Raw genomic sequence first — 115,343 nt, forward strand, 5'->3', positions numbered from 1 at the left:
AGTGCCGGGTTTGGATATTGATCCGGATAACTGCCCGGTAACCGCATCAAGCTTTACACCTGCCGGAAGTTTATCTGCCGAAAACTTCATCGGCCTGTCGCCCGTAGCAGGTATGGTAAACAAAATGGGGTGCCCCGGACGTACACCAAATATTTTGGGGCCATTAATGCGTGGCTCCGGGCCGCTTTTAGGCGTCAATATCGCAGCGGTATTATCTACCGCTACGTTCTGAGCTTTGATTGCCGGGCTTGCCAAAAAACAGATCAGGGCAAGGCAAGCAGGCAGTGTTCTTTTGTTCATTAGTTAAATATTTGTAAGATAACAGTTAGTCGATCGAGCCTGATTTCATTGTACCTGCAGGTGCTGCAGCATTGGTACCAACGGTACCTTTTACTTCCAGTTTAATTACCGATGCAACTTTATCGGGTGCGCCCGAAGGTATATTGATCGCCAAACTGTCGCCATCTTTTTGTGATTTTAAAGCGGCTCCGCTGGCTAACAATTTAGCTGATAATACTTCATTCTTTAAACCGGGCACAACCAATTTACCATCAGTGGGCCAGTTAAATACAGATAAATATAAGATTGTTTTTCCGTCTTCAACTTTTTTAGTGCAGCGGCCCCAGGCTAAAACCGGCAGCGGACTGGCGGTGGTGGCATAAATAGCTTCGCTGTTTACTTTCATCCAGTTGCCAATGGCTTTCAGATCGTCAATACTGCCCTGCGGGAACTGGCCAAGCGGATCAGGACCAACATTCAGCAAATAGTTACCTCCTTTTGATGCGATATCACAAAGGTTATGGATCAGTGTTTCGGGAGTTTTCCATTTGTTATCATAGCTTTTATATCCCCATGTTCCGTTCATGGTCATGCAGGTTTCCCAGTCTTTGCCATCCAGTTCGGCAAGGCTTGGTATTTTTTGCTCCGGTGTTTTGGTATCGCCCGGAAAGTTAGGGCGTTTTAAACGGTCGTTAGTAATGATATTAGGTTGCAATGCTAAAACAGCATTCAGCTTTTCGGCATACTCATCGGTCATACCTGTTGGAGTATCCCACCATAACACAGCTACCTCGCCATAATTGGTCAGCAATTCTTTAACCTGCGGCACAGCAACACGGTCGATATATTCGCCCATGGTTGCAGTAGTTTGGTATGGATCCCAGTGTCCGCTATGGTCTTTGGTATAGGCATCGATCTTAGCCGAATCAGGATTAGCCCAGCCTTCTGCCGCCACTTTCCGGGCCACAGCGCCACCCGGGTTGTTCCAGTCCTGCGCTTGTGAGTAATAGAACCCTAATTTTATACCGTATTTTTTACAAGCCGCGGCCAATGGTTTTAAAACATCTTTGCCGTATGGTGTGGCATCGGCAATGTTCCATTTGCTGGCGTTTGATTTAAACATGGCAAATCCATCATGGTGCTTGGCCGTAATTACAATGTATTTCATACCGGCATCTTTAGCCATGCGCACCCACGCGTCAGCATCATATTTTACCGGGTTAAAGTTTTTAGCTGCAGCCTGGTATTCCGCAACCGGAATTTTGCCGCGGTTCATTATCCATTCGCCGCCATGGCCAACTTCGTGCCCTTTGTACATACCGGCCCACTGCGCATAATCTCCCCAGTGAATAAACATACCAAAACGTGCTTCGCGCCACCATTTCATCCGCTCGTCGCGGCTCAACTTTTTCTGTGCCGATACGGCAGTAGCAAACAGGATAAACGCAATAAAGACAGTCAATATCTTTTTCATAATTATAATTCAGTTGGTTTTATTTGATGGATGTAAGAACGGATTTATTTGGCGGGCTTTGTTAGCGGTAATTTACTTTTCGTTCAGTAATATTAGCATCGTTTACCGCCAGATAAATAAAAAAAAGGCGAAAAAATGAGCCGGGCTTTTTTATTTTTGCCACAACCTTATCCATCATCATCAATGAAACTTAAACCCCTGATCTCAACGCTGGTATTACCCTTCGTTCTGTATTCCTGTAAAACGCTCCAGCCACTTGCTCCTGCAACCGGCGTGGCGGCTATCCCGAACATTGTGCAGCCAATGTCGAACATTGAAGTGCCCGTAACTGTCGATCTGAAAAGCTATTTTGTGCAGGCTGAAAACTCGGTGCCCAATAAATATTCAGATAATCAGCAGCCTTGCCAGGGTTTACGTTATAGCTACACTTTTACCCGTACACCGTTTACCATTACCGGCAGCAATAATGTTGTAAACCTAAAATTTACAGGCAGCTATGGCTTCACAGCGTCGTATTGCCCTAAGTGTGCTACTATTTTAAACTCAGGCCCGCAATGTTTAACGCCGGTGGTATCGGCTCAATGCGGTGTGGGCGAACCATTGCGCCGGATGGAAATTTCTTACCAGACAACTTTCAGTGTATTGCCCGATTATCACCTCCGTTCAAAAACATTGCTTTACCCCGCTCCAAGACCTATCGACCGTTGTAACGTGTTTTTAGGGAATATCGATGTTACCGATAGGTTGATAGGCTACTTAACCGACCCGCTGAACGATTTAGGTAAACAGGTTGACGCCAAAATAGCCGCTTACAATGTTAAGCCCATGATCGAGCTGCTATGGAAAAACATTGCCAGCGAATTTAAAATTCCGGATGTTGGCTACCTGTACGTAAACCCGCAGGCAGTACGCTTAAGCAGTTTTAACTTAAACGGCCCGCTGCTCAATTTTTCGATAGGCTTATCGGCCAAACCGGTGGTAACTACCGCCAGTATTGCCCAACCGGTAAAACCATTGCCCAATTTAAGCACTTACGTACCCGCAAAAGGTTTCAACGTTTACCTCGACCTGGTTGAGAATTATCAGCATCTTACCAACATGGCAAACCAGCAGGTCATGGGTCAAAAAATACCGGTTGCCGGTAAAGTGTTTATTGTTGACAGCACCAAAATATATGGCCTCGGTACCAAAGTTGCCATCAAGGTATACTTTAGCGGTTCAAACAATGGCGTGATCTATATGGTTGGCACACCATCGTACGATGCAGTGAAACACGAGCTTTCCTTTCCGGACCTGAGCTTCGACCTGCAAACGCGGGCATGGATGCTTAAAGCCGCTAACTGGATGTTTAATGGTAAAATAACCGATGGCATCCGCCAAAAGGCTATCTATAACTTCACCAAATTTTTGGCCGACAGCAAGGTGCAGTTACAAAACCAGTTAAGCCGCGATCTGGGTAACAATATCCACTCCAACGTAACAGTGCAGGATATGGACATTCAAGCTATCTTCCCTACCAGCGAAAAACTGGTAGTGCGCACATTAATTAATGGGCAGGTAAAGGTTAAAGTGGTGATGTAATTATCTGTTATGATATTTGCAATTTCACCTACTTAAACGTCAGCAAAAGGTGGGTATTTGTCGGTATTTTTTGATTAGTTTACCGAAAAATAGTAACAAATTCGCAATTAAAAAGAACGGTCCCCGGCCAAACAACTGGGAGCTGATGTTGTATAAATATAACGATTTTTACCCGGATACTCAAATATATATTTCTGTATCCGGGTAACATTTTTTCCGGTTTACAATCCAATAGTTATAAATTAAAACAAAACATCATGACTATAAAAGAAACCTTCGCCATGCATGGCGAAAACCTGGTAAAAAAAGTAAAGGAACTCATTGCCGAAGGTAATGTAACCCGCATCACCATTACCGATAAAAACAACAAAGAGATTGCCTCTTTCCCGTTAACCATCGGCGTAGTAGGCCTGTTACTGGCACCGGTATTGGCAGCCGTAGGCGCAATTGCAGCCTTTGTTGGCGATTGTAGCGTTACCGTTGAAAAAGAGGTAGACGACCATAAAGAAGAAACAAAGTAATTTAAACATCAGCTAACGGTAAACCTCTTTTTTAGATATTTGTGCATGGATACACAAAACGCCGAGCACTGGATAGCTAAACTAAATTTGCAGCCTCACCCCGAGGGTGGCTATTACAAAGAGGTTTACCGTTCTGAAAACCAGGTATCACGCCCTGGTTCTTCTCAATTAAAGCAAGCCTGTACTTCTATTTACTACCTGCTCGAAGGTGATGACTATTCAGGCTTTCACCGTTTATTATCCGATGAGCTATGGTATTTCCACCAGGGTTCTCCGCTGCACATTCACGTTATTGACCAGCAAGGCAACTATTCAGTTCACGAACTTTCAGATCAACCAACCGGCAGCCTGTCTGTGGCTATCGCCGGTGGAAATTGGTTTGCATCGCAGATCCGCTTACAATCTGGTTTTGTATTAATGAGTTGCGTGGTAGCGCCCGGGTTTGAATTTTCTGAGTTTGAAATGGCTAAACAACAACAATTACTATTACAATACCCTCAGCACAGCGGCGTCATCACTAAACTTTGCCGTTAAACAAGAAAGAGCTGCAGCTTATTCAACTGCGGCTCTTTTCTTAACCAAAATTCAGTTTCCTATTTCGTGTCTACCAGCAATATATTAATAGAATAAGGTGCCAGGGTACGGCTGAATGTTTTACCCAAGCCTTTAATGACAGTTGTTACCGGCACTATTTTCTGCGGCTCGGTAATGCTGTTGGTATCTTCGGGTTTATCGGCTTTCATTTCTACCAGCGTGCCGTTTGCGTTCACGTTGGCAACACCTTTCAGCTCAATATTAACGGCTTGTGCCGAACCAAGCGTATTCACTATTTTAAGGTATACTTTGCCTGTCCGGCTATCCTTAGTGGCTACATAAAATATAGCCGGGATAGGTTTTGCAACCTTACCTGCCGCCGAATCCCGCCCACTCAACTTTTGCATTTGTGTGGGGATGTTTTCAGCTGCAATGGTTATCACCTTATCTCCTTTATTTTCGTTAAATATTTTCTGTGCGTAGTATGATGGCGACCCGTAGCTATTCAAGGTATTATAACCTATCAGGTCCGATTTCCATTGCATCCCGCCCGGGTTAACATTTACAAACAAAGGCGCATAGCACGACATGATCACGATATCCGAATTACGCTCCATACCGGTCATCCAGGCAGCATCGCCCAAAGCAGCGTTAAAATTAGGTGTTGGCGCGCCTTCCCGGGTGGCCCACTCACCAACAAATATTTTCGGTCCCTTACGGTCGTAGTCATCATAATGAGCTGCATCGCTCTCCATTTCTGATGCATTGCGATAGTAGTGCTCATCTATCACATCCGGTTTGCGCAGCGTTATCGGAAACCTCGATCCCAACCCATCTCGGCCGCCAATGGTCGATATCAGTTGCAGGTTTGGATACTTCGCCTTAATGGCATCATAAAACTGCGCAAAGCGCCCATCATAACTACCCGAAACATCAAAACCATCCTCGTTACCGATCTCGATATATTTCAGATTAAACGGTTTAGGATGTCCGTTCTGAGCACGTACCGCGCCCCATTTGGTGTTCACATCGCCGGTAACGTATTCAATTTCTTCTAAAGCATCGTCAACAAAAGGTTTCAGCAGCGGCCCGGCTTCCAGGTAATCCCTGTTCAAGGTATAACCTGCAAACACGGCAAGCACCGGGTCCATTTTCAGGTCCTCGCACCATTGCAGGTACTCCAGCAATCCCATCCCGTCTGATGAGCGGTAACTCCATGTGCCCATATGCCCGGGGCGCTTATCCAGGCTGCCTAAAGTTTTTTTCCAGTTAAAGCGTGTCGAAAACATTTGCCCTTCCAGGTAATTACCACCAGGCAAACGTAAAAACGACGGCTTCATATCACCAAGCAACTGCATAATATCAGGGCGGTTACCATTGGCTGTGTTTTTGTATGTCGGCGGAAAAAGCGATACCAGGTTAAACCAGTAACTGCCCGGTGCTGTGGCTGCAATTACCAGCTTCGCATCGGCTGTAGGTTTAACATCTTTAGCCGTAATTAGCGTATAGGTATACTGCTGCCATTGCGCACCAATACCGCTTACCTGCGCTGTGGCATAAACAGTTTTACCATCATTGCTTTCAAGGCTAATGGTTAGCGGGGCCGCTGTCGCGTTGGTTTTGGCATAAAAACTTCCTTTATAGGTTAATCCGGGTTTTACGGGTACGCCCCAGTAGCCATCATTGGCTATCGCGGTTTTACCGCCCGGTTGTGTTACGTCTAATCTTAAACAAACGGTCAGCGCATCATTAATAGCGTTTTTATTATCCAACGCAATTGAAGCCTTGCTGTCTCCGGCTTGCACCAGCGCCCAGTGATCCGGAGCTTTGGGGTTATCTTTAAACACCCGGTTCCTAACCAGTTCGGCATACAAGCCGCCATCGTACGAGTAATTGATCTCTTCCGTCATCAACCCGTATAATATGGGGCTAACCGCGGTCGAAGCGTTATCAAATTGCAGGGTAAGTTTGGTTTGGCTTTGCGCCGATAAGTTTGCTGTGCTAAAAAAAGCAAATAAAACAGCTGCGCCTAAACGCGTGGTAGTTTTTGTTGTGATCATTTATTAATGGTTAAAAATTGGCAATTGGCTGTTACTTGTCAATTTTACAATTAAAAATTCAGATAAGCAAATGCGCAGCAAAAATTGGTTCCAAAGCAAAAAATCCCGGCTGTTACACCAGGATTTCTAACTTACTATAAAGCACTAACAAAACACTCAAAGTTAATAGCCGGGGTTTTGATATTTAGCTTTATCAGCAGCGCTCATTGGCTGCCCCCCTATTGTTGTTAAATTGATCTGCTGTATCGGGATGGGCCTCAACTTGCTGTAAGTTTGCAAACTTGTGGCATCCTTATTAAACAGTTTTGTCCTGTCGTAAAACGTTTCGGTACGTACCAGGTCTTCCCAGCGGTAAAGCTCGCCGCAAAGTTCCCTTGTCCTTTCGTTCAATATAAAAGCAATAAACCTGTCTGCTGTCGAGGTAACCGTAGGCGGATAATTTTCGCTCGGTGCATTGGTGGTAAATAAGGTTGGGGTAGCTATCATATTGGCATAAGTATCGCTAACGTCGCCTTTAGTGCCGCCGTCAAACATCCATGTTTGCGGGTTTTTAAACTCATTTAAATGGTAGGCGGCTCTCTGTCTTAGCTTGTTAATATAAGTTAAAGCCGTAGTATAGTCGCCCTTTCGCCCGTAAGCCTCAGCAGCTATCAGGTAAGTTTCACCAAGACGGGCAAGTATGCCGTTTTTAATCCCCCGCTGCTCATTAAAATTGCTCGTTACACGTACCGGGTCTAAAAACTTAACCAGGGTAAGGTATTTGTTGTTGTTAAAGCCTTGAGTTAGCGTACCATTATTCAAATAATACCTCGCAAAAATGGTATACCGATATTTGGCGATATCGGTATTGGTTAGCGTGGTGTTTTTGTTGTTTACAATAAACAAGGCCGCTGTATCGCCAATACCATATTTAAGCTGGCCGGCCAGTGCCGGGTTGCTTGGGTTAGGATTTGGAAATTTAGGCGTTCCGGTATTTACATTCGAATAAAACACTGTTCTGAAGCTTTTGTAAAAACGCGAATCATTCTTCCGGTCAAACAGGTCGATAGTGTAATCAGATGGGCCCAACCGCCTGAACGGCCGCCCGTTAAAGTTATCCTGGTTACGTATCAAACCCGGGATATTCAGATCATACTGGCAGATATAATACAAATGCGTTTGATTACCCAGGGCATCGTTCAACGTAACATTATTTGAAAACTGCGCCGCAAAAATAACTTCCTTGCTGTTGTTTGAAGCCTGTATCTTCGAATAATCGCCCGACGGGGCCGTACCGTTAACGCCCACTGCCGGAGTGATCACGTTTGGATAATTAGCCGGGTATACCCCGTTCCAGATATTCATATAATCCGGTTCTAAAGTATAAGTACCGCTGTTGATCACTGCGGTGGCATAATATGCAGCACTATCAATATCGGTAGGCTGTTGCCCGCGCGCTTCGGCTACCGCGCTGCCGCGGGTCAAATAGGCCTTGGCTAAAAAGTGCTGTGCAGCACCGCTTGTAGCCCTGCCCTGGTCGGCATTGGTTGCAGTCAAATTATTTTTGGCATACTGCAGGTCGGCAATAATCACATTATAAACATCGGCCACGCTGGCGCGCACAAAATCGGTTTGCACCGATGTGCTCGAATGCAGAACGATAGGAATACCACCAAACTGCTGCACCATCTGAAAATAATAGTAAGCCCTTAAAAACCGCAGCTCTGCCACACGCTGTTTCTTTTGTGCGGCGGTACCTAAGGTTTTTGACGATCCGTTATTGTACAGCGGGATCCTGTCTATACCGATATTACAGCTGTTAATTGCCGCATAATTGTTAACCCACAAAGCATTAAGCAGGTTATCGGCCGAGTTTAGGGTTGGGTCGTACGTGTTGTAATAAACCTCGTTGTACTGGTCGCCCTCGATAAACTCGTCTGTACCAAAATTATACATGGCATAAGCTTGTTCACCTTCAAATTTCCAGCGTATGGGCGCATATGCCGCCCTAACCAGGTCTTCTAAACCTTGGTCGGTAGTGTAATAATCCTGCGTAAGCTGACTTACCAGGTCTTCCTTCAAAAACTTTTTACATGATGTATTACTAAAAACCATTAAAAAAGTTAATGCGGTTATGATATATTTTTTCATCTTTTTCTGTTTTAAAAAGTAACCACCAATTATTATAAACCAACCCTTAACCCAAACACCCAACTGCGGTAACTAAATGATGTTGCACTTGGGTTAGCTGTACTGCTTGAAGGATAGGTAGAGGTGTACGGAACCGTTTCAGGGTCGTATCTGTCGTACTTGCTAAACAAAAACGGGTTCACTGCATTAACAGACAGGCTAAGGTTGCTTACTTTGATCTTTTTCAGGATAGATTGAGGTAAGTGATAGGTCAGCAAAATGCTCCTGATCCTAACAAAAGATGCATCCCTGAACGTTAATGCCTGCCAGTACAGCGGGATATCGCTCAAGGTACTTGGTTGCTGATAATCGTTCGATGGGTTGGTCGGTGTCCAGTAGTTTACCTTGATCGACTGATAACGACCTACTAATCCGGGCCTTACATCGCGCAGTATGGCACCATAGCTCACATACGCAAATACCGACAGATCAAAACCTTTTAACGATACAGTATTGTTTAAACTTGCGGTCCATTTAGGGTTAGGCGATCCGAGGTAAACCTTATCGGCATCGGTAATATAACCGTCCCCGTTAATATCCTCAACACGAATTTTGCCCGGCTGAAAGTTAGGGTTGTTTGCATTTCCGTTAAACTTCCAAAAATAATCATACAATATCCCCCCAGGCTGCGTATCGCTGTATTGAAAAATACCGTGACTTTTAAAATCAACATACGAACGTACCGGATGCCCTAAAAACCATTGGTTACCAATATCATCCGAATTTGAGCTGTTCAAACTCACTATTTCCTCTTTATTGGTCGAAAAAACAAAGTCAGTCGTCCACTTTAAACCGTTTGGCCTGTCAATGTTAACGCTCGACAATAAAAACTCAAGCCCCGTGTTTTTAACTACACCGAAATTAACCGTATAGTATGAAAAGCCCGAAGCGGCCGGTATAGCTTCTTTTTGTATTTGATTGGAGTTTGATTGATACACATCAATTGATCCCGATATACGGCTTTTCAGGAAACCATAATCAAGCGCGATATTTTTGGTGGTTGTTTTTTCCCAGGTTAACGAGCCTAAAGGCTGTTGTAATGGCGCGTACCCCTGCGCTGCCGTACCGCCAAAATTATAATAAGTTGGCGTTGAGGTTAGCTGACCGCCGGTTTGATAAGGCGGGATGTTTGAATTACCTACCGAACCGAAACCTATCCTCAGTTTCAACTGGTCAATAAACGGAACGCCTCTCATAAATGGCTCGGCATCAATACGCCATGCCGCCGAACCCGATGGGAAGTACTGGCCATTATTATCGGATGCCAAAACTGACGATGCATCGTGGCGTAGGCCTGCGGTTAAAATATATTTACCATCATACGAATAGTTGATACGCCCTAAATACCCGGCCAGCTGATGCTGCGCATAAGGCAGCAACGTGCTGGGCGACAATGTAGCCGGCGTTACCGAAGCGATGGTATTGTTTTGCAGCGAGTACCATTTCTGACTTTCGTAAGATAAGTTGGTAGCTGCAAACCGGCTGGCTTCATAACGGTCCTTCAATAGCTCCTGTACTGCGGTTACCGATACATTATGTTTTTTACCAAAAGTATGGTTGTACGATATCTGGTTTTGCAGTGTCCACACCAGAGCCGAAAATATCTGGTACGATGCGCTTGGCGGGTTACCCTGGCTAACCGATGATATCGATCCGTTAAAAACGCCCAATCTTGCATCGTTCACATCCGCGCCAAAAGCAATACGGTATTCAAGCCCTTTGGCTAAGGTTATACCTGCAAAAACGTTGGCTATAAACCGGTTGGTACGGGTTTCATTAAATACCGTATTCACATCATTAAGCGGGTTAAGCACATTGGCGTCGTTCCCGGGGAATAAAATAAAATTACCGTTGGCATCATAAGGCTTGGTAAACGGAAACTGCCCTGCCGCGCCCGAATATTCATCAGGGCCGGCGTTCAATATCGAGTTGGTGTAGTTAATGGTACCGCCGATATCCAAAAATTTCACTGGTCTGAAATCGTTACTTGTAGTTAAACTGTAGCGGGTGTAATCCTGCCCAAACTCAATACCCCGCTGGTTAAAATACCCCAGCGAGATCGAACTTCTGAAAGTTTCGCCCCCACCGCTTATCGACAGGTTGTGGTTTTGCGTTACACCGGTACGCAGCGCCTGGTCCAGCCAATCGTAAGTAGGCACTTTTGATGGATCGTAAATGGCAATATTAGCCTGGATAGGATAACCCAGCTTAGCCATTACCGCCTGTTCTTCGGGTGTTGAGGGCCTTGTTTTGGCTACAAATATTTTGTTGGCGGGATCATAAGTGGTAAAGTCATATCCCATTAACACCGATTGCCACAAGGCCGGGTCGCCGCTAAACAATAAATAATCTGCCAGCGGATCCGGGTAATACAGTTTGGGTGTACCTGTACCGGTATTATACGCGCCCGAACCAATAAAGGCATCGCGCCTGAACTGTGCAAATTCAGGGCCGTTGTAAACCTGCAGCTTTTTGATGATCTTATCAAACGAGGTAGTTCCATTATAGTCGATGTTAACCTTACCGGCCCTCCCCTTTTTTGTTGTGATCTGCACAACGCCGTTAGCTCCCCTCGAGCCATATATCGCTGTAGCGGATGCATCCTTTAAAACATCTATCGATTCAATATCCAGCGGGTTGATATCGTCAATGCTATAGGTTATTGGTATACCGTCAACAACATATAAAGGGTTATTATCGGCCGTAAGCGACCGTGTACCCCTGATACGTACGGTAGAGCCCGATCCCGGGCGATAAGAGTTTGGAGTTGATACCAGGCCCGGCACACGCCCCTGTAAGGCAGTGCTCAGGTTGGTAACCGGCACATCGTCCAGTTGCTTCATATTTACCGATGAAATTGCCGTCGATACATCACCCCTTCGTTGGGTACCGTAACCTACCACCACCACTTCGTTAAGTGCTTTTGATGTAGCTAACAAGGTAACATTAACAACTGTTCGCCCGCCTATTGCCACTTCCTGCGTGGCAAACCCTACATACGAAAAAACGAGTGTAGCATTGCCATCGCTTAAATTCAGAACATAATTACCATATATATCGGTAGATGTAACTGTTTGTGAGCCTTTTACCTTGATCACCACTCCGGGCAGGGCCTCGCCTTTATCGTCAACCACCTTCCCTTTAATTTCTACGTTCTTAATTTCGGTACCGATGGGCGCGATGATCACCAGCCCATTTTCTAAAATTTTGTAGGTTAAATTGGTGTTTTTCAAAAAACCCTGTAAAACATCTACAAAGGGCGTGTTACTTACTTTTAACGTAATTTGTTTATCTGTCGGCAGCACTTCTTCACTGTATAAAAACCGCACGTCGCTTTTTCTTTCAAGTACCGTGAGCGCCTTTTTAAGGTCAACATTTTTGAGATCGATATTTACCCGCACATTTTGCGAGTAACTGTTTGCCGACACCCTTAAACAAAACAAAAAAGTCAAAATAAAAATACATTTAAGCATTATTAAAATTCTTTTGTAGGGGTGAATAAGTGAGCCATTACTATGAAGTTGATTTTTTTTCATAGATTTAAAGGTTTAATTCGTTAAACAATCTGTTAATTGTGGGTATCTACTACCCGAGCCAAAGATTACAGACTTCAGCGGAGGGTGTTGCCGCACCTTCCGCTTACTTCATCTTATTTTTTAGGGTTTAGTTAATTTTCACGTCATACTTATCTATTTTAAAGGTAAATGGTCTGATTATTTGCATAGCCGTTAAGGCCTGGGTTAGACTTTCGTTTTGAAGAACACCCGTAAAATGGTAGTTTTTAACCTTGTCGTTTTCAATAGCTATCTTTACGTTATACCATTTTTCAAGCCGGGGTACCAGTTCCTCAAGCGACTGATTTTTGAATACCAATTGGTTATCAACCCATGATATCTCTTCAATGTATTCTTTTCTGCCTATTTCAATCGGTTTAATATCCTCCACCACGAGCTTGCGCCGTGTAGCGTTATTAGGCTGCACAAGCCCGGGCACAACGGGTTTTGAATAGGCCATGGCAAATTTTTCATTGGGCCTCAATATCAATTTTTCCTGCAAACTGTCGTTAATGGTCAGCTCTATCATGCCACGTATCAAAGCAGCTTCGGCCTTTTTATCTCCGGGATAAGCCTTTACATTAAATGCGGTGCCTAAAACTTTGATCGAAAATTTTTCGGTATGGACGATGAACGGACGATGCTTATTTTTGGTAACATCAAAAAAGGCTTCACCGGTAAGGTGAACAAGTCGGACCGGATTATTATTCATATTTCCATCAAAGCCAATTTTGCTGTTGGTGTTGAGCCATACCTGGGTACCATCGGGCAATACAATTTTTTTGCGATTTGCGGTAGCCGTAATTTCGGTGTATACTGATGCCTTTTCAGGCGATGATTTGATGGCTCTGTAAAAAACCAAACCCGAAACCGCCAATATCAGCACAGAAGCGGCCACTAACATTCGCCTGATCAGTAATTTCCTGATACGGGGTGCCGGCGCCGAAAAAAATTCTTCGCTATATTTTTCCTTGTGTTTTAAATAAGCTGCTTCAACATCATTATCCGTGTCGGCAATAGGTTGCTGATCCCATAATTGTTTCAAAACCTCCTCATAATACAAATTATCAGGATAAAGCTCCAGCAGTTCACCAAGTTCTCTTAGTTCATCGCGGGTAGCTTCGCCGGCAACTTTACGCGCCAGCAATTGCATAATCCTGTCATCGTGCATCATCATAAAAAATAAATAAAGCGTGTAGGTTGGCTTATAATTGCATATAGGACAGTTAAATCGGGCGATCTCCCTATACGATTTGAAAATATTTTTTCGGGAAGTTATTTTTTAGATGAGATTGTACTCGGCCTTAACAATAACACTGATCTTTTTGGTGGCGGTAACCATTTGTGCATCAACCGTTTTCGAAGATATATTTAATATCTCGGCTACTTCTTTATAGCTCAGGCCTTCTTCTTTAACCAATTTAAAAACCATTTTGCAGCGCGGCGGTAGCGATTGTACACCAAGCTCGATCCTCTTTTTCAACTCCTCGTTGATCAATATCTGCTCAGGTGTCAGGTTGTCAAATCTTACGTCGGGATTTATATCGTCAATCGAAACGATCCTGTTTAAAGCATTTTGCTTTAAAATATTGAGGGCTTTATTTTTGGCTATCACAAACGCGTATACCGTTACATTTTGGATCTCCATTAAATTTCCCCTGTTGCGCCATAAGGTGATCATCACATCACTTGCCACCTCTTCCGCCTGTTCATTCGATTTTAACAGGGTATGCGCAAAACGTTTTAGCTTGCCAAATAACAACTCGAACAAACGTTTATACGCTTGCTCACAATTGTTTAAAGCAATACTACTGATAATCGGTAAGATCTCCTGGTCTGCTCGCGCCATAACCGCTTATAATTGGTTATGCAATGTAACAAAAATATTATAGAAGCAACAAAATGTTAAATATTTGATTTTTTCCGGGTAAACCCAACCAATGATGTATAAAAATATCCGGTTAATAGCCTGGCGCTATTTTCATAGAATCAATGCACATCCGCGAAGGAGTTAGGTATTAATTTCTTATATAAACGAAGATCAGCTAGGCTAAGAAATTCATTATTAGTTCATTTGAGCATATGTGTACTTTTGACACATAAAATCGTGCAATTATTTTACACACAATCAATTACATATCAATTTCAATCATCAACACTACATGATATACCACGCGCAGAAATATCAAATAAATATTATTTTATTAATAAAAATATAATTTCCGCTTACTATATTTAAACTTCCAAACCTTAAATCATTCCATTCATGTCAACTCAACCATTTACAGTTGCCGATTACCTTTTAACCCGGTTAAAGCAGCTTAACGTTACCGAAGTTTTCCAGATTCCGGGCGACTATGTAAAACATTTCACTCAAACGCTCGAAAGTTTTCCGGGGGTAAATGCCATTGGCTGTGCCAACGAGCTTGACGCCGGTTATGCCGCCGATGCGTATGGCCGTACCCGCGGCCTTGCTGCTATATCGCTGCAATATGGTGTAAGTACCTATAGTGCGTTAAATGCAGTTGCAGGCGCCTGGGTGGAGCGTAGCCCCATAGTGGTTATCAGTGCAACTCCGGGCAGTGATGCACGCAACATCACCAATATGTATGGGGTACTTTATCATCATTCAACCGGCAATTTACAGGCCGATGAGGAGATATACAAGCATGTTACCGTTGGTGCCATCACCTTAAGTACATCCGTTGGCGCCGCCGAAAAGATCGATAATTTAATTATCGCTGCAATAACCTATAAAAGACCGGTTTACATTGCCTGTTATAAAGAAGTTTGGGCCGAACCCTGCCCCGCTCCTTCTTCGGTACCGTTAAAGCCGATCGTTATTAAAAGTGAGCCATTGGCACTGCAAAATGCTTTAACACAGGCATGGATGCAGATAACCGCCGCCAAAAACCCCTTAATATTTGCCGGTGTTGAGGTGCTGCGTTATGGCCTTGCTCCTTTATTGCAGCAAATTATTGATGCAAGCGGCTTTTTATATACAACTACCACATTGGGTAAAACCGTGCTCGATGAGCATGGCGACAAGTTTATAGGCACTTATGCTGATGCTGCCTCAATTGACAGCGTGGTACAAACCGTAGCCAATTCGGATTGCTTTTTAACGCTCGGCACTATCATGACCGATGATTACCTGTTTTTTATTGAAAACCAATATCCTAACGTGGTGCTGGCCAATACTGAGCAGGTGCGTGCAGGTTATTATTTATACGAAGGCGTTACCATGCGCGATTTTATGGAGGGCCTGCTGCACTTATTTAAAACATCAAAGCCAAGTACCGTTGCTCCGGTTGTGCCAAAATATCCGCTTAAAATGGTAGCGCCGCCGCAACCGGTTTATCCGCAGCCATGGCTCGCTAATTCCGACGCGCAATGGGCAAAAGATCCGGAGGTAATTACCTACAACCGTTTCTTCCAGCACAGCATGAAGTTTTTAACCGACCATCATTTGCTCGATAAGATCATCATGACCTTTGGCGTGAGCAGTTCACTTTATGTAGCTACAAACGCCTATGGTTTAAAACAAAACAGTTTTATTTCGTCAGCCGCGTGGCAGTGTATCGGCTTTGAAACCGGTGCTGCAATGGGTGCACAAATGGGCAGCGGTAAACGCGCCTGGACAGTAGCCGGCGACGGCGGTTTTATGATGATCTGCCAGTCGCTCTCAACCCTGGCGCGAAACAAACTGAACGCTGTGATATTTGTAATGAGCAACCAGGTGTATGCTATTGAACAGGTGTATGTTGACATTACCTCCTTCCAGCCTGGCCCCGAGCATAAATTCGACACCTTCGATATCTTGCCAAAGTGGGATTATATGGCACTTGCCAAAGCGTTCAATGCCGATGGGCACCGGGTTACCACCATACACCAATTGGATGACTTGTTTAAAAAGCTGGTGCACACGGTAGATAAACCAACACTTGTTGAAGTAGTGATACCGCAAAAAGATCTTCCGGGCCAGATGTACCGTCTTGGAACTATGCCTTAAATCAAAAAACTTATCATCAAATAAAATCATGAAAAAAACTTATTCAATTTTTGGAGCCGGTGCTGCCGGATTGTATACTGCCTGGCGTTTGTTAAGCGGCGAAACTAAAACCGAAAAAGGCAAAGCCAAACAACTGGCAGCCGGTGATGTGTTAGAACTATACGATTGGGGCAACTATGATTTTTTAGGCACTACCGATAAAACACGCCCCGCCGGTGCACGCGTTTGCACCTGGCACTACAACGAGGATAAAACCAAATCATACCTCGAACTGGGGGGCATGCGTTACTCTGCCTGGGACGGCACCGCCGATGGTCAGGGACATCGTTTGGTTACTACAGTAATTAAAGACCTTCACCTCGATCAGTTCTCTGTGCCGTTTAACGAATCAACCAACCCGCTGTTCTTTTTGCGGAACAAGCAATTGTATCTCAACGATATCTCATCAACCAACCCGGCGCCTTACAGCGTTAAAAATAATGGTGCATGCTCCGAGCCGGATAACGGCTTCTCGATAGTTGAAAACCTGGCCGTAACCAGTACAACCGGACCAGTAACCCGTACCCAATGGTATGATTTTTACCGCAACGGCCGCATTACCGCCGAAACCCCTGAATCATCAGTTTTCCAGAAAGGCGATCTGCTTAAAGATATCGGTTATTGGAATTTGATGTTCGATCAGTTAGGTTCCGAAGGTTACAACTACACTGCCGATGGTAATGGTTATACCTCCAACGTCATCAACTGGAATGCCGCTGTGGCCTTTCAATCCAACAACGAGTTTACACCTGGTAACGAGTACAAAACGTTAACACACGGTTATTCAAGTATGTTTAATGCTTTGTTTGATGCTATTGTAAAACTGGCTAAACAACGAGGTGTAGTTTTTGAATATAAACCCAACACCCGTTTGCATTCAATTTTACATATCGATGGTAAGATTCATTACACCATTGCCACCAGGGAAAATCCAAACAAAAAATCAGCATCCCTAATTACCGATGCAGCCTGGATGGCTATGCCGCGCGGTTCGCTCGACCTGATAGCACAAGCCACCCGCTTTGAAGACCACGCCGGTTTGGATGTACTGAACCATCGTAAGGTGCAATTGTATATGGAGTCGGCAGTGCTGCAGCCATCGTACAAAGTAGGTATGTTTTTTACCGAACCATGGTGGCTCACAGCAAAATATCCTGCACCTATCACCGGTTATGAGCTGATTGCTGACAACCTCGTTACCTTAGGTAAAGAAGGTTTCCCGAAAGCTTACCTGGATAAGATGGCCAAAGATAAAAACCTGATCGAACAGCCTTTTGCATCGGCCGGCGATATGGTAAACGCGGTTCAGGCCTGTGTAAAAGAAAAACTCACTTACGTGCAGGAACAACAATTGCTTACCGCTTCGCAACGTAATACCATTGGCCCGAGCGTTACCGATATGCCTATCCGCCAGGTGGTTTACTTTGGCAATAACGCGCTCGATCAAACCTCTACCCCACTTTACGGTATTTTAGCAAGTTATGATGACGAGCAATACACCAGTTTTTGGGAAGAGCTGGAATACGGCAATGACGATACCGAAAAAACACCATTCATCTCCAACTATCAACCGTTGGATGGTCCGCGTAAAGCGCCAAAAGTAATGGTGAAAATGCTGCGTCAGCAATTGGCTTACCTGCATTACGGACCTGATGCTGATTATAGCGCAGTACCCGAGCCTGTTGAAACCAAGTATATGGATTGGTCGCTGCCACCTTTTAATGCAGGTTACCACGCTTTTGCGGCCCATTATGACGTATGCGATGTCCAACGCAAGATCCGTAAACCATCACAGTTAATACCCGGAGCCGATGCCAATATTTTTATTGTTGGTGAAGCCTACTCAAATGACCAGGCCTGGGTTGAGGGAGCGTACTGCACTGCAGAATCGGTATTGAACGACTTCTTCGATATTAAGCCGATCATCAACAATGTCGACTATCCGTTTATCGCTCCACCCCTGCCCGGAGAGCAATAAGTAACGTTATTTTATAGCTGCTATATCCCACTGATATAGCAGCTTTTTATTTTCAGAATTTCCGTACCGCAAAATATTTGTTCAGCGTATTGGTCGAATCTTTCTTAATGGCGGTAACAATAGCACCTGCATTGATCCCCGCTCCTTCGGCATTGGTATGCACCGGATCATACGGAAAAACGCCTTTCACCATTTCAGGACCCATTTTTTCAAACTTATCAGCAATCAGGTTATTGGCATCAATAAAATACGATCCGGTTTGTTCGGCAACCTGCCTGGCCCACAAACCATAGGTTTTATCAGCACGTACAACTTTTCCATCTTTAAACACATTACTCGCTATCATCGAAGCGATCATCACCGTAGCGCCTTTTGCTTTTGCCTCGGTGGCAAATTTGCGCAGGTACCAGCCATAGGTATGCACTACTTCCGGCCCTTTATCATAATTTACAATTACACTATCCTCACCAATATCTTTCAACACAGCGCGCCGGCCTGTTTTGCCGGTATCGGGTTTACCACCTTCATTGTGGCCAAACTCAACCAGTAAAAAATCCCCTGGTTTAATGGTCGACACAATGCGTTGCCAACGGCCCTCATTAATAAACTGACGCGTGCTCCTACCCGCAATGGCCTGGTTTGAGATACTGATCCGGGTAGTATCAAAGTAATTATGGATCACCTGCCCCCAACTGCACCATGGTGGATTTGGATTACGCACGGTTGAATCGCCAATAATGTAAAACACAGGTTTTGGAGGTGCCATAAAAGCCGCACATATACACAACAAGGCAACTAAAGGCAGCACACGATAGCTTATTTTTTTCATGACGTTAATATTGTTTTACTTAACAATGATGCTTCCAATCGATACAACATCACCTTTACTGCCATAGTCAGATCGTCGTTTGTCCGACCAGCTACTGTGCTCACCCATTACCGCGACTGTCAGCGTGTAATTATCCTTTGGCAATAAAGGGCTTACAAATTTAAGTGTGGATGCCGGGTAAAGAGCGTACATATCAACTATACTTGTCAGGATGGTTCCCCCCCGGCTATTTTGAAGAGTCACCCGGGCATAGCCGCCATTTGGCCCAACCTCGCTATAAAAACCAATTTGCGTGCACTTATATTTTATTGAAAAAGACGCTCCTTTCGCATCGGATATGTTTATCGATGTATCCGCCGACGTTGAATGCCGCCACTGCCCGCTGTAGGTAATGGCCTTATTACCTTCAGTGCTGATCATCTTTTTAGTGATACCGGTTATCGACATTACCCCGGTTAGTTGATCGATCTGCCAGGCCTCAAAATATTTCGGGATTGAAACCGATGTACCCGAAACCTTCAATGGCTGCCATACATAGGTTGCAGATGAGGCTTGCAACGGGTACGACCAGCGATCGCCCATAAATAGATATGTTGTATCTCTCGTTCCTGCAACAGGCAAAACAAAAGTAGTTTGCGAATTCCAGGTGAGCGTACCCACAGGTGCAAAATTACCCCTGGCGGTCCATGGCCCTTTTAGCGAGGCAGCAGTGTAATAAAAATTATCATTACGTTCCCAACTGGTGCGGTGCGAGCCAAGCCAATAGTATATCCCTGCTTTTTTAAACATAGCCGGCGATTCGCACTCCGGCGATATATTTTTGGCCACCTGCTCTGTAACGCTTTGGTAATCGTCGGCAAGTTTATAAATGTCTCCGCCATGTGTCAGTAAATATCCTGAGCCATCCGTATCCTGAAAAGCACCTATATCCCACTTACGGATAGGTTTGCCATTAAACAGCAGCGCTCCCCGAAACGTGTAAGGGCCGGTTATCGTTTCAGCTGTAGCATAACCGGTGTACTGGTCTTTGTAAGCCATATCATCGGCATGCATCAGCATTATGTATTCGCCGGTTTTAGGGCACTTCAATACCTTTACCCGTTCGCCAACACGGTTAGGCCCAAGCCGACCTGTGTCCTGAATGCCTAACGCCAAACTTTCAAATTTCCAGTTATACAGATCAGTTGATGAATAGCAATTAAATCCCGCGAAAGCGTTGCTGCTATCCATATGCTTTTCGCCGAAAAGGTAATACTTACCATTGTCCCTGGTAATGCATCCTCCATGCGCGCTCACCACATTACTATGATTGTCAAACCAAGGCACACCCGGATATATGGCATTATAAGTACCGAGGTTTTGCGCCATTGCCGTGCAGGTAAATGCAAACACCAATAACCAAACACCAAATATAAACCGCAACCTACTTTTAGTAACTAATAACACAACAACCTGATAACTAATTAATAATAACTAATAACACAATAACTATCTGATCATTGCTTTAACTACCGGTTCAATCAATTTACGCGAACCTATAACATCCATGTGCAAACCATCCGTCGACATGGTTTCCATATCCAGCCCCGGGGTTTTAAAGCCATCTACAAAAATGCATCCCGTCTTTTTAGCTACCTTTTCAAACTCTTTACTCAAAGCTTCAACACGTTTAATGCCCCCATCATATTTTTCGGTACCCACGGTTTTTGATCCATAAGGCGGCGGAGCAATAATGATGATCCTGGCTTTATTGATACTTGGGTATGGGCTGTGTTTGAGCTTATTGATAAGCTTCTCCAGGTTTGCCGGTACTTCGTTTTGCCTGTCGGCGAAGACCTTTTTGCAATCATTCGTGCCCAATTCCATTACAATGTAATCGTATGGTTTGTCTTTAGTATTTTCGGCTGCCTTTTTCAGGTTCTCATCTATCACCGAAAGGGAATTTAAGGTGCTATCGCCATTATTTAAAAAGCCAACCGTACGGCCCGATTTGCTGATATTAAACACCGTTGCATTAGGTAACGCCTGCCTGATCTGTACCGGCCAACTCCAGGCAAAGGTGCCGTTACTGTCGCCTAAAGTAAATATGTTCAGTTTTTTGTCAGACATAGGTACACCTTGTGCTTTAAGCATAACGGGGATAATTGATAATAAAGCAAAAACTATTCTGATTTTCATAGTAATGTAATTAGTAATTATTAATAAACAACATTGGTGCTATTGGTAACCTCGTATTGCGGTTTTGTGCCGGTTACTGATTTAACGTCGGTAAATTTAAGCTGATCAGCGTCTTTAACAACAATTTTTGCGTTCTCTGGCGTAACAATATTGGTAAAGCTGCAATTCATCAGCTTATGCTTTTCATCCTTAAAACCGTTAAGGTCCATAACCGGCTCTTTACCTGTAGCTTTAGATAGGTCGATATTTTTAAATACAAAATTGGCAAAGACCGGCGGCTCGGGAGCACCGGCACCATCGTTATTATAATTAAGAGCCGAAAAAATGGTGATCTGCAATAATTGGCAATCGGCAACGGTTACATTTTTTACATAGCCCCCGCGTTCTTTGGTGCCTTTTATCTGCATGCCGTGCAGCAGTGCTCCGGCTTTACAATCCTGTACCAAAACATCGCTCACACCGCCGCTCATTTCGCTGCCTATAGAGATTCCGTGCCCTTTTACAAAGTTACAGTCGGTAATGCGTACATTTTTGGTGGGTTTGCCAATGGTGTATCCTTCCGGGTTTTTACCCGATTTTATAGCGATGCAATCATCACCGGTTGAAAAGGTACAGTTAAAGATATAACTATCGTTTGACGAATCCGGGTCCAAACCATCACCGTTACGGGCAGTGCTCACAATATTCAGATCGTGGCAGGTAATACCTTCGCTATAAATATAATGGATGGTCCAGCAAGGCGGATCCTGTATATTTAAACCTTGTAACTCTACATTATGGCAGTTCATCAATAATATCAAACGCCCGCGGCTGCGGATACCGCCCTTAGCGATCATCGCATTCCCCAATGTACTGTTGCCGCCACTAATGGTACCATTGCCTATAATGTGCAGATCTTCAACCGCAAAGCCGCCTTTATTATTCATCACACCGGCATTTAACAAGCTGGCATAGGTCTTCATTTCCCAGCCCTCAAAGCGGTTATTAATATAGGGCAGGTAATCGGCTTCGTTAATGCTGCCTTTCAGTATACCACCTTTGGCTATCTGCAAGGTCATATGGCTTTTTAAAAACAGGGCGCCGCTTACAAATTTACCTTGCGGGATCAATACCGTGCCCCCCGCCGGGCAGGCATCTATCGCTTTTTGGATGGCTGCGGTATTTAAAGTCGTTCCATCACCATTGGCGCCAAATGCGGTAATGTTTAATAGTTTGCCCCGGGGTTTGGTGGTAAACCGTACAGCTATGCTGCCAGCCGATAGCTTGCCATCTTTCTCTTCGGCTTTTACCGAACAGCTATAAGGCTTTAGCGGGATAAGGCCACTAAGCATATAATTACCCTTATCTACTGTTGCAATATCTTTCCCGTTAAGGATAATATGATAGCGGGTAACATTGCTATAATGGTCCGGTTTATCCCAAATCAGGGTTGCAGAGGTTGCAGATATCGTTCCCGGGGCTACCATAAGTTTTTGGGGAGCATCTACAGCAAAAGCAGAAAAAAGAGCATTAGTAAACAGGGCGAGCAGAATGAGTTTCTTATTCATAGATAATAATTGGTATGGTAAAAGTAAAGATTGCCATTTAAATCCCCATCCCGTGCTGTTATGAATAGGCATAAAGATCTGTTTCAGGTTACGATCCTTTTAAATATCAGGGATTTATTGATTAATATTTGATCAAAACTTGTACTTATCAATATATAATAATAGCTTTATATTTAGTAAGGTTCTATCACAGTATAGCCATGACAAATATCTTCGCCGAAACAGACAGAAAGAGTTCATCAAACGCTATTGCCAACCAAAACGGCATTTTGCAGGGCAAAAAAATGCCGGCTGTTCCTGCCTTACAAATGAAAGGCGGGCCAGAAGAAGAACTCCCAGCTGCACAAGGTAAATTCGCTGTCCAAATGAAAGGCGGGCCAGAAGAAGAACTCCCAGCTGCACAAGGTAAATTCGCTGTACAAATGAAAGGCGGACCCGAAGAAGAACTACCAGTTGCCCAAGGTAAATTCGCTGTACAGATGAAAGGCGGACCGGAAGAAGAACTCCCAGCTGCACAAGGCAAATTCGCTGTCCAGATGAAAGGCGGACCGGAAGAAGAACTTCCAGCTGCGCAAGGTAAATTCGCCGTCCAAATGAAAGGCGGACCCGAAGAAGAACTTCCAGCTGCACAAGGTAAATTCGCTGTACAGATGAAAGGCGGACCGGAAGAAGAACTTCCAGTTGCGCAAGGTAAATTTGTAATTCAAAAAAAAGAAAATAATACCGGTTTACCCAATAATCTAAAATCGGGGGTTGAGAGCCTTTCGGGGATGGATATGTCTGATGTAAAAGTACATTACAATTCAGCCAAACCGGCGCAATTAAACGCCCTGGCTTATGCCCAGGGTACCGATATCCATGTAGCATCCGGACAGGAAAAGCATTTACCTCATGAAGCCTGGCACGTAGTACAACAAAAACAAGGACGTGTACAGCCTACCATGCAGATGAAAGAAGGCGTGCCTGTAAACGATGATAAAGGCCTGGAAAGCGAAGCCGACGTAATGGGTGCCAAAGCCCTACAAATGAAAGCATATAGCAGATTCAATAGCTAACTTCCTGAAAAACGCTACCTGTACATCCACACGGTAAAATCATCATCACTATAGCCCTGGTGCACTATTACTTTAGACGATAACATCCGGCAATAGTTTGTGATTGCATCTACATCATAAGCCACCAAAAGTCCATTGGGCGCTATGTCTCCAAGCAAGTTAAACCCCAGTGCTATTTTACAAGTATTAAATAGTTTGGCTATTATCTTATAAATAAATTCAGGGTCGTTATTATAATAGTTCAGGCTGCCGCTTGCCAGCACGTAATCGCTTTTTGGCAGGTCTACCGTACAAAAATCGCCATATAAAAAATTGGTCCGTGGCAAATCATCATATCTTTTAACAGCGATAGTTAAAAAGTCCTCCATTTGATCGATGCCTGTATAATTAATATCCGGATACTTATCGTCCAAATAAACACGCAGATCGCCGTGGCCACAACCAACATCCAATACAGAGCAGCCATTCATATCGCCAATGCCAACCAGCATGGCAAACCGCGAAAGCTGGCTATGATCATCACGCCAGCCTAAACTGCGGGTATTGCCTTCTCCATGTTCTGCAAGACAAAACAGGTTAAAACGATAAATATTGGCCCAGTCAATTAAACTCATAATATATTAAACTGTTGTAAATATTAATATACTTTAATATTTTTAAACATTAAAGTCAATCTGCTTTGCTGCATAAACGGCTCGAAAATAATCTGAAGTCACCTTCTGTAGCGGTAACTAATCAAAAGGGTACAGCACAAGGCAAAAGTATGCCTGCCATACCGGTATTGCAAAAAAAGGATGAATTATCGGCAAGAGAACTCCCGATACCGGAAAGCCTTGCTCCCGCTCAAAAAAAACAAAACAATACCGGTTTACCCGATAATTTAAAATCAGGTGTTGAAAACCTTTCCGGGATTGATATTTCTGACGTTAAGGTGCATTATAACTCATCACAACCCGCACAGCTAAATGCACTGGCCTACGCACAGGGAACAGACATACATATTGGCCCTGGACAGGAAAAACACTTGCCCCACGAAGCCTGGCATGCAGTACAACAAAAACAGGGACGTGTACAGCCTACCAGGCAAATGAAACAAGGTGTGCCGGTAAATGATGATAAAGGCTTGGAAACCGAAGCAGACGTAATGGGTGCCAAAGCCTTTAACTTCTCCGGACAAGAACAAATATCAGACACAAGGGAAAGCCGCACGGTTTCGAATGTAGCCCAACTGTTAACCGGTTTCGAAGCCGAATCTACTATCCCGATTTACGATACCACCAATAATGGTGAATCATACGTTAATCCCGATCATTCTAATGGATGGGATCCAAGTATCGGTCATTTCCTGTTTAGCGGGTTAAAATATGGTTTAAACTATGGGTATGACCGCGAGAAACACTTCCATATGAGTGCCGACCATAACGAGTTGAAAGGCCCGCATAACAAACTTTTTTCATTGCTTTTAATGCATGGCTTATTAAAAGATGGTGCCCCCTTTCGGGATATGAGCAATCTGGAATATATCAGTACTGCCAGAGATGAGTTAGATCCTCAATTTAATGACTTATTTAATGAAGACACTCAGCTTGTAAAAGCACATTTGGAACGAACTTTAAGTACAGCACAGTCGGACAAACCCGAAGAGGTGCAAGACACTGGCGGCGCAGTATTGACTGGTATCCCATATAAAGCCATTATCGATTGGGTTAAACAAAACAATGTAGATCCCGGATTATTTGAGCAGGCATTACAGGAGCTCAAAAAAATGATCACCAATAAACTTTATATCCAGCAAACTACGGGTGTATTGCCCGAAGACATACCGGCTCTCTATAAGTCTGCTATTAAATCTATGAAAGGTTCATCGCCTAAGGGCAATATCATGGCGATTGTAATGGAATTAAGTAATAGCATAGGAGAAAACGCCTTTGAAATTGGAAAAATTGACGATGAGGATTTTAAAGAACATAAAGGAGCCGTAAATGGGTTTATGGTTTACCTGGCTACTCATTTATTGGTTGACAGTTTGTCAATTACAAATATTATAAATGAAGGTTCAACTGATAAAAATCTTTTTCCTTATTTCCCTAAGGTACCCCTTTCAACAGCATTTAACGCGTTACCAAAAAAAGTCCATAAACCGGAAGTATGGGAAAAATTAGTTGATAGCCTTTTAGGAGAAGCTGATAAATATAACGGAGAATTCTTTGTAAAAGAGGTAGGCTTAAAGCTTAAAACTGATCTTACACATACCGGCATATTTGAGAATCCATTAGAATTAAATATGGATGATAAGACAGACAAATTCTCTTACACCGAATCAAAAAACAAACCCAAGACTAAAGAAAAATTAGGAAAAATGGTTACCGGAGAAGAGGTACATATAGGTATTGAGAAAAACCTGGACAACCTTGATGAACCGGATAAAAGGGTTTTTGGCAAGACCCAGCAAAAGGCGATACCTGTAGAAGATCGCTTTTTTGGTGCGAAGTTTAAAGAAGATATCGATGTGAATAATTTCACCGATGCACTTTGGCAAACAACTAAAGAATCCCAGGATCGCCATTTGAGCCATCTTACGAAATCCAAAGACGATGAGGAAAACATCATTGAGAAAACGGATAAAAAACTAGCGACCGAAAAAAGAATTTCTGAGAAGACTGATGTTCTTCAAAAGAAGATTGATTTACTGAATGAGGAGATTAAATCCTGCGAAAATAATATTATATCGTCTGGAAAGAATATAGAATCATGTAAAACAAAACTTGATCTGCATATCATTACAGACAACGAAATAGGGGGAAAATTAATTCAACTTGAAGATATCCAACAAAAAATGACAAGTCTTGGAAAATCTGTGTTACCACTAAATAAACAATTCAAAGAAAATATAATCACTCAAGAGGTGTTTGATAAAAATACGGATGTTATAAATTATCGATTATTATTAAAAGAAAAAAACGAAATATTATTACTTTATGAAGTTGACACAATACAAGCTTTAAATAAAAAATCCATTGTAAACAAACAAAGAATTGATTTTTATAAGGGGCTCATAAAAACCAACGAACAGCAAATTATAGAAGCAAAGCAACAAGGTATTCTTTATAATGATATCAAAGAACAGCTACAAACGCTGTTAAAAAAAACAGAAGAACTGCCAGAAGACAATGAAGAAAAAGAAAAGCACTTGGATGCCAGAAACCTCAAGGCTCAAGCATTATTAAATTCAACGGTAAATAAATTAGGGGTCGACGACCAACCACTTTCCTTCGAAGGAATAATTGAAAAAATTAAAAAAGACAATAGGTTTCAGGAAACAACACACGTAATAAGCTATGCAGAGAAATTTGATTTAAAAAGAATACCCGATGAAGACGGTAATAAAGAACTAATTAAAAAATTACTCAAAGACAGTAAGCAAACAGGAAAAGTAGTATTACGTCTGGAAACAGAAATGAAAAATCAGTATGGTTCAACTGGGATAAACAAAACACTGATAGTATACTTGGAGGAGGCAACCAAATTAAAAAATTATGCATCCGAAATGGTGGAAGCAAGTAAGAAATACCCGGAAACAAAAATTGAAAAAGTTATTGAAAATGTTAACTAATACCGACCGTAAAGATTTTGCTACACCGTCTTTCCATCCTTCCTGAACTCCTTACGGATGCCCTCTAACACATCATCATAAAGAATAACATTATTGCCGCGCTTAATGGCCATTAGCGAGCAGTAGCGCACAATATTAATTATTGCGCCGCCGGCCAGCTCATATTTATTGGCAATTTCGTCAAATTTTTGCTTTAATGCAGGTTCAAATACTGTTTTGTCCGAAAACGCGTTTTGCCACAATTGCCGGCGCTGTTCGGGCCCAGGCATGGCAAAATAGATCATCGATTGAAAACGGCGGCTAAAGGCTTCGTCAAGGTTGGCTTTTAAATTGGTAGCCAGTATAACCACACCCGGAAAATCTTCAACCCGTTGCAGCAGGTACGCCACTTCCTGGTTAGCATGCCTGTCGTTCGAACTATTTGAGGTAGTCCGCTTACCAAACAAAGCATCCGCCTCGTCAAAAAACAATATCCAGTTCTTGTTTTCGGCCTGGTCAAAAATATTAGCCAGGTTTTTTTCGGTTTCCCCGATATATTTGGATACGATCATCGACAAATCGATCCGATAAACATCCAGGCCCGATGATTTGCCCAACAAACTTGCCGTTAATGTTTTACCCGTACCGGGCGGCCCATAAAACAAGGAGCGAAAACCCGGTTTGATCTTCTTGTTCATGGCCCAATCGTTAATAAGCGTGTTGCCATGCTGTATCCAATCATTTATCTCTTCAACTTCCCTCAGCACAGCTTCATCCAAAACCAGGTCGGCCCAATCAAGCATGGTGGTTATACGTTTTGCCGGAAAAGTTGTGCTGTACTCGGGTTTGTGGCTTTCGCCGGATATGAGCAGGCTCAGGTATTCGGGCGATATGCGCAATATGCCACTCAGCAACGGCTCGCCGGGGTGCTGGCTTTCAAGCTTGAGGATGTTGAACTTATTAAAGAAATGCGTACCGCTAAAAATATCGAACAATACAAAACGCTGCGTAATATTGCTACCCGCTAAAACAAAGGCCAGCGTTTCGCCAGTTGGTAAAAAGCCGCTGTGGTTTTGCCCTTTTACGCCGCCAAACTCGGTAAACCCACGATCATAGGTTGAATTTTTTACAAAAAAAACGTCTAATAAATGAGGCTGTACATGTGGGGCCAGGGCCAGCAACAATGTTAAACGTTCAGCAAAACTCATCTGGTAGTGCTCCGCTATGCTGGTAAAAGTTGACGTATCGTCATCAATAACCGGCATGGGTATATCTGTAATATCTATGATCTCTGTAGCCTGCCCAAAATATTGTTGTATCTGCGTATCAATTACCTGTGCAAGCCACTGCATTTGCGCCGCAAGTACTTTTGCATTCTTTTCAATCACGTTCATATCCATTCAACATATAAAAATTTATCCATCCACGGCATTTTTATCATGCCTATCCCCCATGGCAATGTTTGCAGTAAAACATCATAACCTCGCTGTTCGATCTTTAAATTCCAGGCATCGTCCTTAAAAACAAGCGAACCATCCCGTATTAAAAAAGAGCCTCTTAACCCATCTACGGTGGTGTTTTTCAGTTTATCCCAATTACCTAAAACAGCGTTCAGTAATCCTGCTGCAACTTCTTTCTCGGCATCAGTCAAAGTTATTTCGGCAGGTACAGGTTCATCGATAGGTAAATTACACAATATCTTATTAAGCACCAGCATATGTTCAGGACTATTACTCGACCCATCAACCAAATATTGCAGTAAATGTACGGCCCTTTGCTGCGCTTCTTCGCTAACAAATTTACCACCGTTCATTACCCCGGTTCTTATTAAAAACGTTGCGATAAATGGATTTAATAAAACCAGTCCGGCGTTGTTAATGTATATGGCATCCCCCTGGTCTGTTAATAGCTTTTTGGTCTCTTTCCTGGCCTCTTCCTGCTGCTGTTGCCCTGTTTGTTTTATTTCTTCCTTTACCTGCTTTGCCTCGGCTGCTTTTTGTTTTGCTGCGTCCGGATCTGTTGGGTTTTGCAAGGCATCGGCATTTGATTTGTCTAACTGTTTTTTAACATCCTGCTCTGCTTTTGTATTAGCCTTTTGTATACCTAATTCGGTTAACGCAGCCGATAGTTTTGCTTTAAATATAGCCGATACGTTGTGCGGTGCAGCATCAGCCTTCGTTAACACTCCGGCCAGCGAAGTAAACAGCGTATTATTCTGACTAGCAATAAACCTGAATAACTCTTTAACGTAGTTAGTAAAACTACCCACACTGATATGCCCACCAAGCGTCATTAAATTAAACTCACGGATCAAACTGTTTAGCCTGTCGCGCTGTAGGGTATCGGTTACCTTAGCGGTGATGAGTATGTGCAGATCGCCAAGCCAAACCAGGTTCTCCGATCCGCCGATCACGTTAGTTTGATTGCCAAGCATCCTCTGCACCTGTTGGTTAGTAAAATACCGGGCAACATAACGGGCAGCCGAGGGCTGTTGTAAAACAGCTGTTATCAATTGCTCATTACCTGCCACATCGGCATCCAAATACTTCTCTATTAAAACACCGAGCTTATCATCAACATCTGATATTTTTGTTCCCACTGTTTTAAGGTACCGGATGATATCCTTTTCGAGATGGGTTTTTAATGCATGGGCAACATTATTTTCGGCTGTATTTTGCGTTACCACGAACAGGTTGTGCAGCTGCATTTTAGCTTCGGCGAGGGAATCCTCACGTTGCAAAATATCATTTAAAGCAGCAGGCCGGGCATAATGAAGCGTTAATACCAATTGCTTTAATATTTGGCTCATGCTTACGGCACTGGTTACATTCAAAGCATCCGGCAATTTACCATTAGTTAAAAAGTATTGCAGCAAGGTTAGCGCCTCTTTCAGGATAGCTTCAGGAAGCTGATTTTTTTCTGTTTGTTTTTCGCGATGCAGGTAAGCGCTGATCAATTGTTCGATACTGCCATCAATTTTAACTTCAGTATCTAACCCGGTCGATTTAGCAGCATCTTGTTTTTCGGCCATGGCTTCATCAACGGGAGTCGATCCGCCAATGTATTGTTTCAGTATTTTAGTTTTCGCCAATAATTGTTTTAGTGCTTTGGGCGATGTTTTGCCCAGATATTGCAGCAGTTGTTTAACCACGGCAATAATATAAGCCGGGTTGGTCCCTTTAAATTGCGAAGGTAGTTTTTGGGTATTAACAAAATGCTCCAGTATCCTTAATATCTCCGCCGTAATTTCCTGTTCCGTTGGCGCTTTTGCAGAAAGATAGACAGCGATCAGTTGGCTGATATCTATAGGCTGATTGGTTTCATCAGCCTGCAATACAATATCGTCAATTGAAAATTCTTCTTCACTATCCGAGCCCGCCAATATCGCTTCAAGGCTTTGCAGATAGATATTCTGATCAATGTTTCCGGATGCTTTGCTCCCTGCAACTGACTTACCTTTAACACCTTTTTTTGATGCCCGTTTCAATACATCGGATATACCTGCCTGGTTCTGAGCGCCTGCACCAAATACTTGCTTTAAGGCAACAACTAACTTTGATTGTTTACTAACGGTGCCTGATTGTTTAAGCAGGTAATAAAGTGCCTTTTGTATAAAAACGCCATCGTTAAAAGTTTTATACTGACCGGCGATATATACATCCCAAAAAATGACTAATAACGCAGTTTCTATTTCTGCAGGAATAATGGCAATTTTTACTGTTTTTATTATATCGGTTAAAGCCGGCAACAAATATTGATAATGCTTAACCGCCTGTTGAGCGGTTGTTTGATGGGCAAATGCGTCTATCACCAGCTCAGCCGGGAGTTGATAAATAACTCTTTTACGGATATTCGGCACAGTACCTGCATATTTTAACAGCATAAAGGCATCGTTAGGTGCCATGGCCAGTAACGACAAAAACATATTTGCCGGGCCCTGCTCAAAATACGCACTACCCCACCAGGGTATGTTACCATAAGTTAGCCAATGCAGCAGCACATCTTTAAGTACTACCTGCTTCTTTTTTTCGGTATCGGGATAGTATGCCTCTTGCTTTTTAAAACTACCGGGGGTGATTTCGGCTCCTTCGTTGTAATCATTATCGTTAAGCAGTACGGCTAAAAGTTTAAACAAAGGCGCCTGGTCAATATTATCCTGGTGCACCTGCCCTATGCTTTGTACCAGGTACATCAGCATTTCAAAATACTGCACATTATAGTTGTCTGCCAGCCTGCGGATATTACTTTTCAAAAACATGCGCCGGTTAAAATCGGAGCCCCGCTCAGTAAGCAAAAAGTCAAAAACAAACTTCCAGATCGCTTTTTTAAAATCCTTGCTATCGGTATAAACAACGGGTTTCTTTACATGGATATCCTGTACCTCGGCCACGTAGTTAATAATAAAGGTAGCATCAGCGGGTTCGAGTATCTTTACAATGCCGGTTATTACCTCGTCGTTAAAAACGGTGGTTATACGTTTGCGTACTTCTTCATTTTGCCCAACCGTAACAATGAGCTTGCGTAAAGTTTGCGGGATAACCCTGATCAACTCAAGCAATATCCCGGCAAGATTACTGTCGCCATAAGGTTCGCTCCACCATGGCAGGCTGCCAAAAACCAGGTAGTGTTTAATTACTTCGAGGTTTTGCAATACGGTTTCTTCTTCAATAGGCGCAGCGGTTTTTATACTCCTTTGCCTGATGATATGCCTGTCGTCAAATTCGTCAACCGATAGCTCATTGATGATGAATAAAAGTTCACTGCTTTGCCTGTCGGTAACATTATACTTTACTAACGCCTTAGCAAGTAACGCCAATATATCTGCGTAAGCGCGGTTATAATGGCGGGCTATTTGATTAAGCGTTACACTTACAAACATTTTTTGATTAAAAAGCGAACCCCGGTCAACCAAAATATAGGTCAGAATAAATAGCCATAGCGCCTTTTCAAACTCCGTAGCCGGAGCACTTTCAACCAGTTTTTCTTCGTGGTGTGTTTTTGATACTGTAGCATGATAATCAAAAATAAAGGTAGCCTGGGCTGGTTCCAAAACAGTGATGATATCACGGATCACCTTTTCGGTAAATTGCTGCACCAGGCGCTGCCGTACATAGCTATGCTGACCTACGTTAATAATAAGCTGTTTCAGCCTTTCGGTATCATGAGTAAGCAAATGCTCCATCACCTTCACTGGATCTGTCAATACCTCGCCGCTTGCCCACCAGGGTATCGTACCGCTCAGTAAAAAATATTCGAGCAGGCTGGCGTAGCTACCTTCTAACGTTTTAATGTCGCTTTGAGGATTCTCATCAGCGTTGCCGGAAGGCAGTAGCGCCAATCTTCCTTTGATCTCTCGTTCCAGTTCTGCCAGTATGCGGTCGGTAAGCTCAAATTCCAGCTGGTCATATACAATGTTGCCTGCGTCAATACTCACATCGCCCATTGAAAGTACCACGTTTGCCGGAACCAGCCGGCTAAACAGCTGCTCCATCGCATCCGACAATTGATTATGAAATATATCGCTTATTTTACTCTGCAACTGGTATGATTTGTCGGCACTGGGAAAGCCCACATCAAACATTTGTTGCTGAATAATATGGTTTTGCATGATAATTATTAAACGGGATAGCTATTATCCGGGTCTTCTGTCAGAAATTCTATCAACTCATGGGCATTTAGCGTTGTATCGGTTGCGAGGCTTTTTTTCCAATCGAAGAACAGTGGTTCAAACTGTTTCATTTTGTTAAGCCCAAACCATTTGATATGCATGTTAATGTGCGCCGGTGCATGGTATTTTAATAAACCTTCGGCGCAAGCCCTATAACTTTTATCCTGGAACCTCGCGGGCCATTCAGGGAAGATGACACTCATATCAAAAGTGAAAAAATCTTCGGTTATCAATGCGCCGTCCTTTACACTCACCAGCATTTTAAGTTTGGGATATATTTTTTGCCCATACTGCTTAACTGTATTATACAGGTCAACTATATCAGTATAGGCATCGTTTGTATAACTGAATAACTTACCCATCTGCCCTAACCCGTTCAGCACGCCATTATTTACAGTTACTGATTGTTGCTTGGTTAGGTTTTCGAGCTCATTTGCTTTATCGAGCAGGCCTTTAACATCAGCATAATAAGTATCTATTAATCCTTTCAGTTCGTTTTCCAGGTTGGTTTTATCTGTATGCGATAAAATAACACCCGGCTCAATCCGGCTCTTGTTTCTGATCTCTAAAAACTGGTTGGCAATATCCAGGTTAAGCGCGGCAATAATTTCGTTTTGCCCTGCCAGATATCTATTTTGTTCGGCAATAGCCTTGTTCTCATCCGTTGCTTTGTCGGCCAGTGCATTGGCATTGCCGGCCAGGTGTGCGGCCTGTTTTAATAAACCGTCGGCTTTTTTTACAAACTCGTTAGCACGGTCAGACCATTTGGTGTGATGCAATTGCTTATTAGCTGCGGCAAGTTCTACATTTTGCTGCGCCAGATAAAAATCGTCATTGGGTTTAAACCTTAGCAGGTTGGCTGTTATTTGCTCACGTTCGTTAAACGTAAGCAGATGGCTGTGCTCAAAGATCACCTGGTTTTCGGTTCTATACAGCTTAAAACCATAAGCCCGCGCGTTTACAGGTGGCCGTAATAAAATATGCTCTACCAGGTAAAACCCTTCCGATCTTGTACTCAATAAAGTTAAATCGTTAACTAGTTTTTTGATAATTGAGATGCCCGGCGTGCCGCCGTTTTTGATACGGCTTATTATCCCCCAGCGTTCGGTACCGGGGCCTTTGTATAGCACCAGGTTATCGCCATCCAGAAACGGATCGGGCCCAATGCGGTAATGGTTGATATTGATACCATGCTTCAATACCGAGATATCCTGGTGCCTGAACATGAACGCGTCCTTTTCCGTACTTTCGGCACCGGCCAGCATACCATTTTCAATCAGGTTACTTACATCTTTTTTGGTCAGCACAATTTTCTGCAGTTCAGGGCTCCAGTCGGTATCGTCGTTCAGCTCTTCATGCTGCATCAATCTATCTATACGCTTATCAACCTTTTTAAATCTCACCTTAGCAGCATCAAAAACCGACGTCAGCGGCTCTTTTCCATCATTGCTGATGTAAAGCAGCCTGCGCATTTTAGTTTCAAAGGTAAATTCATTATTAGTTTCACTGAGATAATTAAAGGCCCGTGCCCGTCCATAATTGATCTTATAAAAATCTTTCAGTATCGATGCCTTCCACCTGATCTCGGTACTAACCCGTCCGCTGGATTGGCCGTTACGATACAATAAGTTGTAAAGCTTAACGGGGTAAACTACCGGCGATTCGTTAAAGCGGGCTAATAAATGGTCGAGTATCCGGTTCTTGCGGTCTTCAAAGTCCGTATCCGATTCAATAAAGGTTTTTAATGCCTGTACATAACCGTTGTTTTGATCATCCTTGAACTTTGCCCAATTTTTGTCGGTATCCTTATTCAGGTCATATGCTTTTAACAGTTCTTTTACACGCGGAATAGTATAAAGCGTATTGGCAAAATAGGTTTGATTATCGGCCTTGGTTAAATCGTTGGAAAAAAATGTGTCGATATTATTCAGTTGAGCCTGATAGTTGGCCAATACCTGCTCAAACAGCATCAGGTAGCCTTTTAATTGCTTGGCCTGCGCTTTCCGTTCTTCGGGCACCGAACTGAATAGCCCTTCATCACCTATACCGTAAACCAGCGGGAAGTAGTTTTGAATAGAGTAATATTGCGTTGTGTCGCGATAAGTACCTGAAATCACCGTTTCTGATTGATAAAACGACTTTACGAAATCGCGGTACTCATTTTCAATTACCTTTTGTAACAGGTCGCCAAACATGGTTTTACGTATTGGCGGAACCCGGTATTTATCTACATACAAGTTAATGTTGATAGAGGTCAGGCTTTCGATATTTAAAAACGCAACCTCCGAATCGTCAAGCGTTAATATCTTCACCGCTTCTTCGCTCCCATCTCTTTGCATAAGCAGGCTTTTCACTAAAACCACGCCCGGTATTGCCGATATGGCGCTTGCAATGTTGGTGGCGTCCAACATTTTTCTCCTCGGGCTTAGTTCACCATCGGGTATCAAGCCATTTTTAAGAAAAGGACCGCAATACATTTCATCAATAGTATACCCCCGCTTACTCAGCTCCAGTTCGGTAAAGTGCCTTACCGGCTGGTTAATAATATTTTCGAGCGCAAGGTATATGTTTGCCAATACCTGTTCGGGCACCAAATTGGCTTCGATCTGTATATCGGCCTTTATAATGATCTCGACGGGTTTAAGTACGATAATATCATTAAAAATATCTTCGCACAGATTACGTTTTGAATGATAAGCCTTTAAAACCTTTGCTTTTACTATTGCCGGATCGGCCTCGCCGGCAAGCCATCTTTTAGCAAACATTTTATTAACCTGTACCACAATTTTGTACAGGCCCTGCATGGTATTGGTATCATTGGTGGGTGTTAGCGGTGTTAACCACACGTTATCGATCACTTTTACTTCATCAATAATAGCCTTACGATAATCGGTAACGGTTACCGGGTTACTGGTCAGTATATTTTGTTTCTTGAAAAATGAGTTGCCTTCGTAGTTTATTGTGCCGTCCTTATCTGCTAACAGATCGGTAATATCAAAATCGGTTTGGTAAGCCAGGTCGGTAATGGCGTAGCAAAGCTGCTCCAATATGGTAACACCGGGGTCGTGCAGGTTAAAATCCGTCCACACGTCGCCGGCCATTCTTTGTATCAGGTCAATACCATGCTTCCTGAGCGAGTCAAAATCAAGCGCAAGGTTTTTTTCATCATGATCGTTCAAAGTAGCATCACTCATCGGCTATGTCCTGTCGCTATAATAGTAATCATCACTCAAAAAAAGGCTATCGTCCCACAAACGGCTTACTGTATAAAATATCTCAATACCTTCACCATAATTCGAACCCACTTTTATTTCGAGCGCGTAGTTTGACGAATCTCCGGTCCATCGTAGCTTAATTTTATTCCAAAACCAACCATAATACCCATTTGTACGCCGTATTTTACCGCCTTTGGGTCCAAAAATACTTAATGCGGTGGCATGCATAATGGCATATTTACCGGTGCCTTTTTTACCAGCACGTGCAATAACCTCAAAAGCCTGCGCGTTTTTTAAACCGGTAATAATGGGTTGCCAGTTGCCATCGGCAGTTACCGCGCCCGATTTATAGGTCCCGATACGGCCGCCCATGCCTATAAAGCCATCAACTTCCATTTTATACTTCGGTTCGCATTTTTTACCAATGCCAACCTTGCCGTTAGTATGTAAAAATACGCTTGTGGCATCTGTATCAACCGTCGGATCATCCGAATCGTCGATAGGCTGTATTTTTAAAGCATCCGGATCCGTTTTATCCTTGCCCATTACAAAAAACGGATCGATGGCATTGATATTCTTATAAAATGAGATCAGGCTGTTATATTTCTCATCGGCATATATCTTCAGCCCGTTTTCATCATCTTTCGAAAAACCGTCATCATCCTTATGAACCATGGAATTGATCAGATCGGAATAATGCTCCTCTGATGGTATTTTACCATTTCTAAAATACGCCAGCAGCCTTTGCCTGCCCGAAATTTTGATTGGTTTTTTTTCCATTTTACTTAATCTAAATTGTAGGGTATCACCAGATCAAAAAAATCAGCTTTACCCTTATCGTCTTGTTCAAATAGCTTTTCATCAGCTATTACAGTATTTTGTTTATCCTGGTTAACCAGCAACTCATCCATTACCGCAAACTCGCTTATACCAACTTTTTTTGCTTTTACGTATTTCATATCATCCTCCACCGTTATCAGGTGCGTATTGTTGGGTATCAATACCGTTTCGGGCATTGACCCACGAATATACATCTCATTATTATTGGCGTAATCAACCGCGCGTGCCAGCACTTCGCCATCATCATCTATCGTGGTATAAAAATGCACCAATGAAAACCCGGTAATATATTTAATATAAGGCCTTTTCTTAATATAATTGAGCATTTCGCCAATATAAATATCACTGCCTATTTTAAACTTCGAACCTTCATCGTATAACCAGGGGCATAGGTACCGTTTAATATCATCAATCAACCTACGCACATACATCCCGGTATCAGGCAAACTGTCATCGGCAAATTTAACAGTGCATACTACCTTTATTTTTTCGTAAACGGGGTTCTCTACATCTAATTTAACAAATGATGGTATAGCCTGCTCTAAAAACTTTTTAACCTGGTAACGTACCGATAGGTTTACTTTAGGCTCATCGCTTAAAAACAAGCTGTTAGTCTGCTCACGCGGTATTAAAACCACCCTTGGGTTGGGGCGGTATTTCTCCACATACTCGGGGCTATACTGCTGCGGACTAATACATTTGGCCATTAATATTTGCGGGAAGCGTTCCAGTATAGCCTGTTCAATATCGCGGTTGGTCAGCGGTTTTTGATTGTGCCGTAAACGTTCGCTTACACGCGTGTAAAACTGTTCATCCGTTTCGGGCGCCTTGCCGCCAAATGATGGGAATAACTGCACAATATCCTGAATGCCTATAACTTTGCTTTTAAAGGATTTGATACTCCCCGCCGGTATATTTAAATTTTTTGTACCCCGGGTAACAACTCTTGTTGCCATAGCCGCCTGTGTATAAATGCCAATTATTTTCGATTGTACATTGGTGCTACCCTTAACCGAAGCACGGATCCAGTATACATCAGATGTTACCCTGGTATTGCCTGTAGCGAGATCGCCCGGCAGCTTGATCTTAACTATGCCCGAATTGATAAAGTTGTTAGTGCTATCTGCTAAAACATCCTTCTCGGTAAAGTAAACCCAGGCATTATCATCCATATAGCTCCAGTAAACAGGCTCAGTCTTTTTTGACAGGTTGGCGAAATTGTTCTCTTCCATCTGGAAAAACAAGGTCAGCTCCTGTTTGGGCATGATATCTTTTAAACCAATGTAAAGGTTGTTCTCGTGATCGAAATTAGGGATCAGGTTATAGGGCGCGCGCTTTTTACCCGGGTATATCTCTTCGTATCCAAACGGGTAAATATGAAACATTTTTAAATCGACACCATCATTACTTTTAGCGTTGGCGGCACTCATCCCCTCCGAATGCTTTAGCGTATAATCAATGCTTAACGAGCGGATTATCGGAATATACGGCTGATTAGGCAATGGCAGCTTTTTGGATTTTTTCGCGTTATGAAGAACGATCTCCGGGAATATCTGCGGAAACAGCCGGTGGCCAAACGCATCTTTGGGTGCAGTTAGTTCGAGCCTTATCGCACCTTCGGCAAAGTTTTTTTCCTGTAACAGATCCTCTTTTTCCAGCAATGGTTTTTTAACAAGGCCAAGGCGTTTGATATCTATATCCTGCAGTTGGGTTGTGTTGCACAAAATACCCGTTCCGTTACTTTCGGTATCAAATAAGCTAAACTCCTGTTGTTGTGCAGGCTTTGGCACAATTTTGCCATCTGTTAATACACTGAGCTTTACGCGGAAAGAGTTATTGGTGATACCATTGTTATAGGCTTTGTAATAAGCTTCCCAGCCGCCGGGCTCCTTAGGCAAGTCTATCCAATCGAACTTGAGGCAAAAACCCAGTGTATAACGGTTAAATATATTGGAGTTTTTAATATCGAGATAAGAACCTACCGAAGGCTGCGGCCCAAATATCTGGCTTGGGCTGGTGGCGCTAAGCGGGCCAACATTGTTTTGTAATTTAACGGCCCTGCTGCCTTTTACATCGGCCGTTATACTTACACGGTTTATCTTTACATCCTGTAAATACGTAAAGGGATTATTTACCGAATAGTTTTTTAATAAAAAACGAAATACTGGCCAGCTGATATCAAAGGTACCACCATGAATTTCGGGTCGGTAAATATCGATAACCTGGTCTGCCTGGTTAACATGCAGCTCAATTTCCAGTCTACGTTCATCCTCGCTCAATACGGCGCTGTATTTTTCAATCTCAACCCAACCCACCGTATCTGTATAATGGATAACAAAAGCATCTGAGAGCAGTTGATGGCTCACCGCCATTACCTCTTTCTGACTAACGTTGGCATAGTTTGTAAAATAAGCCATCAGCCTCATATACGATTCGTCTTCAAGGTACAGGTGAAAGCTGATCATCCTGCGCCCCTCGGTTTGATATAATACCGGTGATGCCATCATGATACCGATATCTGACGCCGTCATTGATTTTGCTGTTTCGGGCAAGCCTTCCTGGTCTTCGCCTAATACAGGCCAGGTGGTGATAGGCGTTTGGATCTTTTGCACCACCGAGGCCGGATTTGACGGGTACGTGCCATTGTAAACCTGTACTTCTTTTACCGTGCCTGCATGATTTTTTAGCTGGATGCGTTCGGCAAGGTACACGGTTCGTAACTCTGCTATCTGCGCCCCGGTTACCAGTAGGTCTTCGTTTAATGTAAAAGTGGCAGGTGCCTGCTGCCCGGGTATCTGCGCAAGCAACGCATCGCCTTTTTTAAGTAAAACGTATGGCGCTATAGCATCTTTTTCAAACACTATGTGGACGCTATCCGGAAGGGCTTTTTTAAGGTCGAGACCTAATATCTGTTTATAATACAGATCAAGGTGGGCCCGTGTAGTACCATTGAGCTTATCCTGCAAATGTTTATACAAATGCAAAAACGAAATGAATAGCGCCAGAAATGGCGGGTATTCCTGCGTAAGCAGATTGTTGTTTTTTAAATAAAAGCGTGTAACCCCCATCAGGTGATTGCACTTGGTACTCAAATCGTTAAATACATTTTTTATCGCCGGCAAGGCATTAATGATGCGTTCTTTTGGCGAGGTACCTTTAAAAAGCGGGTCTTTATCGTGGTCGTCCGAATTAACGTTGATAAAATAATCCGGGGTATCAACTTCCATCATTTTACCAAACACCCGGCGTGCTTCTGCTGTATACCGGTTAAGTTTAAGGGCCTCATCGTCAAAGCTGTCCACTATCTTGAATAACTCTTCGGACATTTTGCCCCGGTTTGATACGTTAAGCAAACGTTCACGCAGTTCGTACAGGATATTGAAAACATGCAGCACAAAATCGAACATGTTTTTTAGCGCGGCAAACAGATCTTTTTCATTCCCGGCAAGGTAAAGCTCATCTTCATGCTGTGCGAAAAGGCGTATCTGCGCCTGCATGTCAAATTTAGCGATCAGCACCAGCAGGATATTCATATCCGATTTAAAAAAATCATCCCAGGCGCCTTCGGGTTTATTACTGATATTGTAGTAAGTAAACTGCGATGAAATATTGGTGATAAACTTTAAAAAGTCAGCAATGTTGCGTTCATCAATATCGATAAAATCGGGCATAAGCGCTTTAATACGGCGTTCATCCTGGCTTGTTCCCTCATTTAAATTGGTTAGATCGATATACATTACGCTATAGCACTAAACAGAAACATTTGTACCCTCGCCCTGCAGGTAAAACGGAAATACAATATTATGTCTGGTATTGGTTATAATTATTTTATAATCTACCTGGATATGCAGCACTCCATCCAGTTCATCACGGTTAACAATTATTGCTTCGATAAAAGTAACGCGTGGTTCAAAATTTAACAGGGCGTGGTATATGATATGATTAAAATTGGCGATCAGTGTTGAATCATTTATCTCAAAGGCCAATCGTTTCAGGTCGCAGCCAAATTCGGGCTGCATAATACGCTCGCCGGGAGTGGTGTTTAAAATAATGTGCAGACTTTGCTCAATATCTTTTTCATCGGATACCATGCGTACCATTTCTGGCGATTTGGTAAACGTTGGCGGAAACGCCCACCCGGTACCTAAAAACGATTGTATATCTTCCGGCATATTATCCTCCTATTAAAACTGTGGGGCATCCCAATACAACCGAGCCACCATGCGCACAGCTATCGCCCATCCTGATGGCCGGTTTGTTGCATATCATCACCGTAGCCGAGCCTTTGATCAGCGAATCGGGCGGGCCAACACAAACGGCATTATCTCCCATAACTGCTGCGGGAAGTTTGCCTATTAAAACGGTTGGCGCACCCGGGCCAATTATCGGGCCGCCCACATGTGGTATCGGTGGTACACCTGGTGTTACCATCGGGCAAACATGCATATCTGTTAATCGTGCGGCGGGCATTCCCATATCTTTTATCTTTTTAGTTTAATTGATCATTACTATAGCACCTTTTATAGTGGTTTGCCCCGATGCCGAAACTTCGGCGGTGGCATTACCTTTACCGGTAAAACCCATGTTGGCGGTGGCGGTTATATTCATACCCGTGGCTACCAGATCCTGCGTAGCGGTAAGGTTTACTTTACCGGTGGCATTTAAGGTAATATCGCCGGTAGCGGTAAGTTTAATATCCTTATTACTGGTTAATTCGATACCCGACGATGACATTTTTATCGAATTGCTGTTTTGGTCGGTTATCGCTATCGATTTATCCTTATCACTTAATACAATGCTATTATTGCCCGGCGTTAAAAAAGTCATTACCTTATTCTGATCATCAAAACTAATTTTCAGATTGCTTTTGGTGATCAAAGATTTAATATAATTATTATCATCAGTAGCCGGTATGGCCGGTTGTTTGGCATTGCTGTAAAGTGAGCCCAAAATAACGGGATATCGCGGATTGCTTTCTAAAAAGCCAACTACAACCTCGTCGCCAATTTCGGGTAAAAAACCAGATCCTGCAGTTGATGTGGCATAAAAATTTGCCATACGCGCCCATATACCGTCTGTAGAAGCTGCGTTTGATGCCAGGTTGATCTGGATACGATATTGACTATCCGGATCGCTTGATATCTTTTTAACTGTAGCAACCTGTAACCCGCCTATTGCAGGTAACTGCCCTGAAGCCTGCGGATAAGTGATGTTCGATCTTTCGGCAACAGGTATATTATCCAAACCAAAATTGACGTAGGTTGTCCACGAGCCATCTTCAATAACATGGTTAACCGATGCTACAAAGGCGTTGCCGTTAAAGCGGTCGCCAACCTTATCTAACTGTATCACATTGCCGGGCATTACCAGTTCGCTGCCTATAAAGCTTACATTGCCTTTTACAGCTGTCATACGCATGCGCATCAAACTGCCATCGGCCCATGCCTGCAGCTCATCCTGCAGCATTGGCGTACCCGAACTAATGGTTAAAGCCGCCTGGCCCAGTTGTGCCGACATGGTTTTACCGGTTATATTGCCTGGTGTAGTTGTAGACGGCTCTGCACCGCTTGCTGTTAACAATGCCTGGTTTTTAATATCCCAGGCCGAGGCCGTGAGCGATGGCGCCTGCTTTTCGGCGTTTAAGGTAGCATTGAAGTTACGGATAGAGTCGCCCGCTGCAACATATAATACCGCTGTGGCGGATGTTTTAGGCGGGCCTACCGTAACACTGCCATCATTACCTAGTGCTACAACATACCCATAAAACTCGGCGCGCGAAAGCATAAAATCCCAATCGGTAGCTTGTTTTTGAAACACGGTTTCCTGCGAAACGGATGTGCTGGTTACGGTAGCGCTTAAACCCGAATATGTACCAATGATACTGGTGAGGATATCGCTGTCTGTTTTGGTGCTAAACTCGGCATCGGTGCGGTTATACGTCATGGCAACAGCCTTATGTTTGCAGATCAGTACTATTTTGCTGGATTCATGCGGCGTGATCTTTACGCTTTGTTTAACAATATATCCTGAAAATATCAACTCGGCTACGCTGGTATAGCTGGCCTTAATTTCGATCACGACGCCAGGTGTACAGGTTGTACCATCGCTTAACGGAAAGGTACCTGCTTCAATATCGCCATCAACCAGCACTACTTCGGCATAGGATATCCGGTTAAGCTCGTGCACTATATTGATCGATATGATCGGGTTACCATCGGGTAAAGGGTTACCCGCTAAGGTAATAGCTACAGTAAGTTGCGGATTGCTAAGGTTTAACGGCGATGGAGCTGCCATACTTTAAGTGATGTTTGTGGTTAAAGGATGGAAATATAATACATCGCCGGGTTTTATTGCATTAAAATTGCTCAACCCGTTTCTTTTGGCTACCTGTATATAGTATTTACTATCGCCATAAATGCGAAATGTCATTAACGGTAAGGTGTCGCCTGCTTTAACTACACGCATATGCGTTAGATCGGGTGATGATCTTCCGGCCGCTTTAGCTTTTGTTTTATAGTCGATGCTTTCGGTAAAAGTAGCTTCAATATTTGCGCGTAACGCGTTACCGTCGGGTGTAAACAAGGTATAGGTAACATCGGCATGGGTGCAAACGCAGGTAAACGTTAACCTGCCCCAGGTAATCAACAAATAATAAGGCCGGTGCATCGTACCCTGAAAACCACACACCAGGCTTGTAAATGCATCAACATAAGCATCAACATTGGCGAAAGTACCTAAAGGCACTATACCGGTACCATCAACAAAAAAGCTAAGTTTTAAATCACTGGTGCCTACCCTTTTGAATATCTGCGTTGGGGCGCTGGCATCGGTTTCGGGCGTATTTTCGTAAACGGCTGTAAAGTTACGCGCGTAAGTTGCCGGATTGATAAAAGCGCTTATTTCGCCTTTTTTCTGGGCTACACAAGCGGGATCTGCAAACCCTTCTATCTTCAATTTAACTAATGTACTGCTCGCTGCATTTGCCATATTATCTTTCAGCTAAATTATTCAGTTTGCTCATTACTTTGTCAATACACTCTTTAACGATGGTGTTTTTCAACGCATCAATATCTTTAATTTCGGGTGTACTTCTTCTTTTCGAATTGTCGTCCACCGTTACTCTTATTTTTAGTTCTCTAATCTCAATCGGCATGCTCAGCTTTTTGTAAAATAATCATAACTTAATTCAAGGCTCTCAACAGCTATGGTGTTACCATCTGATTTTAGATCTTCAACCTTTATACTCACCGGGTAGGCGTTTACAAAATTCCAGGTTACTAATGGGCTCGCGTTCTCATCCATCAGGTATATTACCACTGTTACCGGTGTAAAGGTAAACTGACTTAAGCTCGTTTGTGCCCAGGATATAAGCGCCGATCCAGTCAAAATCCCACGCTTTAAAGTAATGTTTTCATATTTAGCCGGTGCCGGAAACTTATGGATAAACCTGTTTTCGCCACCTTCGGGCACTTCTTTAACGCCAAGCTTATAACTCAGCCCGCTAACCGACTGGAAACTGCCCTCGTTGGCGCCATTCATACTGCCTACATTAACCTGAAAATAAAAACCTACAGGCGGATAATATGTTGTATCGGCCATATCTAATTAATTGGTTATCAATACCGGGGCTTATTCCCCCCCTTAAACAACAAAAACCACTTTATAGAGCGGCAATTATTTTTATGCTACAATAAAAAGTTAGCCAGCAGATAATGAGCTGCATTATCCGCCGGCCAACTCTGTTAATTTGTACTGTTAATTGGCAGCAAAAGTTAAACCTTCGTGCGCCAGCTCCATACTTTCAACAGCTACTTCGTTCGAGTCTGATTTCATATCAGTACCGGTAATTTTGCATGGGAACGCATTAAGTAACGTCCACGTCATTACCGGTGCATTGCTCTCATCAAGCAAGCTTATTACCACGCTCGCTCGCTTAATGGTGTTCATCTTCGTCGTCATAAACAACGTATACAAAGCGCTATCCTTAGTGAACATACCTTTTTTGAGGGTGATGTTACCAAATTTTTGCAAACCAGGCATTTTTATTGTTGAGTATACCTTACTGTTGCCTGCGCGGTATTCAATAACCTGCGATTCCGCAGATAAACCTGTAACTTCCTGAAAAACGAGTTCGGTGCCTGCTATTTTTACCTGAAATGAGAATTTAATTAAAGGCCACACCGTGGTTGACTGTACTGATCCATCATCTGCCATGACTATATATTTTTAAATGTTAATGATTAAATTAAGTTACTTACTTGTTAAATTATGATTGTTGCATTTGTTGCTGGAATGTGATGATGATAAACTCAGCAGGGCGTACAATAGCTACTTTTACAGTAACCAGCATTTTACCGTCGAGTATATCATTTGCCGTCATGGTTGAACCAAGACCGATCTGCACATCAAAAGCCTGCTCCGGAGCAGCACCTGCTAAAGCCCCTTGTTTCCATAAATTGGTCAGGAAGTTATCGATCATGCTTTTTACAGTGATCCAGGTGTTGGCATCATTGGGTTCGAAAACGTAAGCACGTGCCGCTAATTTGATTGATTGCTCGATCATGATCAATGTACGGCGAACGTTGATATAACGCCAGTCCTGGCTGTTACCATCAAGTGTACGGCCACCCCAAACCAAAGTACCGATACCCGGGAACGCACGGATAACATTGATAGATTTACCGGCCATTACGTCAACGTTAAGGCTTTGCTGCTCTTCGCTGGATATGTTTACCGCTGGTGCGTTAACCAGGTTAACCGAAACGTTTGCTGGTGCTTTCCAAACGCCGCGATTTGCATCAACAGTGGTATATAAACCTGCCATTGCGCCACTTGGCGGCAGTTCGTTCATTTTGGTGCGTATTTTTTCTAAAACTGCGACGTAGGTTGGGCTAACCGCTTTAAGCGATTGCAGGAAGCTTTGTTTAATTTTACCCGGATGCGCAACAGCGTTAGCTAAATCTTCGGCAGCTTTTGCCTGGTCTTCGGGTTTTGCTGCAGCAAGCGCATCGGTTGCAGTTTTAATGTCGGCTAAAGCAGCTTTGCTATCGGTATCATATTTTGTTAGTACCAGTTTTGCTGCAGGCTCGGGTAAGAAATCTGTTACTGTGCCGGCGCCAAAATCAATATTATCTATATCAACTTCAGCTGCCTGTATCAAGGCTGTTTTTAGCCATGGATAATATGCGGCGCCATAGTTTAAGGCATTAATGCCGATATCATTCCTGAATTTGCCCACAACATCCGCAGTTAACTGGTCTGACGCTTGTTGTGCAAGGTCTAATATGGCAAAGCGGCTTTGTGTATCGGCGCAATGTTGCAGTGCAGTAGTATAAATGGTGTTGTAAGCGCCTTCGCCTAAAGCATTGGCATCGGGTATTACAACCAGTGTAGGTTCTGTTTCTTTTTTCAACAGATCAAACGCCGATACCGGGTTATCGGTTGAACCGATAAAGTCGGTAGCTACAACTTCAAGGCTATCTTTACCGCCATAAAGCCCTACTGATAAAATATAGGCAGGACCGCCGCCATTTGCATAAAACAAACGGATACTGTTAAACAGATACAGCGTATTTTTTTCAGCAACCTCAATATACCAGGTATCTGCACCAACAACCATCGTGTTTTCAATGTGAAGTGCCGCTTTCTTTTTATCATCATCGCTTTCTACCTTGGTAACGGTGTACTTCGCTTTAAAACCGGCACCAAACCTTTCAAGGTATTCGGCAAACGAAGTAATGCGCGTAGGCTTGTTTAACAGTGAGTTACTGAACAGATCGGCTTTTTCGGTATAGCCGATGAATACAGGCACTGCGGTTTCCACCGCTACTGCCGAATTTGGGAAGGCGTTTTTCTCTTCGATATAAACGCCCGGGGTCATGTAAGTTGATGCCATGGTGAATTTGATTAATAAATAAAAATGTCTGAAAAATTAGTGGTGTTATGATTAGAGATCTTTGATATCGTGCTGATGTCCGGTTGCGGCAGGGCCCTTATTACAACCTTATATTTTGACGACCCTTCCTGGTAGTTTTCGGCAAGCTGAAACGTTTTTGCCGGGTATTGGCTCAATTGCATCTGGTTACCCGATACAAAGGCTTTGGCTTCTTTATTTCCCGGAAGGCTAACGGTTAAGGGTTCGCCAAACGCGCTGCTGCTATCGCTATCAATTATTGCCGGGCTGTTTAATTGCTGTAAATGATTACTCATCAAAATATACCGCCAAAAGGTTGAGCGCGATTGAAATTTGATAGCGCATTCGGTTTGCAGATCGGGGGTTATTTGCAGTTCGATTATAGCAAAGGGTTTTACAAAAAACTGTTGCTTGAGATCGGCTACAGCCAATACATCGGCAATCGAAACAAAATCACCGGCATGCAGCAGGCCGCCTTCTGGTTTTTGTTTATTACTGAAATAATATACCGATTTAGCCGGCTGTTCCGGAACATCGGCCGTATAATTAAAAAACAGGTTGTCTTTTAGTATTAAGGTAAACTGCAGGATCAGGTTTTCGGCCAATACTCCTTCTCTTGTGCGGGCCAGTCCGCCAAAGTTTTCATCGTATAAAATATGGAAGCCGCCTTTAAATGGTTTTACAAACAGGCCATAATTATTCATCTGGCGAAAAGTATCATCACTTACGTTAACAGCCAATGCGTTAAATACACCGTCAGCAAAATAGCTGTGGTTAAAATTAACTTTAGTAAGCGTGTTAAATACTGATAGCATTTATCGTTTTGTTACATTACTGTCACTGTCAATACCCGAAACTATCGGCCTGTACTCTTTAATTATCGATTCGTCAAACGTCAGCATTCGCATTTTATAAATTATCGATGGCATATATTTAGCCCCAAGCGATCCCCAAACATTATTGAGTTGTTCGGGTGTTATGGTTGCCATTTCAAAAACCAGTTTGTCAATCCCTTTATCCAGCCTTGGTGTATTGGCGGGCGTAAAAACATTTTTATATTGAAAATAAGCTATAATAAACGACAGGAACCTTAATGCCTCAGGATAGTTGTTACTACCAAAATATGCCGAAAAAAGCACATAAAGGTTAATATTTAACGCCGTAGACTTATTTGTAAAGGTGTTACCTGCAGCACCGCCGGTATTTTCTTTTTCAATATTTACCAGTGTAATTACTACTTTATTTTCGCCTTGTATAGCCACCGTTCCGTCCTGGCTTATAATGCCCGACAGAACAGCTTTATCTTCACTTATCCGCAGCTTGTTTCTGAAATACTCGTTAATCTCGTCAGTTAAGCACGATAATGCTTCGTATATCATAAAAACAGTTACATCTTATAAAATAAAAATCTCTACTAAAAACAGAATCGCACACACCTTATGCTGAACGGCTTTCAACATAAAATACATATACAATAAACACGGGGAGTGTAATTTAACTTATGGGTTAAAAAAATAACCTATATATTAAATGAGTCTATTATAAATGATTAAGGTTCAAATCATCAGTAACATTACGAAAAAAACTTTAAAAAAAAATATCTGACTAGATATTTTTTTTAATCTTTATCATAAATTTTATACGCAACCTTAAATCATGTTCAAACCTTTATTATTTCTTATTTCGTTTTGCGTAGTAATATCTCTCCAAAGCCTGGTCATAAATCGTAGCATTCCGTTCAAGGCAAGCTATCCGGTATCTGATTTCCAGGTGAAGGATACCGTCAAAAAAATAGTTGATACACAAAAATCAAAAGCTAAAACCAGTTTCTTAAGTAAAATAGCAAAACCCTTAAAGGCACTTATTCAACCTTTCAAATTCACCCAGAACGAAAAGGTCAGGGTAACCAAGATCATCCATAGCTATATCGTTAAGGATTCGCTGGCGGCTACTCAGCAATCGGCTATAGCTGCAAAGCAATTAAAGAGCCTGACCGATTCGATGCTTATTTTGCAAAAGCATCTTAATGGCGTTGTAACCCAAACCCAGCTCAACAAACTGCTCGACAGTATTAAACGCAAACAGCAAAAAGCAGATAGCATTGCCGCCATTAAACCGGTTACTCCGGCAAAACCAGCTGTAGATACACCGGCAAACGGAAAAAGCGCCAATACTGCTGCTAATGGCGGCAAACCTGGTAATGCCGACGATGTAAAGGCACAACAAGCCAAATTGAATGTGATAAGGCAGTTGTATAGCAAGGGCAGTATTTTGATAACCGATACCTCAAAAAACAAAGATACTGCCTACGTAAAAAAACTAACCCTCGGGCACAAAGCGCAGGTGCTTGGTTTTTATGCCGATATTTCTAAAAACAATATCAAAAACTTTAACTACAAACTGCTAACTACCCTTGTTTACTCGGTAAACCAAATCGACGATATCGATAAAAACGAATTAGGTAATAATGTATCTGCGGTTGACAGTGCAAAGAAAGCAGGTTGCAAAGTTGTATTATCATTATATAACAACAGTGCAGCCAGCACTTCAAAGTTTTTAAAAAATAATACCGCAAAAAACGACCTGATAAAACGGTCGGTAAAGCTGATGCAGCAAATGGGTGCCAATGGCATCAATATCAATTTTAACGGGTTGGATGCGCAGGAGAAAGAGTATTTTGTAAGGTTTATAGCCTCGGTTTATGAGGCTACGCCCCGATCATCTACGCTAAGTATTACATTGCCTGCTGATGATAAAGGTGTAGCTTACGACCTGGTAGCGCTTGATAAGTATACCAATAACTTTATCATCGACTTTAGCAAGGTAACCAAAACTCCCGGCCCGCTGGCTCCTTTGGATAATGGCAGCAACCATAGTGTTGAAACCTGTTTCGCGCTGTATCTCGACCAGGGCATATTATCCTCAAAGTTTATTTTAGGCGTAAGTTATAGCGGCGTGGTATGGAAAAACAAACCGGAATCATTTTTACGTTATATTACTTATACCGATATACGCACCGAATATCCCGATGCTACGGTGATTTATGGTAAGGATGAATCGTCGGCACATATTGAGGCCGATTACAAGCCCACCTATCTTGATATTTGGTATGATGACGAAAAAACACTTGGCGAAAAGTATGATTATGCATTGACCAATGCACTTGGAGGCATAGCCTTTAAATCGCTCGGCGAAGATAACGGTTATGGCGAGTTACAAAAAGTACTGGCAACCAAGTTTTTAAAGATAGACACAGCTGTTGTTGATACCATTATTATTAAGCATACTTTTATTGCGTCGTTACTCGAATTTGGGAGACTGCTGGTCACCAATCCCTGCGGGCAGCATATTGAACCAGACTACAGCAACGCCCTGGCATTGATCAATATTGTACTGATCGTAGTGCTTTTAGCTGGCGCCGGTGTATTATTTTACCAGGTTAAAAAGAACGGCGAAGCCTGGATATGGCGCAGAAAAATGATTTACGGCCTTGTTGGGGTCTTTGCGGTCTGGACCATCTTCTTCCTGATGTGGCTGTTCTTTTGGGACCAAAACCCTTACTTTGGCCCGAGTGACGGCAAAAAGAATGTAGGCCACTGTATCAATATCTCTTTCATTGTGCTGTATGTGATACTGACAGCCGGTATAGGCGTAGGCGTGTTGTTACGCTGGGCATACCAGTTTAGTACCAGTACTGATAAGCCCTAAGAAGCCATACCAAACTATTTACCCTTATCCAAAACCTCAAACCTGGTTTGTAAACGGTTACTGTTGCCATCAACCAATATCAGGGTGTGCCTTCCGGCTGATGGGTTTAAGGCTAACTGGTGGTAATCTTTGGTGGTGCCCATATATTCGTCATCAAGGTACCAAAACAGTTTAATACCCGGCTGCCTGTGTGCTGCATTGCAAACTACGCGCCCGCGGCTCCCGTCGGCCTCAAGCGGCACATAGATCTTTGCACCGTCTTTCGGATAGATCATTTCCATGGGCCGCTGCAAACCCGCCGAGCAATCCGCACGAAATGGCGGCAGCGATTGATACTGATAATTTTTACTTTTATAGTAAAACTCCATCGAAGGCGGCAGCACAAACCAGCTTTGATGCACCATGTTTAGCGGGCTTTCGCATGCCGAGGTAACCTGCCACTTACGGCTCGCATCCAGATGCACCAATTGATGAAACGGGCATACGGGCGCTTTCAGTCCCGCTTTCGGGAAGTATGCCGTATCGATATTCACACAATTTTCGCCTGCGCGATAACCACTTTCCCGGCAAACAGCAATTGGAGCCATTTCGCCCATCGGCATGGCAAACCAATCGCGCGCAACCGGCAACTGCCTGAATATCTCAAACAAAACCGGTGCTGCGGTATTGATCCCGATCAATCCCGGCCTACCCTCCCCGTTGGTATTGCCAACCCAAACACCAACCACATAACGCGGTGTTATGCCAATGGCCCAGCCATCGCGAAAGCCAAAGCTCGTGCCGGTTTTCCAGGCAATACGCTGCGTTGAGCTAAATTGCTGCCAAAGCATTTCGTCGCCCGGGCGCATTACCTCTTCCATGGCCTGTAAGGTATAATATATCGACCCGGCATCCAGCAACCCGCTTTTTTCCAATACAGGCTTTGGTTTATCCGATGCCGAGTACACCGGGTTGTGGTAATCCTCAGCATCGTACATGCCGTGGTATTTACGGTAATGATTGAGCACCCGGGCCATATCTGCGTAAGCACCGCTCAACTCCCAAAGCGTGTTTTCGCTGCCGCCCAGTATCAGCGATAAACCGTAAAAATCGGCAGGTTGTTTTAAGGTGGTCATGCCCGTTTTTTGTAAAAGTGCGTGAAAGCGTTCGTATTTATAACGCTGCAACATGCGTACCGCAGGTATATTAAGTGATCGCGCCAACGCTTTAGATGCCGGTACAGCACCATCGTAACCTAAATCGAAATTCTCAGGGTGATAGCCCGCTATCTGTGTCGGGATATCGGGCAGTAAGCTGTTGGGCAATATCAATCCATCGTGCAGCGAAGCCGCATAAAGTAAAGGTTTAAGCGTGCTGCCCGGGCTGCGGGGCGCGCCAATTACATCCACATCGCTTTCCATATCCCGGTTTTCGGGGTGGTTGATGTTGCCTACATAAGCCAGCGTTTGCCCGGTTTCCACATCAAGTACAATGGCCGCTTCGTTACGAATATCATTTGCCTTTAAAACCTGGTGGTGCCGCTCCAAAATATCGGCAACGTTTTGCTGCAGCACCGTATTGATCGATGTGGTGATCCGCCCGCCGTTTTGTTTTTGAGCTAAGTGGTCATTTTTAAACCGCTGCAGTAAATGCGGCGCTACCGAAGGCAAGGGCATCGGTTTTTCGGGAACTGGCTCCAGTTTAGCCAGCGCACAGGTGGTAGCATCAATGGTATGTTGCTGCCTTAGTCTGTCCAGCAAAAGGTTACGTTTCTTTAACAGGATAAGCCGGTTTTTGCCGGGATGCACCAGCGAGGGCGAATTTGGCAATACCGCCAGCGCGGCCATCTCGCCCCAGGATAGCTTTTCCGGCTCACGCCCGAAATATCGCCATGATGCCGCGTCAAGCCCAACCACATTGCTACCAAAAGGTGCGTTACTGCTATATAAGGCCAGTATTTGGGCTTTTGAATAAGTGACCTCCAGCCGCAGGGCCTTAAATATTTCCACTGCCTTTTGCCACAATGTACGGTTTTTACGGGTAGACAACCGAATAACCTGCATGGTTAAAGTACTGCCGCCGCTTACCACGCGCCTGGCCCGGATATCCTGCTTAAGGGCACGACTAAAAGCTACCAGATCAAAACCAGGGTGCTGTTCAAAACGTTTATCCTCAAAAGCGATAATACAGGCCTTAAACTTGGCAGGCACTTTAGGATTATACGGAAAACGCCACTGCCCGTCCGACGCAATAGAAGCACCCAACAACTGCCCCCGGTTATCATCTATCACAAACGAGGTTGGCGACCGGAACAACCGCCCCGGCAAACAGAACCAAAACAACAGCGCAAATGCAAGCGTGATGGCAGCAGTAGCGATGTTTTGAGGCTTTTTAAGATATTGCTTTACCGGGGTAAGAGACATTGGTATTTATGGGTATTTTAGATTTGACAACTTTTAAAAAGTTGTCAAATCTTTTCGATGGGTGGGTATTTGTCGGTATTTACACAAATTCTCACAGCGTCATTGCGAGCGTTAGCGAAGCAATCCCCGACTTACAGAGCGGCTCTGCTTATTGGGGATTGCTTCGTCCCTCGCAATGACGCTCGACTAATGAGGGTGGGTATTTGTCGGTATTTAAACATTGTTTTTTCAATTCATTAGCATATGGTCGGTGTTATCACCGACCATATACAGAACCTTACAATTTACGCAAAAAAGTCCAATTTATCAAATAATTTGCACATCCAAACTCCCCCTTTAGGGGGCTGGGGGGGGGGCTATTTCACCACCTCAACCCACTGCCCTTTGGCCAGCGCACTAATGCTCGCATTATACATCGCATCGCAATACGTGGCCGGTAAGTAATATTTACCCATGTATGATGCGTTGAGCGTCACATAATAGGTTGCCTCCTTACCTTCTGCCAAACTGAAATAAGTATTCACCCGGTCATCACGGATGTCCCGATAGTCAGACGGTGCCGATTTAAACGCATCATCCCCGCTATCCATCATCCGGGTGTTCAGTATCTCCCACCCTGATGGGAATATCTGCGTAAGCGCCATATTATCGTAACGGCCCCGTTTACCCGGGTTCCTGATATTTACCTGTGCCACAAAGTCCGTTCCCTGTTTTAATTGCGCCGGGTTAACCGGGATGCCTTTCAATGTAAAGTACGCTATGCGCATCTGCAATACATCAGGGTTATTGATCGGCTTAACATCCTCGCCGGTAACCGGTTGTCCGTATTGTATCACTCGTACATACAGCTTATTACTACCCGCATTTTTAAATACAGCCTTACCTGTGGCACTGCTTACCGGCAATTGCCAGATGTAGGATGGCGAACTGATATTGCCATGTAAACTGTTAACCTGGTAGTTAAACTGCAGTTTATTACCCGATGCATTTTTACCGCAATACTCGGCTATGGCAACTAAACTGTAGGCCGTGGTTTGGGTACTGTACCAATCATCGCCCTGCGATAAGCGTGCGGCAACGGTACGCAATAAACCTGCCGCCTGCGCTTTTTTGCCCAGTAAGGTTAAGGTTTCCAGTATCATGGCCTGGTCGCGCAGGTCCGAACCAAAAGTGCCCCACATACTGATATATGGTTTAACAGTTAGCGGTAAATTGGCAACCATGTTAAAGCCAACTTCGGGCTGACCGGCTAACTTATAAGCGGCGGCCAGGCGCCATTTAGCCTCAACGCTCAGGTACGGAAACTCTTTCAGCCTGTTCATCGCGCCAAGCTCAGGTACATGCGCCAAAGCAAGCAGGTACAGGCGGTAAGCCTGGTCAAGGTCGGCCCCATAAAAGCTCCGGCTATCCGGCGCCCAGGTTAATGCTTTTTGCTTTTGATAGCTTTTCCAGTGTTCCATAAAGCCAACCGGCATGGCATATCCCGCTGCCTGCGCAGCCAGCATAAAGTGCCCGGCATAGTTAGTGCCCCAATCGTTGGCCTCACCGCCATCAGGCCAGTAGCTTAAGCCACCACCCGGCAATTGAAAACTGGTTAATTTATTAATACCCGCTTTGATATTATGCTCGGTAAAGGCTTTTTGCGCTGGCGACAGATCTGTTAACTGTGCTAAAAACAATTGTGGGAATACCGACGATGTAGTTTGCTCCACACATCCGTGCGGGTATTCTATCAAATAACTTAACCGCTTAGCCAAATTTAGCGGCGGAATATTTGATGCCTCCATTGTTGTTTTATTGGTTCCCGGCATGCCCACGGCAGTGTAAGGCGTAGCCCAGGTTTCGCCCGGGTTCAATTCTTTTTCCAATATCTGGGTTACACCGGGGTTAGGATTACGCACGGTTAACTCCACATCATACGCAGCGGTTTCGTTTCCGCTTCTCGCGATGACATGCACCTTGCCAATGCCTATAAAATTCTTCACGTCGAGCGCAAAGGTCACCAGTTGGTCGCCCGGTTTGGTAAACGTTACCGTTTGGTGATTATTCCCACCAAGGTTACTAAACGCGTTCGATTGTATATCCACGCTCACCGTTTTAATATTATTTTCGGTAGCAAATACGGTAACCGGTAATTGTATCTTCTCTGTGGGCCCTAAAACGCGTGGCAGCGTAGCCAGTATCATCAGCGGTTTTTTAACCGCTACGGCCTTATCGGCAAAGCCATAGCTGCCGTCGTGCCCTGCAATAACCATTGCCTTAACCGAGCCGATATATTGCGGCAGCGTAAACGGATGCGTTCGTTTTTCGCCTGCGTTTAAATGGAACGGCCCCATAAATTTAACCACCGGTTTAAAGCGGTTAACGGTAATGTTTTTGTTCAGGTTACGGCCGCCGGCATCACCGCCAATACTTAATATCCTTTCCAGGTCGCCGCCGTAAGCGCCTATCACATAGTCAAACAGATCCCAGGTTTTAATACCCAAAGCCTCGCGTGCATAAAATGCCTGGTGCGGGTCGGGCGTTTTAAAGTTGGTAATATCCAGCAATCCTTCATCCACAATGGCTACGGTATAGGTCATTTCCTTTCCGGATGCTTCTGATACTGTAATGGCCGATCGGGTTTCGGGCCGAATCTTATCCGGCATGGTAATTACAGGTTTCAATATCGTTGCGGGGTTATCTACCAGCAGCGGTATCGCCCCATACATCCGTATAGGCAGGTCATTTAGCGTTTGCGAATGCGGCTGCAACAGCGTTACGTTTACAAAAACGTTTGGCGCCATGGTTTCATCAACCTTAAACTTATATTGGGTTTCGCCTTTCTGCGTGTTTATCCAGTCGGTTTTTAAAACTTTGGTTCCGTTTTCAAAGCTGATAAGCGCCCTGCCGTTAGCCGGTGTCGGGATGGTCAATACGGCATCCTCACCAACCCGGTAGTTCTTTTTATCCGCTGTAAATGATAACATCGATGCTTCGCTCGGGTTATCCTGCTGCAGGCGCTGTGCCCAGTTTGGCCAGTCGATATAAATTTCTTTACCGGTGCTATGCCCGCTCACATCATCCTTAACTTTGATCAGGTAACGCCCCCATTCGGGTTGGTTTATCCGCATTTTCCATTTGCCGCGGCCGTTTACCAGGGTAATGGTTTCGCTTTTAACAAACTTATTATATTCATTCTGTGTAAAGTTACTTACCCCGTTACCACTATTATCCCACCACCAGTGCCACTTTATTTTGTATAGTTCAACCTCAATGGTGCGTGTGCCGTTTACAAGGTTGCCCCTGGTATCCACATCGGCTATATCAAAAACATGATCCTGCCCGGTAACCAGCATCCCCGAAAGGGCATTACCCTTTGGCGCCTTAATGCCCACATACGCAGGGAAAACATTATACGGCAAACTGGTTTGATTAACGCTAAAGTTGCCGCCGGGTTCAAATACTTTAACCATAAAATTAGCCTTTAGCTGTCCCGGCACCTCTTTATCGGCCTCAACATCGGCATTAACAGCTACATTGCCATCGGCATCCAAGTGTCCATCAAAAACCGTTTTTACCTGGGTGTTAAACGTTTTGGTGGGGTCGTCAAAATCATAGCCCTCAAAATTTTTAAATTCTGTTTTTTGTGATGACAGGTAGGCATCAACCTTAGCCTTCAGATTTTGCGCCGTGCCGCCAAACAACCATTTGGCGCTAAGCTTGCCTTCGGTGTTTTTACCTTCGGTTAGCTCGGTTTGCCCGTTAAAATCAAGATTAAGTTTTAACCGGTTAGGCATAATGGTTTCAATCTTGATGTTTTTGGTAAAGGTTGCCCCGCCTACTTTAATTTTGGCCGTCCAGTTACCGGTAACATCAGTTACCTGCGTAGCGGTATGGAAACTATAAAACCCGTCAACCGATTTGCTTTGCGCAATGCGGGCATACAGTTGCCCCATCGGGTTATAAAAATTAAACTCAACCGGCAGATCGGCAGGTAATTTTTTAGCCTTATCTTCTAAAATAAACGAAACAAAAATACTATCACCCGGCCGCCATACGCCGCGTTCGCCATAAATAAATCCTTTAACGCCTTTCTGCACCTCTTCGCCGCCAATATCAAAACGGGTAAGCGGTAAGGCGCTGCCATCATCCAGTTTTAAATAACCACGCTCGCTGCCGCGTTTGGCCACCAGCAGGTATGGTTTGCGTTTAATATCAAACTTAGCCAGTCCGTAACTATCTGTTGTGGCCTTGGTGATGATCTGTTTCTGGTAGTCCTGCATATCCAGCTCAATGCCACTGAGGGGCTGCGCCGTTAATATGTCGGTAGCAATAACCACCATACTGTTATCGGTACCACGTTTGGCTACTAACCCAATGTTTGATGCAATAATGTTGCGTGTGGCCCATTTATCCTTAGCGTAGTACGAATCGGTACAAGGATTAGCCTTATCCTCCCAACGATAGCCGCTTGGGTAATAACTATCGTATTTCGACCAAAAATCGTCGTCCTCGTCGCTGATGTTACCACCACTGCTGTTCCCTTCTCCATCGTAATAATACTCTTCATCATCGCCTTTAACTTTCACCGGCCCGCCATCTTTACAGCTATACAACGAATACTCTTTCCTGAAACCGATGATCACCCGGTAAATAGCCCCCGGCTCGGTACGGAAAAGTTTATCGATATCCAGCATAAAGCGATTCTTTCTGTTCAGGTTTACCGCTTTATCGCCATCCAGCCTGATGGTTTTTTGTACGATGGGTTTACCTACCCTCCTCAGCTCATTATCGCCGTTAATATCATTGTTCTGAAAGTATTGGGGCACATTATCCTCGTATATCTTAATAATGCTTACATCCACAGCGTTGAGGTTAACCGCTTCAAAAGGCATCAGCAACTTACCCGAGCTTGGTAAAATAACGCCCTTGCCGGGGATGGTTACCGCAGGCAGCTTATTCTCAAAAAACACATTGGCGGTATAAGTTTTCTTAATTTTTTGGTGCGATATGTTCTCGATACCCGGGTTAACAGAAACTGTATAATCACCGTCCAGGCGTTCGGTGGCATAAACCTTTACCGTACTGCCGTCAATGGTGTACGATGGTTCGGTAGTATTACTGATCCCGATCAGCCCGTTTAGCTCCTGCCCCACCATTATCGCATCCGAAAATTGTACCAGTACGTACTGTTCCTGGTCTTGCACAGCTTTAATATCCAGCACCCTGAAATCGCCTATAGCGGGTATCTCAAATTGCTGCGACCCCGTTTTGGTGACATTTAACGGGCTGCCGTTCCAGCTCACATTTAACGGCGTTATTTGATCTGCTGCGCGGCTTATTTTATCAACCGTAAAATTGTGTGTATGATTATACGGGTTATGCTGCCAGCTGATATGCACCTCAGATGGGTAGCTTACGCTGATGAGCTTTTCTATCAGCTCATTTTTTTCGGCATCGGCAGTTTGTACGGTGCCTTCCAGCTTCATTTTATCGGTAGAGGTGCGCGTTGATGTTTGCAAACCGACAAACGTAATGCTAAAATCAGGCGCGATGGTTTGAAAACCAAACTGAAAATTTTGGTAATGCTCACTTACGGTGATCACCTTGCCCAATTTAAAAGTAGCGCTATAGCTTTTATCCGGGTCCAGGTGTTTCTCCGGTTTAAACTCAATGGTATGCGCATCAACCCAATAAGCCTTGCCTTTAATGGCCGGTGTAAAGTCAAAAATACCATCGGGCAAAGCCTCGTTCTGCACATGCGCCCCCCGCGCCGCGTCGGTCAGTTTAATACGGATACTACTCTCTTTTGAAATAATACCCGAGGTGTACGATTCGATGTACTTGCTAAACGTCCGGTCGACCGTATTTTTGGTACCCAGGTGTTGCAGCGAATAAGCTACCAATACAAATAATACAAGACAGGCTGAGGTGAGGAAAACGCTTCCTTTGCTTGAAAAGAAGCTTTTAAATGATGACATGTGTGGGAAATTTTATAACGAAAAATATAAAAATTTCATGATAAAATACTTTTCCAAAAAATATTTATTTCTGCCTTTTCCACTGGATTTTAATGGCTTTGATCAAAGGCTTAAGCATCAAAATTTATAGGTTATTCCCATCACTATACCATAGTCAATCTTGCCCGATCCAACATCAGTTGGCCTGCTATCAAAATTGCCATACAAATTGTTGGTGAAATCAAAATCGGGCAATAACTCCCACGCAAAAGTAATGTTGCCATCGTACCTGATACGGCCCCATTGCGACAAGCTCACATAAGCGGCATTCGTCATGCCGATCTGCATATTGGGATGCTTAAATTTAAAATAGTCTATTTTTAGTACCACAGGTATTTCTGCAAGTAAGTTCGAGGTTACACCTGCAATACTTTTTTCCTGGTTAGCCGATATGCCCGAAAGCGCCATCAACTCGATGTATTGTTCGGACACAAATTTATTTCCAAACCCTCCCATACCCTGGAAACGATGGTCGAGAGATAACTCTTTGTTGCGCTGATAGCTTACTGATGCAACCGAAAACCAGCTTGAGCTTTTAATAAAGTGATATGAACTCAGCTGAACACCTTCCTGGTCGCGCGAAAAGCCTGCCGAATCAATACTGCCCAGTTCGCTTACGGTAAGTTCGGATGTAAGCCAGCGGGTGGTATGCACAATATTGGCGTTAACATTAAATTGCCCTATGGAAGACGAATGAGAAAAACTAAACCCGGCAGAAAGCTTACCATTCAACTGATCAAAAAAACCCTTTTTAAATGGCAAAACCGAGCTGATATCGGTAAGTGCAAGTTTTACCCGACGTAAACCATCAACTACATAAATGGAGTCTCTATGGTTAGCCGGCACAAGTGTACCAAATAACCATTCTTTATCTACGGTTTCAATACGCAGCGTAGACATGGTGGTATGTACGGAGTTGATGCGATAAGCCTTAACACTCAATGTACCAACCGCATCCGATTTAAAAGTAATGAGCCCCTGCGACATTCCCTTTAACTCGCCGATAAGTATTTCATTATTAGTAAAAAAAAGAGTGTCCTTTTTTACTTGCGCAAAACCCTTCCCTGTTATCAGGATAAATGATAAAAAACAGATACAGCTTGTAATAATGGTTTTGCCCGTCATCTCACAGTGATTAACACATTAAATCTTTCTCCAAACGGTATAAATCAACAAGGCCCCGGATATGCAGGGCCTTGTTACACATTGGTAACCTTATAACTGGATGATTTTGGAGCGAGGCTCAATATCCTGACAGGTGTAGATCTCTTCATGATAGCTAACTTTAATTTGACTTGCGCTGCATTTATATGTCACCATACAAAATTGTTACACTAAATTGCTTGCGCAAAGGTTTTTAGCCGCTATGGAGTTGCAGTTTGGAATATGCATCATTTTTAAAAACGGCTTATTGCACTGCGGCACAAACAAAGGCCAGGCTTCAGAAACCCGCCGCCCGGCCTACACTAACCATGAAAAAAACGCTTAGCCTCTCCAGGCTTTGCTGCAACAAAGTTTCGGAGACTTTTTTTGTTGTCAAAACAACGGCTATGCTTTAAAGTAGCATATTGAAATTTGAAACCTCAAACGCCGGTGTTAAATTTTATGTCAGTTATGGGTGTTACGTCATGCCCAAAACAATAACATTCGCCTTTCCTTTGGCCGTTCCTCCGGTATCGTACCAAAAATCTATCTTTTTTATTTTTCGTCCACCCACCCTTCTCAGGTCAATTACCTGGCTTTCTCCTCCCTGAGGTATCTTATTTAGCGTTTCAATATTGTCTGGCGCGCCATTGTCATAAGTTATCACCATTTTTATCAGTTTGATGGTCGCACTGGTAACTTTCAATTTAACATGATGAAAGTTATTATAGGGCCCCTGTACAATAATACCGTCATGATCGGCTTTTAAATTAGCATCCGCTTTACCTATCACCCGCCAGCTGGGTGGTGGCCCTGCTTGTACATAATTAACCTGTTGGGCCTTTGCAAGCTGACTAACGGCAAGTACAAGTGTTAAATAACCGATCAGAACTTTCATAATATTACTTTTTAGTTGGTTTAAACAACTCATCAATTTGATGGCTGCTTATGTATTTTTCTAATTTGGTTGTAGCGCCTTGTCCCATACTGCGTAATAGGGCAAACGCCTCGCGAATGCTCAGATCGATCTCTATAACATTTGATTTATTAACAATGTACATGGCTCCCGACATGGGTTTTGGCACCAGGGGTATAAATACAATAAGCTGATCATTGGTTATCGATTCTACTTTAAAACCAAGCTGTAAATTTTCGCCGTTCCTGAAAATGAGCACGCTGCTAAAACTATGCGCCGGGATATTAAACAGATCTTCGGCATTTGATTTAATATAGTGGTAACCGGGCAGGTAACTAAGCAGATTATATTCTATCCACGCGATCAGTTGTTTGCTCCACTTTAGTTTTGAGGTCAGGCCGATTAAAAAACAGATCAATAGGATCGAAAAAATAACAACAAGGTTATTAACAACCCCATACCAAAATGAGTTACTCCCAATGCGAAGCTGGTTTTCGATGAATATCTTTTTTAAAAGAGAAAATATCTTACCGAATAGGATAACAACCAGGGTAACAGGAATTAAAAAAAATACCCCATTGATAATTGACGCTGTTATATATCGGTATATATTCCGCATTTTATATTGATTTTTATCGCATGCTTTTTATCAAAGTAACATACTTTTACACCAATGCAACCCGGTTTATCATGGCATATGGGGTGCATATTTGAAACTGAAACAATACCTGGTATTGGGGGGAATTAAACTTTGATATCAGGTTTTTTGTCTGGTGCGTTTTTGATTTTTTTTAAAAATAACCTTCATCTCCGGCTTTCTGATCTTCTTTTTGATTGGCAATACCAGATACAGAATTGAAAAGAGATGCTTTATTTTGTTAATAAACTTGATGTAAAATGCCCTTTTGATCATTACTTAAATAAGCTAATAAACTGCAAACTAAAACTTCATCCAGGGCAGATGACTGGTCTATAATAATCGTTGGTTGTGTCAGCAATAAATAGGTTTAAAACCTGAATCCAATCTGTACAATGTACCGGTACCCAATGCTCCAGGCCTTAATACCGGCATTCTTTTTATACTCCTCATTATTAAAATAACTACTTAACATAGGCAGCTTTTCTTTTAATTTATCTGCAATGGCCGCCAGTAATTCATCATGCTTTTCCGGCGAAAGGTTGGAGGTAAGATTATTTTTAAAAGAATAATAGGCAACTCCCGGCCCTACTGCTACAAAGTCGAGTGTCATACGTTTAAATAAAACAAACTGGTAACCAAGTTCCAATCCCGCGGTATGAATATTTACATCAAACGCAACATCGACATTGCCTGTAAAGGTTGGGGAATTAAACATCCATGTATTCTCGCGCGATAAATGGTTATAAGAGTAATACGGGCCTATATATACGCCATGCGGAGCGGGATAACGGTTTTCGCCGGATAAATAAAAACGATAGTCGCCCGACACATGAAAACCCTCATTTTTTCTGTTTGCACCCACAGCTAAACTGTCTGAGCCGGTAAATGCCGGCAGCCCGAAAGCACCGATGTTCACAGAAAACGACTGGTGTGTTCCAACGGTTCTTTCGTAACCAAATACCACATAGCTATGACCAAATATCAGCGGCCCCGAAAGGTTATACCGTATAATGTTTTTCATCTCCTTTTTTTTGCCTGAAAGCGTATCAGTATTTTGAGCCCGTAACGTACAAGGTATAACTATACCCATCAATAACACCAAATAAAACACCCTGTAGTTTTTCATCTCTTAATGGTTTGCTATTGTAACAACACAAAGCAATACACTATTTCCATTTTATCCCCAGCTTTGAGGTAAAATGAAGTTCCATTTTTAAATGTAGAACTTAATTCAGGGTTAAGCGGTGCATTAGGCGCTGTGACTGTTCTTTTTCAGGCTGTTGAAATATTCAGAAGGCGAAAGGCCGGTAAACTTAATAAACGCCCTGAAAAACGTTGTTCGTGAGGTAAAACCTATTTCCCAGCAAATGCCCTCGAGCGTTAGTTGTTTCCAGGCTATACAGTCGATATTATTTTTCAGGTATTCAATTCTGCGCAAATTTATAAAGTCTTGAAAATGCAGGTTAAATTCACTGCTTATTAAACTGGATAAGTGGTGAGCAGGTATACCGGTTTGATCGGATAAGTATTTTACGGTAATACCTTTACTTAAATAAGGCCTGCTCTGGGTAAGTACCTCATCTAATATCAGCAGGTATTCGTCCTTCTTTTTTGAGTTGAAGAGCGGCTTTATCACAACCGACTTTTCAAACCCCATATTTTCCAGATGCTCGCCAGATTGTGTTATTTCAGACAGGTTAAGTCCTAATGGCTCCAGGTTATACAATATATGCGGATTGAATGTTAAGAACAACAGTGTAAGTAATAAAATAAGTGAGATCGTTGTATCATTAACAAAGTCGAGACTAATGAATGTAATATTTACTAATCGTTGGATCAATAACATACTGAACAGGATGATCAGGGTCATATTTAAAATTTTTACCCAACTCAGTAACCGGTAATTAAGGTGGGTTGACCTTGAATTCTTTTTTCGCTCAAAACTGATAATGTAAAAGCTTTGCAAAAAAGTATAGAACAACCATAAAAGAGATCTGGCAATCGAAAGAAAATAATACCATCCTGCATGCGAAGGTGCCACAAACCAATTTACCGAGCTATCTGTTAATGCACTTTGGATGGCCTGCGGGTTACGAAGGCTCATATTGGTTAGTAGTAACGTAACCATAATAAACGGCACAAAGTGGATCCAGTCGGTTTTTTTAAACAAGTTGTGGGGCTTAAATACGTTTCTGATATATAAGTACCCTGCCGGGGCTATCAAAAAAATAAAAGATTTAGCCATTATAAACAGGAAGGGCAACTGCGGCAATAAACCTTCCAGATAGCAAAAATTATAAATGGCACATAACGATAAGCTGAAAACGCATAGACTAAAGTATACGTTTTGCAGAATTTTCTTTGAGGAGATCAAAACGATCGATACTCCTAAGCCGGCAAAACCGGTTGAAAAGAAAAAGAACGGTAAAAATTTCGATTCCATAAGGCACGGGATTTAAATATGATGCAAGATTAGGTCTGTGATACGGTCACAAATAATTAGGGGTTTCTGATTTATGGCAAAACTATGTTGCATATTTTCAAATTTTAAAATATGCAACACACAGCGCTCAGAAAATATGCTTGGAGAGGGGCATTTTACGCTGTTTTGTGATATACAATACAAGTTACGAATATTTTTTAATTACAGCAACTTATTTTTTCGTTTTTATTTATTAACAAAAAACAATAGTTCATTTTTAAAAAGAAGCAAAAACATTTAACTACAACAGCTATAATTTCTGTTAATAGTAAGCTAATGAGTTAAGTTATGTCACATATCATAATGTAATAATTAAATCAGTTTTAGTAAATTGCTTATTATAAGTACCTTAAATATTATTATTATAATGCCTTAAAATGCGCTCCTAAACGGATAGCTGTGTCAGCTGATTTAAATGCCTCAACTGCTAAACATTAGTCGTTTTCAAATACATCGTTTTGTTTTTTTAAATACCCTTATTTATGTATCATATTGTAATGTGATACCTGCATTATGTATTCACTGCATAAATATCATCGCGATCGGTTTTATATTTAAGAGAAATTTAAAACAGCACCTTATCGCAACACTTTTATTTATGAACAGGACACAAACCGTCGCATTTAAGCCGGATATGATACCAGGTTATGAGGAAAATCGCATTAAAGCCCTTAACCGATATAGAATAGCCAATACCGTACCCGAGGAGGTATTTGATCATTATGTTCAAATGGCAACCTTAATATTCAGGATCCCTGCCGCCATCATCGCCTTTGTTGATAAAGATACCGTACACTATAAAGCAAGTACGGGTATAGGCCGCGCAAAAACTGTTAGTCGGTTCGGAAACACATGTGCGGAAACTGTCGAGATAGGCGACACGCATATCACCCATCAAACAAATATTAATCAACAACCATCCGCCTCTTTAAGTATACAGCCAACGTACAAGTATTATGTAGGTACCCCCATTGTAACCCGCGATGGTTACCCCATTGGCTGTTTAAGTTTGCTCGATCACAAAACGCATAAATTCAGAAAAGAACAGCTCATCACTCTAAAAATAGTAGCATCGGCTGTTATGGATGCTATTGAAGAGCGCTTAACCAATCTTAGAGAGATGGAAAGCAGGCAATGGCTTTTAAAAGTAAGCCAGGAAGGTATCTGGGAATGGGATTTCTATCACGACAGGATAGACTGGAACCATAGCTTTAGCACTATATTTGGCTATTTCCCTCAAAATGATACGCACCGGGATCTTAACTTTTGGTGCAACAGATTCGCGGCCGAGTCGCATGATCAGGTACAAAATGCCATGCAGTCATTTAATTTAAACGGAGAGTACATTTTTAAAAAAGCAGATGATACACCTGTGCGGGTTTTGGTAAGATCGGTTATTATTAGGGACGACCTTGAGCGACCGGCCAAGATCATTGGCTCCATGCTGGATATTAATGAAAGAGCTAAAAACGAAGAAACAAACCTGAGGGCCAATATCGAATTAATGCGCAACAAGGATGAATTTATCAATATTGCGAGCCATGAAATTAAAACTCCGATATCGATCATCAAATCCTACTCCCAGATCATCAGGCGGGAGGCCGAACGGAATACAAAAAATGCAAATTTGATTATGTATGCCGATAGGATACAAAAGCAAAATGATAAATTATCCACCCTGGTCGAAAACCTGCTTGATATATCCCGGATCAATAGCGGCAAGATGGTTATTAACCCCGAAACATTTGATTTTATTAAACTTTTGGAGCAAACCCTGGATGAACTGGACATTGAAACGGCCAGTCACAATATTGAAAAGCATGGCGATGCACCTCTTTTTGTATATGCAGATAAATTTCGCATAGGCCAGGTATTAACCAACTTAATTACCAATGCTGTTAAGTACTCACCGGGTGCGAATAAGGTTATCGTCCGTTATGATAAAAACGTTAAAAACAACACCGCGGTCATCTCAGTTGAAGATTTTGGCAAAGGTATTGCCAAAGCAGATCAGGATAAACTATTCCAAAAGTTTCATAGAATAGTCAATCTCAACGAAACACATATTGCCGGCACAGGGCTGGGCTTAAATATAGCGAGGGAAATTATACGGTTACACGGCCGTGATATTAACCTTGACAGTGAATTAGGAAAAGGATCCGTATTTTCATTTACGCTGCAGCTTTCGCCAGGGCCCTTAATGCAGTTATAAGTGCACTGCACAATGACCTGTAAATGCTATCAATCTTCTTTATTGATTTTTTCAGATGTGTTGACCAGATAATACCCGATCGATAACGAAATGATCAACGCCGCAGTTGCCAATTGGTCCATGGGGGCTGCACCATGTACATCATCCATTAATATTTTACGCGTTACGGCAATCAACCCTACTATCAGGATGATCTTCAGCTTTACGGTATGGCTTTGGGCAAATACCCGGATGGTTTGTATAATTTCGAGCAATAACAATATACTAAAAAACAGGCTTGCAACGGGCTTGCCTTTTTCTTCCATCTCAAATGTTCCGTATTGAATGCTGTTTACTAATTTGAGGGCAAAGTGATATACAAGGTCCAGTATCTGATAACTAACAAACAGCATGGCCACTACAATCATCACACACGAAACATATCGCTCAAATCGTTCAGCCAGGTTTTCCATAATTATTCGTTATCTTAAATATCTTTCTTATTATTTAACAGGCGCCATTAACTCATCTTTAACAACCTGCCGGGCAATTGTCTTTTCATAGCTTTTCAAAAAACTGTTTAAAGAAGGCGGGTCATATGTTTTGGATTGCGCCGACCAAACTAATTTTTCTGTTTTTACATCGTACAAATTTGTTTCCACGTAATACACCTTGTCATCGGTATAATACCCCGGCGAGTAAAAACTAGTGTTCCCAAATGAATAATAGGCTCCAAATGATGCAGAATATCCCATACCCGCACCAGACGGTGTGCTTCCGGGCGCATAGCTGGTTACCGCTTGTTTACTAACCAGTGCTACTGTAAATATGCCATCGCAACCTGTATCGCGAATTTTCCCCAATACTACTTCCTTATCGCTGTCACTGCCGCTCGAGTGAAAATCAGGCGAAAAAACCTGGGTGCTCATTACCGAAACAACGCCCCTATCACCCAAAAAGGTCCAAAGGTTGTTTTCAACGGTTTGTTTAGTAGCTGTATTTTCGGTAAGAGCCGCTATAAATACCTTTTTGTACGACACCTGTGTTACACCGGGTGCTTTATAGGAGATTATGATAGAAGTTGTAGAACCGCACGACGCGATCACCAACGCCAACAGTATGAAATTGATATGGCTTGATCTTTTCATAATACGTGGTTTAAGTGATCGCATCAGGCCTGAAACAGCTAAAACCCGAACCTGTAATTACCTGATAACAGTAATGACGACCTGCCTCCAAAAAAGCCTGTCTCCGTTCTGAACTGCCAGCGGTGGTTTAGTTGAAATTGCCCGCCGACGATCATATTCCAGTCGTGCGTAGCCTGCTTAATAAGCGAATAGGATACAGAAGAATTTTTAATATCTATACCGTTCAATTTGGCTAATAACGCTTCGGCAATTTGTTTAACCACAACTTTTTGGGGCGGGGTAAGTGTTTGGTACCAGGCTGCGGTTTCGTCTTTTATTTTTTGGAGCGCGTCTTGCGAGGCGTCCGAGCTCAGGCCGCTAAGTGGTATGGTACCTTCGGTTGTGCGGCTAACAAATATTGCGCTGGTTCCTGCCCAAACGGATATAACCCTGTCCGGCCGTTTTTTAAAATGAAACGGGTGGCCCAGCCTGATACTCAATTGCTGCGAATACACTGCCCCTTTGATATTATCTAACGATGTCCACATGTTGTTATAATCTCCTATCGCCAAAATTCCACGATAGGCCCCGGCAACGGTTATGCCTACCCCCGCTGTTGTCCCCTTAAAATTCGCTGTTGTTGAAAAGCTAAAGGGCTCAACAACGCTAACATGTGTTTCGGCACTTGTTATCCCAAATATACCATACACGCCAACAAAGGGCAGTACCCAAACATCAACACGGCTATTTAGCGTTTGCAGATTGGCCTTAACTTCACCAAACTTAATAAAGTCAAGTGGCACCAAAGGGTTATTATTAAACCCAACCTGCAGATCGCTGATGAGCATTTGTTGCGAACCTTTAAAATAGTTAACCATCACCCCGGCCGGTAAGGGCAGATCAATGCCTCTTTTAACAATTTTTTTCGCCCAGGCCGGAAATATATAAGGGTAAGTTGAATTTTTAATACTATCAATATACTTCGCCCTGATCGTCGTATCCGCATCCTGCGCCAATAATACCACAGGCAGCATACAACAACCAATACCCAATATGATCAGTTTCTTCAACATCGTATTTATGTTTTTCTATTATTGCCTTTTCTCGCCAATAAAAGGAAGTTCATCCAGGATATGCAACCTTATTACCTGTAGCATATAATTTTCGAGCTGAAAAAATTTGAGCGTGTTTACTCCACCTATTGCCTCATAAAATCTTTGATAGCTCGCTTTTTGCAGATCGATAAAATCCCTGTCGTTGATGATCTGCCTGTTAAACAGGTCTGTGGCGTCCTTGCCGCTCAACTTGTCAAATTTTTTCAGATAATCATTAATTATATAGGCACGTTTATTACTTAACTCAAGCTCTTTTGCTTCAAAGGCGTCATATAATGGCCAAAATGCCTTGGCCTGCGTTTTTGTGAGTATTAAATGCTTTTTGATCTGTTCGGTCTTTTCTTTTTGTTTAACGCTTTGATAAATGGCCAGGTCTTCCTTACTGATCTGCGCATAAACGCTTGCTGTAAGCAGCATTGCAATGATTACTAATGTCGTCCGTTTCATAGCTTTGGGTTTAATGGTTAATGTAATTGATATGGGCTTGTTAAATTGTTATCCGATACAAAATAAGGTAATACATAAGTGGAATAAGTTATATCAGACATCCTAAGGTGTTGCACTTCAAAAGATGCAACCGCATTTAAAAATTAATCGCGGCCGGTATTTATTTAAAAAAATACGGTGTATAAGCTACCCGTACGTTATGTATGCTCCTAATTAACAGTCTCTAATAGCAAAGCATCTCATTTTACTTGCTTCCGGTCAGGATTTTGAGCCCGGAGAAAAGCTAAAAAGCTAAGCATAATGCACTAACTTTAAACTCGCATTATCTATTATGAAACCTTTAAAATGACGGTATCGATCACTATTTGTCGCTTTGTTTTTTGGATGGGGATAGCCTGCTGCCCTTATTTAGTGTTTGCACAACAAAAAAGCACGGTCATAGCATTTACCGCCGATACACAGGCCCCTTTGTTAATTGAAGAAGTGATTCGTAAAACAGATCATAATGAAAAAGCTACTGCAATGATCTTTAAGGATGTTGTTACGCTCAGGCCGGCCAGCTTATTTATACTCGGCGATGTGGTATCGTTAAGCTTTGAAAACTCAAAGTGGACAAAGATGGACACCTACCTTAAATTGTGCGCGGTTAATAACATTCCCGTTTATGCGGTGCTCGGCAATCACGAGCTAATGCTGGAGCCAGATAAAGGCAAACGAAATTTTCAATCGCGGTTCCCCGTACATGTCGCCACGGGGTATACCGAAATAATTGACTCGGTAGCTGTAATATTATTAAACTCCAATTTTAGCGGAATGACGGCCGATGAGATAATTAAACAGGATAACTGGTATAATAACACCATCAAACAAATGGACAGGGATTCGGCCATCAAATTGATCATTGTGGGTTGCCATCATCCACCGTTTACCAACAGCAAAGTAGTTGAACCGGCGGCACTTGTGCAGCAAAAATTTGTACCGGCTTTTATCACATCAAAAAAGAGCGTTTTGTTCCTTTCGGGCCACTCGCACAATTTCGAACAATTTAATGTGCAGGGCAAATACTTTTTAGTGATAGGTGGCGGCGGCGGCCCCCACCAACCACTATATACCGATAAACAACGAAGCCGTGACATGGCGCCCGCCTATAAGCCGATGTTTCATTATCTCGAGGTAAAACGATATCAGGATACGTTACAGGTTATATCGCGACAGTTAAAGGCCGATTTTTCGGGTTTTAGTGGTGGACTAAAATTTAACATAAAGCCTTAGCCCGGTTAAAAACGAAAGCCTCCCATAACCATCAGGGCCACGTTTTTATCAACAAAACTACTTGAGTAATAGTATTTGGCCTCGCCCCCAACAGAAAACCTGTTGCCAAGCTGGTGCCGGTAACCTACAGTGCCTGAAAAATCGGCCAGCGAAAATGCAGACGTACTAAAAGCGCCGGAAGTTTCAGATGTTGCGTCGTTAAGCAGGATAGCCCGCCCCATTGAAAAATCGAAATGAAAGTTTTTTAAAAACTTCATAGAAACAACCAATTGGATAGGTATAGCACTATTGGCAATATGAACCTGGTTTGGCGCCGGCGAATTGAGCGTATATAAACGATAATAACCCGATTCAAGTCCCAAACTCAGCAAATGTTCGGGCTCCCACATCATTTTGGCCGTAAACGAATAATTAAAGCTATTTACAAAGCTTTTACCGATCACCAGGTTGTTAAAATAATAGTTCGGCCCCAAACCGGCATACAAACCAAAGTTCTGCCTTTTAGCATCATTGGTTTGAGCCATCACCTGTACCGAGCAGGCTATCATAGCGGCAGTAATTAATATCACAGTCCGGCATGCCGTTAGTCCATATTTATGATCAGTGAAATGCATAATAATTGTAAATTACATAGGCAGGGTAATCAGTAATAAACCCATCAAAATTTCCATGTTGTAAATAATCCACAATGGTAGTTTTGTCGTTTAACGTCCAGCTATAGGTTTTTATGCCCATACTATGTCCTTTATTTACATCGTCGGTCAGCAATCCTACAGTGAACCTGGGCCCAAAATATTGGCACTTATTATCAACAACATCCTGAAAGGCCACCTCGCACATGCAGGGCAGGTTAGCGCCATAGCTCGGTTGTTTTTTATATTCTTCAATTACCGCATCAGACGGCAGGTCAGCAAAAATCACTACATTTCTTTTGGCAGTAGCAGCCCTGGCATAGGCGGCCCTCACTACAGGTTCAAGATATTTAAATACATCCGGATCGCCTTTTATATCCATCCAAAAGTATTTCATGTTCGTCGAATCAACAAAAGCGGTTAGTGCTTCGGCTACCGACGGGATCTTTTGTCCATCTATCAGTTTCACGTATTGTTGTAAAAAAGAAAAAGAATATTGATTAAAATCGCCATATAAGGGTCCCTTCTGCGTTAAGCGCATATCAAACGATGCATCGTGCATGCAGATGGGGACATTATCCTTGGTAAGGCGAACGTCGAACTCTATGCCGGTTACGCCATAATCCTCATCGTGTAAAACACCGTTTAACGAATTCTGGGCATAGGGCGGATTTGCCGTTGTTTGAACGCCATGATGCGCAAAAATTGTAAACTCGTGTGTTAATACATATTGCGAAAACGGCCGTTTGTATTGAAGACTGATAGGCTGATTATTATTAAAGCTACCTTTCATGCGGATACGGCTTGCTATTCCGCTGAGTATCAAATCAGACGCACCATCTGCTTTAGCGATCGAAAAACTAATGGTGCCCTGTGTGGCTGTTTCCGAGTATCGCCAGAAACCCGAAAACTGAATCGAACCATCAACCGGGTTAAGTCCATATTTCAGGATAAAAAAGATACCGCTTTGATCACTAAAAAAAGAAACTCTGAATTTTGAGGTTTTGCATACAAATTCGGTACCCAGGTCACTACTGCCATCACTCAGCGAATAGATGCCCTCCATGTTTTTCATCACCGTATCCGAAAGATGCGTTGTATTGATCAGATTGGTATTGGCATTATCGGGCGGCAGCGTGATCTGATTTTTTGAACACGAAAAGAATACGACTGAAACGAGCACCCAGTATAAAAATCGATAATTCTTCATAATCATGCTATTAAAAACTTAAACCTAAATCAAACTCCGGCACCCAGTAGCGGTACTGATTAACCGGAAAAGCGGGCCATGCAATGATGTGGTACCTGAGATAATTCAGTTTCACACCAAAAGACATTAACCTGTTTTTCCATAATCGTTGTTCAAGGTTGCCTGATATGCTAAATCCGTTTAACAAAGACGGGTAACTAATGGTATGGCCGGCCTGGGTTTGACTAAGCGAGCTTGTGTAATACATATCGCCCCGCAATATTACCGCCATTGTTTTAAAACTATACCCCGCCGTAAGCGAGGGCTGTTGCTCCCATATATTAAGTTGAGTATTAAAACCAAACTGCTTTAAAAAGCCATAATTAAAGGCAACCTGGTATCCTGCCCCAAAATGAAAGTTATTAACCGAATAGTTCCAAAATGGCCCCAGGTTAAGCCGGTAACTGATAATTAAGGTAGCAAGGCTCGCCTGTAAATTAAACCCGTAGGGCAATGTATATTTGCCCGCGTAGCTTAACATAGGGGCGGTAATGTTTTCGGTGGTCCAATCTTTAGGAACAACCACTTGCAGTATAGCAACTTCCTGGTAATACTTCCCCTTCGGTAGTGCCTGCGGCAATAAAAAGCTCGAGTTTTTTATATCAAAGGTATCTTGTACAATACCTGATCCGGCTGTTTGCGAAAAAACGCGTTGCATTGAAAAAAAAACAAGCAATAATGCAATGATACTGATCTGCCCGGCAACCGTGATCCTTTTAGATCGCTTACTACAGTAATATCGAAGGGTATAGCTGCGTTTTTTATGTTGATCATATAGTTGCAGTATATCCATCTATTATTCTGTTATAATATATATTATTTATAGTATATTATTCTTTTAACCTATCGCGGTTACATTAAAGAGGAGGCGGAAAGTTCATCCTACGTTCCCCCTACGCAGTGGTGTGAACTTTCCTGCCTCCTCATTGCAAAGGTTGGAATAAAGTATCTTTAGTATGAAAAATTAAGCGTGCATTGATGTTCCATATTTAAAACTGCAACTACATACCATACAGGCATGGGCCGAGTTTTTATCAGCAACTGCAACATAAACGCTGTTTTGGAGAAATGGGGCGGTATTTTTATGAAGTAGACGGCTTATTGATAATCAACAAAAGCTTCGTCAGGATAGCACCATAACCATTTTTCACCCGGCTCTGCAGAAATAATAACCGGGTGATAAGTATGATGATAATGCTTTGTCATATGCACTTGAGGCGATGAATCACAGCATAGGGTAACTCCGCATGTTTGGCAGGTACGTAAATGTACCCAACTGCCGCCCGCCTTCATACACTCTTCACATACCGGTTCTTTGGGCAATTTAAGGTTTTCAATGCTCTTTATATGGCTGCATACATCCCCGTTTTCCATCATACTCAAATTTAAGCAATGGCGTCATCACTTACTAATCCCATTTCTTTTTAAAATCGTTTTTCGAAAAGAATTTTTCTATCAATACATATAACAATATAAAAAGATACCTGCTACCCATTTCCCTGAATCTTAAATTCGATTCGCCTGCCTTTCTGTTGCGCCAGGAGTTTGGCACAATGGTATAAGAATAACCGCGAACTATCGCTTTAAGGGGTAATTCGATCGTTAGGTTAAAATGAGGCGCCAAAAAAGGTTTTAAACCATAAATGGTTTCCCTTTTATAGAGTTTAAAAGCGTTTGTAGCATCATTGTAACGTATGCCTAAAGAAACCCTGATGATCAAATTGGCCAGCCTGTTGATAAACAGCTTAAACTTTGGATAATCGTAAACTTTACCGCCTTTAATAAAACGCGAACCAAAAACGCAATCCAGGTCTTCGTCAACCATTACCCGGTAAAACTTCACCAGATCATCCGGACTGTCGGACAGATCGCCCATCATTACCGCTACACAATCGCCGGTAAATTTTTCCAAGCCATATCTTACCGCGTATCCAAAACCGTTTGATGACTCATTGGTATAGTATGTGAGGGTGTGGATGCTTTGGCTCAAATTTGATAGAACAAGCTCGGTACCATCTTTCGAATTATCGTTGATCACCACTATTTCGTGCGGTATCTGCTCTAAACATAGTCTTTCGTAAAGGCAGGCTATAGTTTCACATATAGACCCCTCTTCATTATAGGCGGGAATAACGACACTAAGTTTGAGCATCATGATACGGTTTGGATGACAAAACAATGCGCGTTTTATCCGATAAATCGGATACGTGTTAAAAAACACAAGGGTTGCCTTGCGGCAAGTATTTACCGTTGGCTGGTATCCCGCGGGCAATCTACAATGCAGGTCTCCATCCGTCCGTTGGTATTAAAATAAGTACCATTGTAATTAAATTTGATCTTTTTAATGGCTGGTACATGTTTACCGGTTAGCAGGGTCAAATAATCGTTCGTGTTTGTCACCAGGTTACCCAAATACAACCCTGCTTTGAGCAGCTCAATGGATGTTTTGTAATTAAACCATTGCCCGTCTTCGCGCATATAACAGATTTGAAGATGTGGCGGCCTGTGCAGCAATGCCTTTAATTTACCGATCGCACTATAGTGGATATCCAGTTTGATAAAATTGAACTGATCTGTCGTTATTGAATCATTCAGCAAAAATTGCTGTTGCTTCTGTCGGGTAAACCGCAACGGTACTGTTTTAACGTTACGCTGAAGCACAAGCCGTAACCTTTCATTCGAAGTAAGGGAGTCGACAAACGTGTAGTTGTTCAGAATAAAGAGATTAACAAAGCCTTCATCGTTAAACGGATAGCGGTCATCTATGGCATCATAATCGTAAATTAAAAAAGCGGGGGCCTGCTTTACATAATAGTCATAATTGATCTTTTCGAGCGCTGCCGTATATACCGAAAAAGATTGAAAGGCCGGCCGTGGCTTATAATTGAGCTTGTTTTCCAGGGCATATTCGCTATCCCACGGAAATACATCAACCGTTTTGTTGCCGATAATATGAAGTACACGCTGTGGTAAGTACCGTTTATTTTGCTGATTAAGATAAGTGGCAGAATTATATTGCCCGAATTGCTTTACGTATGCTGCCGGTGCTTTAACCCTGCTATTGAACGACACATCGATCGTTCGGTTATCAGCTACAAAAAACAGCGCGAACAGCATGATCACTAAAGCATATTTTAAATGTGGTTTATGACCTTCTGCATCACCAAATTCGCAAAGCAGGATAAGTGGCGCAAACGAAAAGTACTCGTACAGGTGTTGTACATCGTTCCTCAATATCGACTGTTTTTGCAATAAAAAGATGTAGATGATACCGGCAATGGTATAAATGATGCGGTTATATTTTTTGCCGCGCACCTGCTTCCATAGCTGATAGCAAAAGTACAGCAGCATGGCAAAAAAGAGGATGTACAGGTTATGTTCTACGTGATAATGATCTTCATCCAGGTACATGATCTCGTTATAACCTTTCACTATCTCTAACGAACCAAATACATAACTGAAGATAGAAACATGCAGCAGCACCGCTGATACAATGATGAGGATGATAAACGAAACGAGATAGACCAACACCTTTACAATCGTTAATTTTTTGCACACAAACAGGTTGATGATATGCCCGCAAAACAGCACCGAGGCTATAAGCCCCGTATTTAGTTTAATATAAAAGGCCAGTACGGTTAGCAAGATCAGCATCGCCATATACACAGGCCGCTGCTCATTAAATGTTTTGATCATCCAGTAAATGATAAAAAACAAAATAACCCACGACAGATCTGTACCTAAACACTGGTTTACAGTAAGCATAGTGCAAATCAACAGCGCTACCGCCAAAAATTTATCTGCGTTGCTTTTAATAAGATCGATAAAAACAAAGTAAAAGTTAACTACGATAAAGCCATCAAATAAAAGAAATATCCATTTTGAAATGCCCCAGCCGTTGCGGGTAGAAAAAAAGGCCAGCGGCCCGTAAGTATATAAAATGTCTTTCCCCCATATCCAGTGTTTCATCAACGCATAGTTTAACGTCATGTTCCACGAGGCATCGAGGCCCAACCAGCTCGGGCCTTTATCTACCAGTTGGCTTGATATGGTAATTGGAGTGGCAAGCATGTACAATGCTAATAAAGCAGCAAAACATTGCCAGAAAATGGGAGAAGAAAAAAGCTTTTTCATCAAAGGTTCGGGTACGTACCATCAATACGCGCAACTGCAAAATAGTGTTGCCTGTTTGTGCTAAAATAGCTAATTATAAAGCCAACATCAAATTTTCGGCTTTCTTATCAGCTTGACCAGAACCCACTGAGCGATACTCTGGTGCTGCAATCATTTTTAACTTATTTATTGACTATTTAAAAAATAGGTTGTTACTTTATGATACCATTATATAATCTTAAATCTTGTTTAAGCATTTCAGGTCATCAAACACAGGTGACGAGGCTCCTGCTTCGCTGCACCAACGTCTGGCATTGGGCGATGAGGCGGCCTTTAAGTTGTTTTTTCAAAAGCATCAGCCTAAACTTTTTGCCTATGTATATAAAGTGGTTAAATCGCGCGAAATAGCAGAAGAGCTCGTTCTGGATATTTTTTTAAAGATCTGGTCGGCAAAAGAAATATTAAGCGAGGTTGAAAATGTGGATGCCTTTTTATACCGCATGGCCGTTAATAAATCACTTGATTTTTTAAGAACCGCAGCCCGCGAAAAAAGACTCAGATCGTTGCTTATCGATCATATGCAATATGAGCCTGTAGAAGAACCATCGGCAAACGACCTGAATGAATACAAACAACGGGTTACACAGTGCCTGCAAATGCTTACCCAGCAACAGCAACTGGTACTTAATTTAAGCCGGGAAGAGGGCCTCACCCACGAGCAAATTGCCAATAAGCTAAACCTATCAAAAAACACGGTGAAAAATCACATAGTTACGGCATTAAAACATCTTCGCCTGTTTATAAAAAACGGCCAATTATCAATTTTACTTACCATAGCCTTTATTTTCGATTTTTTTCGGAGCTGATTAGTCCCCTCCTTATATTTTATCGTCATGTATGTAATTGGTCAAACCTAACCAATACACACATATGTCGAGCGCCTCCGTTTTTCGAATTACTTTTCTTTTTAAGAAGTACCTCAATGACTCATGCACCCCGGAGGAATTAGAGGAGTTTTTTGACCTGATTGCCGAAGAAAAAAACCTAGCAGAAATAAAAGGTTTATTAGAGGTACTGTGGTTAGATACCGATACACATACCAACATTAATGCTGACCCCATTCAGCAGGAAGTATTGTACGGAAAGCTACTTGCAAACATTAAAAACGACAAAAAAACTTACACCATACAAAAAACAAACTACCGGCCACTGGTTTGGTCGGTTGCTGCTGCATTAGCGATGTTTATCTGTATCGGTATCTATTTTTTTGACAATGGCAAACCAATCAAGCCCCTGCAAAATATTGCCCGTGTAAACAAGCCTAAACCGGCCCGACATGCGCGGGAGATCAGGCTGGCAGATGGCAGTATTGTTTTTCTGAATAAGAACAGCCACCTGGACTACCCTACCGTATTTAACGGAAAAACCCGCGAGGTTTATTTAACCGGTGAGGCTTATTTTGATATCAAACACGATCCTTTACACCCGTTTTTGGTACATACCGGGCAGATCACTACACGTGTTTTGGGTACGGCGTTCAATATTAAAACTGATGGAAACCTGGTACGGGTTACCGTTACCCGGGGAAAAGTACGTGTATCTACATCCAAAAGAGTTTTAGGTGTGTTATTGCCCGATCAGCAAATAAGTTATAACGAGGCCACCCGCCGTTCATCGCGCGATCTGCTAAATGCTAAATCAATTGTGCTTTGGAAAGAAACCGACCTGATTATGGATAACATGACGCTGAAAGAAGCCGCCGCTGTTTTAACCGATCGTTACGGTGTAAATATTGTACTGGCAAATAACAAAATAGAAAACTGCCGCTTTGTGGCTTCTTTTTTAAATACGACGAGTTTAGATCAGGTGATCAAGGTGTTATCACATCTCAATAACCTTAACTATAAATGGGATAATCCGAAGCAATTGACATTTTCGGGTCCCGGATGCGAGTAACAAACACATTATTAACCATTTAAATCAAAACATATGAGATATTGATACGCTAAAAAACAAAAAAAGAGCCCCGCTGCCTACGACTTCTCACATCAATTAGCAACAGGGCAAGTGTTTTAACCAATTTATTAACCGATTAAAAACAATGCAAGTTATGAAAAAAACTCTTGCGTTTAAGCACTCGTGCGTACAATCCTATGGAGACGCACGCCGATTATTAAACACTTTACAAAAAATTATGAGACTCAGTTTTATTATTCTTTTGGTATTGCTGGTTTCCGGGCAATTGCTCTTAGCTTACTCAAGCAAGGGCCAGGCGCTCGAAAAGATCAATATTGAGATAGAACTGCGTAACGCAACACTAAAATCTGCCTTAAAGCAAATTGAAAAACAAACCAATTTGCGGTTTGCTTACCGGGATAATGTACTATCACCTAATATCAGAATTAACTTTTCGACCGAAAAACTATCGGTAAAGCAGGTATTGGATGAAGTTTTTGCCAGCAGGGGCATTGGCTATAACCAGATAGACAACAACATTATTTTATACAACAACGTTGTGGCATCTACCGGCGGGCTGGCTGCTATAACCAGCGAAAAGGCAATGATACTAACCGTTACCGGGAAAGTTGTAGACGAAAAGGGAGAATCTTTACCGGGCGTTTCGGTTAAAATAAAAGGCACCAATAGCGGTGTTGCTACCGATGCTTCGGGCGATTTTAAAATTACCGTACCCAGCGGCAACACCATTCTGGTTTATTCATTTTTAGGTTATAAAACCCAGGAGCAGAATGTTAATGGTAAAACCTCTGTAAAGATAGTGATGGAGCCAACCAGCCAACTACTTGAACAAGTAGTTGTAGTGGGTTACGGCACAGTAAAAAAACGTGACCTTACCGGATCGGTTGTTTCGGTTAAAGGCGAAGAGATAACCAAAGTTGCAGCCGCAAACCCGATGGAAGCATTACAGGGTAAAGTAGCCGGCGTGGATATTGTGCGTACAAGCGGCGCTGCGGGTGCTAACGTAAGTGTAACCGTGCGTGGTAACCGCTCGTTAAACGCAAACAACGGCCCTTTGTATATCGTCGATGGTATTCAGTATTCTAATTTTGAAGATATCAATCAGAATGATATCGCTTCGATGGAGTTTTTAAAAGATGCCTCGTCAACAGCTATATACGGATCACGTGGTGCAAACGGCGTTGTTATTATTACCACAAAACGCGGTGCCGAAGGCAAAGTGAAGGTTAATGCAGGCTCGTATTACGGCGTTACAAAATTAGCCGGGTATCCAAAACCGATGACCGGTCCGCAGTATGCCAACTTAAAACGCGAAGGTTACAGAACCGCAGGAACCTGGAACTCACCTGCCGACGATCCGAAAGTGTTTACCAATGCTACCGATCTGGCCGCAGTACAAAACGGCACAACCTATTACTGGCCGGGGTATCTCCTGCACGACGGTTCGCAGCAGGATTATAATGTGAGCGCAGCAGGCGGAAGTGAAAAAACTAAAGCCTATTTTTCGATGGATTATTTTAAGGAAAAAGGTTTGTACAGCAACGATTATTCGAACAGGTACACTCTGCGCCTAAATATCGATCATCAATTGTTTACCAATTTTAAACTTGGCCTGCAAAGCCAGCTTGCATATTACGATCAAAACTTGCGTAATGATGGCGTATTAACAGTGGCTAATAAGATTATCCCCTATTTTAACCCGTATAACACTGATGGTTCATTGGCTAAATTTCCCGGTAACGGCAACCAGTCTAACCCGTTGTTTGATGATGACCCGGCGCAATTTGTTAATAAATACAATATCACTCACCTGCTTTCAACAGCTTATGCCGAATGGAAGCCTATTGCCGATTTAACTATCCGGTCAAACTTAGGTATCACCTTATCAAGCAGTCGTAACGGGGGGTTTCAAGGTGAAAATACACTAAACAGAGCGTTGTCATCTGGTTCACTGTCATCTGTAACAAATCAAACAGATAACAGCCTGGTATGGGAAAACATCATTACCTATCAAAAAAAGATACAAGATCACAACATTGGCATAACTGCAATAACAAGTTATCAGTCAAGCACTACAGATCAATCTTCGGCGCAAGGCACCGGGCAACTTTTAGCCAGCCAATCGTTTTACTCTTTACAAAGTAATCCGGCTAACTTGAAAATATCAAGTAATTATGTGGGCCAAAGCCTGGTATCAGGAGCTTTCCGCGTAAACTATGCGTTCAAGGACAAATATTTGCTAACCCTTACCGGCCGCGCGGATGGTTCGTCTGTTTTGTCGCCGGGTAACAAATGGGCATTTTTCCCGTCAGCAGCAGCGGCGTGGCGCATTGTCGACGAGTCTTTTATGAAAAATCAGAATACCTTTTCTGAACTCAAATTACGCGCCAGTTATGGTATCGCTGGTAACGCAGCAGTAAAGCCTTATTACACGCAAGGCGTTGTGGCATTGATTCCGTATGCATGGAACGATGTGACCGCTTTGGCCTATGGCTTAGACCCTACTATCGGTAATCCAAATTTAAAGTGGGAATTAACCGGAACGGTAGATATAGGGTTAGACTTTGGGATATTAAAAGACAGGGTAACAGGTAGCATTGATTATTATGATTCGCGCACACACGATCTGTTGTTACTTCAGCAACTGCCGCCAACCAGCGGGGCCAAAAACATCTTAGCCAATTTAGGCAAAACGCGCAATAATGGTATAGAGGTTGCGCTTAATACAGTCAATATTCGTACCGGTGGCTTTACCTGGACATCAAGCATTACTTATACCCATAATAATGAGCGTATCACTTATTTACCCAATGGTGTAAACGACCTGGCTAACAGCTGGTTTATAGGTCACCCGGTAGCGTCATTTTACGATTATCAGAAAGTAGGTATCTGGCAAACAGCCGAAGCCGCCCAGGCAACAAGCTATGGTTATAAACCAGGTGATATTAAAGTTGCGGATGTTGATGGCGACGGAAAGATCACCGCAGCTGGCGATCGTGTGATACTTGGCGCAGCAGTACCTAAATACAGTTTTGGTTTTAATAACGATTTTAAGTATAAAGGCTTTGATCTGAACCTCCAGATATTTGGCCGGGTAGGGCAAATGTTTATTTCGCAATATGCGTTAAAGTACGAACCTAATGCCATTGAGAACGGAGCAGTGGTAGATTACTGGACACCCGAAAATCCAACAAATGCTTATCCGCGGCCAAATGTTAACATTTCTAAAGCGTCCGAGGCATTTGCTTCTACGCTTGGGTATGCCGATGGTTCGTTTGTAAAGATCAGGAACGCCACTTTGGGATACACACTTTCGGGCAGCGCGCTTAGATCTATCCATCTGTCCAACCTGCGTATCTATGTGAGTGCTAAAAACTTTGCGACTTTTTCGAAGATAAAGGATTATGATCCTGAAGGCGCCGGATCGTTTGAGCGCCCGCTTACCAAGCTGTTTTTAGCCGGGTTAAATTTTTCGTTTTAAGGAATATTAATATGAGGTATATTATGAAAAAATTGATAACAGGCTGGGCTTTATTAGCAGTAGCCATCGTCATGGCACTTAGTGCCTGTAACAAAAAGCTCGAGGAGTATAATCCAAGTAATTTAACAGCCAGCAACGTTTATACAAAAGCTGTGGGTTTTGAAGCTTTGGTTAATGCCGCTTATAGTTACGATAGGTTTTGGTACGGTAAAGAAGAAGGTTACCAGATCAGTGAAATGGGTACCGATATATGGACCAGTGGAACCGGCGATGTATATCCGAGTTTTACCCAGTATAATAATTTACAAGGTACATCAAACTCAACAAATACAGATCCGCTCGCACTTTTATGGAACAACTTTTACGCTGCCATAAATTTATGTAACACGGGTATCTCTTCCATTGGCAATGTTACCGATTATACCGCCACCCAAAAGGCAACCCGCGAGGCCGAGCTACGTTTTTTACGGGCGTTTTATTACTGGCACATTGTTGAAACCTGGGGAGATGTACATTTTACTACTACACCTACATCGGATGTAGTAACAGAAGCTAACCGTACACCTGTTGCCAGTTTTTACGAGCAGATATTTACCGACTTAAAATTTGCAGTAGCTAACTTACCGGCAACAACCAGCGATTACGGCAGGGCCACCATTCCAGTAGCCAAAGCCTTTTTAGCACGCATGTATTTAACCCGCGGCATGAACACTGAAGCGTTTGCCATGGCCGACGACGTGATTAAAAACTACGGTTATGTATTGCAGCCTAAATATGTTGATCTGTGGAATATGGGTAACCTGAAGAATAAGGAAGTGATATGGGCCATTGATTATTCGACCACCCTGACCAATAATGACCTGACTACAGCAACATACCCATACGGGCACTCACGCGGATCGAATAATGGCCATTTGATGTTTTTACAGGTTTACGATCAGGTGAATACCAGTTTATTGATACGTGATATTAATAATGGTAGGCCGTTTAACAGGTACATGCCTACCCTGGCTTATTTAAACATGTTCGATCAGGTTAACGACTCACGTTACCTGGGTTCGTTTCAAACGGTATGGTATGCCAATAAGGCCGGTACTTACAATGGAAATAATATCAAAGTTGGCGATACAATTTGCTATACGCCCAATGCTAACATACCTGTTGCTTCGCAAAGCAGCAAATATGTAACTTACGACCTGGCTAAGGTTTATGGGGCGACTGGTGTACCCAGCCAGCGTAAATTCTATATTTCGTTATCTAAGTTTAAGGATTCGACACGCGCCAGCGTTGCCGAAGCACAAAGCGCCCGTGATGTTTTTGTGATTCGCCTGGCAGAAATGTACCTTATTGCCGCCGAAGCCAAACTCAATTTAAACGACCCTACCACGGCGGCTACCTATATCAATGTAATACGCACAAGGGCAGCAAAGCCGGGCAAAACTGCACAAATGCAGATAACCCCCGCCCAGGTTACGCTCGATTTTATTTTGGATGAAAGAGCAAGGGAATTAGGTGGCGAACAGTTACGATGGTTCGACTTAAAACGAACCGGAAAGCTCGGAAGTCGTATCCAGGCGCTTAATCCGGATGCCGCACCTTATTTTAAACCATATCACACAGTACGGCCAATACCGCAAGAGCAAATTGACGCCGTTACAAACAAAGACGTGTTTAAGCAAAATCCGGGATATAATTAAAGATGTTATTTAGAAAACAAGAATCATCTTTCTCAATTAAGAACCAAACAGGCCGTCCCAATCAGGGCGGCTTGTTTTATAAGTAGGCAGGCTCATCAATGATAACAAAATCGTTTTTTGCAGCTCCGCACGTTGGGCAGTTATAATTATTGATCAATTCAAATGCGGTTCCTGGCGCTATTCCGCTGAGTTCGTCGCCGTAAATATCATTATAAATAGTAAGGCATTGGCTGCACTGATGCACTTGTTTATGCGGCAACGTAATAAACTCCACAACTCCGGCGTCGGCCTTAGCTGTAGTGCTGCTATCCTGCAAAGCATAAAAATGATCGCATAGCTGTATCAAATATCCGCTCAGCTGCTCTCTTTTTACATTGCTTTTATAAATGGTGAATATCTTGGAATTGGGATTAAAATCACGTGTATACAAAATATCAAAGGTCCGTTTCCCTTTCTGTTTATTAATGAACACAGAACCAAACAACCCCGACTTAGGCTTTATCTTCACTGCGAAACACAAACGGTAGGTCCGGGTATCCGCTTCTTCAAACTCGCGTACCAGCTGGCGTTTGATGTCTAAACCTTCTTCACACAATTCATCTACCTGCCAGTTCAATTCGTTGGCAGCATGCCTTACATTAATACGGTAACGGTTTAATATGTTGCCCCAGTAATTTCTGTCGGCCTGATCGATACCTTTTATCACGATAGATTTCCAGGGTGTTGTATATAACTGCCCTATCCGTGTTTGCAAACACAGTTGGCAAAGATCCTTTAAAAACGCTGTCGGGAAAGTTTCGTCTCTGCGATAAATGCCCAGCCAAAGCCTATTATTACCATAACGGTTAAAGCCTTCGTAAAACGGCAAATGAAAATCGGGTAATTGTAATTGCTGCGTATGCGGCTGCAATACAAAATGAGCCTTTTTACTAATAGCCTTGTGTAATATATCACCATCAATAAGCGGCTGATCATAATATAAACTGCGATGGCTCAGTATTTCGGCTTCTATCAGCTTACTGATCCCCGGTATATCATCCGAATAAACCAGCGAGGGCCAGCAATACAAAATATTAGTTTTGGGGAACCGCACATACAGGTACCAATAATTGCTCACTTCCGACGAGATGAAATTGATATTGCCTGTAAAAAATGGCACGAAGGTTTGTGAGTTATCAACCAGGTTTATTTTTAAACGGGGCTCGTAATTAAACAGGTCAATAATATCTTTATAAACACCTTCCTTTAGCCAATGCGCATTGTAAATAATATCTTCGGTAACGTACGAACTGATGATGTTAGGATGATCTTCCCGGTCAACCTCGTAATTAAAATCGGATATCAGCAGGTCGTTCTTTAACTCTTCCAACTCTGTAGCAGCAACCGAAAAAAGCAATTGCTGGCGGTTGCCAAAGCGCACGGTTTCAACCCCAACATTTTGCACAATGGTTAAAATATCAAGCAGTTCGCCTGCCGGCACAATGCCGCCCGGAAGGTTGATCTTGATCATGTAAGTATCCTGCTCTTTCATACCGCTACCTGTAATTTAGTGGCCTCTGTTATACTGTCCAATATCCTTTTCACCTCCGGCCTGCACGATCCGCAGCCTGTACCCGCCCCCGTTGCGGCGCAAAGTTGTTTCAGATCGGTACAGCCTTCGTTTATTTTATTGCTGATGTTACCCTCGCCCACATTATTGCAGCTGCAAACCAGCTTGCCAATAACCGGCTCAGCCTTTTTACCGCTTCGCAATAAGGTGATACGTTTTTCGCTGAGCTCAATTTTGTTGGCTATCAGTTCCCTGAACTCCTGGAACTCGCTTTTATCCCCGATAAGGATAGTACCTACCAACCTATCCTGGTGGATAATACATTTTTTATAATAACGTTTGGCTTTATCGATGAACACGATCTCTTCATAGGTCTTATCGTCCGGGCATTCGGGTATGCCGATGCTGCACAGGTCAAAACCATGGATCTTGATGATATTCATAAACAGGCTACCCTGGTAGTAGCTGGCAATATCTCCGTTTAAAAATTTAGCCACTACGGCAGCCTGCTGCTCGGCAGCGGCGGTAATACCATATAGGGTGCCATCAAACTCGGCTATTTCGCCAATAGCAAAAATGGCGGGATCACTGGTTTGCAGGCGCTCGTTAACCACTACACCCCGTTTACAATCCAGTCCGCAATCTTTAGCCAGTTCAAGATTGGGCGTAGTGCCTATAGCAAGTATCATCGCATCGCAGTTAATACGTGTACCGCTTTTTAAGCCTATGCCGGTAAGCTTATCGCGACCATAATACAATTGCACTTCATCATCATAATAAATATCGCAACCCTGGTCTATCATCTCTTCATGCAAAAGCTGACTACCCAAAGCATCCAGCTGCCGATTTAAAAACCGCGATGTACGCTGAATAACGGTGATCTTCATACCTATCTCGCGTAATGAGGCCGCCATTTCCAAACCTAACAAACCGCCGCCTACAATAACCACGTGACCGTTTGCCGGAACGTGGTTTTTAAAATTGTCGGCATCGGTACGGCTGCGCATAGCAAATATGCCAGGCAATTTGGGCACGTTTTTAGGGATGGCGGCGCGGCTGCCCGTTGCCATGATCATTACATCATACTCAGTTTTAATACCACGTGAGTCTATCACAAATTTACCTTCGCGATCTACTTTTTCAATACTTACCCCACGCAGCAATTTTATCTTATACTCCGGCTCCTCTTCATCAGTCATTTTAACCAGTTGCTCCCAGCGTTGTTCACCACTGATGTAATCGGGCAGCATTACCCGGTTGTAAAACGGAAAATCTTCTTTACTGAATATCGTGATCTCATCGTTAGGGTTTATTTCGCGGTATGATCTTACAAAACCGTAAGCACCTGCGCCTGCGCCAACCACCACGATCCGCTGAAAAGGTTTTTTAAATTTCAGCACCTTTACCGCGCAAAATTTAAAATCAGGTTCTTTTGATACCGGGTCAACCATATCGTTGGTGACGTTATTGGCCCGGTTCAGATCGTTACCCAAGATCTTACCCCAATGCATCGGCAAAAACACTACACCCTGTTTTATTGCGGCGCTAATTTTAGCCTTAACATGCACCTCTCCCCTGCGCGATCGTATCACTGCTACCTCGCCATCGGCAATATTTAACTCTTCCGCATCCGCGGGATGAATTTCTAAAAAAGCCTGTTTAATGTGTTGATTGAGCTTATTTACCTTGCCCGTTTTAGCCATAGTATGCCACTGATCGCGAATACGACCGGTAGTAAGGATAAAGGGGAAATGATCATCCGGTTTTTCGCTGGTATTGTCATCCGGCACAGCATGGATAATGGCTTTACGCGACGGGGTATAAAATTGCTTGTCAGTAAACAAACGCGCCGTGCCCTTAGATATGGGCGCATCTGGCTCATCCAATCTAACTACTTTTCCCTTTATTATGGTGGTTTTTATTTCCTTTTTGGGATACGGCCATTGTACGGTTTTAGCTTTTTTAAGTATATCGTAACTCAAACCACTCACATCGATATTGGTACCTTCAGTTAGCCGGGTATGCTCGGCGTAAATTTCGGCCGGGCTTTCAAAATCAAAACCCTGATACCCCATCTTCCGCGCAAAGCGGCAGATGATCTCGGCATCGGGTAAACATTCGCCGGGGGCGTCAACTATCTTATTCAAATAGCTCACCCTCCGCTCGGAGTTGGTCATGGTGCCTTCTTTTTCGGCCCAGGTTGCGGCGGGTAATATCACATCGGCATACCGTAAAGTTTCGGGCTTGTTGCTGATATCCTGCACCACTACAAACTTCGCTTTCTTTAAACCTTCTTCGGCAAACCGGGCATTGGGCAAGCTGGTTAACGGATTGGTACATACAATCCAGATAGCCTTTAAACGATCGTCATTTAAAGCTTCGAACATTTCTGTTGCGGTTAAGCCCGCATGCTCAGATATCGTAGTGCCGCCCCAAAAGCGCTGTACTTCCTCACGGTGTACCGGATTTTTCATATCACGGTGTGCCGGCAGCAAATTAGCCAGGCCGCCAACCTCACGGCCGCCCATAGCATTTGGCTGTCCCGTTAACGAGAATGGCCCCGACCCGGGTTTACCGATATGCCCGGTGATGAGATTGAGGTTGATCAAACTCAGATTTTTGTTCACTCCAACCGAGCTCTGGTTGAGCCCCATCGTCCACATCGAAATGAAGCCCTTGGCATTGCCAATATACTGCGCCGCCAAACGAATGTCGCTTTCATCCACACCGCATATTAATGCAGCTTCGGCAATAGTTCTTTTAAAAACCAGCTCCTGGTAGTTTTCAAAGCCTTCGGCATGGTTTGCTATAAAATCCAGGTCGATATCACCGTTTTCAATAATCACCCGCCCAATAGCATGATTCAAAGTAATATCGGTACCCGGATTGAGCTGCAGGTGCAGATCAGCAATAGAACAGGTATCCGTTACGCGCGGATCGACAACAATAATTTTTACGTTGGGATTGGCCGCTCTGTGCGCCTCAACCCTGCGCCATAAAATAGGGTGACACCATGCCGGGTTAGCCCCGGTTACGTAAAAACAATCGGCAATCTCAATATCATCATAACAAATAGGCACGCTGTCTTCGCCCAGGGCCATTTTGTAGGCGGCAACCGCGCTGCTCATACACAGCCGCGAATTAGTATCCATATTATTACTGCCAATAAAGCCTTTAATGAGTTTATTGATCACATAATACTCCTCGGTTAAACATTGCCCCGAAGCATAAAAGGCCACAGAATCCGGGCCGTATTTATCAATAAAAGTTTTAAATACCGCTGCAGTGCGTTCAAAAGCCTGATCCCAGGTTACGCGCTGCAACGGCATACTTTTGCTGTATCGCATTTGCGGGTAAAGCAGGCGATCGCTTTTATCGTTAACGGTATGGTGCAGGTTGAGGCCCTTGCTGCAAAGCATCCCCATATTTACCGGGTGGTTCTTGTCGCCTTCCAGCGATATACTGCCATTTTTTTCTTTATGGACAACCACGCCACAGCCTACCCCGCAATAACAGCAGGTAGTGGTAAATTGATCGGTATATTGCTTTCGGGCCGCCATTTATATTTTATTGAACAACAGCCTCAATTTCAACTATATTGGTGCCTACCTCTTCGCCTACCGGAAATACTTTGTAAAACCGGGTAACAAAAACAACAACCGATACAGCTATCACAACAAAGCCGATATAGGTAAATGCCTGCGCATAAGTTATGGTTGATGATTTGAATAAAAACCCGAACAGCATCCCGCCAAGGTTACCGCCCGCACCTACAATACCGCTGATTAAGCCTACATTTTTTGTATTGATAAATGGCACAATACCATAGGTAGCGCCATTTGACATTTTGAGGAACAGCGCGAACGTTAACATAGACACGATAGCGAATACAAATGAACCAGCCTGTGCAAAAAGGATAAGGCCCAGGCCCTCCAGCAATAGCACTCCGGCCAGTAACAGCCCTTTACCGCGCATACCAAATTTGCCACCTACCTTATCGGATACTATACCTCCCAACGCACGGGCAAAAATGTTCATGAAACCGAATATACCTGCCCAAAAACCAGCGTTAGCCTGTGTTAAATGAAAACTATCTACAAAATGCAGCGAGGCCACGTTATCAAACGTTAGCTCCATACCGAAACAGCAGGCATAAGCCAGGGTTAATGCCCAAACGCGCCAGTCGGCCAATACACTCCAGTCAGTCTTTTTGCCGGCTGCCTTAGCCTGACCGGTTTCGGCGAAATTTCCGGCGGGAGTATCCTTAGTGTATTTATGGTATAAAAAGGCTATCACCAGCATCATTACTCCCGGAACGATCATGGCATAGCGCCAGGCTTCGGCTTTGGTATAGCCAAACCCAACAATAGCTGCAAATATTAAAGGCATCACCATATTGGTTACGCCGCCGCCCAGGTTACCCCAGCCGCCGGTTACCGCATTTGCTGTACCTTTTATTTTAGCGCCAAACATTTGCGAGGTATGGTATTGTGTGATCACGAATGAGGCCCCGATAACCCCAATTGCCAGCCTGAACATCAGGAAAGTGGCATAACTATGGGACAGGCCTACCAAAAACACGGGTACCGATCCTACAATCAATAATCTCACGGCGGTTTTGCGCGGCCCCCAAACATCACACAGTTTACCAATCATCAGGCGGGCGATAATGGTTGATGTTACCGAAGCGATAATTAAATTACCTACCTGCCCTTTGGTTAAGCCCAGTTCGGCACGTATGGTGGGCATTAACGGCGCCAGGCCAAACCAGCCAAAAAAGCAAACAAAAAACATGAGCCAGGTAATGTGAAAGGTTTTCATTTGTACACCTTTCAAACTAAATATATTGAGCTTATCAAGCGGTTTTAATGTCGTATCCATAATCGTATCTTTTAAAATGTGATTGAATAATTAATGTTATTTAGCCGGGTTTTTATATAAAAAATCGGGTGTAAATTTGAACATGATGTAAGCCCAGTTGGCCGTTTTATCAAAGGTGGCTGCAACGGCATCGGTAGTAGCTTGCCCTTTTGCAAAAGGCATACTATCGGTAGCGCTCATTAGCGAATAGCCGAACTCGATATTGGTAAACTTATTCATAGCATAACTTAGCTGAAGGTCGCCTTCGTTACCGAGGTGCTTGTCGACTACCGTTCCATTGGCCTTCTTCATGTTGTTATTGAGAGAAAAATAATGCAGGTCGAGCCCGGCCGAAAACACACCGGCAGCATATTTTATTTTAAAATATGGGTTGTTTAGCCCACCCACGGGCGAGCCGCTGCCTGCGTAGAAGTAATCCATGTATCCCCAAAACTTGTGAGGTGTACCATAAAGCGGATCAAAACGATTGTCTTTACCTGATGGATTTACAGCATCGTTACCCGATAAAACATCATAACCAGGTGTGAAGCTAAAATTGCCCTTTTGATAGGTTAAAGCAATGGTGTAGTGATAGGCATCCAGACCGATATTATCGCGATCGGTGCCTGATTGATGGTAATAAGCCGCCTGTATAGAAAATTTGCCGATATCAGATAGCTTACCAAAAGCGGTATTGATCATTAATCCGTAAGTATACCGGTGTACCGGCGAATAATCATAGGTATCGGTAGCACTCGCTGCAACAAACCTGCGGCCATAAACATAGCCCTCAGCAACGCTGCCTACCGAATCAATACGGTATTTACCGAAGTTATCATTGAAAAAGAGTGCCGAAAATTTAGTTTGATCTATCCTTTTACTGATATATAAACTGGTAAATGATTTATAGTTCTGCGTGGCGCCATTGGTATTGGGTGGGTTAACATAAACCGGCGTACCTGTTTTAGCGCTGTTATTAGCAGCACTGCCACCTGCTGCCAAAGGCACCAAACCGGCAGGCGTGGATACAAGCACACCTAATGAGTTTTTCACCGTTACCGGGATGTTGCCTGGCACATAATAAGTATTGGTTACACCTACAGCATCAGTATTTTGATTATAGGCATAACCCAGCTCTGCCTGCCAGCCGTGGTGCAAAGCTTTAAGCAATGCCATATCGTGCGTGCGGCCCTGTTGCAGCCAATCCAGATTGCCAATAAGGCTTTGATCATCGTAAATCAATTCTTGCCGGCCTATTTTTAGGGTGAGCAAATCAACCAGTTTAAAGCCAAGGGTTTTATCGGTTTTATCGGCCAGTGTTAACTCGGCCCAGCCTTCGTGCAGCATGAAGCGGTTATCTGTAGCGGATATGGTAGAAGCATCAGCTCCCCATACCCTAATATCTTGTACGGTAAGGCCAAAGTTTAACCTATCCCATTTGTAGCCAAAAAGCAGGCGAGTACGCTGGGATATAAAATCTGCGTTTTTTGAATCATTTAAAACAAGATTGCCGTAACCATCACGGTTTTCGGCCCTGGTGCGAAGCTGGCCCGTTAGTGTGATTTGAGCCTGGCACACAAACGAATACGAGGTGGCAAAAATTATAATAATTGCAAAACCCCTGAAATGTTTAGGGACATTTTTATACATTTGATAAGTTTTAGAGTTTGTTAAAGCACTGAACTATTTTGCCCGCGGGGAATGCGACCTCCCTGCGGGTTTTTTGTTTTGATGTTAAAGCCTGACCTTATTTAACCATAATTTTTTCTATTTAATGTTTTCGCCTGTGTTATTGTTGTTTAATTACTATAAATATAACTTAATTAATACAAATTTTACATTCAAATCTTCTTTTTTATGAAAAAATATGATTTGAATTATAAAAAAATCAAAAAATTAACAAATTATTAATCTTTATATTGATTTAACCTTAAAAAAAATCAAATTGTTAATCATTTTAGCTACATATTCAACAAAAAACTAACTTTCACACATAAAAAACCATCAAAAAATCACAATAAGATCATAAAAACATCGCAAAAGTCAATAAAACATGACATAACTTTCAAATAAACTCCACATTAGAAATATTTTAAGTAAAAAATCCGAACACTTAGTCGGTTTTTTGCAGATTAATATTGCATACGTTATATAAATTGCCGAATTTGCCGACAAAATGAAAAAAAGCAAACATGATTGCGATCTTAAAAGCTGTTTTTTATGCCGTACCTGCGTAAAAGAATGGCGCCCGGCTATTAGCGCCAACAGAAAAAATTTCGATGTAAAAAAAGGGGAAGTTATTTTTAACGAGGGCGACCCGGTTACAGGTGTATGCTTTGTTTACTCGGGTAAAGTTAAAGTGCATAAAAAATGGGGGAACGACAAAGAGCTTATTGTACGCTTTGCCAACAATGGTGCTATATTTGGTCACCGCGGTTTAAATACTGATGTATATCCCATCTCGGCCACTGCGCTGGAGGCTACAAAGATCTGCTTTTTCGATCTGGAGTTTTTTAATTCCACACTAAAGGTTAATCATGATTTTGCCTATAACTTACTGATGTTTTTTGCAGGCGACCTGCAGGAATCAGAAAAACGGATGCGCAACCTGGCACACATGCCGGTTAAAGGCCGGCTCGCCCAATCACTGCTCACCCTTAAAGACCAGTTTGGAACAACGCAGGAAGGCGCTATTAATATAGAGCTAACCCGGCAGGATCTCTCCTCTTTTGCCGGGGCTACTTACGAAACCGTTTTTAGAACGATGAATGAACTGATCAATGATAAACTGATCGCATTGGATGGAAAAAGCATCATCATAGTTAACGAGAACGAACTTTTTGCCTTAACCACCGATAACACCGCCGATTAACGGGCAGCCAGCCCGATGTACACCTTACCTTCAACCACCTTTACGGGATAGGTTTTTATTTGATAATCATCGCCGGTTAAACACTCACCGGTTTGTAGCGAGAATGTTTTTTTATGAAACGGACAGGCCACCTTTGGTTCACACGCATCGCCGGTACTGCCTATCATACCCCGCGATAAAACCATTTGCTGCTTATGCGGGCACATATTTTGTGTTGCAAACCATTCGCGGCGACGCGAAAAATTAAATATTGCTATTTGCTCATCGCGCAGCTTAACACATGAACCGCCATTTTCGGGCACATCATCGGTAAAGCACGCCAACACCCATTCTAATTCAATATCTACTAAAGTTTCCATTTTTTATTTTTTTGATGCCGATCAACTAATTACCACTCTTTTGCTTTCACCTGGTCGCGCATTGGTACCAATTGTGCATTGGGATCCTTTTCTTCGGGTGCGTTAACAAAATGCGCGAAACGCTTGCGTAACTCAGGGCTTTCAACCACCTCTTTCCATTCGCAGTGATAGGTGTTTATTAAACCCTGCATTTCTTCTTCCAGTTGCTCACCAATTCCCAGGCTATCATTGATCACTACGTTTTTAAGATAGCTCATACCGCCATCCATTTTATTTAACCAGGTTGCAGTACGCGTTAACGGATCTGCCGTTTTAATATAAAACATCAGGAACCTGTCGAGATATTTGATCAACGTTGCGCTATCGATATCCGCAGCCAGCAATTGCGCATGCTGTGGCTTTGAACCACCATTGCCGCAAACAAACAAGTTCCAGCCTTTTTCAGTCGCTATTACACCAAAATCTTTAGCCTGCGCTTCGGCACATTCGCGGATACAACCACTAACACCACCTTTAAGCTTATGCGGCGAGCGGATGCCCTTGTACCGGTCTTCAATTTCAATGGCAAAGGTCACACTATCATGCAAACCAAACCGACACCAGGTGCTACCCACGCAGCTTTTTACCGTACGCAATGATTTGCCGTAAGCGTGCCCGCTCTCAAAACCGGCATCGATCAGCTCTTCCCATATTAATGGCAGGTCGCTTAAATGCGCACCGAACATATCAATGCGCTGCCCGCCTGTTATTTTGGTGTACAGGCCGTATTTTTTAGCCACCTGGCCAATTACGATCAATTTATCAGGCGTTATTTCGCCGCCCGGAATACGCGGCACAACTGAATAAGTACCGCCTTTTTGAATATTAGCCAGATAACGATCGTTACTATCCTGAATAGGAGCTTGCTTTACGATCAGATCATTCCATAAGCCCGAAAGGATACTGGCAACTGCAGGTTTACAAACCTCACAACCATCGCCACGACCAAAATGATCAAGCACCAGATCATAGCTTTTGATGTTATTGATATGGATCAGGTCCAGCAATTCCTGCCGCGAATAGTCAAAATGTTCACAAATTACGTTTTTAACATACTGACCATTGGCGTTAAGCGTACCCACGATCAGATCTTTTACCATCGGCACACAGCCACCACAACCTGTACCGGCTTTGGTGCATTTTTTCATACCATCTACAGTGGTTATCCCCTGATCATTTACCGCATTGCAAATATCCCCCTTGGTAACCGCCTCGCACGAGCATATCAATGCTTCATCCGGCAAACCCATCACTCCCGCCCCTTCGGCAGCTTCGCCACCACGGGCACCTAACAATAGATCCTCCGGACTGGGCGGCAATACCAGTTTGTTATTAACTGTTTGCAGCAGCATATTATAAGCATCGGCATCGCCAATTAAAATACCACCTAACAGGTATTTACCGTCAGTGCTTATATTAATGCGTTTGTATATCCCTTTGTGGGTATCTTCAAAAATTATAGTACGACAATCGGGCTCGGTAATAAAGGCATCGCCAAAACTGGCTACATCAACACCTATCAGCTTTAGCTTGGTGCTCATATCGTACCCACTGAAAGATTTGCTACCCTGGGTTAAATAAGTGGCCACAATATCCGCCATTTCATAACCGGGCGCAACCAGGCCATATATCATGCCTTCGTATAAAGCACATTCGCCAATAGCAAAAATATCGGGATCACTGGTTTGCATTTTCCCGTTCACCACAATACCACCGCGTGTACCTACATGCAAACCGGCCAGTTTAGCCAACTCATCGCGGGGCCGTATGCCGGCCGAGATAACCAACATATCTACCGGCAGCACACTATCATCATTAAACTTAAGGCCGGTAATTTTATGATCGCCGGTTATACATTGCGTGCTTTTATTAAGGTGGATACTCAGACCTAATGATTGTAATTTAGATTGCAGCATATTACTCCCCATCGAGTCGATCTGCCTTGGCATTAAACGCGGTGCAAATTCAATTACATGCGCTTCGCTCAGCCCCAGATCCATCACCGCCTTGGCAGCTTCCAAACCCAGCAAGCCACCACCCATTACTGCGCCAACTTTGGCATTAGCAGCCCAGCTCTTCATCAGTTCCAGGTCTTCAATGGTGCGATAAACAAATACGCCATCCTTCTCCACACCCGGAATATCGGGCACAAAGGCCGATGAGCCGGTGGCGAGCACCAGGTAGTCGTATTTTAAAGTAATACCTTTTAAAGAATGCACGGTTTTCTTTGCGGGATCAATCTCCTGAACCGGGTCGTTCAGGTACAATTCTATGTTATTATCCTGATACCATTCAAGAGGCGACATTGACAGATCGTCGGCCGTTTTTCCACTGAAATACTCACTCAGGTGAACCCTATCGTAAGCGTGGCGGGGCTCTTCCCCAAAAACAATGATCCTGAACCGGGTTGATTTAGCTATTAGTTTTTCGCAAAACTTATAACCTACCATGCCGTTTCCAACTACAATAATGGTTGGTTGCAACATATTAAAAGTTTTAAATTGTTAAAGCACTCCAAAATGAATCAAATTGCGACCTCTGTCTTCATTTTGTTAAGCAATTATAATAAAAACAATTCAAATTGCAATAAAATTTACAAGAAATTGTTAATTTTTATGATTTACATCATATAAATTGTTAAAAACGATTTTATTTTAGATACTTTTACAGTAAATAGTTAATTTATTTAGCTTTTATCAAATTATTAACATCAAAAAACACAAAAAACACTTAATAAAAACATAAAAAATCAATAAAAAATACGCACAAACACAGATTTTAGATAAATTTTATGAAAATAAGAATAAAAGGAAGCACATTAAGATACAGATTAACTAAAACTGACGTGGAATTTTTTTCAAAAAAAGGATACCTTGAAGAAGTAACCAATTTTGGCGATCAGCAGTTTATTTATGCTTTGCAAAAAACATTTGGCGGTCAGTTAACAGCAACGCTTGGCTATAATAAGATAACCATGCTAATGCCCGATGTGATGGTTGATGAATGGACACTGACCGACCGCGTAGGTTTTGAAAACAATACCGCGACTTTATACTTGTTGATAGAAAAGGATTTTGTTTGTATTGATAATGTTTTAGAAGACCAGAGTGATAATTACCCCAACCCTAACATGGAGAAGTGTTGAGCTTAATGTACAATGATGAAATGATAACCGGTAATCATTCAATTGATATCCACCCACTAAAAAATCAGTTCCATATTCCATATTGCAACCGATAAACGTTATTACGCCGCACTGTTGTTACTGCCTGCAATTACATTTGTATAGTTAATAACCGGATCTATATTTTCTAATTATCTCGTTATGAATAAAATCATTTTGCTCTTTCTGGCAGCAGCGCTGAACCTGATAAGCCTAACGGCTTTTTCGCAAAACAAAAAGGATAAGGATACAACCGCCGCATTAGGGCTTGCAGGCGATAACCTGGACCTGTATGCGGTATTAGATCTGTTTCAAAAGTCGAAAACGATTGAAGCTTTTGAAAAATCATTAAATGATGAAAAATTAAAGATCAATAACCTGGATCTGAACCTGGATAAAAAAATCGATTTTATTAAAGTTGTCACTACAAAAAAAGATAACTCCTATACATTTGTACTCCGTGATGATGTGAGTAAAACAGAATCGCAGGATGTTGCTGTAATTTTATTAGATAAAGATAAAAGCGGCAAGGTAAATCTGCAAATTGTTGGCGACGAGGAATTATATGGTAAAGATTATGTGATTGAACCAAAGGGTAATTCATCGGTTACCGCTAACCCGGGATATACCGGCGATAAGCCCGTTACGGTAAATGTTCCGGCAACAACTACGGTAGTGGTGCAATCGGCACCGATAGTACAGTATGTTTATTCGCCAGCCTATGTACCTTATGTTCCACCCTACCATTATGGGTATCCACCACCCTGGTTTGGATTTGCAACCGTTATGGCAGTGGGCATATACCGCAGCAATCATTATTACCATGGTGGTTATTATGGCGGTCACTATGGTGGAGGTAATACGGTGGTTATTAATAACAGGAACAGCATTAATCATTACAATAGCAGTACCAGAAACACATCCAACACTGTACGCAATAACCAAAATCGGGGCAGTTATGGCAATGGGTCGATAGATCGCGGTGGAAACAGAGGTTCGGCTGCAAACCGTCCGTCCAATATGCCATCTAACAGGGTGGGAAATGGAGCTTCTGCATCAAACAGACAATCACCTTCGATGTCAAACAGGCAATCACCTTCGATGTCAAACAGGGCCTCAACACCAAGCCGGCAACCCTCATCACCTTCAGTTTCAAACAGGCAATCGCCAAGCAGGTCTTCCGGTTCGTTTGGCGGTGGTGGCGGCGGTCGTTCCATGGGCGGCGGTGGCGGGCGTTCCATGGGCGGTGGCGGCGGCAGAAGGCGCTAAGCTTTTACCAGATATTGTACGAAATATAATAAAACAATTGGAGGCTGAATAATAGAATAAATAGCCTGTGCAGCTTTTATTAAGGTATTTGCGGTTAAAAACACGCTGCTTTGCAATTTTTACAGTTGGGGGACTGTATTACACATTCAAATATTTTGGACGGCTTTGAAAACTATGTGTTACATCAGTTTCCTCTAACGGGCATATCAGAAGCACTCATATCTCTTACAACAACATAGTTGCCGTTTCTTTTTTCAAAAACGCTCATATAATTACCTGTATTAATTGGCGTACTAACAGAATCGGTCACTAAATATGCGCCAACCTCTACAACAAGTTCTCCATTATCTGATACCAAAACTTCGTTAGTTGTAAATTTGATCTTATTATTAGTGGCTGAAGTGAGATCCCCCTTTAAAAAAGCGATGATCGCCTCCTTCCCCACTAATGGCGCCCTGTTTGGATAAAAACTTTTAGCATCCTCGGCATAATAACCTATATTTTTCAATTGCCCGCTGTTATAAACCGTAGCAAACGAATCTTCCTTAGCCTGAATTTCTTTTTTGATCTGTTCTTTATCAATTACTGTCGCGGCAGATCCTCCCTTGTTTTCGTTACAGGCAAGCATTAGCCCGATTACGCAACTTAATGCGCATCCTTTTACAATCGTGTTTTTCATAAATCAATCATTTTTAATAAATTAATCAATTGTTATATTACACTAAGTTAAGAGCAAACCAAACTATATAGAAATAATATGCCCTTGTTTTAGGTTGCATTTTAACAATGCTTCAAGAAAAACCTGACCTTTTACTTGCAGAACTCGGAAAGTTAAAGCCAGCATGGGTATATATATTTGTACCTGTAAGAAAAAAATCGTATATTGTAATAAGCGCGAGGCTAAACCATTGCCAATTTGATAATTGAGCACCGATAAATTGTTAAAAAATACCGACAAATACCCCCCTTTACGGGATTTTGATTGCAAAAATGGCAATGCAAAAATACCGGTTAAACAGCAACTTGTTTTTTTGCTATTATTTGCTCGCAAAGACCAAACGAGAGCGTCATGCCGTTACCCCCGAGGCCATTGATGATAGTTACACCGGGTTCGGCTTCGGTTATAAATTCGGTAGCACCGTTGGTCATTTCTTACCCGGAGATTGACGACGTAGTAACTGCGACCCTTCTCTCCTACATTATAGTTTTGAGGTGAAGTCCGCTTTGCCGGTCTTTAAATTAACGGGGACGGATACGTGCTCAAGAGCAATCAGCCAATTGTTTCCGATCTTACGGTAGCCATCGGTTGCCCGTACCGTCCGGTCAACCAGTGTCCCTTGCAAATCAGTTCCTTTAATACGCTGAAAGCTGTGATTGAAACCAATGTTACCTTCTACAGTAATGCCAAGATCACTAATAGTGATTTTCGGTTTGTCTTTGAAATGCGAAAACATTTCTACCCAGTATTTGCGATAGATATCCGCTCCGCGATATTCCTTTCGCGGCACAACATCGAAGATCACAAAACTTTCGTCTTGTAAATAGCTTTTCATCATAACATCAATGTCCCCGGAATTAAAGGCAGCTTCAAACCTCTTCATCAATGCACGGATTTCTGCCTCGTCGTTTTTACAGTTTTCATGCTTCGCTCCTTTTTTAGTGTTATCCGGCTATCACCAAATTTGTCCAACTCAGTTTTGATACTACAGCAAGCGCGCCATTGTTTCAAGTCCTGGGTATTTAATTGGGGAGATAAAATACCGTATGCTCAATTTTAAACAAAGTGCATTTTGGGATGGTAACAGACATATTTAGAAAACAAGAAAGCCTTCAGAAGTTATCTGAAGGCTTTGCAGAACCCTTTTTATCCGATATAATAATTTTCGGATAAAGATACCATATGGTAATTTTTGTGGAGCCTGCGGGATTCGAACCCTCGTCCAAACATGTTATAAGTTACGCTTTCTACATGCTTAGTCGTTATTTGATTGTCGAAGAGCAGATAGTGGGGCAATAGCTATAAAATCAGCCACAGACAGAATGTCAATAACAAACTAATCATAATTTAAGTATTTAATGCCATCTTGCATTAAGTTTATGACGTGTATCATTTGTTAAACGAACAATTCCACTTCCATCTACGTTCATGATGTAAATATCGGTACGCGTAGCATTTACATCAGAGTTGTCTTTATTCGAGACAAAGACGATCTTTGTTCCATCGGGCGACCAGGCTGCATCGAACAGACTACTACCAGAGCTAAAGTGGGGGAAATTAGTAAGCTGCATTTCATTACTACCGTCGATATTGCTTTTAAATATCTGGTAGTAATAAAAGATATCAGATGTAGTTGCAGCTTCAAATAGAATTTGTTTCCCATCAGGCGAAAAAAAAGGACATTGCATAGTCCGGGTATCATTGAATACTTTGTGCAAATTGCTACCATCTGAATTCATTATATAAAGTATACGTACACCGTTACTAAGGTGGTCTTTATTGCTTACAAATATGATCTGTGTTCCATCAGGCGACCAATTTGCTTGGCCAGTATAATCCGAATTATAGTTTAATGTGTAAAAATTTGTCAACTGTTTTTCATTCGTTCCGTCAACATTGATTGTATGGAGTTGGTATGTCGATGCTATAGCAAATGCCCCGCCTGACGACTCAAATAATAATTTTTTTCCATCCGGAGAGAATGTCGGAAATCGTTGTGTCCCGGAGTCAAAAGTAATCTGCTTTAGGTCTGTTCCATCAGCGTTGATAATGAAAATTTTATTACCAGTACCTGTATTATTGCAAAACACAATCTTCGTTCCATCGGGCGACCAACTTGCATCAGTTGATGTTAGATTATTTGGAACATTTATAATTTTTGGATTGGTACCTGAAGCCGAAATGGTAAACATTAAACTATCTCGTAGAGCATTACATAAAATTCCATTTGAGTTTACTATAGTGCCAGTAATTGGGGGCACCGGATTGGATGTAATTACTGAAGCATTTGAAAGCTGTCCTCCATCATTTTTTTTACCGCATGAATACAAAACGATTAGACAAATAAAAATAAATACATATTTATCAAGGTGCATATATAATTTCATTATTGTACAAAGCTACACTATTTTGTTTACCTGAACCGACTTGTTATATGATTTCAAACCCTTAAAATTTACTCCGTGCTTTTTTAGTGGTCTCTGACTGATTTTCCATCTCACTGTCTTTTTTCAGGAGAAATACTTTTCTTTAACCTTACCCCGGTCTGTCCAATTCAAGAAAAAGTTCAAGCCCTATCTGTCTTCTGAAACCACATAAAAACTGAGGCCTATACGCTATCGCGAACAGGCCTCAGTTTTCGTGGAGCCGGAGGATATTCAATCGAACACCTTATACCCATCTTGATTTTTTTTGAAGGTTTTAATCGCTAAATTATTACAGCATGCAACCTGGCTAAAACATTAACAGATCTGTATTACTTCTATATTTAACAATTGCCCCAATTTATCAAGTTTTGATGCGATGTGTCCGATTCCGACGGCGCAATGGTGTGCCGGACCATAGCTATTCCAGTTATTTACAAACTTTCTGGCACCTATGTTAAATTTGTAACGGCTATTGGTATTCCCTATCTCCAATATCGGTCCGGCTACCGATTCGCCTTGCGCCACCAACAGCATCAGTTTGCCGCCTCTCTGTTCTACAACAGATAACAGTGTTACCGGTCCGTTTTTTACCGACATCTCAACCGATAAGCCCCTGCCTACTTTGCCATGATATACTTTCAACGGTTTTACTTTGGTTTTGCCTTCGGCAATGGCAATATGGCCAGGTCCGTCATGGCCCATCAATACCACATCTGCTGCAAAATCCATTGCATAATATTCTGTGAACGATCCGCCTGCGCCAAAACTATCCATAATCTTCATAGCCTGGGCATTTTTGATCTCATACTCTCCAGCTATCGGGATATTGTTTGCAGTAAGCAAGCTGTTGCCTAAAATAATGGAGCTGATGGTATCTTCGTTGTCAAAGTTGCCGGTGCCTTTATAATAGTAGGCCATCGAACCCAATTGATAACGTGATACCAATTGATCAAGCGCTACAGATGTTTTAGCCGCACGTTCCAGTTCTTCCCGCGAGCAGTCATTCTGTACATCAAATTGTTCTTTAAATAGCTTTACGCGATCCGCTATTTGTTGCGGAGTTACAGATTTGCGCAGTTCTGCCAGTTCATCAACTTCAATCAATTCAATATGTCCGCCAAAGGTTGCATACTGTTGGGTTAAATCCGAATAGATATCAAGCATTCCGCTGTAATAATGCCCCATACATCCCATACGGTTATAGGCCATTATATTAGCTACTTTAGCGGCTTCAATCCATCCTGTAACTTCATCCCAGCACTCGGGGTCGTTGTTCAGTATCCCGGTGATCTGGTGAAACTTAATGCCCACACGGCTAAATACATTGGCAATCTCCGGAACAGGGCATGCCGAACAGTACGCCAGCCATTCACCAGTCATTTTGGTTCGGTCGTCCATTTGATTAAAGGCTGTATAATCTATAGCAGCCTCGGGAGCCAAATTAAGAATGATAACCGGCACTTTGGCTCTTTGTACCACGGGCAATACAGTTGACGACAAAGCATAAGTGGTTACGTACAGAAAAATGATATCCACATCTTCCTGCCTGAATTTACTGCCGGCCTCAAAGGCTTTTTCTGCCGTGTCGATCAAACCAAGGTTTACAATATTGTGATGAATATCGCTTAATTTCCTTTCCACTGTCGAAAGGTATCCTTCCAATCTTTGTTGTAATCCATCAAACTGTTCCCAATAGGCATCTAAACCGATACCAAACAATCCTAATTTTAGTTCTCTTTTCTTCATAATTATAATACTGAGCAAGCTTCACGTACTCATGGTGTAACTGGTTTATTAATTTGCGCGTTTGCCTGATATGGAATCACACAAACGGTTGTAAATTGTGTCTTTAGTAATTCAATCAGGATTAAAATAAAAATCATCTGCATCCCAATTGATTCCTGATGATTTGTGTACCGGAACAAAGGTAAACATCCACTTTGGCGGAACCTGCCAATCCTGATGATTAAATCCCCCCATAGGAAGCTTGATCAGCACTGTATTCCATCCCTTTTTCACTCTTATTTTAAAAGGTTCCCTATAATAAAATCCCTCATCCGCTAACGGATCTTCGAGCTTTCCTTTTTCACGACCGGCAAAGGCCCAGTGAGGAGGATCGATCAAATGAGAGTTAACGTAAACCTTACTTTTATTTTGATCCCACTCGCCGGCAGCAGGCGTAGCATCAGCACCCGACCGGGATAGATCTTTCAGCCCTATCCACACTTCCAAAATTTTATCAGCCGGGGAGAACAACTGGGTATAAGCATACCATGTTGTATATTGCCCAGGCGTTTTTAACCAACCTGCTGCCATTGGCCAATTGGTTTGCCACAGCCATATTGTTGCACCTGTTGCTCTTAAAACAGCTGCAGAGTCTTTCAAGTTCACACGCCGCTGTTCGGGCCAAAATGCAGTATCCAAATGGCCATCATTTTTAAATGGACCAAACAGCTTCCATTTAACATGGGTTTGCTTTACGTATGGAAAAATTTCCTGCCTGAAATATTTATTTTTATGCTGTAAAAGCCTTTTTTCGAATGCTGTAAAAGCTTTTGACCTTGCACTTGTGTCTGCACCTATGGCAAAGTTGATCTCCTGATATCCCCCACCCCTCCAGCTCCTTTCTCCAAATGTGGCTATAGCCGGATAAACAGGGTTCATTTTGATCAGGTCATTTTCGTTTTCCACCCTTCTGTCGTTCCATAAGCAAATCTCGGCTCCCAGCAAGCAAGAGTCGCCTTTTAACTTTCCACCCAATTCACGATTAAATATACTCACCACACAGCTCAAAGGTTCCATGTCACTCAAGTAAAGCATCCTCGAGTCGATGTACTTTACGCGGACATTACTGTCTGCTTTATTACCATTGTCCTTCCATAGCTCGCGGATGGTATTCTTATCGTAATTTCCTCCCGGTGCCCACCCTATCGCCGTTTTACCTAATCTCGTGATCAGTTTGCCTATCCCCGGTAAAAAATCTCGGTTAGTTATCCTTACCTCATCAGCACCGATATGAATATAGGGCACATCATAAGTATCACACACCTCGTTGATGATGTTTGATACGATCTGGTTGCCTTTTTCACTTTGCATGTCAGTACCCATCACCCGCCTGAATGCCGCACTATGACCGGGCATATCAATTTCGGGCACCAGCGTAATATAGCGCTCACGGCAATACCTGATCAGGTCTTTAACCTCCTCAATGGTATAAAACCTGCCTTTATTTCTGAGCATGTTAGTTTCGGCCGTTAGCTGCGGGTATTGTTTGATCTGTAGGCGCCAGGAAATATCCTCGGTTAAATGAAAATGAAATACGTTCAGTTTATACCGCGCCATCGCGTCAATCTGTTTTTTTAATAACCCAACAGATTGGTAATTACGTCCAACATCTACCATATAGCCGCGCCATGAAAAAGCCGGATGATCATATATAACACAGCCTTTAACCGCACTATTATTTAACATCAGCTGGTAAAGCGTTTGCAAACCATTAAATATGCCATGCGCGGTATCAGCTTCGATGGTAATACCATCCTTTCTTACTTCCAGCTTGTATGCTTCATCGCTTAACAAAGCAGCTGTAACATGGCCAAGCTTTAGTTCGATATGATTAGCCGGTATAGGTTTATTTTCAACCCTAACCATGTAACCCAAAGAATGCAAAACCTGCGTCAACGCAATTGCTTCGCCACGCAGCGATTCATTATTGATAACGATGGCTTTACAGGTGTTCAATTGAAAATCAGCGCTGGCCCATTTAACACTTTGTGGCAACGGTATAAGCGCCGGCTTACCATCATCATTTGTTTTACCCTGCGCCCTATCCACAACAAAAGTCAATACACAAAAAACCACCAATAGATATTGATACCATTTTCTAAATCCTTGATAATTTCTCATCATAACTAAGTACTGCGCTTATTAAACAAATACGCAATTATTGCTCAATACCACTCTATCAAATTTCATTTAGCGTTATCACAATTAGTGGCAGCTTAAAAAATATCCGTATCTACCAGTACTGCAATATATTGAGCATCTGTTGGATTGCCAATAAGCCTAAATTTTTATAGTATGAAAAACTTTGTCTCGCTTGTAAATATCGCTTTGGCGGTTAGCCTGATCGGTTGTAATTCGCCATCGCAAAATAAGATACCAAATCCCAATGTCAATATCATTGAAAGTAAAGGCAACGAAAAGATCAGGTTAGATGATATGGTTTGGCTCACTTACCAGGTAAAAACCAGCGACGGCAACATCGTTTACAGCAATTATGATCATGTTTTATTCAGGCAAAGCTCCGATTTTAAAGGCGATCTGTTTGAGAGCCTGGGTAGCCTGGCTGAAGGAGACAGCGCTGTTGTAAAGGTGAGTATAGACTCTATGGCAGCAAAAAAGCAGGTAATGCCGGCAAATTTAACCGGCAAATATCTCGAGTATGATATCAGGGTCAACAAAGTAGTTACCCGACAGGGCGCACCCGGCAGAACAAGCGATAGCCTGATGAACGCTGCTATTGAAAACACACGTAAGCAAATAGCCGAGAGTGATAAAAGCAAAGAAGAAGTAAGACTAAACCAGTATATCATTAACAACCATTTATTGGTACGCAAAACGCCATCAGGTTTATATTACAGCATCATTAAAACCGGTAATGGCCCAAAGCCCGAAAAAGGTGACCTGTCCGAAATTTATTTTACCGGCAGGTATATTGATGGCGAAACGTTTTTTACCAATAATTTACAGGATGCAAAAATGGCCGGCATATACGATGCAGGTAAGCAATACCAGCCTTTGGAGATGTATATTGGCAAAAGTTTTTTTATACCCGGCCTGGAAGATGGCTTGCTGATGATGCCCGCAGGTACAAAGGCTACTTTGATCATCCCTTCTAAACTTTCAAATGGTTACAAATACGGTTTTGTACCGCTGGTTTGTACTATCGAAGTAGTTAATATAAGACACCCAAAACCTAACGAGAAGATCAAAATGCTGCACCAGGATCACAGCGAAGAACGTACATTATAACCCGTGATATTAAAGGTTAAAGTTGCTGACCTTAAAAACCCAAACCCAGTTGCTTTGCATTTCATCAGGATTGTAAACCGGCGGGTAAATGGTGATGCTGTTTTGTCGCGAGGTGGTTTTAATTTTTTGATCGCAGCCAAGCATATTTACTTTAGCCTTGCCTGATACGCCATTGATGATCACGGGCCCTTTTGGCCATTTCTTTAAAATAGCATACAGGTTGTTCCCCTTAACGGTATAGCATATGTCGTTTTGTTTTGTATCCTCAGGTGCATTAGTCCATACTGTGGTGCCATATATCGCGTCGCCGTTTACCTTTAACCAAGCGCCAATGTCAAGTAGCCGTTCCTGCATCACCACCGGTATAAGGCCATCGGCATCCGGCCCTATATTTAATAAAAGGTTCCCTCCGTGACTAACCTTATCAACCAGCAGATCGATCAGCTTTTTCGATGAATAATACTGATCTGTTTCAAACTTATTATACCCATAAGATGTACCGATACCACGACTTTCTTCCCATGGATGGGATGCAACAGCACCTATACCTTTTTTATCGTGTACAAGATCGTACTCCGTAGTGTAATAGCCACCGTGCTTACTCCGTGTTTCCTTTCCCCACCTGTCATTAACAACCACCGTCTCTTTAACCGGCGATTCGTTATAAAGCCATGCTAAAAATTTTTCGCTTTTCAGTTTGTCGCTGGTATAGTCCCATTCGCCATCGGCAAAAATAATTTCGGGCCGGTAATTGGTTACCAAGTCCTGCAGTTGTGGTATAATATGGTTTTCGGCCCAATTATCAATGCTTAATGGCGTGTAAAGCGGATGTTGCCACTCCAGCAGCGAATAATAATAACCCATGTGTAACCCTTTTTTCTTTACCGCAGTTGTCAGATCCCCTAGAAGATCACGGTGCGGGCCTATATCCACACTATTCCATTGCGGACTTTGCTTACTTGGCCACAAACAAAAACCATCGTGATGCTTGGATGTAAGTACCACATATTTAGCTCCCGATCTTTGCAAAAGGCTCGCCCAATCATCCGGGTTAAAATAGGAAGCCTTAAACATTGGCGCAAAATCCTGGTAAGTGAAATTATTGCCATAGTACCTTTTGTGATGCTCTGAAAAAAGTTTATTACCTGTAAGCAGCCTGTTCAGGTAATGCTCGGCATACTTTTCGTAAACCCCGTCAACTTCATTTACGGGTGCATATGCAGGTACCGAATAAACACCCCAATGAATAAAAATTCCAAATTTCGCATCTTTCCACCAATCAGGTACTGGTCGGGTATCAAGCGATGCCCAATTGGGCTGATACTTTTGGGCCATTGCACTATTCATCATCATACTCAAAAGTAAAACTGCTGTCAGTAATTTCTTCACTTTATTAATTGATTTATCGGGTGGTTATTCCTGTGTTCTAAAAACGCGGCAAGCTCATCAACTTTATCAGTGCCTATCACATCAACACCAAGTGCAATAAGCTCGTTCCAACCATCCGGATTATCGGGGGCATCCCAAAAACGTATAGGCTTACCTAACACATGCACACTATCAACCACTCTTTTTAAACGCGCCTTTTCTGCCGGCAATACGGCCCCTGCTCCTTTCCATGTCGAGTAAACAGAGTATTTTAAACTGATCTGGGCCACCCTTTTTAATTGTTCGGAGGTAAATCCCGGTCTGATCACATCATCAAAATACAGGTAGGCAGGGTAATTGCCGAATTGTGTTGGTAACGGCCGGTTCCCGCTGATCAAAATTTGAAGCCTGCCGCCGGCATTATATCCTTTGCAAAAATTTAATAATGGCCGCAGTTCCGCTATCAATTGCGGCAGTATGTAATTATAGTCTTCCTTTACATCTATCAGCAATGTTAATCTCCGGGAGGTATCTTTAGTTAAAGCTGTCTTTATCGGGTCGAGATACAAAAGTTTTAAAGTTCGGTCAGGCCTGATATCTTTCCGGTCATGTGCCACTACCAGCTTTCCATCGTATAAAAAAATATCTGCTTCAATTGATCCAAAGCCATCATGATAAGCCTTGTAAAACTCCCCCGGTCTTGAGTAATCATTATGCGAATGAGCGTTGGGTAAATACATCTTTTCCTGGGCCGACACTGTCCCCATCCATCCCGACATCATTATTAAAGCCAAAAACCTTGTAGTAAATTTATACATCAGTATTTTTTATTAGTGATCCTGAATTTTTTTTGAGCTATTAACCATTTTGTTAAATACGCTTGTGCAGCCATACTTGCCACCCACTCTTCGCGGCTTTTATAAGTATCCTCAGCTACAGCCTGGTAACAACTGCCATCGTTGCTTCTTTTTTGCATGGCAAGTACGGCCCCTGCATGCAACCACTCCCAATGTGCGGCTGTTTTATCAATACCAAAACCGCCCACCTGGCAATCCATTAACGCAAAATGCATTTTGCGATTCTTTCCCCAGTCGTTTGGTTCGGGATAATAAATATCCGGAGAGTTCTCCATATAAATACTCCCGCCTGGTTTTGAGTACGGCGGCGATTCGAATTTATGATCTGTAAGTGTTTGGTATATTATCTGAACATTAAAAAAAGCAGCTTTGGGGCATTGTTGCTCAGCTAATGCAAATAAAAGCGCATTATGAAGCGTTTGCGATGTACAAGCCATATAATCAGGATGGATGCGGCCATGATTGGTAACCGTACCATCCTCATTATAATTTGATCCGTTAATGATATCTTTAAGATGCTTGCCATTAAACTTTTCATCGCTGTTAACATCCTGCGGCCGTGCACTTGCCGAAAGCATCAGCTCAATGTTTTTGTTCATCCATATTTTATAGTTGGGATGTTGCGGCATCATCGCTAAAGCAAGATGTAATATCATAGCGTTCCACGAATTTTCCTCCGATTTACTATCATCTTTTGCACCCTGGTATTCGCCGGTTCTCCCTTGCAAGTAAGGTACTTTATAATCATTAAAACGGTTAGCCTCGTATTCAACCATTTTTTGGAGGTATACCCTGTCTGCCGGTGTCAGCTCATACCACATCATCCAGCCTGCTTCGCCTGCGTAAGCCGCCCAAAGAGCGCTTTGCCAGCTATCTCCCCATCCTCCTTTTTGGTTCACCTTGTGGTGATAAACTACCGACCTGATCAGTTTAACAACCCGTTCTGTAGCTACGCTAACAGGTACGCCGGTCACATCGGCATTATAAACACCGGTTTTAAGCGCCACTGCAACAGCCTGTGCCTCGCTCCCTGCCGAGCGTATAACATATTCATCATTGCCCCCCAAATCAATATAGTAACTGCTTTGGGCATCATATTTTTTAATCTTGCTGTACCAGGTAGTAAGGCCGTACTTGCAGGTATTCAATAAGATATCACGCTCCAATAATGAAAGGCTGTCTGTCGGGCCGGCTTTTTTAAAATCTGTCCATTTAATGGGATTTACCTGCCCTTTTGCGGTTATACCCAGTACGCATATAACTGCGAAAAAATAACAGGATCTAATGAAGGTTTGTATCACAACGTGTAGCTAACTTATATCATTCAACACCAACATTTTATATATACAAAACAAAAGCCCCGGAGGGGCCTTTGCACTAACCAACCAAGTTTACTCGGTTTCAAACCAATACCTTTTAATACGTACTTTTTGCGGTTAACCACCAGTTTAATTTAAAAGTGTAAAATGTGCAACCCAGCCACCGCCAGGCGCCATGTTTATCCTGATGCTATCGCCATTTTTAAAAACAGCTGTCGAATAATTGGTATCACTGCCTATTCTGTCGGCATTTATTCCGTCGGCAAAAATTTCGGCTCTGTAGTTTTTACCCTTTTCTAAAAAATCAAGTTTAATGTTCAATTCTCTTTTATCCCAATTGGTCATAGCGCCTACATACCAGTTATTTGCTTTTTTACGGGCAACACACAGGTATTTGCCAACAGCGCCATCAATTGGTTTAACTTCATCCCAAATGGTAGATACATCGCTTAAAAATTTGAGCACCTGCGGCTCTTTCTGGTAAGCGGTAGGTGCATCGGCAAGCATTTGTAACGGACCGTAATAAACAGCGTACATTGCTAACTGGTGGCACCGGGTACCCTGGCTCATCGGCCTGTCGAATATCTGTTTCCAATCGGCGCGGTTATAGTTTTGCATGGCGCCGGGTGTATAATCCATGCTCCCGGCAAACATCCGTATAAACGGAATGGTCACATCATGTTCAGGCGACACACCATCTTTGTCAAATTTATTCCACTCCAACCCTTTAACCCCCTCTACATTAATATTGTTGGGATAAGTTCTGGATAACCCTGTCGGGTGATAGGCTCCGTGAAAATTGATCAGCAATTTACGCTTTGCGGCTTCCTTAAGCAGGCGCTCGTGAAACTCAACCACTACCTGGTCATCCCGGTCCATAAAATCAACTTTTAAACCCGCTATTCCCCATTTTTCAAACTTATCCAAAGCCGGTATCATTTGCCGGTCGAGCGTTCGCCATACGCACCATAAAATAATGCCCACTTTTTTTTGCTTTGCATATGCCACTAATTCATCCATATTCAGCTTTTCAGCGGTCTTCAGCAGATCAAACTGATCGCTCCAGCCTTCGTCAAGGTTGATATATGATATTCCATTCGCGGCAGCAAAGTCAGCATAGTATTTATAGGTATCGGTATTAAAACCGGTTTTAAACGATACTCCCGAAAGGTTAAGCGCATTCCACCAATCCCACGCTACTTTACCCGGTTTGATCCATTGCGTATCAGTAAGCCTGCTCTGCGCCGCCAGTAAATAAACCAGCTGGTTACTCAATATATCCTTGTCTGTTTCGTTAAAAGCGATCAGCCTCCACGGAAAATTTCGCTGACCCGTAGTTTTTGCGATATAGTTTTCGCGTTGTTTAACCACTAAATTAAAATTGCTGTATCCGCCGATCTCCACCGTTTTAGGATATGCCGAATGTTCACCTGTCAATGTATTGGCATTTGCAGTATCAGCAGCAACAGTTAAACAGGGATAATTAAAAACATCCGCCTCGTGTAACATGATATTAAGCCCATCCGGGCCTTTTACCAATACCGGCAAACTGGAATAATTAGGTTTTTGCCGGTAGTCGCTTACCTTTTGCAGCCGGTAGTTCGATTCGGACATGGCGGGATGAAAATACGCGGAATAATTATCCGCAAAATGATAATCGTTCCTTTCTGAACTCACAATAACATCACCTGTAATGTTGGAGATAAAACGGTAGGCAAACCCTTCATTGTAAACCCTGAATATAACAGCGTAGTTATTCTTAAACTCGATTTTTAGCTCGTTATAGTTTTCGGGTATCGTAGCTGTAATACCGTACAGTGGTTTTACAATGGTGTTTACCGTATTTGTTTCTGTTTTTTTTATTGCCGGATTTAAGCCCAGCACGGTACCATCGGCAAATGATATCGAAATAACAGATGGTAAAATAATATGCTTTTCCTTAAAGTCGATACTGTAAGATATGTTTTTGCCGATAGTGACAGTCGCTTTGATCTTTTTATCCGGAGATGAAATAAAATGATCCTGTGCCGTTGCACCGGCAGCCATAATTAACAATAAACCAAGACCTAACGATAGTTTTTTCAACATAGCTATTTAGTTTTTAACGGCTAAGTACAAAATTATACTTGCCCGAACCTGTTTTTACCGATGCATATTGTTTATCACCTATCCGGATGATCTTATCAGGATCTATCAGCTGGCCATTTCTAAGCAAACTGGCACCGTTTTGCCAGTTAAACTCAATAGTTGCCGTAGTATTGGCAGGTATTTCAATCGCTAATTTAAAACTTTCTGCGTCTTTTGTCCATTCGGTTTTGATCCAGCCATGGGGGGATAAATGACTGGCTTTACAGTGAGTTATATCGCCCACTACTTCCGGATGGATGATGATCTGATCAAAAGCGACACTGTTTTCGGCTTGCCTTATGCCGCCTAAGCCGCTGTAAAACCATCCCAGTAAATGGCCCAGCATACAATGATTATTACCCAGGGCTTTGTTGGCCTGCCAATCTTCCATCAAGGTAGTTGCGCCATGCGCCAGTTGATACCCGTAACCGGGTACATCGCTCCGGTTATTCATTTCAAATATCAGGTCCGATCGCCCTTCGGCTTCCAGCACACTCAATAAATATTTATAACCTACCTCGCCGGTAGTCAGGTTATTATTATGGTTTTTAATGTCTTTAACCAGATTAGCCAATACCGCATCTTTATATTGCGGTTCAACCAGCTTCATATAAATAGCCATCGCATTAGCTGCCTGGCTGCCCGTACCATATTGCATTTTTGAGGCATCAAAAAATGTCTTATTAAAAGCTATCCTTATTTGGGCAGCCAGCTCACGATATTCTTTAGCATCATCTGTTTTGCCTAATAGCACAGCCGTTTGCTCTAAAATAGTAACATCATAATAGTACGTGGCTGTACCGGTAATACCCTGGGGGGTGTTTACCGAGTAACCTTCGCCCGAACCTTTTGGCCCGATATCGAACCATTCGCCTAAACCATGCGATACGATATGATCCTTTGCCCTCGAACCAAGATAACCGGCATAACGTTTCATCATATCGTAATTTTCAGCCAGCACGCTTTTATCACCATACCATTGGTACAGGCTCCATGGCAAAATAATACTGCTGCTCCCCCATTCCGGCGAATCACGAAAATCTGGGGTAAATTCTACATACTCCGGGGCTATATTAGGTACCAAGCCATCTGCTTTTTGCGACAGGCTCATATCCTGTACTATTTTGCGGTAAAAGTTTTCAATATCATAATTATACCGCAGCGAATTGCCCAGCAACGCCGGTACTTCCAGCCAGCCCAGTTTTTCACGGTGCGGGCAATCGGTAAGTACGCTGGCCATATTACTTTTAACCGACCAATCGATGAGCTTGTATATTTGATTAAAAAGCGGGTTGCTGCATGTAAAATCGCCCATCGTTTTGGCCGAATTACGGGTATGTATCTCCGTCAGATCCGATACCACAGGCAGTCCATTTGGATTTGGTTGGCCTGCGGGCACTGCTCCTTCTACCTGCAGGTATCTAAAGCCGTAATACATAAATTGCGGTTGCCAGTTTTCAATACCATCGCCTTTTAAGGTATAAACAAAGTATGACGGTGCGCCCGATGGTCTTTGATTAACTGTTCCACTGCTGTCAACTATCAGCTCGGCAGGCGTGATCTTCACTTTACTGCCCCTTGTACCTGTAATAGTGATATGCGGAATGCCCGATGCGTTTTGCCCCATGTCGTACACAAACACGCCTGGTTTAGGCTGCTTAATGCTTACAGGCTTAAAACTATCAAATTGTTTTAATGCCGGAGCTAATTGTGCTGCCAACGCAGTCGGGCCGGTTGTAACTATCGCGTTCTGCCATCCCTGGTCATTAAAACCGGCTTTATCCCAACCGCTTTGTTCCAACCGGGCATCATGATCTTCGCCGCCGTAAATGCTCGAAAAGGTTACCGGGCCAGGCGCCGCTTTCCAGGTAGTATCACTAACAATATTGGCCGATGTACCATCGGTATAATTGATCAATACACGGCATGTCATTTTGGGATAGCCAAATGAGCCTGTCATCTTTCGATAACGCTCAGTAGGGATATGGTAAAATCCATTCCCTAACATCACCCCTATCGCGTTGCTCCCTTTTTTCAATAGACCGGTAATATCAAATGTTACGTATAAAGCCTGTTTATCATAATTGGTCCAGCCGGGGTCCAAAAAATGATCGCCTACTTTTTCGCCATTGAGGCTTAACTCAAATTGCCCCAGGCCCGAGATAAAGATCGTTGCTTGCCGGATATCTTTTTTGATGCTTATTTGCTTACGCAACAAGGGTAAAATATCTTTGCTGGTATCCTTTCGGGGATTTACAGCTCCCGAAATAAATGGAACCTGCCTTTTATTTTCGGGCATCACCTGGTAGGCTATCCATTTCGCACCCTGCCAGTCAGCAGTTGCCGATAACCCGGTTTGCCAGTTAGCAATAGCACTCCAGGCCGATGCAATGCCTTGCTTATCCCATATCATAACCTTCCACCAATACTTTTTGGCCGGAAGCAATTTTTTACCATGATAAGCAACCTGGACAGAGTTTGATGAATATGTTTTACCAGAGTCCCAGATATTACCAAGGTCCTGGCTCAAAAGCGTTGGCGAATCAGCCACCAGTATCCGGTAAGCCGATTGCAATACATTAGGTTTGCCTGCTGTTATCTGCCAGTTCAAAACAATCCTCCCGGCATCAACACCTAATGGGTTAACACTATTTCCGCAAAGCAAACCCTCAACCTTAACCTGTCCACAAGCCCATACAAAACTATTCAGGAACAGTATCGTTAACAGCGATATCTTTTTCATGCTGTTATTTTAATTTAAGTATCTCGGTACCTGCTAATAATAACGCGCCTACACCAAACACATCCGTATCATCATAAGTGGTAACCCCGGGCTGTTCGGCAATCTTTTGTACGAAACCCAGTTTACCATCCGGGTGTACACAGCCGGTTAAAGCATTCCAGGCAGCTAACACTTTGGGTTTATAATATACTTTGGGTAGCAAGCCATTATTAATACCCCAGGTTAAACCATAACAATATAAACCGGTGCCACTGGTTTCTTTTGATGGATAGCTTTCCGGGTCGAGCAGGCTTGCACGCCACATACCATCGGCCTGCTGTAACGTCACTATCTTCGCCGCCATATCTTTAAACAGGGTTTCATACCGTTTGCGGGTAGGATAATTTTTAGGCATTTGCTCCAATACCCGGGCTAAACCTGCAAGCACCCATCCGTTCCCCCGGCCCCAAAACATTTTAGCCCCGTTCTTTTCGCGCTGGGCAAAAAACCGGCTGTCGCGATAATACAGGTGCATATCCTTATCATATAAATAATCGTAAGTTTTCCACCAAAGGCTGTCCATTAAGGTGCTGTATTTTTTTTGGTGTGTAACATTGGCGAGTTTCATCAAACTGGCGGGCCCCATAAACAGGGCATCGCACCACGACCATACCCTGAAAACGTTCATGTTTTTAAACTCCAGCGGTTCGTTTGTTTTCCTTGCGATAAGCTCATCGGCCATCTGCCTGAAATCGCTGATCATGCCCGGATCATGATTGTCCTGGTAAAGGTCACAATACAGATCGCCTATCAGGTAATCGTCAGCAAAAAAACGACGGTTATCCTTACCCACTGTCCAGTTAGCTTTTTTTGAATAATAAACACATTGCTCAAGATATTTGGGCTCATTTAATATCTTACCTGTTTTGTATAGTCCGACATAGTAGGTAGAATAAACCCATTCATTAACGGCCCACCGTAAGGGTTTCTTTTCAAAATTAGCGATCTGCCAGTCGGCCGTCCTTCTCA

At 42.8% G+C, this 115,343-nt stretch carries 81 protein-coding genes (2 of these 81 cut by a window edge); 19 read left to right on the plus strand and 62 right to left on the minus strand.

The window, feature by feature from the left end:
• Nucleotides 1-300 carry the beginning of a putative Ig domain-containing protein gene (locus tag ACFGVR_RS19820; RefSeq protein WP_448699217.1) on the minus strand. It extends 1,257 nt beyond the left edge of the window, so only the first 300 of its 1,557 coding nucleotides appear in the window; the start codon lies at nucleotides 298-300; its stop codon lies off the left edge, out of view.
• Between the two features lie 25 nt (nucleotides 301-325).
• Nucleotides 326-1,753, minus strand: coding sequence for an alpha-L-fucosidase (locus ACFGVR_RS19825; protein WP_448699218.1), 1,428 nt, complete (start codon nucleotides 1,751-1,753; stop codon nucleotides 326-328).
• Between the two features lie 183 nt (nucleotides 1,754-1,936).
• Here ACFGVR_RS19825 and ACFGVR_RS19830 point away from each other — a divergent pair, with 183 nt between their 5' ends.
• The 3 genes from ACFGVR_RS19830 to ACFGVR_RS19840 all read left to right on the plus strand — a co-directional run bounded on the left by ACFGVR_RS19830 (nucleotide 1,937) and on the right by ACFGVR_RS19840 (nucleotide 4,389).
• Nucleotides 1,937-3,334, plus strand: a complete 1,398-nt coding sequence (locus ACFGVR_RS19830) for a DUF4403 family protein (RefSeq protein WP_448699219.1) — start codon at nucleotides 1,937-1,939, stop codon at nucleotides 3,332-3,334.
• A 257-nt stretch (nucleotides 3,335-3,591) separates the two neighbouring features.
• Nucleotides 3,592-3,855 carry a DUF4342 domain-containing protein gene (locus ACFGVR_RS19835; RefSeq protein WP_448699220.1) on the plus strand — a complete coding sequence of 88 codons (264 nt, stop codon included), beginning with the start codon at nucleotides 3,592-3,594 and terminating at the stop codon, nucleotides 3,853-3,855.
• 45 nt (nucleotides 3,856-3,900) lie between these two features.
• Nucleotides 3,901-4,389 carry a cupin domain-containing protein gene (locus ACFGVR_RS19840; RefSeq protein WP_448699222.1) on the plus strand — a complete coding sequence of 163 codons (489 nt, stop codon included), beginning with the start codon at nucleotides 3,901-3,903 and terminating at the stop codon, nucleotides 4,387-4,389.
• Nucleotides 4,390-4,448: 59 nt separating this feature from the next.
• On the opposite strand, the gene ACFGVR_RS19845 is transcribed toward ACFGVR_RS19840, so the two are convergent.
• The 5 genes from ACFGVR_RS19845 to ACFGVR_RS19865 all read right to left on the minus strand — a co-directional run bounded on the left by ACFGVR_RS19845 (nucleotide 4,449) and on the right by ACFGVR_RS19865 (nucleotide 14,021).
• Complete coding sequence (locus ACFGVR_RS19845; RefSeq protein ID WP_448699224.1) at nucleotides 4,449-6,449, minus strand: alpha-L-arabinofuranosidase C-terminal domain-containing protein; 2,001 nt, start codon at nucleotides 6,447-6,449, stop codon at nucleotides 4,449-4,451.
• 162 nt (nucleotides 6,450-6,611) lie between these two features.
• A complete protein-coding gene (locus ACFGVR_RS19850) occupies nucleotides 6,612-8,579 on the minus strand; it encodes a RagB/SusD family nutrient uptake outer membrane protein (protein ID WP_448699225.1) in 1,968 nt (655 codons plus the stop codon).
• A gap of 32 nt (nucleotides 8,580-8,611) precedes the next feature.
• Nucleotides 8,612-12,046 carry a TonB-dependent receptor gene (locus ACFGVR_RS19855; protein ID WP_448699226.1) on the minus strand — a complete coding sequence of 1,145 codons (3,435 nt, stop codon included), beginning with the start codon at nucleotides 12,044-12,046 and terminating at the stop codon, nucleotides 8,612-8,614.
• Between the two features lie 235 nt (nucleotides 12,047-12,281).
• Nucleotides 12,282-13,349, minus strand: coding sequence for a FecR family protein (locus tag ACFGVR_RS19860; protein WP_448699227.1), 1,068 nt, complete (start codon nucleotides 13,347-13,349; stop codon nucleotides 12,282-12,284).
• A gap of 105 nt (nucleotides 13,350-13,454) precedes the next feature.
• Nucleotides 13,455-14,021, minus strand: a complete 567-nt coding sequence (locus ACFGVR_RS19865) for an RNA polymerase sigma-70 factor (protein ID WP_448699228.1) — start codon at nucleotides 14,019-14,021, stop codon at nucleotides 13,455-13,457.
• 417 nt (nucleotides 14,022-14,438) lie between these two features.
• On the opposite strand from ACFGVR_RS19865, the gene ACFGVR_RS19870 reads away from it, so the two are divergent.
• Together ACFGVR_RS19870 and ACFGVR_RS19875 are read left to right on the plus strand one after the other, a co-directional pair.
• On the plus strand, nucleotides 14,439-16,184 hold the full coding sequence (locus ACFGVR_RS19870) for an alpha-keto acid decarboxylase family protein (protein WP_448699229.1): 1,746 nt from the start codon (nucleotides 14,439-14,441) through the stop codon (nucleotides 16,182-16,184).
• A gap of 28 nt (nucleotides 16,185-16,212) precedes the next feature.
• Nucleotides 16,213-18,201 carry a hypothetical protein gene (locus ACFGVR_RS19875; protein WP_448699230.1) on the plus strand — a complete coding sequence of 663 codons (1,989 nt, stop codon included), beginning with the start codon at nucleotides 16,213-16,215 and terminating at the stop codon, nucleotides 18,199-18,201.
• A gap of 52 nt (nucleotides 18,202-18,253) precedes the next feature.
• On the opposite strand, the gene ACFGVR_RS19880 is transcribed toward ACFGVR_RS19875, so the two are convergent.
• The 4 genes from ACFGVR_RS19880 to ACFGVR_RS19895 all read right to left on the minus strand — a co-directional run bounded on the left by ACFGVR_RS19880 (nucleotide 18,254) and on the right by ACFGVR_RS19895 (nucleotide 22,755).
• Nucleotides 18,254-19,030 (minus strand): rhamnogalacturonan acetylesterase, encoded by a 777-nt coding sequence (locus ACFGVR_RS19880; protein WP_448699231.1) that lies wholly within the window; start codon nucleotides 19,028-19,030, stop codon nucleotides 18,254-18,256.
• 15 nt (nucleotides 19,031-19,045) lie between these two features.
• Nucleotides 19,046-20,398, minus strand: a complete 1,353-nt coding sequence (locus ACFGVR_RS19885) for a family 43 glycosylhydrolase (RefSeq protein ID WP_448699232.1) — start codon at nucleotides 20,396-20,398, stop codon at nucleotides 19,046-19,048.
• A gap of 120 nt (nucleotides 20,399-20,518) precedes the next feature.
• Nucleotides 20,519-21,208: an SGNH/GDSL hydrolase family protein gene (locus ACFGVR_RS19890; protein WP_448699233.1), complete on the minus strand. Its 690-nt coding sequence runs from the start codon at nucleotides 21,206-21,208 to the stop codon at nucleotides 20,519-20,521.
• Nucleotides 21,209-21,228: 20 nt separating this feature from the next.
• Complete coding sequence (locus ACFGVR_RS19895) at nucleotides 21,229-22,755, minus strand: glycosyl hydrolase family 28 protein (RefSeq protein ID WP_448699234.1); 1,527 nt, start codon at nucleotides 22,753-22,755, stop codon at nucleotides 21,229-21,231.
• 200 nt (nucleotides 22,756-22,955) lie between these two features.
• Here ACFGVR_RS19895 and ACFGVR_RS19900 point away from each other — a divergent pair, with 200 nt between their 5' ends.
• On the plus strand, nucleotides 22,956-23,810 hold the full coding sequence (locus ACFGVR_RS19900; RefSeq protein WP_448699235.1) for an eCIS core domain-containing protein: 855 nt from the start codon (nucleotides 22,956-22,958) through the stop codon (nucleotides 23,808-23,810).
• A gap of 14 nt (nucleotides 23,811-23,824) precedes the next feature.
• Here the strand turns inward: ACFGVR_RS19900 and ACFGVR_RS19905 are convergent, their stop codons facing one another.
• Entirely contained in the window at nucleotides 23,825-24,424 is a 600-nt protein-coding gene (locus ACFGVR_RS19905; protein ID WP_448699236.1) for a class I SAM-dependent methyltransferase, read from the minus strand.
• Between the two features lie 65 nt (nucleotides 24,425-24,489).
• On the opposite strand from ACFGVR_RS19905, the gene ACFGVR_RS19910 reads away from it, so the two are divergent.
• Nucleotides 24,490-27,423 (plus strand): eCIS core domain-containing protein, encoded by a 2,934-nt coding sequence (locus ACFGVR_RS19910; protein WP_448699238.1) that lies wholly within the window; start codon nucleotides 24,490-24,492, stop codon nucleotides 27,421-27,423.
• Between the two features lie 20 nt (nucleotides 27,424-27,443).
• Here ACFGVR_RS19910 and ACFGVR_RS19915 read toward each other — a convergent pair whose 3' ends face one another.
• The 15 genes from ACFGVR_RS19915 to ACFGVR_RS19985 all read right to left on the minus strand — a co-directional run bounded on the left by ACFGVR_RS19915 (nucleotide 27,444) and on the right by ACFGVR_RS19985 (nucleotide 48,417).
• Nucleotides 27,444-28,796 (minus strand): ATP-binding protein, encoded by a 1,353-nt coding sequence (locus ACFGVR_RS19915; protein WP_448699239.1) that lies wholly within the window; start codon nucleotides 28,794-28,796, stop codon nucleotides 27,444-27,446.
• Nucleotides 28,793-33,010 (minus strand): contractile injection system tape measure protein, encoded by a 4,218-nt coding sequence (locus tag ACFGVR_RS19920; RefSeq protein WP_448699240.1) that lies wholly within the window; start codon nucleotides 33,008-33,010, stop codon nucleotides 28,793-28,795. Before ACFGVR_RS19920 ends, ACFGVR_RS19915 begins: the two co-directional genes overlap by 4 nt.
• Before the next feature lie 8 nt (nucleotides 33,011-33,018).
• On the minus strand, nucleotides 33,019-36,264 hold the full coding sequence (locus ACFGVR_RS19925) for a hypothetical protein (RefSeq protein ID WP_448699241.1): 3,246 nt from the start codon (nucleotides 36,262-36,264) through the stop codon (nucleotides 33,019-33,021).
• 3 nt (nucleotides 36,265-36,267) lie between these two features.
• Nucleotides 36,268-37,065 (minus strand): hypothetical protein, encoded by a 798-nt coding sequence (locus ACFGVR_RS19930; protein ID WP_448699242.1) that lies wholly within the window; start codon nucleotides 37,063-37,065, stop codon nucleotides 36,268-36,270.
• A 5-nt stretch (nucleotides 37,066-37,070) separates the two neighbouring features.
• Nucleotides 37,071-40,862, minus strand: a complete 3,792-nt coding sequence (locus ACFGVR_RS19935; RefSeq protein ID WP_448699243.1) for a baseplate J/gp47 family protein — start codon at nucleotides 40,860-40,862, stop codon at nucleotides 37,071-37,073.
• Nucleotides 40,863-40,874: 12 nt separating this feature from the next.
• The gene (locus tag ACFGVR_RS19940; protein WP_448699244.1) at nucleotides 40,875-41,297 is read right to left on the minus strand and encodes a GPW/gp25 family protein; all 423 of its coding nucleotides are present in this window, start codon (nucleotides 41,295-41,297) and stop codon (nucleotides 40,875-40,877) included.
• A gap of 1 nt (nucleotide 41,298) precedes the next feature.
• Nucleotides 41,299-41,595 (minus strand): PAAR domain-containing protein, encoded by a 297-nt coding sequence (locus tag ACFGVR_RS19945; protein WP_448699245.1) that lies wholly within the window; start codon nucleotides 41,593-41,595, stop codon nucleotides 41,299-41,301.
• Between the two features lie 24 nt (nucleotides 41,596-41,619).
• The gene (gene vgrG, locus ACFGVR_RS19950; protein WP_448699246.1) at nucleotides 41,620-43,419 is read right to left on the minus strand and encodes a type VI secretion system tip protein VgrG; all 1,800 of its coding nucleotides are present in this window, start codon (nucleotides 43,417-43,419) and stop codon (nucleotides 41,620-41,622) included.
• Between the two features lie 3 nt (nucleotides 43,420-43,422).
• Nucleotides 43,423-44,112 (minus strand): CIS tube protein, encoded by a 690-nt coding sequence (locus ACFGVR_RS19955; protein ID WP_448699247.1) that lies wholly within the window; start codon nucleotides 44,110-44,112, stop codon nucleotides 43,423-43,425.
• Between the two features lies 1 nt (nucleotide 44,113).
• Nucleotides 44,114-44,278, minus strand: a complete 165-nt coding sequence (locus tag ACFGVR_RS19960; protein WP_448699248.1) for a DUF5908 family protein — start codon at nucleotides 44,276-44,278, stop codon at nucleotides 44,114-44,116.
• Nucleotides 44,279-44,280: 2 nt separating this feature from the next.
• Nucleotides 44,281-44,724 carry a phage tail protein gene (locus ACFGVR_RS19965; protein ID WP_448699249.1) on the minus strand — a complete coding sequence of 148 codons (444 nt, stop codon included), beginning with the start codon at nucleotides 44,722-44,724 and terminating at the stop codon, nucleotides 44,281-44,283.
• Nucleotides 44,725-44,880: 156 nt separating this feature from the next.
• On the minus strand, nucleotides 44,881-45,339 hold the full coding sequence (locus ACFGVR_RS19970) for a phage tail protein (protein ID WP_448699250.1): 459 nt from the start codon (nucleotides 45,337-45,339) through the stop codon (nucleotides 44,881-44,883).
• 52 nt (nucleotides 45,340-45,391) lie between these two features.
• Nucleotides 45,392-47,020 carry a phage tail sheath family protein gene (locus tag ACFGVR_RS19975; protein WP_448699251.1) on the minus strand — a complete coding sequence of 543 codons (1,629 nt, stop codon included), beginning with the start codon at nucleotides 47,018-47,020 and terminating at the stop codon, nucleotides 45,392-45,394.
• 11 nt (nucleotides 47,021-47,031) lie between these two features.
• Nucleotides 47,032-47,853 carry a hypothetical protein gene (locus ACFGVR_RS19980; protein WP_448699252.1) on the minus strand — a complete coding sequence of 274 codons (822 nt, stop codon included), beginning with the start codon at nucleotides 47,851-47,853 and terminating at the stop codon, nucleotides 47,032-47,034.
• A complete protein-coding gene (locus ACFGVR_RS19985) occupies nucleotides 47,854-48,417 on the minus strand; it encodes a DUF4255 domain-containing protein (RefSeq protein WP_448699253.1) in 564 nt (187 codons plus the stop codon).
• Between the two features lie 277 nt (nucleotides 48,418-48,694).
• Between ACFGVR_RS19985 and ACFGVR_RS19990 the strand changes: the two genes are divergently transcribed.
• A complete protein-coding gene (locus ACFGVR_RS19990) occupies nucleotides 48,695-50,746 on the plus strand; it encodes a glycoside hydrolase family 18 protein (RefSeq protein WP_448699254.1) in 2,052 nt (683 codons plus the stop codon).
• Between the two features lie 14 nt (nucleotides 50,747-50,760).
• Here the strand turns inward: ACFGVR_RS19990 and pbpC are convergent, their stop codons facing one another.
• The 7 genes from pbpC to ACFGVR_RS20025 all read right to left on the minus strand — a co-directional run bounded on the left by pbpC (nucleotide 50,761) and on the right by ACFGVR_RS20025 (nucleotide 64,292).
• The gene (gene pbpC, locus ACFGVR_RS19995; protein ID WP_448699255.1) at nucleotides 50,761-53,148 is read right to left on the minus strand and encodes a penicillin-binding protein 1C; all 2,388 of its coding nucleotides are present in this window, start codon (nucleotides 53,146-53,148) and stop codon (nucleotides 50,761-50,763) included.
• Between the two features lie 356 nt (nucleotides 53,149-53,504).
• Entirely contained in the window at nucleotides 53,505-59,111 is a 5,607-nt protein-coding gene (locus ACFGVR_RS20000) for an alpha-2-macroglobulin family protein (protein WP_448699256.1), read from the minus strand.
• 117 nt (nucleotides 59,112-59,228) lie between these two features.
• Complete coding sequence (locus ACFGVR_RS20005) at nucleotides 59,229-60,275, minus strand: DUF481 domain-containing protein (protein WP_448699258.1); 1,047 nt, start codon at nucleotides 60,273-60,275, stop codon at nucleotides 59,229-59,231.
• A gap of 496 nt (nucleotides 60,276-60,771) precedes the next feature.
• Nucleotides 60,772-61,191 carry a hypothetical protein gene (locus ACFGVR_RS20010; protein WP_448699259.1) on the minus strand — a complete coding sequence of 140 codons (420 nt, stop codon included), beginning with the start codon at nucleotides 61,189-61,191 and terminating at the stop codon, nucleotides 60,772-60,774.
• A 4-nt stretch (nucleotides 61,192-61,195) separates the two neighbouring features.
• The gene (locus ACFGVR_RS20015; protein ID WP_448699260.1) at nucleotides 61,196-61,627 is read right to left on the minus strand and encodes a hypothetical protein; all 432 of its coding nucleotides are present in this window, start codon (nucleotides 61,625-61,627) and stop codon (nucleotides 61,196-61,198) included.
• Between the two features lie 589 nt (nucleotides 61,628-62,216).
• The gene (locus ACFGVR_RS20020; RefSeq protein WP_448699262.1) at nucleotides 62,217-62,975 is read right to left on the minus strand and encodes a DUF3575 domain-containing protein; all 759 of its coding nucleotides are present in this window, start codon (nucleotides 62,973-62,975) and stop codon (nucleotides 62,217-62,219) included.
• 123 nt (nucleotides 62,976-63,098) lie between these two features.
• Nucleotides 63,099-64,292, minus strand: coding sequence for a helix-turn-helix domain-containing protein (locus ACFGVR_RS20025; protein WP_448699264.1), 1,194 nt, complete (start codon nucleotides 64,290-64,292; stop codon nucleotides 63,099-63,101).
• 637 nt (nucleotides 64,293-64,929) lie between these two features.
• Here ACFGVR_RS20025 and ACFGVR_RS20030 point away from each other — a divergent pair.
• Entirely contained in the window at nucleotides 64,930-66,543 is a 1,614-nt protein-coding gene (locus ACFGVR_RS20030; RefSeq protein WP_448699265.1) for an ATP-binding protein, read from the plus strand.
• Nucleotides 66,544-66,572: 29 nt separating this feature from the next.
• Here ACFGVR_RS20030 and ACFGVR_RS20035 read toward each other — a convergent pair whose 3' ends face one another.
• From ACFGVR_RS20035 to ACFGVR_RS20050, 4 genes are read right to left on the minus strand one after another with little or no spacing between them, the layout of a single operon-like run.
• The gene (locus ACFGVR_RS20035) at nucleotides 66,573-66,995 is read right to left on the minus strand and encodes a phosphate-starvation-inducible PsiE family protein (RefSeq protein WP_448699266.1); all 423 of its coding nucleotides are present in this window, start codon (nucleotides 66,993-66,995) and stop codon (nucleotides 66,573-66,575) included.
• Between the two features lie 30 nt (nucleotides 66,996-67,025).
• Nucleotides 67,026-67,670, minus strand: a complete 645-nt coding sequence (locus ACFGVR_RS20040) for a hypothetical protein (RefSeq protein WP_448699267.1) — start codon at nucleotides 67,668-67,670, stop codon at nucleotides 67,026-67,028.
• A 38-nt stretch (nucleotides 67,671-67,708) separates the two neighbouring features.
• A complete protein-coding gene (locus ACFGVR_RS20045; RefSeq protein ID WP_448699268.1) occupies nucleotides 67,709-68,722 on the minus strand; it encodes a hypothetical protein in 1,014 nt (337 codons plus the stop codon).
• Between the two features lie 18 nt (nucleotides 68,723-68,740).
• A complete protein-coding gene (locus tag ACFGVR_RS20050; protein WP_448699269.1) occupies nucleotides 68,741-69,211 on the minus strand; it encodes a hypothetical protein in 471 nt (156 codons plus the stop codon).
• A gap of 345 nt (nucleotides 69,212-69,556) precedes the next feature.
• Here ACFGVR_RS20050 and ACFGVR_RS20055 point away from each other — a divergent pair, with 345 nt between their 5' ends.
• Nucleotides 69,557-70,483, plus strand: a complete 927-nt coding sequence (locus ACFGVR_RS20055) for a metallophosphoesterase family protein (protein ID WP_448699270.1) — start codon at nucleotides 69,557-69,559, stop codon at nucleotides 70,481-70,483.
• 5 nt (nucleotides 70,484-70,488) lie between these two features.
• Here the strand turns inward: ACFGVR_RS20055 and ACFGVR_RS20060 are convergent, their stop codons facing one another.
• The 6 genes from ACFGVR_RS20060 to ACFGVR_RS20085 all read right to left on the minus strand — a co-directional run bounded on the left by ACFGVR_RS20060 (nucleotide 70,489) and on the right by ACFGVR_RS20085 (nucleotide 76,435).
• Entirely contained in the window at nucleotides 70,489-71,097 is a 609-nt protein-coding gene (locus ACFGVR_RS20060; protein ID WP_448699271.1) for a hypothetical protein, read from the minus strand.
• Nucleotides 71,084-72,325, minus strand: a complete 1,242-nt coding sequence (locus ACFGVR_RS20065) for a glycerophosphodiester phosphodiesterase (protein WP_448699272.1) — start codon at nucleotides 72,323-72,325, stop codon at nucleotides 71,084-71,086. The genes ACFGVR_RS20060 and ACFGVR_RS20065 overlap by 14 nt, the downstream gene beginning before the upstream one ends.
• Before the next feature lie 10 nt (nucleotides 72,326-72,335).
• Nucleotides 72,336-73,022: a hypothetical protein gene (locus ACFGVR_RS20070; protein ID WP_448699273.1), complete on the minus strand. Its 687-nt coding sequence runs from the start codon at nucleotides 73,020-73,022 to the stop codon at nucleotides 72,336-72,338.
• Nucleotides 73,023-73,462: 440 nt separating this feature from the next.
• Nucleotides 73,463-73,741, minus strand: a complete 279-nt coding sequence (locus ACFGVR_RS20075; protein ID WP_448699274.1) for a UBP-type zinc finger domain-containing protein — start codon at nucleotides 73,739-73,741, stop codon at nucleotides 73,463-73,465.
• A gap of 31 nt (nucleotides 73,742-73,772) precedes the next feature.
• Nucleotides 73,773-74,519: a glycosyltransferase family 2 protein gene (locus tag ACFGVR_RS20080; RefSeq protein WP_448699275.1), complete on the minus strand. Its 747-nt coding sequence runs from the start codon at nucleotides 74,517-74,519 to the stop codon at nucleotides 73,773-73,775.
• A gap of 89 nt (nucleotides 74,520-74,608) precedes the next feature.
• Complete coding sequence (locus ACFGVR_RS20085) at nucleotides 74,609-76,435, minus strand: hypothetical protein (RefSeq protein WP_448699276.1); 1,827 nt, start codon at nucleotides 76,433-76,435, stop codon at nucleotides 74,609-74,611.
• Nucleotides 76,436-76,440: 5 nt separating this feature from the next.
• Here ACFGVR_RS20085 and ACFGVR_RS20090 point away from each other — a divergent pair, with 5 nt between their 5' ends.
• From ACFGVR_RS20090 to ACFGVR_RS20110, 5 genes are all read left to right on the plus strand, one after another.
• Nucleotides 76,441-76,614, plus strand: a complete 174-nt coding sequence (locus ACFGVR_RS20090; RefSeq protein ID WP_448699278.1) for a hypothetical protein — start codon at nucleotides 76,441-76,443, stop codon at nucleotides 76,612-76,614.
• Nucleotides 76,615-76,722: 108 nt separating this feature from the next.
• Nucleotides 76,723-77,343 carry an RNA polymerase sigma-70 factor gene (locus ACFGVR_RS20095; RefSeq protein ID WP_448699279.1) on the plus strand — a complete coding sequence of 207 codons (621 nt, stop codon included), beginning with the start codon at nucleotides 76,723-76,725 and terminating at the stop codon, nucleotides 77,341-77,343.
• 64 nt (nucleotides 77,344-77,407) lie between these two features.
• On the plus strand, nucleotides 77,408-78,433 hold the full coding sequence (locus ACFGVR_RS20100) for a FecR family protein (protein WP_448699280.1): 1,026 nt from the start codon (nucleotides 77,408-77,410) through the stop codon (nucleotides 78,431-78,433).
• A 238-nt stretch (nucleotides 78,434-78,671) separates the two neighbouring features.
• Nucleotides 78,672-81,935, plus strand: coding sequence for a SusC/RagA family TonB-linked outer membrane protein (locus ACFGVR_RS20105; RefSeq protein ID WP_448699282.1), 3,264 nt, complete (start codon nucleotides 78,672-78,674; stop codon nucleotides 81,933-81,935).
• A 23-nt stretch (nucleotides 81,936-81,958) separates the two neighbouring features.
• Complete coding sequence (locus ACFGVR_RS20110) at nucleotides 81,959-83,632, plus strand: RagB/SusD family nutrient uptake outer membrane protein (protein WP_448699284.1); 1,674 nt, start codon at nucleotides 81,959-81,961, stop codon at nucleotides 83,630-83,632.
• A gap of 76 nt (nucleotides 83,633-83,708) precedes the next feature.
• Here the strand turns inward: ACFGVR_RS20110 and ACFGVR_RS20115 are convergent, their stop codons facing one another.
• The 4 genes from ACFGVR_RS20115 to ACFGVR_RS20130 are packed head-to-tail and all read right to left on the minus strand — an operon-like array spanning nucleotide 83,709 to nucleotide 91,691.
• Nucleotides 83,709-85,163 carry a rubredoxin gene (locus tag ACFGVR_RS20115; RefSeq protein WP_448699286.1) on the minus strand — a complete coding sequence of 485 codons (1,455 nt, stop codon included), beginning with the start codon at nucleotides 85,161-85,163 and terminating at the stop codon, nucleotides 83,709-83,711.
• Complete coding sequence (locus tag ACFGVR_RS20120) at nucleotides 85,160-88,741, minus strand: molybdopterin-dependent oxidoreductase (protein ID WP_448699287.1); 3,582 nt, start codon at nucleotides 88,739-88,741, stop codon at nucleotides 85,160-85,162. The genes ACFGVR_RS20115 and ACFGVR_RS20120 overlap by 4 nt, the downstream gene beginning before the upstream one ends.
• Nucleotides 88,742-88,748: 7 nt before the next feature.
• On the minus strand, nucleotides 88,749-90,062 hold the full coding sequence (locus tag ACFGVR_RS20125; protein WP_448699288.1) for an MFS transporter: 1,314 nt from the start codon (nucleotides 90,060-90,062) through the stop codon (nucleotides 88,749-88,751).
• Between the two features lie 36 nt (nucleotides 90,063-90,098).
• Entirely contained in the window at nucleotides 90,099-91,691 is a 1,593-nt protein-coding gene (locus tag ACFGVR_RS20130; RefSeq protein ID WP_448699289.1) for an alginate export family protein, read from the minus strand.
• A 526-nt stretch (nucleotides 91,692-92,217) separates the two neighbouring features.
• Between ACFGVR_RS20130 and ACFGVR_RS20135 the strand changes: the two genes are divergently transcribed.
• On the plus strand, nucleotides 92,218-92,913 hold the full coding sequence (locus ACFGVR_RS20135) for a Crp/Fnr family transcriptional regulator (RefSeq protein ID WP_448699291.1): 696 nt from the start codon (nucleotides 92,218-92,220) through the stop codon (nucleotides 92,911-92,913).
• Here the strand turns inward: ACFGVR_RS20135 and nirD are convergent.
• A complete protein-coding gene (nirD, locus tag ACFGVR_RS20140) occupies nucleotides 92,910-93,272 on the minus strand; it encodes a nitrite reductase small subunit NirD (protein ID WP_448699292.1) in 363 nt (120 codons plus the stop codon). The genes ACFGVR_RS20135 and nirD overlap by 4 nt on opposite strands.
• Nucleotides 93,273-93,301: 29 nt before the next feature.
• Nucleotides 93,302-95,797, minus strand: a complete 2,496-nt coding sequence (nirB, locus tag ACFGVR_RS20145; protein ID WP_448699294.1) for a nitrite reductase large subunit NirB — start codon at nucleotides 95,795-95,797, stop codon at nucleotides 93,302-93,304.
• 305 nt (nucleotides 95,798-96,102) lie between these two features.
• Here nirB and ACFGVR_RS20150 point away from each other — a divergent pair, with 305 nt between their 5' ends.
• Nucleotides 96,103-96,456, plus strand: a complete 354-nt coding sequence (locus ACFGVR_RS20150) for a DUF7009 family protein (RefSeq protein WP_448699296.1) — start codon at nucleotides 96,103-96,105, stop codon at nucleotides 96,454-96,456.
• Nucleotides 96,457-96,636: 180 nt separating this feature from the next.
• Nucleotides 96,637-97,743 carry a hypothetical protein gene (locus tag ACFGVR_RS20155; RefSeq protein WP_448699297.1) on the plus strand — a complete coding sequence of 369 codons (1,107 nt, stop codon included), beginning with the start codon at nucleotides 96,637-96,639 and terminating at the stop codon, nucleotides 97,741-97,743.
• Nucleotides 97,744-97,927: 184 nt separating this feature from the next.
• Here the strand turns inward: ACFGVR_RS20155 and ACFGVR_RS20160 are convergent, their stop codons facing one another.
• The 6 genes from ACFGVR_RS20160 to ACFGVR_RS20185 form a co-directional block, all read right to left on the minus strand.
• On the minus strand, nucleotides 97,928-98,422 hold the full coding sequence (locus tag ACFGVR_RS20160; protein ID WP_448699299.1) for a YybH family protein: 495 nt from the start codon (nucleotides 98,420-98,422) through the stop codon (nucleotides 97,928-97,930).
• Between the two features lie 332 nt (nucleotides 98,423-98,754).
• Nucleotides 98,755-98,892 (minus strand): hypothetical protein, encoded by a 138-nt coding sequence (locus ACFGVR_RS20165; RefSeq protein WP_448699301.1) that lies wholly within the window; start codon nucleotides 98,890-98,892, stop codon nucleotides 98,755-98,757.
• A 50-nt stretch (nucleotides 98,893-98,942) separates the two neighbouring features.
• Nucleotides 98,943-99,344, minus strand: a complete 402-nt coding sequence (locus tag ACFGVR_RS20170; protein ID WP_448699303.1) for a YybH family protein — start codon at nucleotides 99,342-99,344, stop codon at nucleotides 98,943-98,945.
• A gap of 472 nt (nucleotides 99,345-99,816) precedes the next feature.
• Nucleotides 99,817-100,848 carry a hypothetical protein gene (locus ACFGVR_RS20175; RefSeq protein ID WP_448699304.1) on the minus strand — a complete coding sequence of 344 codons (1,032 nt, stop codon included), beginning with the start codon at nucleotides 100,846-100,848 and terminating at the stop codon, nucleotides 99,817-99,819.
• A gap of 354 nt (nucleotides 100,849-101,202) precedes the next feature.
• On the minus strand, nucleotides 101,203-102,633 hold the full coding sequence (locus tag ACFGVR_RS20180; protein WP_448699305.1) for an arabinose isomerase: 1,431 nt from the start codon (nucleotides 102,631-102,633) through the stop codon (nucleotides 101,203-101,205).
• Nucleotides 102,634-102,744: 111 nt separating this feature from the next.
• A complete protein-coding gene (locus tag ACFGVR_RS20185) occupies nucleotides 102,745-104,796 on the minus strand; it encodes a family 20 glycosylhydrolase (RefSeq protein WP_448699306.1) in 2,052 nt (683 codons plus the stop codon).
• A gap of 171 nt (nucleotides 104,797-104,967) precedes the next feature.
• Here ACFGVR_RS20185 and ACFGVR_RS20190 point away from each other — a divergent pair, with 171 nt between their 5' ends.
• Nucleotides 104,968-105,921, plus strand: coding sequence for an FKBP-type peptidyl-prolyl cis-trans isomerase (locus tag ACFGVR_RS20190; protein ID WP_448699307.1), 954 nt, complete (start codon nucleotides 104,968-104,970; stop codon nucleotides 105,919-105,921).
• Between the two features lie 9 nt (nucleotides 105,922-105,930).
• On the opposite strand, the gene ACFGVR_RS20195 is transcribed toward ACFGVR_RS20190, so the two are convergent.
• The 6 genes from ACFGVR_RS20195 to ACFGVR_RS20220 form a co-directional block, all read right to left on the minus strand.
• The gene (locus ACFGVR_RS20195; protein ID WP_448699308.1) at nucleotides 105,931-107,310 is read right to left on the minus strand and encodes an alpha-L-fucosidase; all 1,380 of its coding nucleotides are present in this window, start codon (nucleotides 107,308-107,310) and stop codon (nucleotides 105,931-105,933) included.
• Nucleotides 107,307-108,107: a hypothetical protein gene (locus ACFGVR_RS20200; RefSeq protein ID WP_448699309.1), complete on the minus strand. Its 801-nt coding sequence runs from the start codon at nucleotides 108,105-108,107 to the stop codon at nucleotides 107,307-107,309. The genes ACFGVR_RS20195 and ACFGVR_RS20200 overlap by 4 nt, the downstream gene beginning before the upstream one ends.
• Entirely contained in the window at nucleotides 108,107-109,447 is a 1,341-nt protein-coding gene (locus tag ACFGVR_RS20205; protein ID WP_448699311.1) for a hypothetical protein, read from the minus strand. The genes ACFGVR_RS20200 and ACFGVR_RS20205 overlap by 1 nt, the downstream gene beginning before the upstream one ends.
• Before the next feature lie 147 nt (nucleotides 109,448-109,594).
• Nucleotides 109,595-111,553, minus strand: coding sequence for a glycoside hydrolase family 97 protein (locus ACFGVR_RS20210; RefSeq protein WP_448699312.1), 1,959 nt, complete (start codon nucleotides 111,551-111,553; stop codon nucleotides 109,595-109,597).
• Between the two features lie 13 nt (nucleotides 111,554-111,566).
• Nucleotides 111,567-114,335 carry a family 78 glycoside hydrolase catalytic domain gene (locus ACFGVR_RS20215; protein WP_448699313.1) on the minus strand — a complete coding sequence of 923 codons (2,769 nt, stop codon included), beginning with the start codon at nucleotides 114,333-114,335 and terminating at the stop codon, nucleotides 111,567-111,569.
• A 4-nt stretch (nucleotides 114,336-114,339) separates the two neighbouring features.
• Nucleotides 114,340-115,343, minus strand: the 3' portion of a protein-coding gene (locus ACFGVR_RS20220) for a glycoside hydrolase family 88/105 protein (RefSeq protein WP_448699314.1). 145 nt of this gene lie beyond the right edge of the window; only the last 1,004 of its 1,149 coding nucleotides appear in the window; its start codon lies off the right edge, out of view; its stop codon occupies nucleotides 114,340-114,342.

It is taken from the genome of Mucilaginibacter aureus (assembly GCF_053514885.1).

What these genes read in the sequence shown, in the direction of transcription:
- ACFGVR_RS19825 (WP_448699218.1), bottom strand. Translation starts at nt 1,753, where the DNA reads ATGAAAAAGATATTGACTGTCTTTATTGCGTTTATCCTGTTTGCTACT.
- ACFGVR_RS19830 (WP_448699219.1), top strand. Translation starts at nt 1,937, where the DNA reads ATGAAACTTAAACCCCTGATCTCAACGCTGGTATTACCCTTCGTTCTG.
- ACFGVR_RS19835 (WP_448699220.1), top strand. Translation starts at nt 3,592, where the DNA reads ATGACTATAAAAGAAACCTTCGCCATGCATGGCGAAAACCTGGTAAAA.
- ACFGVR_RS19840 (WP_448699222.1), top strand. Translation starts at nt 3,901, where the DNA reads ATGGATACACAAAACGCCGAGCACTGGATAGCTAAACTAAATTTGCAG.
- ACFGVR_RS19845 (WP_448699224.1), bottom strand. Translation starts at nt 6,449, where the DNA reads ATGATCACAACAAAAACTACCACGCGTTTAGGCGCAGCTGTTTTATTT.
- ACFGVR_RS19850 (WP_448699225.1), bottom strand. Translation starts at nt 8,579, where the DNA reads ATGAAAAAATATATCATAACCGCATTAACTTTTTTAATGGTTTTTAGT.
- ACFGVR_RS19860 (WP_448699227.1), bottom strand. Translation starts at nt 13,349, where the DNA reads ATGATGATGCACGATGACAGGATTATGCAATTGCTGGCGCGTAAAGTT.
- ACFGVR_RS19865 (WP_448699228.1), bottom strand. Translation starts at nt 14,021, where the DNA reads ATGGCGCGAGCAGACCAGGAGATCTTACCGATTATCAGTAGTATTGCT.
- ACFGVR_RS19870 (WP_448699229.1), top strand. Translation starts at nt 14,439, where the DNA reads ATGTCAACTCAACCATTTACAGTTGCCGATTACCTTTTAACCCGGTTA.
- ACFGVR_RS19875 (WP_448699230.1), top strand. Translation starts at nt 16,213, where the DNA reads ATGAAAAAAACTTATTCAATTTTTGGAGCCGGTGCTGCCGGATTGTAT.
- ACFGVR_RS19880 (WP_448699231.1), bottom strand. Translation starts at nt 19,030, where the DNA reads ATGAAAAAAATAAGCTATCGTGTGCTGCCTTTAGTTGCCTTGTTGTGT.
- ACFGVR_RS19885 (WP_448699232.1), bottom strand. Translation starts at nt 20,398, where the DNA reads ATGGCGCAAAACCTCGGTACTTATAATGCCATATATCCGGGTGTGCCT.
- ACFGVR_RS19890 (WP_448699233.1), bottom strand. Translation starts at nt 21,208, where the DNA reads ATGAAAATCAGAATAGTTTTTGCTTTATTATCAATTATCCCCGTTATG.
- ACFGVR_RS19895 (WP_448699234.1), bottom strand. Translation starts at nt 22,755, where the DNA reads ATGAATAAGAAACTCATTCTGCTCGCCCTGTTTACTAATGCTCTTTTT.
- ACFGVR_RS19900 (WP_448699235.1), top strand. Translation starts at nt 22,956, where the DNA reads ATGACAAATATCTTCGCCGAAACAGACAGAAAGAGTTCATCAAACGCT.
- ACFGVR_RS19905 (WP_448699236.1), bottom strand. Translation starts at nt 24,424, where the DNA reads ATGAGTTTAATTGACTGGGCCAATATTTATCGTTTTAACCTGTTTTGT.
- ACFGVR_RS19915 (WP_448699239.1), bottom strand. Translation starts at nt 28,796, where the DNA reads ATGAACGTGATTGAAAAGAATGCAAAAGTACTTGCGGCGCAAATGCAG.
- ACFGVR_RS19920 (WP_448699240.1), bottom strand. Translation starts at nt 33,010, where the DNA reads ATGCAAAACCATATTATTCAGCAACAAATGTTTGATGTGGGCTTTCCC.
- ACFGVR_RS19925 (WP_448699241.1), bottom strand. Translation starts at nt 36,264, where the DNA reads ATGAGTGATGCTACTTTGAACGATCATGATGAAAAAAACCTTGCGCTT.
- ACFGVR_RS19930 (WP_448699242.1), bottom strand. Translation starts at nt 37,065, where the DNA reads ATGGAAAAAAAACCAATCAAAATTTCGGGCAGGCAAAGGCTGCTGGCG.
- ACFGVR_RS19935 (WP_448699243.1), bottom strand. Translation starts at nt 40,862, where the DNA reads ATGTATATCGATCTAACCAATTTAAATGAGGGAACAAGCCAGGATGAA.
- ACFGVR_RS19940 (WP_448699244.1), bottom strand. Translation starts at nt 41,297, where the DNA reads ATGCCGGAAGATATACAATCGTTTTTAGGTACCGGGTGGGCGTTTCCG.
- ACFGVR_RS19945 (WP_448699245.1), bottom strand. Translation starts at nt 41,595, where the DNA reads ATGCCCGCCGCACGATTAACAGATATGCATGTTTGCCCGATGGTAACA.
- vgrG (WP_448699246.1), bottom strand. Translation starts at nt 43,419, where the DNA reads ATGGCAGCTCCATCGCCGTTAAACCTTAGCAATCCGCAACTTACTGTA.
- ACFGVR_RS19955 (WP_448699247.1), bottom strand. Translation starts at nt 44,112, where the DNA reads ATGGCAAATGCAGCGAGCAGTACATTAGTTAAATTGAAGATAGAAGGG.
- ACFGVR_RS19960 (WP_448699248.1), bottom strand. Translation starts at nt 44,278, where the DNA reads ATGCCGATTGAGATTAGAGAACTAAAAATAAGAGTAACGGTGGACGAC.
- ACFGVR_RS19965 (WP_448699249.1), bottom strand. Translation starts at nt 44,724, where the DNA reads ATGGCCGATACAACATATTATCCGCCTGTAGGTTTTTATTTTCAGGTT.
- ACFGVR_RS19970 (WP_448699250.1), bottom strand. Translation starts at nt 45,339, where the DNA reads ATGGCAGATGATGGATCAGTACAGTCAACCACGGTGTGGCCTTTAATT.
- ACFGVR_RS19975 (WP_448699251.1), bottom strand. Translation starts at nt 47,020, where the DNA reads ATGGCATCAACTTACATGACCCCGGGCGTTTATATCGAAGAGAAAAAC.
- ACFGVR_RS19980 (WP_448699252.1), bottom strand. Translation starts at nt 47,853, where the DNA reads ATGCTATCAGTATTTAACACGCTTACTAAAGTTAATTTTAACCACAGC.
- ACFGVR_RS19985 (WP_448699253.1), bottom strand. Translation starts at nt 48,417, where the DNA reads ATGATATACGAAGCATTATCGTGCTTAACTGACGAGATTAACGAGTAT.
- ACFGVR_RS19990 (WP_448699254.1), top strand. Translation starts at nt 48,695, where the DNA reads ATGTTCAAACCTTTATTATTTCTTATTTCGTTTTGCGTAGTAATATCT.
- pbpC (WP_448699255.1), bottom strand. Translation starts at nt 53,148, where the DNA reads ATGTCTCTTACCCCGGTAAAGCAATATCTTAAAAAGCCTCAAAACATC.
- ACFGVR_RS20000 (WP_448699256.1), bottom strand. Translation starts at nt 59,111, where the DNA reads ATGTCATCATTTAAAAGCTTCTTTTCAAGCAAAGGAAGCGTTTTCCTC.
- ACFGVR_RS20005 (WP_448699258.1), bottom strand. Translation starts at nt 60,275, where the DNA reads ATGACGGGCAAAACCATTATTACAAGCTGTATCTGTTTTTTATCATTT.
- ACFGVR_RS20010 (WP_448699259.1), bottom strand. Translation starts at nt 61,191, where the DNA reads ATGAAAGTTCTGATCGGTTATTTAACACTTGTACTTGCCGTTAGTCAG.
- ACFGVR_RS20020 (WP_448699262.1), bottom strand. Translation starts at nt 62,975, where the DNA reads ATGAAAAACTACAGGGTGTTTTATTTGGTGTTATTGATGGGTATAGTT.
- ACFGVR_RS20025 (WP_448699264.1), bottom strand. Translation starts at nt 64,292, where the DNA reads ATGGAATCGAAATTTTTACCGTTCTTTTTCTTTTCAACCGGTTTTGCC.
- ACFGVR_RS20030 (WP_448699265.1), top strand. Translation starts at nt 64,930, where the DNA reads ATGAACAGGACACAAACCGTCGCATTTAAGCCGGATATGATACCAGGT.
- ACFGVR_RS20035 (WP_448699266.1), bottom strand. Translation starts at nt 66,995, where the DNA reads ATGGAAAACCTGGCTGAACGATTTGAGCGATATGTTTCGTGTGTGATG.
- ACFGVR_RS20040 (WP_448699267.1), bottom strand. Translation starts at nt 67,670, where the DNA reads ATGAAAAGATCAAGCCATATCAATTTCATACTGTTGGCGTTGGTGATC.
- ACFGVR_RS20045 (WP_448699268.1), bottom strand. Translation starts at nt 68,722, where the DNA reads ATGTTGAAGAAACTGATCATATTGGGTATTGGTTGTTGTATGCTGCCT.
- ACFGVR_RS20050 (WP_448699269.1), bottom strand. Translation starts at nt 69,211, where the DNA reads ATGAAACGGACGACATTAGTAATCATTGCAATGCTGCTTACAGCAAGC.
- ACFGVR_RS20055 (WP_448699270.1), top strand. Translation starts at nt 69,557, where the DNA reads ATGACGGTATCGATCACTATTTGTCGCTTTGTTTTTTGGATGGGGATA.
- ACFGVR_RS20060 (WP_448699271.1), bottom strand. Translation starts at nt 71,097, where the DNA reads ATGCATTTCACTGATCATAAATATGGACTAACGGCATGCCGGACTGTG.
- ACFGVR_RS20065 (WP_448699272.1), bottom strand. Translation starts at nt 72,325, where the DNA reads ATGAAGAATTATCGATTTTTATACTGGGTGCTCGTTTCAGTCGTATTC.
- ACFGVR_RS20070 (WP_448699273.1), bottom strand. Translation starts at nt 73,022, where the DNA reads ATGCAACGCGTTTTTTCGCAAACAGCCGGATCAGGTATTGTACAAGAT.
- ACFGVR_RS20075 (WP_448699274.1), bottom strand. Translation starts at nt 73,741, where the DNA reads ATGATGGAAAACGGGGATGTATGCAGCCATATAAAGAGCATTGAAAAC.
- ACFGVR_RS20080 (WP_448699275.1), bottom strand. Translation starts at nt 74,519, where the DNA reads ATGATGCTCAAACTTAGTGTCGTTATTCCCGCCTATAATGAAGAGGGG.
- ACFGVR_RS20085 (WP_448699276.1), bottom strand. Translation starts at nt 76,435, where the DNA reads ATGCTTGCCACTCCAATTACCATATCAAGCCAACTGGTAGATAAAGGC.
- ACFGVR_RS20090 (WP_448699278.1), top strand. Translation starts at nt 76,441, where the DNA reads ATGCTAATAAAGCAGCAAAACATTGCCAGAAAATGGGAGAAGAAAAAA.
- ACFGVR_RS20100 (WP_448699280.1), top strand. Translation starts at nt 77,408, where the DNA reads ATGTCGAGCGCCTCCGTTTTTCGAATTACTTTTCTTTTTAAGAAGTAC.
- ACFGVR_RS20105 (WP_448699282.1), top strand. Translation starts at nt 78,672, where the DNA reads ATGAGACTCAGTTTTATTATTCTTTTGGTATTGCTGGTTTCCGGGCAA.
- ACFGVR_RS20110 (WP_448699284.1), top strand. Translation starts at nt 81,959, where the DNA reads ATGAAAAAATTGATAACAGGCTGGGCTTTATTAGCAGTAGCCATCGTC.
- ACFGVR_RS20115 (WP_448699286.1), bottom strand. Translation starts at nt 85,163, where the DNA reads ATGAAAGAGCAGGATACTTACATGATCAAGATCAACCTTCCGGGCGGC.
- ACFGVR_RS20120 (WP_448699287.1), bottom strand. Translation starts at nt 88,741, where the DNA reads ATGGCGGCCCGAAAGCAATATACCGATCAATTTACCACTACCTGCTGT.
- ACFGVR_RS20125 (WP_448699288.1), bottom strand. Translation starts at nt 90,062, where the DNA reads ATGGATACGACATTAAAACCGCTTGATAAGCTCAATATATTTAGTTTG.
- ACFGVR_RS20130 (WP_448699289.1), bottom strand. Translation starts at nt 91,691, where the DNA reads ATGTATAAAAATGTCCCTAAACATTTCAGGGGTTTTGCAATTATTATA.
- ACFGVR_RS20135 (WP_448699291.1), top strand. Translation starts at nt 92,218, where the DNA reads ATGAAAAAAAGCAAACATGATTGCGATCTTAAAAGCTGTTTTTTATGC.
- nirD (WP_448699292.1), bottom strand. Translation starts at nt 93,272, where the DNA reads ATGGAAACTTTAGTAGATATTGAATTAGAATGGGTGTTGGCGTGCTTT.
- nirB (WP_448699294.1), bottom strand. Translation starts at nt 95,797, where the DNA reads ATGTTGCAACCAACCATTATTGTAGTTGGAAACGGCATGGTAGGTTAT.
- ACFGVR_RS20150 (WP_448699296.1), top strand. Translation starts at nt 96,103, where the DNA reads ATGAAAATAAGAATAAAAGGAAGCACATTAAGATACAGATTAACTAAA.
- ACFGVR_RS20155 (WP_448699297.1), top strand. Translation starts at nt 96,637, where the DNA reads ATGAATAAAATCATTTTGCTCTTTCTGGCAGCAGCGCTGAACCTGATA.
- ACFGVR_RS20160 (WP_448699299.1), bottom strand. Translation starts at nt 98,422, where the DNA reads ATGAAAAACACGATTGTAAAAGGATGCGCATTAAGTTGCGTAATCGGG.
- ACFGVR_RS20165 (WP_448699301.1), bottom strand. Translation starts at nt 98,892, where the DNA reads ATGACCAACGGTGCTACCGAATTTATAACCGAAGCCGAACCCGGTGTA.
- ACFGVR_RS20170 (WP_448699303.1), bottom strand. Translation starts at nt 99,344, where the DNA reads ATGAAGAGGTTTGAAGCTGCCTTTAATTCCGGGGACATTGATGTTATG.
- ACFGVR_RS20175 (WP_448699304.1), bottom strand. Translation starts at nt 100,848, where the DNA reads ATGAAATTATATATGCACCTTGATAAATATGTATTTATTTTTATTTGT.
- ACFGVR_RS20180 (WP_448699305.1), bottom strand. Translation starts at nt 102,633, where the DNA reads ATGAAGAAAAGAGAACTAAAATTAGGATTGTTTGGTATCGGTTTAGAT.
- ACFGVR_RS20185 (WP_448699306.1), bottom strand. Translation starts at nt 104,796, where the DNA reads ATGATGAGAAATTATCAAGGATTTAGAAAATGGTATCAATATCTATTG.
- ACFGVR_RS20190 (WP_448699307.1), top strand. Translation starts at nt 104,968, where the DNA reads ATGAAAAACTTTGTCTCGCTTGTAAATATCGCTTTGGCGGTTAGCCTG.
- ACFGVR_RS20200 (WP_448699309.1), bottom strand. Translation starts at nt 108,107, where the DNA reads ATGTATAAATTTACTACAAGGTTTTTGGCTTTAATAATGATGTCGGGA.
- ACFGVR_RS20210 (WP_448699312.1), bottom strand. Translation starts at nt 111,553, where the DNA reads ATGTTGAAAAAACTATCGTTAGGTCTTGGTTTATTGTTAATTATGGCT.
- ACFGVR_RS20215 (WP_448699313.1), bottom strand. Translation starts at nt 114,335, where the DNA reads ATGAAAAAGATATCGCTGTTAACGATACTGTTCCTGAATAGTTTTGTA.